The 115,343-nt window shown below is 34.9% G+C and carries 106 protein-coding genes and 4 tRNA genes (2 of these 110 running past the window's edge); 70 read left to right on the forward strand and 40 right to left on the reverse strand.

Translation table 11 applies throughout. The features are described 5' to 3' along the window. On the forward strand, positions 1 to 880 hold the 3' portion of the coding sequence (locus tag ACRHOC_RS05370) for an anthranilate synthase component I family protein (protein WP_431157563.1). 413 nt of this gene lie to the left of the window's left edge; 880 of the gene's 1,293 nt are visible here — the last part of the coding sequence; the start codon falls outside the window, past its left edge; the stop codon is at positions 878 to 880. A 3-nt stretch (positions 881 to 883) separates the two neighbouring features. Here the strand turns inward: ACRHOC_RS05370 and ACRHOC_RS05375 are convergent, their stop codons facing one another. Then, complete coding sequence (locus ACRHOC_RS05375) at positions 884 to 1,573, reverse strand: hypothetical protein (RefSeq protein WP_431157564.1); 690 nt, start codon at positions 1,571 to 1,573, stop codon at positions 884 to 886. Positions 1,574 to 1,689: 116 nt separating this feature from the next. Between ACRHOC_RS05375 and tilS the strand changes: the two genes are divergently transcribed. The 5 genes from tilS (at position 1,690) to ACRHOC_RS05400 (ending at position 9,106) form a co-directional block, all read left to right on the forward strand. Beyond that, complete coding sequence (tilS, locus tag ACRHOC_RS05380) at positions 1,690 to 3,006, forward strand: tRNA lysidine(34) synthetase TilS (RefSeq protein WP_431157565.1); 1,317 nt, start codon at positions 1,690 to 1,692, stop codon at positions 3,004 to 3,006. Then, positions 3,003 to 4,625: an adenine deaminase gene (gene ade, locus ACRHOC_RS05385; RefSeq protein ID WP_431157566.1), complete on the forward strand. Its 1,623-nt coding sequence runs from the start codon at positions 3,003 to 3,005 to the stop codon at positions 4,623 to 4,625. The genes tilS and ade overlap by 4 nt, the downstream gene beginning before the upstream one ends. Positions 4,626 to 4,690: 65 nt before the next feature. Further along, entirely contained in the window at positions 4,691 to 6,574 is a 1,884-nt protein-coding gene (locus ACRHOC_RS05390; protein ID WP_431157567.1) for a CocE/NonD family hydrolase, read from the forward strand. Between the two features lie 6 nt (positions 6,575 to 6,580). Next, entirely contained in the window at positions 6,581 to 7,540 is a 960-nt protein-coding gene (locus tag ACRHOC_RS05395) for a YheT family hydrolase (RefSeq protein WP_431157568.1), read from the forward strand. Between the two features lie 27 nt (positions 7,541 to 7,567). Next, entirely contained in the window at positions 7,568 to 9,106 is a 1,539-nt protein-coding gene (locus tag ACRHOC_RS05400; protein WP_431157569.1) for a YifB family Mg chelatase-like AAA ATPase, read from the forward strand. A 6-nt stretch (positions 9,107 to 9,112) separates the two neighbouring features. Here the strand turns inward: ACRHOC_RS05400 and ACRHOC_RS05405 are convergent, their stop codons facing one another. Beyond that, on the reverse strand, positions 9,113 to 11,281 hold the full coding sequence (locus tag ACRHOC_RS05405; RefSeq protein ID WP_431157570.1) for a tetratricopeptide repeat protein: 2,169 nt from the start codon (positions 11,279 to 11,281) through the stop codon (positions 9,113 to 9,115). A 156-nt stretch (positions 11,282 to 11,437) separates the two neighbouring features. Here ACRHOC_RS05405 and ACRHOC_RS05410 point away from each other — a divergent pair, with 156 nt between their 5' ends. The 9 genes from ACRHOC_RS05410 to ACRHOC_RS05450 all read left to right on the forward strand — a co-directional run bounded on the left by ACRHOC_RS05410 (position 11,438) and on the right by ACRHOC_RS05450 (position 18,981). Next, positions 11,438 to 12,550 (forward strand): DUF2891 domain-containing protein, encoded by a 1,113-nt coding sequence (locus tag ACRHOC_RS05410; protein WP_431157571.1) that lies wholly within the window; start codon positions 11,438 to 11,440, stop codon positions 12,548 to 12,550. Further along, positions 12,550 to 13,776, forward strand: coding sequence for an Nramp family divalent metal transporter (locus ACRHOC_RS05415; protein ID WP_431157572.1), 1,227 nt, complete (start codon positions 12,550 to 12,552; stop codon positions 13,774 to 13,776). The genes ACRHOC_RS05410 and ACRHOC_RS05415 overlap by 1 nt, the downstream gene beginning before the upstream one ends. 6 nt (positions 13,777 to 13,782) lie before the next feature. Then, positions 13,783 to 14,523 (forward strand): 5-oxoprolinase subunit PxpA, encoded by a 741-nt coding sequence (gene pxpA / locus ACRHOC_RS05420; RefSeq protein ID WP_431157573.1) that lies wholly within the window; start codon positions 13,783 to 13,785, stop codon positions 14,521 to 14,523. Between the two features lie 4 nt (positions 14,524 to 14,527). After that, positions 14,528 to 15,262 carry a 5-oxoprolinase subunit PxpB gene (gene pxpB, locus ACRHOC_RS05425; RefSeq protein WP_431157574.1) on the forward strand — a complete coding sequence of 245 codons (735 nt, stop codon included), beginning with the start codon at positions 14,528 to 14,530 and terminating at the stop codon, positions 15,260 to 15,262. Further along, a complete protein-coding gene (locus ACRHOC_RS05430; RefSeq protein WP_431157575.1) occupies positions 15,255 to 16,109 on the forward strand; it encodes a biotin-dependent carboxyltransferase family protein in 855 nt (284 codons plus the stop codon). Before pxpB ends, ACRHOC_RS05430 begins: the two co-directional genes overlap by 8 nt. A 76-nt stretch (positions 16,110 to 16,185) precedes the next feature. After that, entirely contained in the window at positions 16,186 to 16,704 is a 519-nt protein-coding gene (locus tag ACRHOC_RS05435) for a hypothetical protein (protein ID WP_431157576.1), read from the forward strand. 24 nt (positions 16,705 to 16,728) lie between these two features. Next, positions 16,729 to 17,433 carry a hypothetical protein gene (locus ACRHOC_RS05440; protein ID WP_431157577.1) on the forward strand — a complete coding sequence of 235 codons (705 nt, stop codon included), beginning with the start codon at positions 16,729 to 16,731 and terminating at the stop codon, positions 17,431 to 17,433. Next, on the forward strand, positions 17,373 to 18,197 hold the full coding sequence (locus tag ACRHOC_RS05445; protein ID WP_431157578.1) for a sensor histidine kinase: 825 nt from the start codon (positions 17,373 to 17,375) through the stop codon (positions 18,195 to 18,197). The genes ACRHOC_RS05440 and ACRHOC_RS05445 overlap by 61 nt, the downstream gene beginning before the upstream one ends. A gap of 64 nt (positions 18,198 to 18,261) precedes the next feature. Continuing rightward, positions 18,262 to 18,981, forward strand: a complete 720-nt coding sequence (locus ACRHOC_RS05450) for a hypothetical protein (protein ID WP_431157579.1) — start codon at positions 18,262 to 18,264, stop codon at positions 18,979 to 18,981. Here the strand turns inward: ACRHOC_RS05450 and ACRHOC_RS05455 are convergent. Genes ACRHOC_RS05455 through panB form a run of 3 tightly spaced genes read right to left on the reverse strand, consistent with a single transcriptional unit; the run spans position 18,978 to position 21,011 of the window. Beyond that, positions 18,978 to 19,685, reverse strand: coding sequence for an RluA family pseudouridine synthase (locus tag ACRHOC_RS05455; RefSeq protein WP_431157580.1), 708 nt, complete (start codon positions 19,683 to 19,685; stop codon positions 18,978 to 18,980). The genes ACRHOC_RS05450 and ACRHOC_RS05455 overlap by 4 nt on opposite strands. Continuing rightward, positions 19,685 to 20,188, reverse strand: coding sequence for a cupin domain-containing protein (locus ACRHOC_RS05460; RefSeq protein WP_431157581.1), 504 nt, complete (start codon positions 20,186 to 20,188; stop codon positions 19,685 to 19,687). The genes ACRHOC_RS05455 and ACRHOC_RS05460 overlap by 1 nt, the downstream gene beginning before the upstream one ends. A 4-nt stretch (positions 20,189 to 20,192) precedes the next feature. Then, positions 20,193 to 21,011, reverse strand: a complete 819-nt coding sequence (gene panB / locus ACRHOC_RS05465) for a 3-methyl-2-oxobutanoate hydroxymethyltransferase (RefSeq protein ID WP_431157582.1) — start codon at positions 21,009 to 21,011, stop codon at positions 20,193 to 20,195. Between the two features lie 96 nt (positions 21,012 to 21,107). Here panB and ACRHOC_RS05470 point away from each other — a divergent pair, with 96 nt between their 5' ends. Continuing rightward, positions 21,108 to 21,566 carry a nuclear transport factor 2 family protein gene (locus tag ACRHOC_RS05470; protein WP_431157583.1) on the forward strand — a complete coding sequence of 153 codons (459 nt, stop codon included), beginning with the start codon at positions 21,108 to 21,110 and terminating at the stop codon, positions 21,564 to 21,566. Between the two features lie 59 nt (positions 21,567 to 21,625). Here the strand turns inward: ACRHOC_RS05470 and ACRHOC_RS05475 are convergent, their stop codons facing one another. After that, positions 21,626 to 22,129, reverse strand: a complete 504-nt coding sequence (locus ACRHOC_RS05475; protein ID WP_431157584.1) for a hypothetical protein — start codon at positions 22,127 to 22,129, stop codon at positions 21,626 to 21,628. Between the two features lie 172 nt (positions 22,130 to 22,301). Here ACRHOC_RS05475 and dnaK point away from each other — a divergent pair, with 172 nt between their 5' ends. The 3 genes from dnaK (at position 22,302) to ACRHOC_RS05490 (ending at position 26,525) form a co-directional block, all read left to right on the forward strand. After that, on the forward strand, positions 22,302 to 24,206 hold the full coding sequence (dnaK, locus tag ACRHOC_RS05480) for a molecular chaperone DnaK (protein WP_431157585.1): 1,905 nt from the start codon (positions 22,302 to 22,304) through the stop codon (positions 24,204 to 24,206). Between the two features lie 88 nt (positions 24,207 to 24,294). Continuing rightward, the gene (locus ACRHOC_RS05485; RefSeq protein WP_431157586.1) at positions 24,295 to 25,521 is read left to right on the forward strand and encodes a class I SAM-dependent rRNA methyltransferase; all 1,227 of its coding nucleotides are present in this window, start codon (positions 24,295 to 24,297) and stop codon (positions 25,519 to 25,521) included. 53 nt (positions 25,522 to 25,574) lie between these two features. Next, positions 25,575 to 26,525 carry an NAD(P)H-dependent flavin oxidoreductase gene (locus ACRHOC_RS05490; RefSeq protein WP_431157955.1) on the forward strand — a complete coding sequence of 317 codons (951 nt, stop codon included), beginning with the start codon at positions 25,575 to 25,577 and terminating at the stop codon, positions 26,523 to 26,525. On the opposite strand, the gene ACRHOC_RS05495 is transcribed toward ACRHOC_RS05490, so the two are convergent. Beyond that, positions 26,511 to 26,870, reverse strand: coding sequence for a hypothetical protein (locus tag ACRHOC_RS05495; protein ID WP_431157587.1), 360 nt, complete (start codon positions 26,868 to 26,870; stop codon positions 26,511 to 26,513). The genes ACRHOC_RS05490 and ACRHOC_RS05495 overlap by 15 nt on opposite strands. 113 nt (positions 26,871 to 26,983) lie before the next feature. Here ACRHOC_RS05495 and ACRHOC_RS05500 point away from each other — a divergent pair, with 113 nt between their 5' ends. Continuing rightward, positions 26,984 to 27,349 (forward strand): YtxH domain-containing protein, encoded by a 366-nt coding sequence (locus tag ACRHOC_RS05500; protein ID WP_431157588.1) that lies wholly within the window; start codon positions 26,984 to 26,986, stop codon positions 27,347 to 27,349. Here the strand turns inward: ACRHOC_RS05500 and ACRHOC_RS05505 are convergent. Next, on the reverse strand, positions 27,346 to 27,918 hold the full coding sequence (locus ACRHOC_RS05505) for a GNAT family N-acetyltransferase (protein ID WP_431157589.1): 573 nt from the start codon (positions 27,916 to 27,918) through the stop codon (positions 27,346 to 27,348). The two genes, ACRHOC_RS05500 and ACRHOC_RS05505, sit on opposite strands and share 4 nt — an antisense overlap. Beyond that, positions 27,915 to 28,499 carry an alpha/beta hydrolase gene (locus ACRHOC_RS05510; RefSeq protein ID WP_431157590.1) on the reverse strand — a complete coding sequence of 195 codons (585 nt, stop codon included), beginning with the start codon at positions 28,497 to 28,499 and terminating at the stop codon, positions 27,915 to 27,917. The genes ACRHOC_RS05505 and ACRHOC_RS05510 overlap by 4 nt, the downstream gene beginning before the upstream one ends. Before the next feature lie 99 nt (positions 28,500 to 28,598). On the opposite strand from ACRHOC_RS05510, the gene ACRHOC_RS05515 reads away from it, so the two are divergent. The 5 genes from ACRHOC_RS05515 to ACRHOC_RS05535 all read left to right on the forward strand — a co-directional run bounded on the left by ACRHOC_RS05515 (position 28,599) and on the right by ACRHOC_RS05535 (position 33,291). Further along, positions 28,599 to 29,024: a PaaI family thioesterase gene (locus ACRHOC_RS05515; protein ID WP_431157591.1), complete on the forward strand. Its 426-nt coding sequence runs from the start codon at positions 28,599 to 28,601 to the stop codon at positions 29,022 to 29,024. 2 nt (positions 29,025 to 29,026) lie between these two features. Continuing rightward, the gene (locus ACRHOC_RS05520; protein WP_431157592.1) at positions 29,027 to 30,151 is read left to right on the forward strand and encodes a chorismate-binding protein; all 1,125 of its coding nucleotides are present in this window, start codon (positions 29,027 to 29,029) and stop codon (positions 30,149 to 30,151) included. A 30-nt stretch (positions 30,152 to 30,181) separates the two neighbouring features. Then, positions 30,182 to 31,942, forward strand: coding sequence for a 2-succinyl-5-enolpyruvyl-6-hydroxy-3-cyclohexene-1-carboxylic-acid synthase (gene menD, locus ACRHOC_RS05525; protein WP_431157593.1), 1,761 nt, complete (start codon positions 30,182 to 30,184; stop codon positions 31,940 to 31,942). A 100-nt stretch (positions 31,943 to 32,042) separates the two neighbouring features. Then, positions 32,043 to 32,381 (forward strand): DUF2853 family protein, encoded by a 339-nt coding sequence (locus ACRHOC_RS05530; protein ID WP_431157594.1) that lies wholly within the window; start codon positions 32,043 to 32,045, stop codon positions 32,379 to 32,381. An 82-nt stretch (positions 32,382 to 32,463) separates the two neighbouring features. After that, a complete protein-coding gene (locus ACRHOC_RS05535; RefSeq protein ID WP_431157595.1) occupies positions 32,464 to 33,291 on the forward strand; it encodes a CvfB family protein in 828 nt (275 codons plus the stop codon). 1 nt (position 33,292) lies between these two features. Here ACRHOC_RS05535 and ACRHOC_RS05540 read toward each other — a convergent pair whose 3' ends face one another. Then, positions 33,293 to 33,685, reverse strand: a complete 393-nt coding sequence (locus ACRHOC_RS05540; RefSeq protein ID WP_431157596.1) for an STAS/SEC14 domain-containing protein — start codon at positions 33,683 to 33,685, stop codon at positions 33,293 to 33,295. A 115-nt stretch (positions 33,686 to 33,800) separates the two neighbouring features. On the opposite strand from ACRHOC_RS05540, the gene ACRHOC_RS05545 reads away from it, so the two are divergent. The 3 genes from ACRHOC_RS05545 to ACRHOC_RS05555 are packed head-to-tail and all read left to right on the forward strand — an operon-like array spanning position 33,801 to position 36,271. Then, entirely contained in the window at positions 33,801 to 34,640 is an 840-nt protein-coding gene (locus ACRHOC_RS05545) for a 1,4-dihydroxy-2-naphthoyl-CoA synthase (protein ID WP_431157597.1), read from the forward strand. Between the two features lie 15 nt (positions 34,641 to 34,655). Next, positions 34,656 to 35,561 carry a 1,4-dihydroxy-2-naphthoate octaprenyltransferase gene (gene menA / locus ACRHOC_RS05550; protein ID WP_431157598.1) on the forward strand — a complete coding sequence of 302 codons (906 nt, stop codon included), beginning with the start codon at positions 34,656 to 34,658 and terminating at the stop codon, positions 35,559 to 35,561. Between the two features lie 35 nt (positions 35,562 to 35,596). Next, positions 35,597 to 36,271, forward strand: a complete 675-nt coding sequence (locus ACRHOC_RS05555) for a metal-dependent hydrolase (protein ID WP_431157599.1) — start codon at positions 35,597 to 35,599, stop codon at positions 36,269 to 36,271. 5 nt (positions 36,272 to 36,276) lie between these two features. Here the strand turns inward: ACRHOC_RS05555 and ACRHOC_RS05560 are convergent, their stop codons facing one another. After that, positions 36,277 to 37,065: an SDR family oxidoreductase gene (locus tag ACRHOC_RS05560; protein WP_431157600.1), complete on the reverse strand. Its 789-nt coding sequence runs from the start codon at positions 37,063 to 37,065 to the stop codon at positions 36,277 to 36,279. Then, a complete protein-coding gene (locus ACRHOC_RS05565) occupies positions 37,058 to 37,996 on the reverse strand; it encodes a sterol desaturase family protein (protein WP_431157601.1) in 939 nt (312 codons plus the stop codon). Before ACRHOC_RS05565 ends, ACRHOC_RS05560 begins: the two co-directional genes overlap by 8 nt. Before the next feature lie 15 nt (positions 37,997 to 38,011). Between ACRHOC_RS05565 and ACRHOC_RS05570 the strand changes: the two genes are divergently transcribed. The 5 genes from ACRHOC_RS05570 (at position 38,012) to ACRHOC_RS05590 (ending at position 44,206) form a co-directional block, all read left to right on the forward strand. Then, on the forward strand, positions 38,012 to 38,701 hold the full coding sequence (locus ACRHOC_RS05570; protein WP_431157602.1) for a DUF2490 domain-containing protein: 690 nt from the start codon (positions 38,012 to 38,014) through the stop codon (positions 38,699 to 38,701). Positions 38,702 to 38,704: 3 nt separating this feature from the next. Beyond that, a complete protein-coding gene (gene menC / locus ACRHOC_RS05575) occupies positions 38,705 to 39,739 on the forward strand; it encodes an o-succinylbenzoate synthase (RefSeq protein WP_431157603.1) in 1,035 nt (344 codons plus the stop codon). Between the two features lie 2 nt (positions 39,740 to 39,741). Then, the gene (locus tag ACRHOC_RS05580) at positions 39,742 to 40,701 is read left to right on the forward strand and encodes a lysostaphin resistance A-like protein (protein WP_431157604.1); all 960 of its coding nucleotides are present in this window, start codon (positions 39,742 to 39,744) and stop codon (positions 40,699 to 40,701) included. A 3-nt stretch (positions 40,702 to 40,704) separates the two neighbouring features. Continuing rightward, positions 40,705 to 41,787, forward strand: coding sequence for an AMP-binding protein (locus ACRHOC_RS05585; RefSeq protein ID WP_431157605.1), 1,083 nt, complete (start codon positions 40,705 to 40,707; stop codon positions 41,785 to 41,787). Between the two features lie 91 nt (positions 41,788 to 41,878). Further along, complete coding sequence (locus ACRHOC_RS05590; protein ID WP_431157606.1) at positions 41,879 to 44,206, forward strand: YfbK domain-containing protein; 2,328 nt, start codon at positions 41,879 to 41,881, stop codon at positions 44,204 to 44,206. 60 nt (positions 44,207 to 44,266) lie between these two features. On the opposite strand, the gene ACRHOC_RS05595 is transcribed toward ACRHOC_RS05590, so the two are convergent. The 3 genes from ACRHOC_RS05595 to ACRHOC_RS05605 form a co-directional block, all read right to left on the reverse strand. Then, complete coding sequence (locus ACRHOC_RS05595) at positions 44,267 to 45,124, reverse strand: OmpA/MotB family protein (RefSeq protein WP_431157607.1); 858 nt, start codon at positions 45,122 to 45,124, stop codon at positions 44,267 to 44,269. A gap of 103 nt (positions 45,125 to 45,227) precedes the next feature. After that, the gene (locus ACRHOC_RS05600) at positions 45,228 to 46,223 is read right to left on the reverse strand and encodes a glycosyltransferase family 2 protein (protein WP_431157608.1); all 996 of its coding nucleotides are present in this window, start codon (positions 46,221 to 46,223) and stop codon (positions 45,228 to 45,230) included. Beyond that, positions 46,220 to 46,669 carry a type I restriction enzyme HsdR N-terminal domain-containing protein gene (locus ACRHOC_RS05605; RefSeq protein ID WP_431157609.1) on the reverse strand — a complete coding sequence of 150 codons (450 nt, stop codon included), beginning with the start codon at positions 46,667 to 46,669 and terminating at the stop codon, positions 46,220 to 46,222. The genes ACRHOC_RS05600 and ACRHOC_RS05605 overlap by 4 nt, the downstream gene beginning before the upstream one ends. A gap of 79 nt (positions 46,670 to 46,748) precedes the next feature. Here ACRHOC_RS05605 and holA point away from each other — a divergent pair, with 79 nt between their 5' ends. After that, positions 46,749 to 47,753: a DNA polymerase III subunit delta gene (gene holA, locus ACRHOC_RS05610; protein WP_431157610.1), complete on the forward strand. Its 1,005-nt coding sequence runs from the start codon at positions 46,749 to 46,751 to the stop codon at positions 47,751 to 47,753. Here the strand turns inward: holA and ACRHOC_RS05615 are convergent. The 5 genes from ACRHOC_RS05615 to thrA are packed head-to-tail and all read right to left on the reverse strand — an operon-like array spanning position 47,750 to position 54,089. Continuing rightward, the gene (locus ACRHOC_RS05615) at positions 47,750 to 48,832 is read right to left on the reverse strand and encodes a T9SS type A sorting domain-containing protein (RefSeq protein ID WP_431157611.1); all 1,083 of its coding nucleotides are present in this window, start codon (positions 48,830 to 48,832) and stop codon (positions 47,750 to 47,752) included. The two genes, holA and ACRHOC_RS05615, sit on opposite strands and share 4 nt — an antisense overlap. Positions 48,833 to 48,879: 47 nt before the next feature. After that, complete coding sequence (locus ACRHOC_RS05620) at positions 48,880 to 49,404, reverse strand: GNAT family N-acetyltransferase (protein WP_431157612.1); 525 nt, start codon at positions 49,402 to 49,404, stop codon at positions 48,880 to 48,882. Continuing rightward, entirely contained in the window at positions 49,385 to 50,689 is a 1,305-nt protein-coding gene (gene thrC, locus ACRHOC_RS05625; protein WP_431157613.1) for a threonine synthase, read from the reverse strand. Before thrC ends, ACRHOC_RS05620 begins: the two co-directional genes overlap by 20 nt. Next, positions 50,686 to 51,615, reverse strand: a complete 930-nt coding sequence (locus ACRHOC_RS05630) for a homoserine kinase (protein ID WP_431157614.1) — start codon at positions 51,613 to 51,615, stop codon at positions 50,686 to 50,688. The genes thrC and ACRHOC_RS05630 overlap by 4 nt, the downstream gene beginning before the upstream one ends. Beyond that, a complete protein-coding gene (thrA, locus tag ACRHOC_RS05635) occupies positions 51,615 to 54,089 on the reverse strand; it encodes a bifunctional aspartate kinase/homoserine dehydrogenase I (protein WP_431157615.1) in 2,475 nt (824 codons plus the stop codon). The genes ACRHOC_RS05630 and thrA overlap by 1 nt, the downstream gene beginning before the upstream one ends. A 335-nt stretch (positions 54,090 to 54,424) precedes the next feature. Between thrA and ACRHOC_RS05640 the strand changes: the two genes are divergently transcribed. Beyond that, positions 54,425 to 55,975 (forward strand): NAD(P)H-hydrate dehydratase, encoded by a 1,551-nt coding sequence (locus ACRHOC_RS05640; protein WP_431157616.1) that lies wholly within the window; start codon positions 54,425 to 54,427, stop codon positions 55,973 to 55,975. A gap of 21 nt (positions 55,976 to 55,996) precedes the next feature. Here the strand turns inward: ACRHOC_RS05640 and ACRHOC_RS05645 are convergent, their stop codons facing one another. Beyond that, entirely contained in the window at positions 55,997 to 57,034 is a 1,038-nt protein-coding gene (locus tag ACRHOC_RS05645) for a TlpA family protein disulfide reductase (RefSeq protein ID WP_431157617.1), read from the reverse strand. A gap of 126 nt (positions 57,035 to 57,160) precedes the next feature. Here ACRHOC_RS05645 and hutH point away from each other — a divergent pair, with 126 nt between their 5' ends. Beyond that, entirely contained in the window at positions 57,161 to 58,699 is a 1,539-nt protein-coding gene (gene hutH, locus ACRHOC_RS05650; RefSeq protein ID WP_431157618.1) for a histidine ammonia-lyase, read from the forward strand. Positions 58,700 to 58,702: 3 nt separating this feature from the next. Here hutH and ACRHOC_RS05655 read toward each other — a convergent pair whose 3' ends face one another. Together ACRHOC_RS05655 and ACRHOC_RS05660 are read right to left on the reverse strand one after the other, a co-directional pair. Next, positions 58,703 to 59,071 carry a hypothetical protein gene (locus tag ACRHOC_RS05655; RefSeq protein WP_431157619.1) on the reverse strand — a complete coding sequence of 123 codons (369 nt, stop codon included), beginning with the start codon at positions 59,069 to 59,071 and terminating at the stop codon, positions 58,703 to 58,705. An 82-nt stretch (positions 59,072 to 59,153) separates the two neighbouring features. Next, positions 59,154 to 61,706, reverse strand: coding sequence for an ATP-dependent Clp protease ATP-binding subunit (locus tag ACRHOC_RS05660; RefSeq protein WP_431157620.1), 2,553 nt, complete (start codon positions 61,704 to 61,706; stop codon positions 59,154 to 59,156). Between the two features lie 258 nt (positions 61,707 to 61,964). On the opposite strand from ACRHOC_RS05660, the gene gyrA reads away from it, so the two are divergent. Together gyrA and ACRHOC_RS05670 are read left to right on the forward strand one after the other, a co-directional pair. Beyond that, a complete protein-coding gene (gene gyrA, locus ACRHOC_RS05665; protein WP_431157621.1) occupies positions 61,965 to 64,493 on the forward strand; it encodes a DNA gyrase subunit A in 2,529 nt (842 codons plus the stop codon). Positions 64,494 to 64,521: 28 nt separating this feature from the next. Next, positions 64,522 to 65,811, forward strand: a complete 1,290-nt coding sequence (locus ACRHOC_RS05670; RefSeq protein WP_431157622.1) for a tetratricopeptide repeat protein — start codon at positions 64,522 to 64,524, stop codon at positions 65,809 to 65,811. A gap of 50 nt (positions 65,812 to 65,861) precedes the next feature. Here ACRHOC_RS05670 and ACRHOC_RS05675 read toward each other — a convergent pair whose 3' ends face one another. Beyond that, positions 65,862 to 66,611 (reverse strand): NlpC/P60 family protein, encoded by a 750-nt coding sequence (locus tag ACRHOC_RS05675; RefSeq protein ID WP_431157623.1) that lies wholly within the window; start codon positions 66,609 to 66,611, stop codon positions 65,862 to 65,864. A gap of 9 nt (positions 66,612 to 66,620) precedes the next feature. Continuing rightward, positions 66,621 to 67,799 carry an acetyl-CoA C-acyltransferase gene (locus ACRHOC_RS05680; RefSeq protein ID WP_431157624.1) on the reverse strand — a complete coding sequence of 393 codons (1,179 nt, stop codon included), beginning with the start codon at positions 67,797 to 67,799 and terminating at the stop codon, positions 66,621 to 66,623. Between the two features lie 115 nt (positions 67,800 to 67,914). Here ACRHOC_RS05680 and ACRHOC_RS05685 point away from each other — a divergent pair, with 115 nt between their 5' ends. Next, positions 67,915 to 69,969 carry an HD family phosphohydrolase gene (locus ACRHOC_RS05685; RefSeq protein WP_431157625.1) on the forward strand — a complete coding sequence of 685 codons (2,055 nt, stop codon included), beginning with the start codon at positions 67,915 to 67,917 and terminating at the stop codon, positions 69,967 to 69,969. A 15-nt stretch (positions 69,970 to 69,984) separates the two neighbouring features. Here ACRHOC_RS05685 and ACRHOC_RS05690 read toward each other — a convergent pair. Beyond that, positions 69,985 to 70,059: transfer RNA gene (locus tag ACRHOC_RS05690), tRNA-Pro, on the reverse strand. A gap of 122 nt (positions 70,060 to 70,181) precedes the next feature. Between ACRHOC_RS05690 and ppgK the strand changes: the two genes are divergently transcribed. The 3 genes from ppgK to ACRHOC_RS05705 all read left to right on the forward strand — a co-directional run bounded on the left by ppgK (position 70,182) and on the right by ACRHOC_RS05705 (position 74,721). Beyond that, entirely contained in the window at positions 70,182 to 70,913 is a 732-nt protein-coding gene (gene ppgK / locus ACRHOC_RS05695) for a polyphosphate--glucose phosphotransferase (RefSeq protein ID WP_431157626.1), read from the forward strand. Positions 70,914 to 71,310: 397 nt separating this feature from the next. After that, the gene (locus ACRHOC_RS05700) at positions 71,311 to 72,957 is read left to right on the forward strand and encodes an amidohydrolase (protein ID WP_431157627.1); all 1,647 of its coding nucleotides are present in this window, start codon (positions 71,311 to 71,313) and stop codon (positions 72,955 to 72,957) included. 15 nt (positions 72,958 to 72,972) lie between these two features. Beyond that, the gene (locus ACRHOC_RS05705; RefSeq protein ID WP_431157628.1) at positions 72,973 to 74,721 is read left to right on the forward strand and encodes an amidohydrolase; all 1,749 of its coding nucleotides are present in this window, start codon (positions 72,973 to 72,975) and stop codon (positions 74,719 to 74,721) included. A 46-nt stretch (positions 74,722 to 74,767) separates the two neighbouring features. Here ACRHOC_RS05705 and ACRHOC_RS05710 read toward each other — a convergent pair. The 3 genes from ACRHOC_RS05710 to ACRHOC_RS05720 form a co-directional block, all read right to left on the reverse strand. After that, positions 74,768 to 74,841: transfer RNA gene (locus tag ACRHOC_RS05710), tRNA-Arg, on the reverse strand. Positions 74,842 to 74,872: 31 nt separating this feature from the next. Continuing rightward, positions 74,873 to 74,947: transfer RNA gene (locus tag ACRHOC_RS05715), tRNA-Pro, on the reverse strand. A 20-nt stretch (positions 74,948 to 74,967) separates the two neighbouring features. Continuing rightward, a tRNA-Ser gene (locus ACRHOC_RS05720) sits at positions 74,968 to 75,051 on the reverse strand. 193 nt (positions 75,052 to 75,244) lie between these two features. Here ACRHOC_RS05720 and ACRHOC_RS05725 point away from each other — a divergent pair. The 5 genes from ACRHOC_RS05725 to ACRHOC_RS05745 all read left to right on the forward strand — a co-directional run bounded on the left by ACRHOC_RS05725 (position 75,245) and on the right by ACRHOC_RS05745 (position 81,499). Next, positions 75,245 to 76,282 (forward strand): ligase-associated DNA damage response exonuclease, encoded by a 1,038-nt coding sequence (locus tag ACRHOC_RS05725; RefSeq protein ID WP_431157629.1) that lies wholly within the window; start codon positions 75,245 to 75,247, stop codon positions 76,280 to 76,282. Then, positions 76,279 to 77,868, forward strand: a complete 1,590-nt coding sequence (locus ACRHOC_RS05730; RefSeq protein ID WP_431157630.1) for an ATP-dependent DNA ligase — start codon at positions 76,279 to 76,281, stop codon at positions 77,866 to 77,868. Before ACRHOC_RS05725 ends, ACRHOC_RS05730 begins: the two co-directional genes overlap by 4 nt. Beyond that, positions 77,865 to 80,318, forward strand: a complete 2,454-nt coding sequence (locus ACRHOC_RS05735; RefSeq protein WP_431157631.1) for a ligase-associated DNA damage response DEXH box helicase — start codon at positions 77,865 to 77,867, stop codon at positions 80,316 to 80,318. The genes ACRHOC_RS05730 and ACRHOC_RS05735 overlap by 4 nt, the downstream gene beginning before the upstream one ends. Continuing rightward, positions 80,319 to 80,972, forward strand: a complete 654-nt coding sequence (pdeM, locus tag ACRHOC_RS05740) for a ligase-associated DNA damage response endonuclease PdeM (protein ID WP_431157632.1) — start codon at positions 80,319 to 80,321, stop codon at positions 80,970 to 80,972. A gap of 110 nt (positions 80,973 to 81,082) precedes the next feature. Beyond that, entirely contained in the window at positions 81,083 to 81,499 is a 417-nt protein-coding gene (locus tag ACRHOC_RS05745; protein WP_431157633.1) for a hypothetical protein, read from the forward strand. Here the strand turns inward: ACRHOC_RS05745 and ACRHOC_RS05750 are convergent. From ACRHOC_RS05750 to tsaD, 7 genes are all read right to left on the reverse strand, one after another. Beyond that, positions 81,489 to 82,667, reverse strand: coding sequence for a class I SAM-dependent methyltransferase (locus ACRHOC_RS05750; protein ID WP_431157634.1), 1,179 nt, complete (start codon positions 82,665 to 82,667; stop codon positions 81,489 to 81,491). The two genes, ACRHOC_RS05745 and ACRHOC_RS05750, sit on opposite strands and share 11 nt — an antisense overlap. 6 nt (positions 82,668 to 82,673) lie before the next feature. Then, positions 82,674 to 83,762 (reverse strand): AI-2E family transporter, encoded by a 1,089-nt coding sequence (locus ACRHOC_RS05755; protein ID WP_431157635.1) that lies wholly within the window; start codon positions 83,760 to 83,762, stop codon positions 82,674 to 82,676. Positions 83,763 to 83,800: 38 nt separating this feature from the next. Further along, positions 83,801 to 84,298 carry a TrmH family RNA methyltransferase gene (locus ACRHOC_RS05760; protein ID WP_431157636.1) on the reverse strand — a complete coding sequence of 166 codons (498 nt, stop codon included), beginning with the start codon at positions 84,296 to 84,298 and terminating at the stop codon, positions 83,801 to 83,803. Between the two features lie 41 nt (positions 84,299 to 84,339). Next, positions 84,340 to 84,978, reverse strand: a complete 639-nt coding sequence (locus tag ACRHOC_RS05765; RefSeq protein ID WP_431157637.1) for a DUF4159 domain-containing protein — start codon at positions 84,976 to 84,978, stop codon at positions 84,340 to 84,342. Further along, positions 84,975 to 85,685, reverse strand: coding sequence for a 16S rRNA (uracil(1498)-N(3))-methyltransferase (locus tag ACRHOC_RS05770; RefSeq protein ID WP_431157638.1), 711 nt, complete (start codon positions 85,683 to 85,685; stop codon positions 84,975 to 84,977). The genes ACRHOC_RS05765 and ACRHOC_RS05770 overlap by 4 nt, the downstream gene beginning before the upstream one ends. 2 nt (positions 85,686 to 85,687) lie before the next feature. Then, complete coding sequence (locus ACRHOC_RS05775; RefSeq protein ID WP_431157639.1) at positions 85,688 to 86,314, reverse strand: peptidylprolyl isomerase; 627 nt, start codon at positions 86,312 to 86,314, stop codon at positions 85,688 to 85,690. 96 nt (positions 86,315 to 86,410) lie between these two features. Beyond that, positions 86,411 to 87,433, reverse strand: a complete 1,023-nt coding sequence (gene tsaD, locus ACRHOC_RS05780; protein ID WP_431157640.1) for a tRNA (adenosine(37)-N6)-threonylcarbamoyltransferase complex transferase subunit TsaD — start codon at positions 87,431 to 87,433, stop codon at positions 86,411 to 86,413. A gap of 167 nt (positions 87,434 to 87,600) precedes the next feature. On the opposite strand from tsaD, the gene ACRHOC_RS05785 reads away from it, so the two are divergent. The 5 genes from ACRHOC_RS05785 to ACRHOC_RS05805 all read left to right on the forward strand — a co-directional run bounded on the left by ACRHOC_RS05785 (position 87,601) and on the right by ACRHOC_RS05805 (position 95,376). Then, positions 87,601 to 92,004 (forward strand): translocation/assembly module TamB domain-containing protein, encoded by a 4,404-nt coding sequence (locus ACRHOC_RS05785; RefSeq protein ID WP_431157641.1) that lies wholly within the window; start codon positions 87,601 to 87,603, stop codon positions 92,002 to 92,004. Between the two features lie 138 nt (positions 92,005 to 92,142). Continuing rightward, positions 92,143 to 93,129 (forward strand): 6-phosphofructokinase, encoded by a 987-nt coding sequence (gene pfkA, locus ACRHOC_RS05790; RefSeq protein WP_431157642.1) that lies wholly within the window; start codon positions 92,143 to 92,145, stop codon positions 93,127 to 93,129. Positions 93,130 to 93,161: 32 nt separating this feature from the next. Beyond that, positions 93,162 to 94,163, forward strand: coding sequence for a type I glyceraldehyde-3-phosphate dehydrogenase (gene gap / locus ACRHOC_RS05795; RefSeq protein ID WP_431157643.1), 1,002 nt, complete (start codon positions 93,162 to 93,164; stop codon positions 94,161 to 94,163). Between the two features lie 64 nt (positions 94,164 to 94,227). Then, positions 94,228 to 95,091, forward strand: coding sequence for an N-acetylglucosamine kinase (locus ACRHOC_RS05800; RefSeq protein WP_431157644.1), 864 nt, complete (start codon positions 94,228 to 94,230; stop codon positions 95,089 to 95,091). Between the two features lie 105 nt (positions 95,092 to 95,196). Beyond that, complete coding sequence (locus ACRHOC_RS05805; protein WP_431157645.1) at positions 95,197 to 95,376, forward strand: hypothetical protein; 180 nt, start codon at positions 95,197 to 95,199, stop codon at positions 95,374 to 95,376. A 57-nt stretch (positions 95,377 to 95,433) separates the two neighbouring features. On the opposite strand, the gene ACRHOC_RS05810 is transcribed toward ACRHOC_RS05805, so the two are convergent. Beyond that, complete coding sequence (locus ACRHOC_RS05810; protein WP_431157646.1) at positions 95,434 to 95,781, reverse strand: hypothetical protein; 348 nt, start codon at positions 95,779 to 95,781, stop codon at positions 95,434 to 95,436. A 222-nt stretch (positions 95,782 to 96,003) separates the two neighbouring features. Here ACRHOC_RS05810 and ACRHOC_RS05815 point away from each other — a divergent pair, with 222 nt between their 5' ends. Then, a complete protein-coding gene (locus ACRHOC_RS05815; protein ID WP_431157647.1) occupies positions 96,004 to 97,341 on the forward strand; it encodes a M24 family metallopeptidase in 1,338 nt (445 codons plus the stop codon). Here ACRHOC_RS05815 and ACRHOC_RS05820 read toward each other — a convergent pair. Further along, entirely contained in the window at positions 97,338 to 98,981 is a 1,644-nt protein-coding gene (locus ACRHOC_RS05820; protein ID WP_431157956.1) for an acyl-CoA carboxylase subunit beta, read from the reverse strand. The genes ACRHOC_RS05815 and ACRHOC_RS05820 overlap by 4 nt on opposite strands. A 156-nt stretch (positions 98,982 to 99,137) precedes the next feature. Here ACRHOC_RS05820 and ACRHOC_RS05825 point away from each other — a divergent pair, with 156 nt between their 5' ends. The 8 genes from ACRHOC_RS05825 (at position 99,138) to ettA (ending at position 104,661) form a co-directional block, all read left to right on the forward strand. Further along, positions 99,138 to 99,728 (forward strand): FMN-dependent NADH-azoreductase, encoded by a 591-nt coding sequence (locus ACRHOC_RS05825; RefSeq protein WP_431157648.1) that lies wholly within the window; start codon positions 99,138 to 99,140, stop codon positions 99,726 to 99,728. Positions 99,729 to 99,737: 9 nt separating this feature from the next. Next, a complete protein-coding gene (locus ACRHOC_RS05830) occupies positions 99,738 to 100,268 on the forward strand; it encodes an NADPH-dependent FMN reductase (RefSeq protein WP_431157649.1) in 531 nt (176 codons plus the stop codon). Between the two features lie 2 nt (positions 100,269 to 100,270). Beyond that, on the forward strand, positions 100,271 to 100,552 hold the full coding sequence (locus tag ACRHOC_RS05835; RefSeq protein WP_431157650.1) for a GNAT family N-acetyltransferase: 282 nt from the start codon (positions 100,271 to 100,273) through the stop codon (positions 100,550 to 100,552). A 1-nt stretch (position 100,553) separates the two neighbouring features. Then, positions 100,554 to 100,991: a MarR family winged helix-turn-helix transcriptional regulator gene (locus tag ACRHOC_RS05840; protein WP_431157651.1), complete on the forward strand. Its 438-nt coding sequence runs from the start codon at positions 100,554 to 100,556 to the stop codon at positions 100,989 to 100,991. 25 nt (positions 100,992 to 101,016) lie between these two features. Further along, positions 101,017 to 101,919, forward strand: coding sequence for a pirin family protein (locus ACRHOC_RS05845; protein WP_431157652.1), 903 nt, complete (start codon positions 101,017 to 101,019; stop codon positions 101,917 to 101,919). A 44-nt stretch (positions 101,920 to 101,963) separates the two neighbouring features. After that, on the forward strand, positions 101,964 to 102,680 hold the full coding sequence (locus ACRHOC_RS05850) for a pirin family protein (protein ID WP_431157653.1): 717 nt from the start codon (positions 101,964 to 101,966) through the stop codon (positions 102,678 to 102,680). A gap of 104 nt (positions 102,681 to 102,784) precedes the next feature. Next, a complete protein-coding gene (locus ACRHOC_RS05855) occupies positions 102,785 to 102,967 on the forward strand; it encodes a CAL67264 family membrane protein (RefSeq protein WP_042243884.1) in 183 nt (60 codons plus the stop codon). Positions 102,968 to 102,969: 2 nt separating this feature from the next. Continuing rightward, positions 102,970 to 104,661: an energy-dependent translational throttle protein EttA gene (gene ettA, locus ACRHOC_RS05860; protein ID WP_431157654.1), complete on the forward strand. Its 1,692-nt coding sequence runs from the start codon at positions 102,970 to 102,972 to the stop codon at positions 104,659 to 104,661. Positions 104,662 to 104,718: 57 nt separating this feature from the next. Here the strand turns inward: ettA and ACRHOC_RS05865 are convergent, their stop codons facing one another. Both ACRHOC_RS05865 and ACRHOC_RS05870 read right to left on the reverse strand, forming a co-directional pair. Then, a complete protein-coding gene (locus ACRHOC_RS05865; RefSeq protein ID WP_431157655.1) occupies positions 104,719 to 104,943 on the reverse strand; it encodes a hypothetical protein in 225 nt (74 codons plus the stop codon). Positions 104,944 to 105,146: 203 nt separating this feature from the next. Then, positions 105,147 to 105,917, reverse strand: coding sequence for an MBL fold metallo-hydrolase (locus ACRHOC_RS05870; RefSeq protein WP_431157656.1), 771 nt, complete (start codon positions 105,915 to 105,917; stop codon positions 105,147 to 105,149). A 165-nt stretch (positions 105,918 to 106,082) separates the two neighbouring features. Between ACRHOC_RS05870 and ACRHOC_RS05875 the strand changes: the two genes are divergently transcribed. From ACRHOC_RS05875 to ACRHOC_RS05915, 9 genes are all read left to right on the forward strand, one after another. Further along, positions 106,083 to 107,423 (forward strand): microtubule-binding protein, encoded by a 1,341-nt coding sequence (locus tag ACRHOC_RS05875; protein ID WP_431157657.1) that lies wholly within the window; start codon positions 106,083 to 106,085, stop codon positions 107,421 to 107,423. Positions 107,424 to 107,472: 49 nt separating this feature from the next. Next, entirely contained in the window at positions 107,473 to 108,519 is a 1,047-nt protein-coding gene (locus tag ACRHOC_RS05880; protein WP_431157957.1) for a hypothetical protein, read from the forward strand. Position 108,520: 1 nt separating this feature from the next. Next, positions 108,521 to 108,964, forward strand: a complete 444-nt coding sequence (locus ACRHOC_RS05885; RefSeq protein WP_431157658.1) for a hypothetical protein — start codon at positions 108,521 to 108,523, stop codon at positions 108,962 to 108,964. Then, entirely contained in the window at positions 108,965 to 110,926 is a 1,962-nt protein-coding gene (locus ACRHOC_RS05890) for an AAA family ATPase (RefSeq protein ID WP_431157659.1), read from the forward strand. It begins immediately after the preceding gene. Next, complete coding sequence (gene nudK / locus ACRHOC_RS05895; RefSeq protein WP_431157660.1) at positions 110,913 to 111,497, forward strand: GDP-mannose pyrophosphatase NudK; 585 nt, start codon at positions 110,913 to 110,915, stop codon at positions 111,495 to 111,497. The genes ACRHOC_RS05890 and nudK overlap by 14 nt, the downstream gene beginning before the upstream one ends. Before the next feature lies 1 nt (position 111,498). Next, complete coding sequence (locus tag ACRHOC_RS05900) at positions 111,499 to 112,734, forward strand: DUF6638 family protein (protein WP_431157661.1); 1,236 nt, start codon at positions 111,499 to 111,501, stop codon at positions 112,732 to 112,734. A 41-nt stretch (positions 112,735 to 112,775) separates the two neighbouring features. Next, complete coding sequence (locus tag ACRHOC_RS05905) at positions 112,776 to 113,309, forward strand: hypothetical protein (RefSeq protein ID WP_431157662.1); 534 nt, start codon at positions 112,776 to 112,778, stop codon at positions 113,307 to 113,309. A gap of 40 nt (positions 113,310 to 113,349) precedes the next feature. After that, a complete protein-coding gene (locus tag ACRHOC_RS05910; RefSeq protein WP_431157663.1) occupies positions 113,350 to 115,044 on the forward strand; it encodes a hypothetical protein in 1,695 nt (564 codons plus the stop codon). Between the two features lie 95 nt (positions 115,045 to 115,139). Further along, positions 115,140 to 115,343: the 5' portion of a SulP family inorganic anion transporter gene (locus ACRHOC_RS05915; protein WP_431157664.1), read on the forward strand. 1,452 nt of this gene lie beyond the right edge of the window; only the first 204 of its 1,656 coding nucleotides appear in the window; it begins with the start codon at positions 115,140 to 115,142; its stop codon lies beyond the right edge, outside the window.

Raw genomic sequence — 115,343 nt, forward strand, 5'->3', positions numbered from 1 at the left:
TAAGACAATAAAAGATTTTGAGATTATGGAAGCAATTCATCTAAATGAGCCAATTAAAATAAAGTTGCGTATTCATAAGGATGAGTATTTTGAGAAAGTAGAAGAGATGTTGAAACATATTCAACATGGCGACATTTATGAGGCAAATTTTTGTCAAGAGTTTTATTCTGAAGATTGTGATTTAAATCCTCAAGAAACATTCATTAAACTCAATACTATCTCCAAACCACCATTTGCAACTTTTCTTAGACTAGAGGACAAATACTTAATGTCTGCATCTCCTGAACGATATATTAAAAAGCAAGGAAATAAGGTTATTTCTCAACCAATTAAAGGAACTGCAAAGCGTTCGGCTAATTCTGACGAGGATGAAAAACTGGCATTAGAATTGAGCCAGAATGAAAAGGAGCGAAGTGAGAATATTATGATTGTAGATTTAGTCCGCAATGATTTATCACATACCGCCAAGAAAGGTAGTGTTAAAGTAGAGGAGCTATGTAAGGTTTATTCATTTTTGCAGGTGCATCAAATGATTTCGACTGTTTCTTCGGAAGTTTCAGATGATATTTCACCAATTGAACTTCTTAAAACAACTTTTCCTATGGGTAGTATGACTGGAGCACCAAAAATTTCAGCCATGAAGATTATTGAGAAATTAGAAGAATCAAAACGCGGGCTGTATTCTGGTAGTGCGGGCTACTTTGAGCCTAATGGCGATTTTGATTTTAATGTCATTATCCGAAGTATTCTTTACAACAGTAGTCAACGCTATGTATCATATTCTGTTGGTAGTGCTATCACAGCCAAGAGTGACCCTCTATTAGAATATGAAGAGTGCCTTGTAAAAGCAAAGGCGATGCGAGAGGTCCTTGAGAACTAGTTTCTATTCAAGATGACTTCTAAAACTACGTTTTACTCTATCAAAAATTAGAGCAACACGTTCTGTAGTAATATGCTTAATCTTTGCAATGTCATCAAAGTCTAAATTTCCAAAGACATATAAATCTACAATATTAGAGATATTTATAGGGAGCCAATTGTAAAACCGTCCAAATACTTTTGGTGATTCGCTTGGTGATAAATCTTCAAGTTCAAAGGCACGTAGCATAGAGGCTTCCTTGTCCTCATACAGATATAAATGATTACTATGGTTTTGGTTATAAGAAATATCACTTAATTCTGTATTAAGTATCAAATCCAAATCTGCGTCTACAGTAAAGTCTTCACCTAATTTTGACAATTCATCCTTTAAAATAGAATCTGTGCTAATGGTTTTCTTATGATAAGCTTCTTTTTTAAAGAGTTCATTCATATAATTATCGACAAGCTTAAATAGCTCAAGTTTTACAGCCATTCTCTCGGCTTCAATATTAAAACCACTACTGTAGAGTTTAATAATACACTCGTCTATTATACCATTAGAAGAATACATGTTCTTTGGTAAGATGCCTGTGGTTTCAGCAATATAAATGCGGTGTTTAACATAAGGATGTAAATGAGGTACTGCAGATAAGACCTTTTTATCAAAGGATGATTGTGCAGATTTTGACGATAATTCTTTAAATGTGCTCATAACCTATTATTTATGTTTCATTAAAGCTATTAATAAAGCTTCTGAAATAATATGACAATTGTCATTTTGGTATTTGCACTAGTAGATACAGGGCATCAATATTGTATATTTACAGCATGCAAGAGGTATTTAAAAATCAGATAGAATCAGATTTTAGTTTTATGACAAAATCGCGCTGTATACTGGCAATTTCAGGAGGTATTGATAGTGTTGTGTTGACTTATCTATTGCATGATTTAAATATAGATTTTGCACTTGCCCATTGCAATTTTAATCTTAGAGGACAAGAAAGTGATGAAGATGAAGACTTCGTTTTAGAATTGGCAGAACGATTTGATAAAGAGGTATTTGTTCAGAGCTTCGATACTAAAGATTATGCAAGAGAGCATAAATGTTCCATTCAGATGGCAGCACGGGAGTTACGGTATACCTGGTTTAATGAATTGGCCAATCAACTCAAATTTGATTATATCATTACCGCGCATCATGCAGACGATAATCTAGAGACGTTTTTAATTAATTTTTTGCGTGGAACAGGGATCAATGGGTTAACAGGCATTCCTGCTATTAACGACAATATTCTACGGCCATTACTCAACTTTAGCCGAGAGTCTATTGAGGCTTATGCTAAAACCAATACCATAAAATGGCGAGAAGATAGTAGTAATTCACAACGAAAGTATTTACGTAATAAGCTGAGGCAAGAGGTTATTCCGACACTAAAGGAAATCAACCCAAATCTGCTCTCAAGTTTCAAAAACACTTTAGAAAATTTAAATGATACAGCAGATATAGTTGAGGAAAGTCTCAATGCAGTTGCAAAGCGCGCAATAGTAGAGATAAATGAGGATTTTGTAACCTACAAGATTTCTGAGTTTAAGAAGGTTAACAATTCAAAAGCCTATCTGTTTGAGATGTTTAAGGATTACGGATTTACAGAGTGGAATGATGTGGTCGATCTTTTGGAGACTGAAACTGGTAAATTTGTAGTTTCAAATACGCATAAACTGACCAAGCATCGCGAATTTTTAATTCTCTCAGGTATAGATGAGATTAAAAGTGAAAAGACTGCTGTTGAAATTAACCAAGGTGAAACCAGTATTGAAACTCCAATCGGTCGTTTAAGGGTCACTCAAGTAACTGATTTAGATGATAACGGTAAAAACGCAGTTTTTGTTGAGGGTTCAAAACTTAACTATCCATTATCATTGAGGTTATGGCAAAAAGGAGATTTTTTCTATCCTTTAGGAATGAAGGGGAAAAAGAAAGTTAGTAAATATTTAAAGGACGAAAAATTAACTCCAATAGAAAAGGCTAATACTTGGGTATTAACGTCTGGTGAGCAAATTGTTTGGGTGGTTGGTAGACGAGGTGCTGAGAATTATAAAGTAAATAAATCGTCAAATCAAATTATTAAAATAGAACTACTTTGATCGTAAGAGGAAACATAGTAGACATTCTAAACCGAAGGATTTTTAAAGGTGAAGTAAAAGTCGAAAACGGTAAGATTAAACATATTAGAGAGAAAGATTGCCAAGAGGACCATTATATTTTACCAGGATTTATAGATGCACACATTCATATTGAAAGTTCTATGCTGGTTCCTTCAGAGTTCGCAAAGGTTGTTGTGAAACATGGAACTGTAGCGACCGTTTCTGATCCACATGAAATAGCAAATGTTTTAGGTATAGAAGGTGTAGAGTTTATGATTCATAATGGTAAGCAGACACCATTTAAATTCAACTTTGGTGCGCCGTCTTGCGTCCCAGCAACAGCATTCGAATCTGCCGGAGCAGTGATTGATTCTGAAGGTATAAAGCAATTAATGGCGAATCCTGATATTCGATATCTGGCCGAAATGATGAATTATCCTGGTGTGATTTTCAACGACAAAGAAGTATTAAAAAAGATTCAATGGGCTAGGCACTATAATAAACCTGTAGATGGCCATGCGCCTGGGTTAAGAGGTGAAGATCTTTGCACGTATATTAATGCGGGAATAAGTACAGACCACGAGTGCTTTACCTATGAAGAAGGTTTAGAGAAGCTTCAAAAAGGTATGAAAGTGCTTATTAGAGAAGGCAGTGCAGCCAAGAACTTTAATGCATTAATTGACTTAGTTGATGATTACTATGAAAGTATGATGTTTTGTAGTGATGATAAGCATCCAGATGACCTATTGGTAAGTCATATTAACGCATTGTGTGCAAGAGCACTAGGTTTAGGCAAAGATCTTTTTAATATTTTGCAAATGGCCTGTATTAATCCTGCAAGGCATTATAATCTCGATGTTGGTCTTATGCAAGTTGGTGACCACGCTGATTTTATAATTGTTGAAGATTTAAGAGCTTTTAAAACACTCCAAACTTTTATAGATGGCGAAGAAGTTTTTGCTCACGGCATTTCTAAGATAAAATCAGTTGAATTTGACATCCTAAATAACTTCAAGGTTAATCCTAAAAAGAAATCTGATTTTCAAATTAAGTCTTCGGCTAAAAAGATAAGAGTTATCGAATGTTTAGATGGTGAGTTAATTACTAACGAATGTATTGAACCTGCCACCATTGTTAATGGGTGTCTTGAATCTAATGTCGATAACGATATATTAAAAATGACGGTTGTTAATCGTTATAAGGAAGCAACACCTTCATTGGCCTTCATTAAGAATTTTGGTCTAAAGGAAGGTGCAATCGCCTCATCAGTAGGACATGACTCTCATAATATCATTGCTGTAGGTGTTTCGGACGAGGCCATTTGTGAAGCGGTGAACTTATTAATTGAAAACAAGGGTGGTATTTGTGCTGTTTCAGAATCAACTGAATTAGTTGTGCCTTTGCCAGTAGCTGGTATTATGAGCGATAAGAACGCAGAAAGTATTGGTGATGCTTATGCTAGTTTAGATCATATGGCAAAACAAATGGGTTGCAAACTTAATGCACCATATATGAGTCTCTCTTTTATGGCACTTTTGGTAATCCCTTCATTAAAATTATCAGATAAAGGATTGTTTAATGGTAATACCTTTCAATTTACCAATTTAGAAGTCTCTTAACATTTCCTTCAAACTTTTATAGTCTCAATCAATTATCTTTAGGCTTTTCAAAATCCAACCATATTATGCTTAAAAACATTCTTTTTGTTGCAGTACTTGCAATTGCTTTAACCAGTTGTAAAAAAGTAAATAAATCAGTTTCAGTAGGTGATGTAAAAATTGAGTTAGAAGAAAATTTTCCACAAGAAAACTACACCAAAAAAGAGGTGATGATAGAAATGCGCGATGGCATTAAACTTCACACTACGATTTATTCACCAAAAGATACATCTAAAGACTATCCTATATTATTAAAACGTACACCTTACAGCTGTCGTCCATATGGTGAAAATGAGTTCCCAAGTAAGGTTGGTCCAAATCCATACCTTATGGAGGAAGGCAATATTATGGTTTACCAAGATGTAAGAGGACGCTGGAATAGCGAAGGCGTTTATGATAATATGAGAGCTTATATACCGAATAAAACTGGTAATCAGACAGATGAAGCTAGTGATACCTACGATACTATAGAATGGTTAGTAAATAATGTAGAACACAATAATGGTAATGTCGGTGTTTATGGTATTTCTTACCCAGGTTTTTATGCTACGTATTCTTTACTTGACGCGCATCCTGCACTTAAGGCGGTTTCACCACAAGCTTGTATTGGTGATTTCTTTTTCGATGATTTTATTCATAATGGCGCATACCTTTTGAGTTATTGGAGAGCTACTTCAGTATTTGGGTATATGAAGGAAGAACCAACAACGGAGGCTTGGTATGAGTTTCCAGATATAGGTACTGAAGATCAGTATCAGTTTTTCTTAGATCACATGCCATTGAGCAAGCTAGATAAATACTATGGTGATGATAATGTGTTTATGGAACAATTAAAAACACATGTCACTTATGATGAATTTTGGCAAAGTAGAGGGATTATTCAGCATCTTAAAGACATTAAACCAGCAACAATGATTGTAGGTGGGCAATTTGATGCTGAAGATTTATATGGTCCTTACAACACCTATGAAAGTATAGAAGAAAATAGTGATAATTATAATGCCTTGGTATTTGGTCCTTGGAGCCATGGTGATTGGGCTAGAGCACGAGAGCGTCAAGTTATTGGGAATATTCATTTTGGTGATGGGATATCCGATTATTTTCAAAAGAATATAGAAACTAAATTCTTCAACCATTTCCTTAAAGGAGAAGCTAATGGCAGTACAGGTCTACCAGAAGCTCATATGTTTGATACTGGTAAGAAAGAATGGCAATCTTTTGAGAGCTGGCCACCAGCTAACGTAAAGAAAGAAAGCTTCTATTTACAAACGGGAGAGCAATTGACAATGCAGTCAGCGTCAACTTCAGATTCATCAAACTTTATTAGTGATCCTAAAAAACCGGTACCTTATTCTGAAGATATTAAAGTGGTGTTTACACCAAGAAAATTTATGACCGATGATCAAAGATTTGCTTCAAGGAGACCAGATGTGTTAACTTTTGAAACTAAAGTTTTAGAAGAGGATATCACATTAGCGGGTGAGATTTTGACTAAGCTTAATGTATCTACAACTGGTACTGCTGCAGACTGGATTGTAAAATTGGTAGATGTATTCCCTGCAGAGACTGAGAATACAGATGATGTACAAGATCATTTAAAGCTCAGCAACTATCATATGATGGTAAGAAGCGAAACACTGAGAGGACGTTTTAGAAACAGTATGACTAATCCAGAACCTTTTGTACCTAACCAGAAAACAGCTGTTAATTTAAAGCTACAGGATGTATTCCATACCTTTAAGAAAGGACATAAAATACAAATACAAGTTCAAAGTACATTCTTCCCTTATATCGATGCGAATCCTCAAACTTATGTAGATAATATTTTTGAAGCAAAGGAGGAAGATTTTAAAGCTCAAACACATAAAGTATATAATGATTCTTCAGTAGAGTTCACTGTTTTGAAATAATAGGCTATGCCAGTACTCGACTCTAACTATAAACCACCTTTTTGGGCTAAGAAGAGCTTTGTATCTACTGTTTTTTCTGGCTTAGCGAGGCAGGTAAAGGGTTTAGAGCAACAAAGAGAACGTCTAGAACTAGAGGATGGTGATTTCCTTGATTTAGATTGGAGTTATGCATCAACAACCTCTAATAAGGTTATTATCTTATTGCATGGATTAGAAGGCCATGCACAACGTCCTTACGTGACTGGACCAGCAAAATTATTTAATGATAATGGTGTGGATGCTTGCACTGTTAATTTTAGAGGATGCAGTGGCGAACCTAACAGATTGTACAGAAGTTATCACTCTGGTGCTACAGAAGATTTAGATTCTGTCATCAACCATATTTTAAATAAGGATCATTATCAAGAAATTTACATTAAGGGTATAAGTCTCGGTGCGAATATGGCCTTAAAGTATGCTGGAGAACGCGACGAAACGCCAAAAGAATTAAAGGCTATTATCGCAGTTTCTGCACCTTGTAGTTTAAAAGGTTCTTGTGATGCGCTGTTGAGTTTAAGGAATAAGCATTATGCGATTCGATTTTTAGACCATCTAAAGAAAAAATTGAAACCAAAACTGACGCAATTCCCTGATAAATTGACGATTAATGATTTTAATTCAATTAAAACTTTAATTGATTTTGACCATGTCTATACCTCTAAAGCGCATGGTTTTAAAGATGCATTTGATTATTATGACAGGGCAAGTAGTCTACAATTTTTACCAAATATAAAAGTACCTTCGTTAATTATAAATGCCTTAAACGACTCCTTTTTAACGGCATCATGTTACCCAGTAAAGGAAGCCAAAAACAATTCTCAACTCTTTTTAGAAATGCCAAAATATGGTGGTCATGTTGGGTTTATAGATAAGAACAATATCTACTATAACGAGCGTAGAGCCTTAGCGTTTGTAAATCAACTTTAATTTGTAGTTTTAGGCAAATTAATCTTCATGCTCAAAAAAGTTTTTGCCAGTGCCGTTTTTGGTGTTGAGGCTTCCACAGTAACTGTTGAAGTTAATGTAGATAAAGGAATTGGATATCATCTCGTAGGGCTTCCCGATAACGCAATAAAAGAGAGTAATTACAGAATTGCTGCAGCACTTCAAAACAATGGTTACCGCATTCCTGGTAAAAAGATTACCATTAATATGGCACCTGCAGATTTACGTAAGGAAGGTTCAGCCTATGATCTTACGCTTGCGATTGGTATTCTATCAGCTTCAGACCAAATAAAAGCAGAAAATTTAGAAGAGTATTTAATAATGGGCGAATTGTCCTTAGATGGCAGTCTTCAACCAATAAAAGGAGCATTGCCTATTGCAGTAAAAGCAAGAGAAGAAGGATTTAAAGGATTTATACTACCAAAACAAAATGCTAAAGAAGCGGCCATCGTTAATGATCTAAAAGTATATGGTGTTGACAATATTAAGGAGGTTATAGATCATTTTGATAAAGGTGAATTAATAGATGAGGTTATTGTAAATACGCGAGAAGAGTTTTATAAAAATCTTGATTTTCCAGAGTTTGATTTTGCCGATGTAAAAGGACAGGAAAGTATAAAACGCTGTATGGAAATTGCGGCAGCAGGTAGTCATAATATTATTTTAATTGGTCCTCCAGGTTCAGGTAAAACGATGTTAGCGAAGCGCCTTCCTAGTATTTTACCACCAATGACTTTGCATGAAGCGCTTGAAACTACTAAGATCCATTCCGTTGTCGGAAGGGTACAGGCCAATTCGGGTCTTATGTCTCAACGTCCTTTTAGAAGCCCACATCATACCATTTCTAATGTTGCACTTGTGGGAGGAGGAAGTTACCCACAACCAGGCGAAATATCCTTATCACATAATGGCGTGTTGTTCTTAGATGAATTACCTGAGTTTAAGCGTGAAGTACTCGAAGTAATGCGTCAACCCTTAGAAGATCGAGAAGTGACAATATCACGAGCTAAATTTACAGTAACTTACCCATCATCCTTTATGTTGGTGGCAAGTATGAATCCTAGTCCGGGAGGTTATTTTAATGATCCTGATGCACCTGTTACTTCTAGTCCTGCTGAAATGCAAAGGTATTTGAGTAAGATATCTGGTCCTTTGTTAGACCGAATTGATATTCATATTGAGGTAACTCCCGTCCCTTTTGAAAAGCTTTCAGATGATAGAAAGGGTGAATCTTCGGTAGAAATACGTAAACGTGTAACCGAAGCGAGAGATATTCAGACAGCGCGTTTTAAGGCGTTGGAGCATATTCATTACAACGCGCAAATGAATACCAAACAAATTAGAGCATATTGTAAATTAGATGAAGCCTCTTTAGCCTTACTAAAATCAGCTATGGAACGTCTTAACCTTTCTGCAAGGGCTTATGATAGAATCCTAAAAGTAGCCAGGACTATTGCTGATCTAGAAAAATCTGAACATGTTAACGGTTCTCATATCAGTGAGGCTATACAATATCGTAGTCTAGACCGTGAAGGATGGTTAGGCTAATGCGCCTTAGTCTCTAAGAAAGTAATTTACCGTAGTTCCATCACCAGTGTTGTGCTCCCATTCAAAGCGCAGTTCTGGGCCAACTATAAAACTGTAACTTTTAGAGGCCATTGTACCATTCTCATCTGGTTCAAAAGCCATAATAGTGCCAGGTCGTGTTAAATCCATATACCTGTTCTCACCAATAGGTAGCAACTCTACTTTTGGTAATTCAGACTCTTCGTTTTTTCGTTTGTAGAAGAACTTATTGTCTTCAATCCAAAAATTCCGTGGACCATAACTCCCTACAAAACTTTCATTTTGTTCTAAAATAACTTCGGGTGTATTGTCCTTTAGATACTTAAGGTATAAGATCATGTTTTGAAGGTAGGCATGCTTAGGATTATTTTCTGAAGCTATTTCATACAAGCTTAAGGCATCATCATAGTTATTATTGTCAAATGCTTCATGTGCCTTTAGGATAGCTTCATCTTCCTTCCAATACCAATACGAATAGGTGTTGGTATAATCTAAAATTTGAAATTTAACACCAATAGGCTTCTCGTTTTCAGCCAAAATTAGGTCATACCTATAGGTAACGTCATTGATAAAACCACTTACCAAAGTATTTTCTCCTGCAGGTAGCAAGGCATACATGCTCTGATGCTTTACATATTGAATAACTCTGTTATTCTCTATCCAATATTTATGAATCTGCTCATTAAATCCAGAGCGATACGTACCTTCAAACTTTTTAAATTTTGAGATGTCGTAATCATTGGTTTTTAGATAAGCCAAAGCAGTATCGTACACCTGAGCTCTTCGACTAAAATCGGTGTAGATGGTTTCAATATCGTCTAGTAATGATTCTGCTAGTTTATGCTCTCCTTGAAACAGTAAGGGTTGTAATTTAAATACTTTTAGATTGGGACTTAAGATCTCATATTTTTCAATGGCCTCTATAAGCATATCGTCATGACCGCTCACCATTGAGGCAGTTGCTAAATTTACACCTGTATCCGGACTTTGATCAATTTCAAATAGGGTTGAGGCGGTATCAAAATATTGTTCAGTCTGTTTTGTTTCGCCATAAATGCTATAAAGCACGTCATTATAAAACTCATTGTGTGGGTCGACTTCCAATTGTAATTTCACTTGCTCTAGGGCGTCATCGTAATTTCCATAGGCGAGATTACGTTGTATATAAACTTCCAATTGTTTTTGCAGTGGTAGACGACTACGGCTATTATAAGCTTTATCCGCTAAATCTTGTACTTCTAATTGTCCACGACTTATCCTTAAGGTGCGTTTGGCATATTCTAAGTAGGCCAGCGCAAAATTCTTATCTATAGCCACAGCTTTACTGTAATTACCATCAATAAACTCTCTAATCGCCTCTAAAGAGTTACTCATAAACTCATTAATAGGATAATCGAGATAACGCAGTTGCTGGGTTTCTACAAAACCAGAATTTTCGACTATAAATACAGAGGCTTCGTCAATTAAAGATAAAAACTGATCACCTGTAAATGTTGTCTGTGCAATCACCTTTCCATTCGTTGATTTTCGTTTAAAGATGTTAAGGGAATAGGTGTCACCATCAACATCGAACTCACCATCGATATAAAAATCATTAAAGAGTGAGGCCTCAGAGATTTTATAGGATGTTCGCGTTATATGCGAAAAATCTGGACTTATACTTTTATTCTGCACTAGGTCTTCTTCCAGAAGTCTCCCAATACCGTATTCCATCCAATCCTTGGTATCATCACCACTCAGGTTTTTAAATCCATAAATAGGAATACCTATTCTAAATTCTTCTTTTGTAATGGTTTTACTCTGCTGTATACCTTCCTCGTCGGTATAATTGATTTGCTTGGTTGTAGCACCAAGATCGCTATTGCCAAAACCAAAATAGAGGACGACAATGAGTAGAATAACATTTAATGGAATAATTATTTTTTCGCGAAGCTTCAGTATGCGTTGACTAATACGCTCTTGATTATAGAAAAATATGAGTAATGATGGGCTAATACCAATAAAGAACCAAAGTAGAATATCCACCCAGTGTGGTGATATATCATAACGCTTTAAAATCCACTCAAAGAACTGTAGAAAGGTCCAAGCCGCTACCAAATACGCAGCGAAGAACTGAAGTGTCTTAATCCATTTTTTCTTGGTATTTCCCTTAGGCATAACCTATTGTAAGTTGTTTTTTGATGATGTCTTATGAGTTGTTGTAAGATAAATAATATAAATTAATCTTAAGTTAATCAAATCAAAAAAACAGTGAATTCTTTTAATTTTCAAGAAACACGGCAATTGTTGTATTTTACGATTGAAATTGAAATTATGAAACACGTTTTAATATTTAGTCTCTTTGCAGTCTTACTTAGCTGTAATTCAAAACCTGAAAACAGTATTAAGGAGGAGACTAAACCTGAAGAAGAATTAGCTTTAAATCAACCCTTGTTAAACCTAGAAGAAGCTAATCGTTTGGCAGAATTGCCTTTGGCTTGCGTTTCTGTAGAATACCCTAATAAACTAGGGCAAACGCTTGGTGGTAATGAAGATTTAAAATCGCCAAAAGAACTACATCCAACATTTTATGGTTGTTTTGACTGGCATTCTGCAGTTCACGGTCATTGGAGTATGGTAAGCTTGTTGCGACAGTTTCCAGAGCTAGAAAAGAAAGCCGAAATGCGAGATTGGTTGTTGCAGAGTATTTCTAAAGACAATATTGAAAATGAGGTGCTGTATTTTCATGGCAAGCATAATACCTCATACGAACGTACCTATGGTTGGGCTTGGCTTTTAAAGTTAGTAGAAGAACTACATCAATGGGATGATCCCTTGGCAAGAACGCTTGAAGCTAACCTGCAACCTTTAACAGATTTAGTTGTAGAGCGCTATTTAGAGTTTTTACCTAAACTCAATTACCCGATTCGTGTTGGTGAGCATCCTAATACGGCATTTGGTTTGAGCTTTGCCTATGATTTTGCAGTAACTGTAAATAACACGGCCTTAAAAGCGCTTATTGAAGAGCGTGCTAAAGACTTTTATTTAAAAGATGCCAATTGCCCTTTGTCTTGGGAGCCGAGCGGTTTCGATTTTCTTTCACCTTGCTTAGAAGAAGCTGCTTTAATGAAACGTGTTCTGCCTAAAGAAGAGTTTGTAAACTGGGTTGATGCATTTTTACCGCAATTAAAAGACACTGCTTTTAATATAAAAATGGGAGAGGTTTCAGACCGAACAGACGGAAAGTTAGTGCATCTCGACGGTGTCAATTTCTCAAGAGCATGGAGTTTAAACTACATCGCAAAGGACTTGCCTCAATTTTCACATTTAAAAAGTCTTGCGAATAAACACATTAATTATTCCTTACCAAGCATCGTAGGTGATAGCTATGAAGGTGGCCACTGGCTAGGAAGTTTTGCTATTTATGCTTTGAATACAGTCGACTAATGATAAAGAAGTTTTTCAAAAATATTGGTCCGGGACCACTGGTTGCAGCAGCGTTTATCGGTCCAGGCACTGTAACGGTCTGTACTTTGGCTGGTGCAAATTTTGGACATGCTTTGCTTTGGGCAATGGTCTTATCGGTTGTAGCAACAATTGTTTTACAAGAAATGGCTGCACGATTAGGAATTGTGTCACAAAAAGGATTATCACAAGTTATAAGAGAGGAAATAAAAAATCCGATCCTAAAGAAAATGGCTGTTCTGTTAATCCTAGCTGCAATTGTAATTGGTAACGCGGCTTATGAAGCTGGTAACATCAGTGGAGGCGTTTTAGGATTACAGACTTTAATTGGAGAACAGACCTTGGCTATTGGAGGCTTAAATCTTAATATTACGGCAGTTATTATTGGTATATGTGCCTTTGTGCTATTGTATATAGGCAATTACAAAGTATTAGAGCGTACGCTTGTAGCCATGGTTATTCTTATGAGTTTTGCATTTATTGCAACGGCAGTTATCACAAAACCAGACGTATTAAGTGTTATTAAAGGCGTATTTGTACCAAACACACCCAAAGGAAGTATACTCACCATTGTGGCATTGATCGGAACAACAGTAGTGCCTTATAATTTATTTCTACATGCTTCTTTAGTAAAATCAAAATGGAAATCAGAATCTGATCTTTCTTTTGCTCGTAAGGATACTATTGTTGCAGTGGTTCTTGGAGGCATTGTGTCCATGTGTATTATTATTTCAGCAAGTGCTATACAAGGTCAAAGTATAGCTAGCGCTGCGGATCTTGCTAAGGGATTAGAACCGCTTTTTGGTAATTATGCTTCGTATTTCTTAGCGATTGGTCTTTTTGCGGCAGGTATAACAAGTGCTATAACTGCACCATTAGCAGCGGCTTTTGTGGCGAGTGGTTGTCTAGGTTGGAGTACGAATTTAAAATCGCTAAAATTTAGAGCTGTTTGGTTTTTTATTCTGACTCTAGGTGTCATCTTTTCGTCTATTGGATTTAAATCTATTGAAGTCATCAAGTTTGCGCAAGTGGCTAATGGCTTACTGTTACCTGTTATTGCTATATTCCTTATTTGGGTAATGAACAAGTCGAACGTGCTAGGAAAATATGTGAATACCAAGCTACAAAATGCTTTAGCGGTAATCGTTGTGTTGATTGCCATCTTTCTAGGTATTAAAGGGATTTTAGCTGTTTTTAATTTGATTTAGAACACTATGAGTAATTTTAGAATAGATATTAATGCAGATGTAGGCGAAGGAATTGGTAATGAAGCCCAATTGATGCCTTATTTATCTTCTTGCAATATTGCTTGTGGAGGTCATGCTGGTGATGTATCAACGATGATCAGTGTTTTAAAGCTTGCTAAACAACATAAGGTGAAAGTAGGTGCACATCCTTCATTTCCTGATAAGGCGAACTTTGGAAGACAGGTTATTGAAATGAATCATTCTGATTTATTTGATAGTATCTTAAGTCAATCTATTGCGCTGTATAATATCGCTGAGCAAGAAGGTATGGTCTTAAACCATATAAAGCCTCATGGTGCTTTATATAACCTAGCTTCAGCAGATGCTACTATAGCGAAGTTGGTGATTAATGTGGTCTTGTCTTTTCCAAGTCGTGTAAAATTGTATGCACCATACAATTCTGTAATGGCTAAGCTGGCTTCATCAGAACATATAGAAGTGGTTCACGAGGCTTTCGCTGATAGAAATTACAATGATGATTTGTCATTGGTATCACGCCAATTTGGTAATGCCTTAAAAACAGATAAGAAGGCTATTTTAGATCATGTTTTGGGTATGGTAAAGCATCAAAACATAAGGTCTGTAAACGATAAAAATATCCGCATAAAAGCGTCCACAATTTGTGTTCATGGTGACACAAAAAATGCCACAGAAATTCTTAAGTTTTTAAATGATGAATTGCCAAAAAATGGAGTAGTGGTAGACTAAAAAAATGAGTGCCTACAAAATAGATATAAGACGTTATAATGAGTATTCAATTTTAATTGAATGGCCTGCAAAAATTGATGAAAATATACTTCAAGACATTCTATTTTTCAAAAAAACGCTAGAAAGTAATATATATAAACAAAAAGTTGAGGTAATACATGCATATAACTCAATATTAATTGTTTATGATTTTACTATAGATAAATTCTATGATGTAAAAAGTACCTTATTTACGCTTTATGAGCGCAATAAAGTGTTGCAGAATCAAGAAGTGAAACTTTGGGAAATTCCTGTTTGCTACGACCAAACTTTTGGTGTGGATTTAGAATCATTTTCTAAGGCAAAAGCATTGTCTGTTTCAGAAATAATTAGACGTCATACCAGTGCAATTTATACGGTTTATTTTACAGGATTTTTACCTGGTTTTTTATACTTAGGTGGCTTGGATGAGAAGTTGCATTTAGACCGAAAAAAAAGTCCATCTTTATCGGTTAAAAAAGGTGCCGTGGCTATAGGTGGAAATCAGACTGGAATTTACCCTCAGGATAGTCCAGGAGGTTGGCATATTATTGGTAATTCGCCTATTGAATTATTTGACCCTCATAATTCACCACCTTGTCAAATACAAGCAGGTGATAAACTAAAGTTTAAAGCCGTAGACTTATCAGAATACGACGCTATTAAAAATGCCATCGTATCGAATTCTTATACATTAACCTCAAGTACTTATAATGATTAGAGTTCTAAAATCTGGCTTTTATACGACGATACAAGATGCTGGTAGAACGTCTAACCGACAATTTGGTGTGCCTGTGTCTGGCGTAATGGATGCCTATTCGAGTGAATTTGCTAATGCTTTATTAGGAAATGATTCAGGCTGTGCTGTTTTGGAGATCACGATGACGGGTCCAGAACTTCAATTTACAACACCTACACAGATTGCCTTTTCTGGAGCTTCTATGAATCCTATGATTAATGGCCAAAGGGTTTCTAATAACAAGCGCATTACGATATTGCCCAATGATATTTTGAGTTTTGGTCGTTTAGAAAAGGGATTACGATGTTATCTAGCCATAAAAAACGGTTTGCAAACCGAAGTTATATTGGGAAGTCAAAGCATGTATACTGGTATAACTACAGTTAAAACCATACAAAAGGGTGATGCTATAACATATGAGCCTTATGAAGAATCTTCAAATCGTGCAAATGCCTCAGTAAAGTACAGTTCAAAGACTTTAGAAGCCCATGAGCTTACGGTGTTTAAAGGGCCAGAGTATGATAAGTTAAATAAAAAGCAGGAGGCGATGCTATTAAATACCCAGTTTGAAGTCTCTAAGTACAACAACCGTATGGCTTACCAGTTAATGCCTCAAATAAAGAATACCCTAAATGGTATAATCACAACACCAGTATTGCCAGGCACTGTGCAGTTAACACCAGCAGGACATCTTATTGTGTTAATGCGCGACTGCCAAACAACAGGAGGCTATCCTAGGATTTTACAACTTTCTGAGGATGCCATCAACAGTTTAAGCCAAAAACGACAAGGCGATACCTTCACTTTTAGCCTCTCTCTAAATTTGTAGGAAAAAGTTAATCTTAATTTTTTTCTGACAAATAATTTCGATACTTTGGTTATTACTATTAATTAAATTTCTCATTATGAAAAAACTTGGACCACTTGTCCTAGGACTAATCATTGGCGCTGCTGCCATGTATTTTTATTGTCAAAACGGTGAAGCCGAAATGACTACTGCACAAGAGTTGGTAAAGCCAAAGGGTGTTATTTCACCAAAGGAGGCTAAAGCTCTAGACCAGGCTTATAATTTGAAGCATAACATTATCAACGACTCGTTATTTAAAAAATCACCAGATGGTGGTGATAACCGTTCGTCGTGGTGGTCTTTAGAAGACATCCAAAACTATATTGATTATGCAGATAACCAAGCTGGTGAGTTGGGTTATACATTAGATGGCCTAAGAGTGTATTTAGGATCGTATCCTGCAAAGCCAGGTGAAATGGCTGGTCTTACAACGATGTTTATTGTACCAACAGGTAAAAAGAATGCATCCCAAGGTGCTATATTTGCATTGCAAGACCCTAGTGGCGATATCACAGATGCAGACCCATTAAATATGGCGCAACAAGGTAAACCACCAGGATCTAATTACCCTCAATAATAAAGTTGATTAATTAGAGATAAAATGCCTACAGCACAGATATTTACTCACATTTTAGAATTATTGGCGGCCTTGGCCGCCTCTTATTATTGGGTTAGAACCAAAGATAGAACAGTAAGATATTTTGTGTACTATCTGTGGTTTATTGTGTTGGTTGAGACTCTTGGCATGTATCCCTACTTATATGACCTTACAGATAACGCATTTATTCAAAAGATTGCAAATTCAAAAATGAGACATAATTACTGGCTCTACAGTTTTTACAATCCTACAACGGTTTTTTTAATCGGGAGGTTTTTAATAGATAATATGAGAAATAAAACAATACATATTATCATAAGAAGTTTATCATTGGGTTATATCATTTTTGCCATCAGTTATTTTTTGTATACTGGGACTTTTTTTGAGCAAAGCTTGCCTTATGATATAGTAGTATCAACCTTTATCATTTTTTTAATGGTTCTTTTGTACTTACGTGAATTAATGGATAGTGAAAAAATTCTAAGTTTTTACAAAAGCCCAATTTTAATGGTGCTTATTGTCTTAACCTTATGGTATATTTGTATTACGCCTTTATTTATATATGAAAAACACTTTGTGACCAATAATCCCTCATTCATTGCATTTCACTATTTTTTTATTGGTACCGCTAATATAATCCTCTATTCATGGTATATTTTTGCTTTTCTATTCTCCTTACGTTACAAGATGAGATTAGTAACGAAGTAATTGCTCTAATAGGGTATTTTGCGTTTTTTGCGTTAATACTTATTACGGTATTTATTGTGTTTTTTATTGCGTTTCAGCGACGCAAAAATGCGATGCTACGCGATAAAATAGAACAGCAAAATCTGTTTAATGAGGAATTGGCAAATGCTGAGCAAGAAATACAAGAAGAAACCTCTAAACAGATCGGGAAGGACCTGCATGATAATGTTGGTCAAATCCTAGTGTTTGCAAGAATGCAAATAAGAACACTTATGAAAAGAACCGATGAAGAGATGTCTGTAAAACTCGGTAGAATAGAAGAGGCGGTTGACGCGTCGTTGACCGAAGTGCGTACCATTTCGAAATCATTAAATAGTGATGTTATTGCCGGTTTAGTGTTCGATAAAATTATTGAGAATGAAGTAGGTCGTCTTAATAATTTAGATAATCTCGATGTCTATTTAGAAATAAATGGTACACCTCAAGAATTTTTTAATAAAAAGGCCAAGGTGATATTATTTAGAATATTTCAGGAGTTTTGTTCTAATACTTTAAAATATGCAAGTGCTTCTGAGCTTAAGATATTCTTAGATTACAAGGACAATAAAATACACATGAAAGTCCTCGATAATGGCGTGGGCTTTGATCACGATACCATAGAAAAAGGCTCTGGCCTCATTAATATGGAAAAGCGTGCCCAGCTTATTGGTGCCGACTTTAGTTTAGAATCTAGACAAAATTTGGGTACAGAATTAAATTTATCCTATTTCCTAGGCGAAAATTAAAATTTAATAGCATCTTTGCCTTCCTAGTTGATCTACCCTAACAAATCGTCAACTAGACCACACTATGACAGCACTGAAGGTTGACCTTTTCATGCACTTGCTCGAGTTGCTTGCCGCTGTTTCAGCATCGTATTATTGGCTGAAAACAAGAGATGAAGGTATTCGTCCCTTTGTATGGTATCTATGGTTTATTGTATTTATTGAAACAGTAGCTATGTATCCGTATTTATATGAGTATATGAGCCACGATTTGCAGAATTGGTTTTACGATTCTAAAATTTGTAGAAACTCATGGTTATATAACTTCTATGATCCTATTGTGGTTTTCCTCCTCGGTAAATTCATTATTTTAAATACCAAGCTTAAAAGAACGCATCTTGCCATTCGAGGTCTTTCTTTTGGATTTTTGTTTTTTGCAATAATTTACTATGTATTCGAGAATGATTTCTTTGCAACTAATATGGAATTTCCAATGCTTGTATCGGCTTTGGTTATTATTGTTATGGTGGCGTTTTACCTTTTAGAAATGCTGAAGAGCGAACGCATCATAGATCTTAAAAAGTCTCATGTATTTTTACTTCTAATTGCCCTGGCCATTTGGTATACCTGTGTGGCGCCATTATTTATTTTTAATAACTATTATAATACCGCTTATCCACGTTTTGTAGAGTTTAGATTTGGTTTATTGGTGATTCTAAACAATATTCTTTACACCTATTATATCCTCGTTTTTATATACACCTTAAGAAACAAGGTTTTAGAGCTAAAGGCAGGGAAGTCTTAGCTTTCACAAGCCTCCCATAATGGATCCTGAGGTGTAGGCGCCACTATATCGATAGATTCTTTTTTCACAGGATGATTAAACTGTAATCTTCTGGCATGTAAATGGATGCTAGCGTCTTTATTGCTTCGATCAAAACCATACTTTAAATCACCTTTAATAGGAAAACCGATAGAGGCTAACTGCGAACGTATTTGGTGGTGTCGACCAGTTTCTAGGTCAATTTCTAATAACAAAAAGTTATTTAAAGCTTTTATCACTTTATAATGTAGAATAGCCTTTTTACTGTTTGCAACTTCTGCTTTAAATGCGGTTGATTTATTGTTTTTGGGATTTTTGCGTAACCAGTGGGTGAGTGACCTACTTTGCGGTAAATCTCCTTTTTTAACCAGAGCCCAATAGGTTTTATTGGCCTTTTTCTCTGCAAACAATTTATTGAGTCTTGGTAGGGCCTTACTGGTTTTTGAAAACAGTACAATACCACTTGTAGGTCGATCTAAGCGATGTACAACACCTAAATAGACATTGCCAGGTTTGTTATATTTCTCCTTCAGATAGTCTTTTACAACTTCAGAAAGCGGACGATCACCAGTTTTATCGCCTTGTACAATATCACCAGGACGTTTATTAACAACAATGATGTGATTGTCCTCATATAAAACTTGAAGATTATCTTTTGTAGATACTATTTTCTGAGAGTTAGACATTACACTCTAGTAAGGGATTCAATACAATCTTTATGCTCTGGAAATTTATTGAGTAACATGGCGCGATCACCTAAAACAAAATCATTAAAATCAAATCCAGGCGCTACAGTACATCCTACAAGTGCAAAAGAATTAGGCTTCACTACACGAGCACCAAACCAATATTTGCTTGGTACAACATACTGTAAGACATCACCTTTTAATAAATCATTGCCAATAGTCACTGTAGTTAATTCACCCGATTCGGAAATCTGAGTTAATTCTAACCCATCTCCAAGATAGAAATGCCACATTTCATCTTGATTTATTTTATGTAAGGCCGAAAAATCACCAGATTCTAAAAGATAATAGATGCCAGTACAGGCGTTTCTTGGGCCATCAAAAGTATCTCCAAGTATAGCTTTTGGGATTTGTGTTTCAGATCTATAGGTTTCCTTAAAATAACCGCCTTCTGGGTGTGGTTGTAAATCGAGTTGCTTTACAATTTCCTTAACCGTGAGCATAGATTTAGTATTGCTCCTTTTCGTTAGGGAAATCCTGAGATTTTACATCACTGACATACTGACCAATAGCTTCGGTCATTTCCTCATATAAGTTCATGTAACGTCTTAAAAACCTCGGATTGAACTCGTGTGTCATTCCAATCATATCGTGCAGTACCAAAACTTGGCCGTCTACACCGTCTCCAGCACCAATACCAATTATAGGAATGCTTACGCTTTCTGCAACCTCACGCGCTAACGTGGCAGGAATCTTTTCGAGTACAATAGCAAAACAACCAGCTTTTTCAAGCATTTTTGCGTCTTCCTTTAGTTGTGCTGCTTCTTGTTCTTCCTTGGCTCTAACTGTGTAGGTTCCAAATTTGTAAATAGACTGTGGTGTGAGCCCAAGATGTCCCATTACAGGAATACCTGCATTAAGAATACGCTTAATAGATTCTTTTATCTCTTTCCCACCTTCAAGCTTTACTGCATGTCCGCCACTTTCTTTCATAATACGAATTGCAGATCTCAAGGCTTCTTTAGGATCACTTTGATAAGTTCCAAAAGGTAAATCCACGACAACTAATGCTCTATCAATAGCTCTAATTACAGAAGAGGCATGATAAATCATTTGGTCTAAAGTAATTGGTAGTGTTGTTTCGTGACCTGCCATAACGTTACTTGCAGAATCACCAACCAAAATAACATCGACTCCAGCACCATCTACAATTTTGGCCATGGTATAGTCATAAGCGGTAAGCATAGATATTTTTTCACCGCGTGATTTCATGTCCACTAAGGTCTTTACGGTAATTCTTTTGTATTCTTTTTTGGCTACAGACATATTGTTTAAATTAGTACTCGTAAAAATAAGAGTTTTGTTAAACTTTTATGACATCAAAAATAGATTTACCATTAAGCCTTAAAAAATAGTGTTAGTATGAGAGTCCTTTGTTTATTATTTTTTTTAATCACCACCTTAAATGTTAAAGCACAAGCCTCTGAAGTTGAAGCTGTAAAAAAGACTATCGATGACTTTTTTGAAGCTTTTCATAAACAAGATACAACAGCAATGCGCTCTATGGCTAAGGGTGATATATTAATGCAATCTATATCGGTGAATAAAGAAAGGGAGACCGTTCTTAATGAAAATAGCTATAATGATTTTCTAAGAAATATTGCGAGTATTCCAAAAGACCGCACCTTCGAGGAAAAATTACTTAATTATTCTATTCAGGTTGATGGAAAAATGGCTAATGCCTGGACACCTTATGAATTTTGGTACATGGAAAAAATGAGCCACTGTGGTGTCAATTCTTTTCAGTTAATAAAAGAAGGCGACGCTTGGAAAATTATTTATTTGGTCGATACCAGACGCAGAGCAGGCTGTACGGAATAAAAAAACAGCTTTGAGATTATAAAACCCCAAAACTGTTTCGTAGGCAAAGTTCTTATTTGTTATCGTTTTGGAAACTCTGTGATTCCAAATTCTTGTTGTACGGCTTCTAAGTTAGAGATGTCTAAACGACCTACATTATCTGCTGGTACCACTACAACTCTAAAGACTTGCTCATCTGTATACACAGGATCTAACAAAGAAAAGTCTGTTGTACCGTCTAAAAAGAAACGCACATCATTCTGCGTAAAATCATAATTATACACCAATACACCATCATCAAAGTATTCAGTTTGTGGTAATAGACGCCATATATCTTGGCCATTATCTACCTCCCAAGAAATGTATACTAAAGTTACGTCTGTTGGTAATACTGTAAACCCATAAGGTTCTATAAATTCATAATTGTTAGCCGCATTAAGGTCTAAGACAATTTCAAAAGCTGAGGAGGCAATGACCTCACCATCGAGACCGTCAAGTCCATCAAATCCAGGAGGGCCTTGAGGGCCTTCACATGCTGTAAATAAAAGTGTAACTACTGTTAAAAAGGATACTAATTTTTTCATAATAACTAATGTTTTGAATAGTTATATCAAACCGCGTACCAAAGTTTTAGCGTGCCTTAAAATAATTGACTAATATTTATCTGACATCATGTCATATTTTTTGTCATGGCATAATACTTGACTTATTGTTGACGAGTTTAAAATTTAAAACAACATAACACACATAACTATTATGAGTAAGATTATAGGAATAGATTTAGGAACAACCAACTCATGCGTTTCTGTAATGGAAGGTAACGAGCCTGTTGTTATACCTAATGCAGAAGGTAAGCGCACAACGCCTTCAGTTATCGCTTTCGTTGAAGGTGGAGAGATTAAAGTTGGTGATCCAGCAAAAAGACAAGCAGTAACTAACCCAACTAAAACGGTTTACTCGATTAAGCGTTTTATGGGTAACAAATACTCAGAATCAAAGAATGAGGCAGAACGTGTACCTTATACAGTAGTAAAAGGTGATAACGATACGCCAAGAGTTGATATTGATGGTCGTTTATATACACCACAAGAATTATCAGCTATGATTTTACAGAAAATGAAGAAAACAGCTGAGGACTATCTTGGTGCAGATGTATCTAGAGCGGTAATTACGGTACCAGCTTATTTTAATGATGCACAGCGACAAGCAACTAAAGAAGCTGGTGAAATTGCTGGATTAAAAGTTGAGCGTATTATTAATGAGCCAACAGCAGCAGCATTAGCTTACGGAATGGATAAGAAAGGTACTGACCAAAAAATAGTTGTATTTGACTTTGGTGGTGGTACACATGATGTTTCTATTCTTGAATTAGGTGATGGTGTATTTGAAGTATTATCTACAGATGGTGATACACACCTTGGTGGTGACGACGTTGATGAAAGAATCATCGATTGGTTAGCTGAAGAATTTATTAAAGATGAAGATATGGACTTACGTAAAGACCCAATGGCTTTACAACGTCTTAAAGAAGCTGCAGAGAAAGCTAAAATTGAATTATCATCATCTACACAGACAGAAGTTAATTTACCATATGTAACAGCTACTGCTAGTGGACCTAAGCACTTAGTACGTACATTAACACGTAGTAAGTTTGAACAATTAATCGACGATTTAATTAAGCGTACGATAGAGCCATGTGAGTCTGCACTTAAGGCAGCAGGTTTATCAAAAAGTGATATCGATGAAATTATATTAGTTGGTGGTTCTACAAGAATACCTGCAGTTCAAGAAGCTGTTGAGAAGTTTTTTGGTAAGGCACCAAGTAAAGGTGTTAACCCAGATGAGGTTGTGTCTTTAGGAGCTGGTATACAAGGTGGTGTATTAACAGGAGATGTAAAAGATGTTCTTTTATTAGATGTTACGCCTTTATCTCTTGGTATTGAGACTATGGGTAATGTAATGACTAAGCTTATCGATGCCAATACAACAATACCAACTAAGAAGTCACAGGTTTTCTCTACAGCAGCAGATAACCAGCCTTCAGTTGAGATTCACGTATTACAAGGTGAGCGTCCAATGGCAGCAGACAATAAAACGATTGGTCGTTTCCACTTAGATGGTATTCCACCAGCAAGACGTGGTACACCTCAGATCGAAGTAACTTTCGATATTGATGCTAACGGTATTATAAAAGTATCTGCAGAAGATAAAGCTACTGGTAAGAAACAAGATATTCGTATCGAAGCGTCTTCAGGATTAACAGAGGAAGAAATCGAAAAGATGAAAGCAGAAGCTGAAGCAAATGCTGAAGCAGATGCAAAAGCAAAAGAAACTGCTGAGAAATTAAATCAGGCAGATGCTATGATCTTCCAAACTGAAAAGCAATTAGAAGAATTTGGTGATAAATTATCTGACGATAAGAAAAAGCCAATCGAAGATGCTTTAGAAGAATTGAAGAAAGCTTATGAAACTAAAGATGTAGCTGTGATAGAGCCAGCTTTAGATAAAATCAATGAAGCTTGGAAAGTAGCAAGTGAAGAAATGTACAAGGCGCAAGCTGAAGCACAACAAGGTGGTGCTCAACCTGGACCAGACGCCAGTCAAGGTGATGCAGGTGAGACTAACGATGTTGAAGACGTAGATTTCGAAGAAGTAAAGTAATTTTATTTAGAAATTATAATTTAAAACCCAGCAGAAATGCTGGGTTTTTTTGTTGCAACAACTGTAATTATTTACTTTTAATCCGATAATGTTTAACCGAAAATTAAGTCATAACTCAAAACCAAAGAACCTTGCAGTTAAGTTAAGTGCTAAGGGAGAGCAATCTGTGGTGAAAGGGCATCCTTGGGTATTTTCTAATAGTATTGTAAAGATTAATGAAGATGCCGAAACAGGAGACTTGGCAATAATTTTCAGTAAGAACAAGAATAAGGTAATTGGTATTGGTTTATACGATGCGAATTCACCTATTCGAATAAAAATTATACATAATGCTCAAATCAAAGCCAACATCAATGATGAGTTCTTCCGTACCAAAATTATTAATGCATACCAGTTAAGAGCACCACTTCTAAAAACAGAAACCAATAGTTACCGACTTATATTTGGAGAGAATGATGGCTTTCCTGGTTTAATTGCAGATGTCTATGATAAAGTTTTGGTTGTAAAGTTATATTCTGAAATTTGGAAACATTATTTGGAGTCGATTTTAATCAATCTTAAGGAAGTATCTAATACAGATACTATTGTTATTAGGCTAAGTAGAAATCTTATAAATTCTGCGACTTGCGATCTAAACGATGGAGAAGTAGTACTTGGTGAATTAGAAAATGATACTATTGTATTTGTTGAGCATGGTATTAAGTTCTCCGCTAACGTCATACACGGTCATAAAACAGGATATTTTTTAGATCATCGTGAAAACAGAAGGCGAGTAGGAGCTTTAAGTTTTAATAAAAAGGTACTAGATGTGTTTTCATATGCTGGAGGATTTTCAGTTCATGCCTTGGCCAATGGTGCTTCAGAGGTAACAAGTGTTGATATTAGCAAACAAGCACTAAATATTGCCAGAGAAAATGGCAAGCTGAATTCGTATTCTGGTAAACATAAAACTTTGGCTGGAGATGCCTTTAAAATCATGAAGACACTCATTGAAGAACAAAAGGTGTTTGACGTCGTAGTTATAGATCCGCCAAGTTTTGCCAAGCAAAAATCGGAAATAGAATTAGCCAAAAAGAAATACCAGCAATTAGCAACGTTAGGTGCTCAACTCACGGCTCCAAAAGGAATGTTAGTATTGGCTTCATGCTCATCACGAATCACAGCGCAAGCCTTTTATGATATTAACAAGCACACTTTAAAAAAGTCTAATAGACAATTTAGTTTGATAGATAAGGTCTTACATGATTTAGATCACCCAATTACTTTTCCTGAGGGTGCCTATTTAAAGTGTGGATATTATCAGTTTGAAGATTAAAAATATTATGCACGCATAATAAATTTGATTATATTTGACAAACTTCTTTAATGATGCAAACCAGACTTACCGATTTATTACAGATTAAGTATCCTATTATACAGGCACCAATGTTTTTAGTTTCTAATGTGGCCATGGTTACAGAAGCTATGAAAGCAGGAATAGCTGGTTGTATTCCAGCACTTAATTATAGAACATTAGATGAATTGCGTGATGCTATTCGTGTGTTAAAGGATAACAAAACTGAAGGTGGTTCATTTGGATTTAATTTAATTGTAAATAAATCCAATGTAAAGTATAAGGGTCAATTAGAGGTGCTATGTGAAGAGGGCTGTGATTTTATAATTACATCACTTGGTAGTCCAGAAGAAACTATAAACCAGGCGCATAAAGCAGGTATTAAAGTATTTTGCGATGTTACAGAATTGAAATTCGCAAAAAAAGTTGAAGGATTAGGTGCTGATGCTGTTATTGCTGTGAATAATGAAGCTGGAGGTCATAGAGGTAATCTCTCTCCTGAAGCATTAATTAAGGAATTAAAAGACAATTGCGATATACCTGTTATTTCTGCTGGAGGTGTAGGTCGACGAGAAGATATTGATAAAATGTTAAGCTATGGTGCAGAGGGTGTTTCTGTTGGAAGTCCTTTCATAGCCTCGTATGAGGCCAATGTTACAAATGAATATAAACAGGCTTGCGTAGATTACGGAGCTGAAGATATTGTAATGACGGAACGTATTTCTGGAACCCCTTGTACAGTAATAAATACACCTTATGTTCAAAAGATAGGAACAAAATCCACATGGATTGAAAACCTTCTGAATAAAAACCGCAAACTAAAGAAGTGGGTAAAAATGATTCGTTTTTCTATTGGTATGAAGGCAACAGAAAAAGCGGCCAAAAAAGCGACTTATAAGACAGTTTGGGTTGCAGGACCAAGTATAGAATATACAGATGCCATCTTACCAACGCGTGAAATAATCAACCGTTTAATCGGTAGTTGATTGTAGTGCATCACGTTGCTTCTTTTTTCTTTTACCTGTAAATATATTGATGGTATAACTGGCTACTAGGCCTCCAGATATAGTTGCTACAGCTTCACCTGTGTCGAATTTTCCAGTAATAATATATCCATCATAAAATTCTTTACCTAGGCCGACAAATGCCGAAGCCGCTAGGCCAAACCAAAAGGCTTTCTTCTTGTTTTGAGTTTTGCTGTAGACTACTGCATAGGTTGCACTAGACACCACGGCGCCAGCGCCAAAATGTGTTAAATCATCACCAGAAATAAATTGCGCTTGTATTGAGGTAATGAAGGTTAAGCTTAAGATTGTAAGAAATATTTTCATGATTTGGTTATTAGTTGGGTCGTAATGTATAATAATTAATAGGTTACGAAGACATTATTCGATAAGTTGCAATATATGTCGTTGGACCTGAGGCATGTAACAAATTAGACTTTATGACTACATATAGAGTAAAGAACATCAAATACTTAAAAATTATGATACAATATAAAGGAGCACTCGTTTTGGGCACACTAATCGGAGCTGGGTTAGGAATTTTATTAGCACCTGATAAAGGAAGCAATACGAGAACTAAACTTAAAGAAGAAGGTATAGCAATTAAAGATCAACTTAAATCGGATTTTAATGAGGTTAAGGATGATTTAAATAAATCTGCTAAATCAGGTAAGGAAAAGTTCAATACTGAATTCAAGGATTTGGCATCTAAAACCAGTTATAAAGCGGAAAAAGCAATTGAATTTTTAGAAAAACAATTGGCAATTTTAAAGGAAAAGAATAAATCCTATCAACAACCAGCTTAAAGTAATTGTTCTAATTGGGCTTTTAAATTCGGCCATTCTTCTTTGAGGATACCATAGCAACAGGTATTGCGTCTGTAGCCATCTTTCATCTCTACATTTTTGCGAAGAATACCTTCTAATTGCCCACCAATTTTCTCAACGGCTTTACGTGACTTTATGTTACGTTCATCTATTCTGAATTCAACTTTTTCAAATTGCATGGTTTCAAAGGCATATTGAAGCATCAAAAACTTCATGTTAATGTTGAGTCCAGTGCCTTGAAAGGCATGTCCTATCCATGTCCACCCAATATGGAGAACCTTGTTATTGTGATCAATCAGTCCAAATCGGGTTGAACCAGCATAGGCATTATTACGTTTATCGAATACGATATATGGTATAATGGATTGGTTGTTAAATCCATCTACAGCTTTTTCAACATAAGACCTTAAGTTGTCAGGCGTTGAGATATTAGACGGTGAATAATAGATGAGGTCTTTCTCACTAGCTATTGCTGACAGATTCTCATAATTACTTAAATCTAGCAGACTTAGTCTTACACGATTATTTTCTAGGTTAAAATGACTCATGTGACCGAATTAATAAAATCTACATTAACAACATGTGTACCTTCAAAGGGCTTAATAATTAATCTACTACCAAAGAGCTCATGGGCTCTTTCAGACTCATCATTAAAACGCTCCTCGTTTAAATATTCATCTTTAGTTCCATAAACTAAATAGACTTGAGTAGCATCATTTAGGTATTCAAAATCAGCTTTAGTTAGTTCTTTTGGTATGCCTCCTGAATGAATAATAATAGAATCGCACTGAATTTTTCTATTAGCTATATATCTAAGTGCCACGCTGACACCTTGAGAATACCCAAATACTATCAATTTAGAAAATGATAATAGGTTCTCGTTTTCTATTAAGGCGTCAAAATAATTTAGGATATTTTGCATGCCACTGGCCGTATTGTCGCGTGTTAACCAATTGGCACCAACATGCATTTTAGGTTGCTGGTAGTACTTGCTAGGTGCTTGAGGTGCAATAATGTAATTTTCAGTTGGGTCTAAGGCTTTAAAATATTTTAAAAAATAGCGACTTAAATAACCCATACCATGGCACACAAACCAAACTTTTTTAGTTTTTGCTGTTAGTGTATTCAAAGTTGAATACGAATTTTGGGAGACGTAACTTATTTCTTTTTCGGTCGAATTCATTATTCTCAGTATCTTTGCACTCGATGCTAAAAATACTCTTTTTCTATGCAATTATCTAAAGAAGAATTTCTTAAACAAGCTAACGAAATTTGTAAAAATACCTTATTAGAAACTCTAGAAATTGAAATGGTAGATTTTGGTGAGGATTTTATAATCGCTAGAATGCCTGTTACTCCGAAAGTACATCAACCAGATGGTGTTTTACATGGTGGTGCTACTGCAGCATTAGCAGAAAGTGTTGGTAGTTTTGCTTCTCATGTATTTATTGATTTAGAGCAATATTTTGTTAGAGGAATTGAGATTACAGCCAATCACTTAAAGAGTGTTAGAGAAGGCTATGTCTATGCCAAAGCATCTTTTCTGCATAAAGGTCGTACCACACAACTATTAGATATAAGAGTTACGGATGAAGCGGATAATCTTATATCCATTTGCAGGCTATCTACTATTGCACTTCCTAAATCAAAGTAAGAATGGATAGTGCTTCATTTTTTAATGAGCTTAGGCAACAGTTTGATAAAAAACTACCATTTGTAGTATACAGTAGGCCTATTAATTCCGTCATTAAGTGCTGGATGCAACGCGATGATCAATTACATGTGACTAAGACCTACTCAGAATCAGGTTTTGTTTTTGCACCTTTTAACTCTGATGATGATACTATAGTTTTCCCAGAAGACGAATGCGCTCACAAAATACTTGAGGTAGAAACTCCGCTTGATCTTAAGCCAGATAAAACTTTTTTATCTGATGTTTCAAAAGACTCAAGTAAAGAAGTGCATTTGGAGCTTTTAGAAAAAGCAATACGGACCATAAATGCTAAGACCATCGATAAGGTAGTTTTATCTAGAGTTGAAAAACGTAGTTTAACTGAGGTAGACCCAATAGAAATTTTTAAACGACTGTATGACACCTATAAAAATGCCATGGTTTACTGTTGGTATCATCCAAAAGTAGGTCTGTGGTTAGGTGCTACACCCGAATTGTTATTTAAGGTCGTAGGAAGGCAACTAACAACTATTTCATTAGCAGGAACACAGGCAGATCGAGGTGAAGAACAAGTAAAATGGTCATCAAAAGAAATTGAAGAACAACAAATCGTCACTGATTTCATTAGTCATCAAATTCGCAATCATACTTCAGATATTAGTATTTCGCCGGTCGAGACCGTAAAAGCAGGTAGCCTTCTTCATCTCAAAACCAGAATCATCAGTACCATTCGTAAGGAGTCTAATTTGAAAGAGGTTATTGATGCGCTACATCCTACACCAGCAGTTTGTGGCTTTCCAAAGAAGAATGCTAAAGACTTTATTTTAAAGCATGAAAATTATAACAGAACCTATTACACAGGATTTTTAGGTGAGTTGAATTTAAAGCACTCTAAGACAAGGAATTCCAATAGACGTAATGTGGAGAATAATGCATACTTGAGTATAAAAAGGATTTCAAATTTTTATGTTAACCTTCGCTGTACACAAATTAGGGATGGCAAGGCCTATATATATGTTGGTGGTGGCATTACCAAAGATTCTATACCTTCAAAAGAATGGGAGGAAACTGTAAACAAAACAAAAACTATAGTTAACGTATTAAGGTAACATTACGATAATGCTTATCTTTGCACGCTGATGAAATACTCCAAAATTCCCTTATCACAAACCGTTGTAGCTTTAGCAGAAGCTTATGAAATAGGCCATGTTGTAATTTCTCCTGGCAGTAGAAATGCGCCTTTAACAATTGGATTTACAAATAATGAATCCTTTAAATGTTATAGCATTGTAGATGAGCGATGTGCGGCCTTTTTTGCCTTAGGTATAGCCCAACAAACCAAAAGACCAGTAGCACTTGTTTGTACTTCAGGAAGTGCACTTTTAAATTATTATCCTGCGATTTCTGAAGCCTATTATAGTAATATCCCATTGGTAGTATTATCAGCAGATAGACCTAAACATCTTGTAGATATTGGAGATGGGCAAACTATAAAGCAAGCAAATATTTATGGAGAGCATGTGCATTATAGTACAAATTTAAAGCTAGACTTAGAGGAGGATATTAATGATCTAGAAGACGATGAGGTGCATTTACTTAAAAATATTGAGAATAAACTAGAACGTTTTTTAGGTTTACAAAAAGGCATACAAGCTTATAATGAAACGGAAATTTCAGATGCACTGACAAAAGCATATCTCAAGTCCGGACCAGTTCATATAAATGTACCATTTGAAGAGCCCCTTTATGAAACAGTAAGTACTCCAACCATTTCGATTAAGAAACCAACTATTCCATTAAGGAAATCCTCTTTTGATGAGATAGAGCTGAAAGAGTGTCTAAGTATTTGGCAGAATTCTAAACGAAAAATGATTGTGGTTGGTGTTTTAGAGCCAAATTCAATTGAGCATCAATGGTTACAGCAACTTGCAGATGATAATAGTATTCTGGTTTTTACTGAAACAACATCCAATTTAAACCATCCTGATTTTTTTCCTGGTATAGATAAGATCATTGCACCTTTAGTAGAAGACGAATTCAAAAAATTGCAACCAGAATTGTTGATGACTTTTGGTGGTTTAATTGTATCAAAAAAGATAAAAGCATTTTTAAGACAATACAAACCTAAACACCATTGGCATGTAGGCTTAGAAAAAGCGAACGATACTTTTTTTAGCTTAAGTAAACATATACGAAAAGAACCTAATTCTTTCTTAGATGCTCTATTTTCTTCAATGACACATTATTCAAAAAGTGATTACAAGAAAATGTGGGAAGAGGTGAGGAGCAAAAGGAGAGAAATGCATGCTAAATACGTAAAGGACATACCCTTTACAGATTTTAAAGTGTTCAGCACCCTATTAGCGAACATACCAAAACAAAGCATGCTACAAGTAGGAAATAGTTCAGCCATAAGGTATACACAATTATTTCAACTTCATAAGGATATTGAGGTGTTTTGTAATCGTGGTACTAGTGGTATAGACGGTAGTACGAGTACTGCTATTGGAGCAGCACTGGCATCGAAAAAAAGAACAACATTTATTACAGGTGATTTAAGTTTCTTTTATGACAGTAATGCTCTTTGGAATAATTACATCCCAAATTCATTCAGAATAATTGTTATCAATAATAGTGGAGGTGGAATATTTAGAATACTTCCAGGTCATAAAAACACATCTAATTTTGATACGTATTTTGAGACTAAGCATAATCTAAACGCAAAATCACTTTGTAACATGTTTGGTTTAGAATATTATGATGCTGGCGACGAATCCACTTTAAAGGAGGTTATCCAAGACTTCTACAAAGGTTCTGAAGTACCAAAACTTTTAGAAATTTTCACACCATCGACACTTAATGATGAAGTTTTACTTAATTATTTTGACTACATAAAGTAGATCAAAATATTTTAGCTTCAATACTGTGACTTTCAAATTTTTAGTGTGTCTAAAAATTAGTAATTTTAAAGAGTAAAAAAATAACCTAAAACTAAAAGAAATGAGTAAAAGAGATGAATTAATCGCAAAGTATGCCGCAGACCTAAAGGATAAATGTGGAGTAAATCCTGATATGGATTTATTAACTAAAGTAACTGTTGGATTAGGACCTTCAATTTATAATGCCGATTCATCTACCGTTTCTGGTTCTGATGAAAAAGAATTAGCAACAGTAAAAAATAATTTTTTAATTAAAAAATTAGGCTTAAGTGCAAGTTCTGATTTAGATGGCGCTATTGATTCTGTAATAGAGACTTATGGCCGTTCAAATAGAAATAAGTATAGAGCTGTAATTTATTATTTATTAGTAAAACACTTTAACAAAGAATCTGTTTACTAGAAAATAGCTAAGAAAATTTTAAGCGCCATGATATTTTATCTTGGCGCTTTTTCTTTGATACATTATCAATACATTTGTAGCCATGAATTTAGGAGAATATCAAACACTAGAAATCCTGAGGGATACAGATCCTGGTTTGTTCTTAGGAGATCAACACGGTAATGAAGTATTATTACCAAATCGCTATGTGCCAGAACAATTTGAAATTGGCGATAAGATAGAGGTGTTCGTATATCTAGATAATGAAGAGCGTCCTGTCGCAACTACAGATAATCCTTATATTACAAAAGGCGATTTTTCGCTTTTGAGATGTAATGAAGTTAATAAGTTTGGAGCATTTCTAGATTGGGGTTTGGTCAAGGAGTTATTTTGTCCTTTTAAAGAACAGGCTTTTAAGATGAAGCCTGGTGGCTGGTACCTTGTTTATTGCTACTTAGATGAAGAAACAGAGCGTCTTGTAGCTTCTAGTAAGACTAATAGTTTTTTGGATAATTCCCAATTGACGGTGTCTAAGTTTGAAGAAGTGGATATTATAGTTTCTCACCCTTCAGAATTTGGGATGAATGTTATTGTAAATAAAAGACATTCAGGATTAGTTTTTAAGGATGATATATTTAAAGATATAAGTGTAGGTGATAAATTAAAGGGTGTAGTAAAGAAAATAAGAAACGACAATAAATTGAATATTGCACTCAGTCAATTAGGCTATCGCAACATAGAACCAAATGCGCAGGTTGTCTTAAGGGAATTAAATGACAATAATGGCTTTATTCCACTTCATGATAAATCAGACCCAGAAGCTATCAAGGAGCAACTACAAATGAGTAAAAAAAGCTTCAAAAAAGCAATTGGAAGTCTTTATAAGGATCGCAAGATTGAAATAAAATCCGACGGGATTTATCTCAAATAGTTTAAGGAATTACTTTATCAACCCATTCAACAGCATCTTCTAAATTTTTGAAAGCTTTTCGCTTGTGCAGAAAAAAGTGATTTTCAATTTCGAAAATGCGCTCTGTAAAGGTGTGGTGAGCTACAATTGCATAAGCCCTTATATTTGGAAAAGCATCGTTAAATATTTTAGCATCCTTAAGGTTTATAGAATAGGAGTTTTCTCTATTAGCTATGTAGCCAAATGCTTTTCCATTATAAAATGACTTGATGTAGTTACCTACCTCTTTAAAGCTTTCATAGTCTATATCTACACCTTCTTTAAAATGGGTAATAACAAATTTTTTATTTAAGTAAATGGTGCCAAGGTTGAAGTCCTTTTTTTCGAGACTTGGTGGGTTAGGGGTTTTGAGCATTATTATTAATTAAGGGAGTGCAAATATATTATTATAAGGCACTTTTCCAAGACAAAAATTCAATCAAATCGATTGGTATTATTTCATTATTTTTGCAAGCAAATTATATAGGTTAATGAGTCAAATAGATTGGAAAGTCGCAAAGACTTATGAAGACATAACTTACCAAAAGTGCAACGGTGTTGCTCGTATAGCTTTTAATAGGCCAAATGTTAGAAATGCTTTCCGGCCAAAAACAACTTCAGAATTATATGATGCTTTTTATGATGCCAATGAGGATACAAGTATTGGTGTTGTTTTGTTAAGTGCTGAAGGTCCGTCTACTAAGGATGGTATTTGGAGTTTTTGCTCAGGTGGAGATCAGAAGGCCAGAGGACATCAAGGCTATGTAGGTGATGATGGATACCATAGGCTAAACATACTAGAGGTTCAGCGTTTAATTCGATTTATGCCTAAGGCTGTAATTGCTGTTGTACCAGGATGGGCTGTTGGTGGAGGCCATAGTTTACATGTGGTTTGTGATTTAACTCTGGCGAGTAAGGAGCATGCAATATTTAAACAGACTGATGCTGATGTTACTAGTTTTGATGGAGGTTATGGTTCAGCCTATCTTGCTAAAATGGTTGGGCAGAAAAAAGCTAGAGAAATATTTTTCTTAGGTAGAAACTATTCAGCTCAAGAGGCTTACGAAATGGGAATGGTTAATGCTGTAATCACACATGATGAACTCGAAACAACTGCTTTCGAGTGGGCACAAGAAATATTAGCGAAGTCACCAACGTCTATTAAGATGTTGAAATTTGCAATGAATTTGACCGATGATGGCATGGTTGGTCAGCAAGTGTTTGCTGGTGAAGCTACAAGATTGGCCTACATGACAGATGAGGCTAAAGAAGGTAGAGATGCGTTTTTAGAAAAAAGGAAACCTAACTTTCCTAAAAAATGGATTCCGTAATCTAATGACATTTAAATGAACAAAGTTAAACCGTGGCTTTCAGCCATGCGCTTAAGAACACTTCCTTTATCCGTTTCGGGTATAATTTTAGGAACTTGTTTTGCCATTTACAACGGTGAATTTAGCTGGTGGGTTTTAGGATTGGCAATCCTTACTACCATAAGCTTACAGATTCTATCAAATCTGGCCAATGATTATGGTGATGGTGTACGCGGTACAGATAATGAGGAGCGTGTTGGTCCAGAACGCGCCATACAAAGCGGTGAAATTACTCCAGACCAAATGCTAGAAGCCATAAAGTTTAATGTGGTTATGGTAATTATCTTAACCTTAGCATTAATTTGGGCAGCATATGGACCAAATGAGTTTCTTTTACTGCTCTTGTTTGTTGGTCTTGGAGGTTTATCCGTCTACGCGGCATTAAATTATACAATGGGCGATTCGCCATATGGCTATCGTGCATTGGGAGATATTTTCGTCTTTATATTTTTTGGACTTGTAAGTACTTTAGGAAGTTACCTTTTGTATACAAAGACAATTGACCATATCACTTTTTTACCAGCAATTGCTTTAGGATTGCTAAGTGTTGGTGTTTTGAATTTGAATAATATGCGCGATATAAATTCTGATATTAATTCGGGGAAAATTACATTGGCAGTAAAATTAGGACTATCTAAGGCAAAGATTTACCACAATGTATTGGTTATTGGTGCTATGCTTATTGCCCTCATCTTTGCGATCTTATATTACGTAGAACCTTATAACTTCCTATTCCTTATTGCATACGTTCCTTTGACTATTCACGTTGTGAAAATAAATAAAGCATCCCAACCCAATGATTTTGACAGTCAATTAAAAGTACTGGCTTTATCTACCTTCCTCTTTTCCATATTGTTAGGTATTGGGTATATTTTATATTAATTTTAGTCAAGGAATTGACTTTTAAATAATTAAACATGAAGATTACATTTTATGGACATGCTTGTTTAGGCATCCAAATAAAAGATATAAACATATTAGTAGATCCATTTATTACTGGAAATGAAAAGGCATCTCATATAGATATTGATTCTATCAAAGCCGATTATATATTAATAACTCACGCGCATCAAGATCATATATTAGATATTGAGGCCATTGCGGAACGCACAGGTGCGACAATTGTATCTAATTATGAAATAGTCGTACATTATCAAAATAAAGGATTTAAGGGTCATCCTATGAATCATGGTGGGTCTTGGCAATTTGACTTTGGTAAAGTAAAGTATGTAAATGCCATTCATACCTCTTCGTTCCCAGACGGATCTTATGGAGGTCAGCCAGGTGGTTTTATAATTCAATCAGATAAAACAATCTACATTGCTGGTGATACGGCTTTAACTTATGATATGCGACTTATTAGAAAGCAATTTGATTTAGATTTAGCAGTCTTACCAATTGGAGATAACTTTACTATGGGTGTTGACGATGCTGTGCAGGCGGCAAGATATGTAGATTGTGACCTTGTCTTAGGATATCACTATGATACTTTTGGGTACATAGAAATTGATAAACCCAAAGCTAAGGCGAAATTTGATTCAAAACTTAAGCGATTAGTTTTATTGGATATTGGTGCAAGCATGGAAATTTAATCCGCTTATCTTACGGCACTCCTGAGGATAACTTTATGGAGCAATCTTGGGAAAAAACGTTTTAAGTAAATACCTTTAGTTTCACCTTTACCAATGTAAGCTTCAAACTTTTCTTTTTTGATTGCTTTAAGCATACGTTTGGCAAATACTTCTGGTTCAAGACCATTTTGAGTAGCGTTATCTTGCTGATCTAATTTTGATCCGTCACCTGTAAGGGCGTTTCTTGCGACATTAGTGTTTACGAAACCAGGACAAATCATGGTTACTTTAATATTGTCTTTATCGTGTTCTAGTCTTAACGCATCGAAAAATCCATGTAGCGCATGTTTTGCGCCACAGTATGCCGACCTATAAGGAGAACTAAATTTTCCCATCAGGCTTGTTACAGTAACGTAATAACCAGATTGCTTTTCTATAAAATGTGGTAATAATGCCTTGCTCAATGCGACAGTACCTAAGTAATCGATTTCCATTAATTTCTTATCCACAGATATATCAGTATCTGCAATAAGAGATCTTTGACTTATACCTCCATTATTAATTAGGATATCTACGGTACCGTAAAATGAAAGTGCTTTTTCCACAACTTTTTCCATCTCAGTGTAATAAGCAAGATCAAATGGTAAGACCTGGATATCTGAACTTTGATTACAATCATTTCGCACTTCTTCAAGGGCTTTTTCTCGCCTTGAGGATAAAATAAGTTTACAACCCTCAAATGATAGTGTTTTCGCAAGCGCCTCACCAATACCACTCGATGCACCAGTAATCCAAATGACTTGGTCTTTAAACATTAGTTTTTGTTTTAATCCATTCGTTTCTGAGGTCTTCACTTATTTTGCCAGAGCCGTCATGCTTCCAACCAGGTGGCTTAAGCAGATATAACCAACGGTTTTTAAGCGACTTTTTACCGCTAAATACATCTTTAAACATATTTATCCATTCAACAAAAGCGATTTTAATAGGATTAAATGTGTTTATGTTTTTAACCAAACCATAAACTACTTTCTCATCTTCGAGCTCTGGTTGAAAAGTTCCAAATAATTTGTCCCAAATGATAAGGATACCAGCATGATTTCTATCTAAATAAATAGGATTACTGCCATGGTGGACGCGATGATGTGAAGGTGTATTAAAAACCGCTTCAAACCATTTTGGCATTTTATTTATGGTTTCTGTATGAATCCAAAACTGATATAATAAACTTATAGACATTTGCAATAAGATCATTGCAGGGTGGAAGCCTAATAAAGGGAGCCAAAGCCAAAATATAAACGTGTAAAATCCACCGCTCCATGTTTGTCGAAGCGCAGTACTTAAATTATAATGTTGTGAGGAATGGTGTACGATGTGCGATGCCCAAAAAATTCGACATTCGTGAGAAATTCTATGAAACCAATAATAAGAAAAGTCATCTGCAAAAAACAACAAGATAAAAGACCACCATGCAACCGGAATTTCAAATATGCTAAAATTATCGTAAATCAAGAAAAAAACAAAAAGTACAATTGCTTTACTACCAAATCCCAAAATAACATTACCAAGGCCCATCGCGATTGACGAAAATGAATCTTTAGACTCATAGGATTTTAATCCAGTTTTAAGGGTTACATACAATTCTAAAGACATGGCTAGAATGAAGAATGGTATAGCATAAAGTATAATATTTGGAAAATCTGGCATTTCTTTAATTAAAATCTGGAGTTGCGTATTTTTGCAATTCAAAAATATCGAATTTTTATGAAGTTAAAATTGTTCTTGGTTTTTTTAGTGGCAAGTACTTATTTATCGGTTGCACAAATCGATGAATCCCAAACAGGTGCATGGTATATGTATTTCTATAACCATAAGTTTAATAATAGTCAGTTTGGAATTCAAGGTGATTTACAATACCGTGATTGGCAAGGATTAGGAGACAGAGAACAATTGCTTTTAAGATCAGGTTTGACATACTCTCCCAAAGATGTTGGGATTATGTTCACTTTTGGATACGCCAATATCTCGACAGGTCCTTATGGAGATAGTGATGATATAGTCTCAGAAAATCGTATTTATCAAGAAGCATTAATACCTCAAAAAATTGGTAATCGGGTCTATTTAACCCATCGTTTTAGATATGAACAACGATTCGTCGAAAATCAAGATTTTAGAACACGATATAGATATAATCTGTTTTTAAACCTTCCATTTAATAAGTCAAGTCTTGAACCCAAAGCTGTTTATATGGCACTTTACAATGAGCTTTTTATAAATGGACAAACGGATATTGGTGATAATCGTGAAGTTGAATTATTTGATAGAAATAGGACCTATCTCGGCTTGGGCTATGTGCTTAATCCAAAAATAAGGTTTCAATTCGGTTGGATGAATCAAAAAACAGTGAACTGGGGAAAAGGCCAACTTCAAATAAGTATGCATCACAATTTTTAGGATATGCAAGCAACATATCACAAGCATATTTTAAATTTTAAAAGACCTAGCAGTACTTCTCGAGGTGTACTTACGACCAAAGAAACTTGGTTTATTAAATTGGCAAGTGATAATAAAACTGGCATAGGTGAATGCGGTATTCTGAGAGGCTTATCTATAGATGATAGATCAGATTATAAATCCAAATTAGAATGGGTTTGCAACAATATTCATCTTGGTCAGAGGGCTCTACTTCAACAATTAAAAGCTTTTCCAAGCATTCAGTTTGGACTAGAAATGGCATTTTTATCACTTTCAAGTGAAAATCCCTTTTCTTTATTTCCCTCAGAATTTACAAAGGCAGAAGATGTTATTCCAATCAACGGATTGGTTTGGATGGGTGACGAGGCTTTCATGCAAACACAGATCAAAGAGAAGATAGCTTCGGGGTTTAATTGTATAAAAATGAAAATCGGTGCTATTGACTTTAAAACCGAACTCGATATTCTAAAATCTATTCGAAAGCATTTCTCATCAAAGGATATTGAACTTAGAGTTGATGCTAATGGTGCCTTTAGTCCAGATGAGGCCTTAGAAAAGCTCAAACGCTTATCTGAATATGAAATACATTCAATTGAGCAACCAATCAGGCAAGGGCAATATTATGAAATGGCTCAATTATGCGAAAACACACCTTTACCCATTGCCTTAGATGAAGAATTAATTGGCGTTTTTGATAAAGAGGACAAAAGGCAGATGTTAGAACAAATTCGCCCTCAATATATAATTTTAAAACCAAGTCTAATAGGAGGCTATAATGGTAGTACAGAGTGGATAGAACTAGCAAATGCCTCTGGAATAAAATGGTGGATAACTAGTGCTTTAGAGAGCAATATTGGTCTAAATGGAATTGCTCAATGGACATATACACTTAAAAATAAATTGCCACAAGGTTTAGGTACAGGAAGTTTGTTTACGAATAATTTTGATTCGCCTTTAATTGTAAAAAATGGTACTTTGCAGTACGATATAAATAAAGATTGGAAAATTAATTTTTAAATATGGATTATATACAACAGGCATACAAAGGATTACATGATGGATGGAGATATTTTGTCGGTACGATTATAGTAATTGCATTTGTAATTTTTGGTCAAATTCCATTAACAGTAGCTGTTTTTATTGAAGCAAGCAATCAAGGTATGAGCATGTTTGAGGTTGATGAAACCACCTTGCTCACGATTTTAGAACCAAATCTAAATTTATTCCTAATGCTATTGTCATTTGCTGCTGGATTATTAGGTATTCTTTTGGCAAATAAGTACTTGCATAAAATGACTTTAACGCAATTAACAACAGCGCGAGATAAGATTGATTGGAAGCGATTCTGGACCATTTTCTTTGGTTGGGGAATTTTATCTTCTGGCTTTGTGCTAATGGATTATTTTATGGCTCCAGATGATTATGTTATAAATTTTGACTTTGGGAAATTTGCAATTTTATGTGTTGTTGCAATTTTAATGGTACCGCTACAAACCAGTTGTGAAGAGTATTTGTTTAGAGGCTATTTAATGCAAGGTTTAGGTGTTGTTACAAAGAATAGATGGTTTCCATTATTGTTTACATCATTAGTTTTTGGTCTCCTCCATATTGCGAATCCAGAAGTTGAAAAACTAGGATATATTATTATGGTTTACTACATAGGTACGGGATTATTTCTAGGAATTATAACACTAATGGATGAAGGCTTAGAATTAGCCTTAGGTTTTCATGCGGCCAATAATTTATTTACAGCACTATTAGTTACTGCAGATTGGACTGCCTTTCAGACGTATTCTATATTTAAGGATATGTCAGATCCAACAGAGGCAACATTTATAGATATTGTGGTTCCTGTTTTTGTCATCTTTCCAATTTTACTTGTAATTCTATCGAAAATGTACGGTTGGAGTAATTGGAAAGAACGCTTATTAGGAAAAGTTGAAAAACCACCAAAGGAAGATTATAAAATTATAGAATAGTAAATGACACCATCATATACCAAAATACACAATCGTTTTAAATTAAACGGACTTCATTTCAATCATGAAGAATTGAAGGAAGTTGCCTATAGTTTAATAAAGGAGGGAGAGCCATATGAAAAAGTAACCGGTAACTTTCTGATAGATTGGTTAAATAAAGATGACTTTTTGTATGTAAATACCTCAGGCTCTACTGGGAAACCTAAGGCTATTAAACTGAAAAAGCAATCTATGGTGAATTCAGCAATAGCAACAGGAGATTATTTTGGTTTAGAACCAGGAGACAAGGCATTAGATTGTCTACCGAGTCATTACATTGCTGGTAAAATGATGCTTGTAAGAGCTATGATTTTAGGATTAGAGATTGATCATGTTGAGCCAAGTGCACACCCAGTTTTTGATTATGCAAAGCGCTATGACTTTTGTGCAATGATTCCTTTACAGCTAAAGCATACTATTAACTATACAAAGAACATTAAGACAATCATTGTTGGTGGTTCTATTGTAACACAACCCTTACAAGAACAGATTACACATAGTGATTCAAAATTTTATGAGACCTATGGAATGACTGAAACGGTTACACATGTTGCTGTTAGACAATTAAAGTCTATTGCAGGTGAAGGAGAACCATACTTTAGTGCATTGCCAAATGTATCTTTTGATAAAGACGAAAGAGATTGTCTCATTATAAATGCTTCAAAACTTGTGGATGAAGCACTTGTTACAAATGATATAGTAGATTTAAAATCGCCAACGAGTTTTCAATTATTAGGACGATATGATAATGTGATAAATTCTGGTGGTGTAAAGTTGTTTCCGGAGCAAATTGAAAATAAGCTTCAACCTATTATTGATGAGCGTTTCATTGTAGCTGGTGAAGAAGACGGTACCCTAGGAGAAAAATTGATATTAATTATAGAAAACCCTAGAGATTCAAAGGACTCCATTTTTAATAGAATTAAAAAACTCAAAGGACTCACTAAATTCGAGGTTCCTAAAGACATTTATATCCTCAATAATTTTGAGGAAACTGTAAATGGTAAAATTCAACGAAATAAAACCATTAAAAAAGCAATAGGGTAGCTTTACTTACCAAAAAGTCTCATTGACTCATTACCTGTTTTAATTTGGTTAATGTGTGAATAGTTTTATTAGAACTTTAAACACTAAACCAATGAAAACACTTTCTTCAACATTGCTTGTATTGTTTATTACAATAGCAAGTTTCGGACAACAAATGATGGTTAAAGGAACCGTAACTACTGCTAGTGACGGACTACCATTACCAGGAGCTACAGTACTAATTAAAGGTACTTCGATTGGTACACAAACAGATTTTGATGGTAAATTTACAATCCAAGCCAATTATGGTGATGTCATAATTGTAAGTTATGTAGCTATGGATTCTGCAGAGTTCATTGTTAATGGACAAGAACACTATGAAGTCTCTCTAACTGAGAATGCTTTGGATGAAGTAGTGGTTGTAGGCTATGGTATAACAACAAGACGTGCTTACGCAAGCTCTTCGGTAATTTCTTCTGGACCCACTAAGGCTCAAATAAGAAGGCAAAATAAAAAGGCTTATCAAAATAAATTAGCTGGGCAGATTCAATCTAATTCAATTAATCAGTCATTACAAGGTGAAGTAGGTGGTGTGACGATTGTTGAAGGTTCAGATAAATCTAAGGAAGCTTCAAGAATTCTTATTAGAGGATTTGGATCTATTAATGGTAATAATAAACCACTTTATATTGTAGATGGTGTTATTTCAGACGAAAATCTTAATAATGTCTCTCCTAATGACATCAACAACATCACAGTATTAAAAGATGCAAGCGCAACCTCTATTTATGGTAGTAGAGGAGCAAATGGTGTCATAGTTGTTTCAACCAAAGGTGAGTCAAATAGTAAAAAGGAACCACTTTATATCGTTGACGGTAGACCAATTAATAAAATTAACAATCATATTGTCGAAAGTATACCAGAGGCGGATATTGAAAGTAAAAAAGTCTACGATCACAGAGACGCAAAAGACAAGTTTGGTAAGATCGCAAAACATGGGTGCATAGTTATAACAACCCAAAAGGGAAACTTTAGATGTAATAATGAAAGCTACGCTGTAATTAGTGAAAATAGTTTTGAGAAGACTTTGGTTAATCCTCTCTCCACCTTTTCAATTGATGTAGATAAAGCCTCATATAGCAATGTAAGACGAATGATTAATAATGGAAATTTTATTGAGCCAGATGCGGTTAAAATAGAGGAAATGATAAATTATTTTGACTATGATTACCCGCAACCAGAAGATCAACATCCTTTTTCTATTTCTACCGAGGTTGTTACAACACCATGGCACCAAGACACTAATTTGGTAAGAATTGGTCTGCAAGGTAAAATTTATGAAAATGAGGAGTTGCCTGCGTCTAATCTAACTTTTTTAATTGATGTTTCTGGTTCTATGGGATATCCGAATAAATTACCATTACTAAAAAGTGCATTTAAGCTTTTAGTAAATCAACTTAGAGAAAAGGATAAAGTCTCAATTGTAGTATATGCAGGATCTGCTGGATTAGTTTTAGAACCAACTCGTGGCAATAAAAAAGAGAAGATATTAGACGCTCTAGATAATCTCGAGGCAGGTGGTTCAACTGCTGGTGGTGAAGGGATTAATTTGGCTTACAAAATAGCGCAAGATAACTTTATTAAAAACGGCAACAATAGAGTTATCCTCGCTACAGATGGAGACTTTAATGTAGGTGCTTCTACGGATAGAGAGATGCAAACTTTAATTGAGGAAAAGAGAAAAACTGGTGTATTCTTATCAGTATTAGGTTTTGGCTACGGGAACTATAAAGATTCTAAACTCGAGACCTTGGCAGATAAAGGAAATGGAAATCATGCATATATCGATAATATGCAAGAAGCACAAAAAGTGTTTGAGAAGGAATTTGGAGGTACCTTATTTACAATAGCTAAGGATGTGAAAATTCAAATAGAATTTAATCCTAATAAGGTACAAGCATACAGACTAATTGGGTATGAAAACAGGCTTTTAGCTGATGAAGATTTTGTCGACGACACCAAAGATGCAGGAGAATTGGGCAGTGGGCATACTGTCACTGCTTTATATGAAGTCATTCCTGTGGGTGTTGAAAGTAGTTATCTTAGTCAAATACCAGAGCTTAAATACGTAGAGAAGCTTAAAACTAGTGATTACAACGACGAACTTTTTACGGTAAAATTTAGGTATAAAAAGCCTCAAGAGTCAAAGAGTATTGAACTGGTCCACATTCAAGATACTGAAGTTTCTAAGCTTTCACAAGATATGTATTTTGCTTCAGCAGTCGCTTTATTTGGTATGAAGCTTAGGCAATCTAAATATGATAATAATGCTAATCTTGCTAAGATTATTGAACTTGGTGAAAAGGGCAGAGGCGATGACAAACAAGGATATCGTGCTGAGTTTTTAAGACTAGTAAAGTCCTATAATTATATTCAATAAGGTGTAATAAAAAAGCCCTAAGATTTTGTCTTAGGGCCTTTTTTTATTTTTATTCCTTAATTAATTTCCAGCAGAAAGATTCTTCATTTCTTCTTCAATCATTTCGTAGAACTCATCAATTTTTGGTAATACGATAATTCTAGTTCTTCTGTTTTTAGCTTTGTTTTCAGCAGTATCATTCGCAACTAAAGGAACATGATAACTACGTCCTGCAGCAATTAATTGTTGAGGATTAACCTCTAATTCCTCAAGTACGCGTACAACAGATGTAGCACGTTTTACACTAAGGTCCCAGTTATCTAATAATGGTGGCTTACTGTATGGTACATCATCAGTATGAGACTCTACCATAGCTTCAAAACTTGGCTTGCTATTAATTACTTTAGCAACTTTTGCCAATACACTCTTAGCTTTATCCGTTACGTTGTAACTACCGCTTTTAAATAAAAGCTTATCTGCTATAGAAATAAATACAACACCTTTTTCAACATTGATTTCAATATCCGGATCATTGATACCTACTTCCTTTTTAAGACTCGTTACTATAGCAAGTGTTACACTATCTTTCTTTGTTAAGGCATCTTGTAAACGTGAGATTTTTAAATCTTTTTCTTTTAGGCTTTCTAATGAACGTTCAAGGTTTTCAGCACCCTTTTGCGTTAATGTAGTTAGATTTCCCTTAGTGTCAATTAAATCTTGGTTGGCTTTACGAAGATCTTCTAACTGATCTTTCATAGTTTCAACTCTAGCACTAGCTGCCGCAGCATCAGAAAGACACTTGTTTAATTTTACAGTAGCTGTGTTGAGTAAATCTTGTGTCTCTTTCTGTTTTTCTTCAAGCGCCATATAATCCTTCTTAGATACACAAGACGCTAATAACATCATGGAGCAAAAACTCAATAATATTAGTTTTTTCATAATCTGTTTTCAGTTTAATTGTTAATTATAACAACTCAAAATTATAGAAAAGAAAATTTGAAAGAGAATGGATTAACAAATTTTTTAACGTTTTTATAAACAATTAAAAAGTTTTGTTTTTTTGGATGAAATAAGACCAAACAATTGAATTTTTCTCAAAATATCCTGGTCTTTTTTTCAATTTCTTACGTTGCTGAAGTACGCTTCGAAGTCTCCAATAAAATGATCCATGTGCTTTTAGTACTGCAACAAAGAATAAAGGTTTGAGCTGAAATAAAAACCGAATTGCAGCTATGCCATCTAAAACCATGCGTGTAAAGACTCTACTCATTAAAGCACTGTCTGTATTCTTGGCGAGTGTAATTAAACTATTACGGAAATTGAGATAAGTTTTTTTGGGATTAGTGTTCTTTAAAGTAGCACCACCAACATGGTACACAATAGAACGACTTGTATATTTAGTTACAAAGTTTTGATTATACGCGCGCCAGCATAAATCAATCTCCTCCATATGAGCAAAATAAGTTTCATCAAATCCTCCTAAGGATTTGAAAACGTTGTTTTTAATAAAAAAGCAAGCTCCAGAAGCCCAGAAAATAGAAGTCTCGTCATTGTACTGTCCTTCATCTTTTTCGATAGTATTAAATATGCGACCTCTACAAAAGGGGTAACAATATTTATCAATAAATCCACCAGCAGCACCAGCATATTCAAAATACGCTTTGTTTTTATAATCCAATATTTTGGGCTGAACTATAGAGATACTTTCGTCTACATTAAAGGTTTCTAAAACTGGGTTTAGCCAATTATCAGTGACTTCGACATCGCTATTTAAAAGACAAACGATTGGCTCAATAACATGTTTTAATGCATCATTATAACCCTTTGCATAACCACCATTGATATTATTCTCTATGATTTGGATGTTTGGATATTGGCTCTTTAGAAAAGAAATGGAGTCATCAGTTGAGGCATTATCAGCAATGTACAGTTTCGCCTTGCCAGAATACTCAATTACAGAGGGTAGAAATGTCTCTAAGAGTTTTCTACCATTCCAGTTTAAAATAACAATTGCTATGTCTTTATAACTATATGTCAAGATGTTTTATAATTTGGAATATCTTTTAGGAAGATATAACGATTTTCTTCGTAACTCATTTGGCAATAATAGTGATTTAATCCATTGGTTACCATTAAAAAAGAAGCGTTTAATGAAAGATTATAACGTGCAATTTGATCAAAAGAAGATTGATCTATCTTAATATTTGGAGCTTTACATTCTACGATGAGATGAATACTCCCATCTGAATTAAACACAACAATATCATAGCGTTTTTTAAGACCGTTTATTACAAGTTCTTTCTCAACATTAATCAAAGATTTTGGATAAGCTTTGCTATTTATCAAATAATGAATACAGTGCTGTCTCACCCATTCTTCGGGCTGAAGAATGATAAATTTTTTCCGAATTACATCAAAAATAGAAACTTTATTTTCTGTACTTTTGAGTCGGTATTGAAACGGAGGAAAGTTAAGCTCTTGCACTTAACAAAATTAAAACTTAAATAGGATTCTGTTTTATTATTTGCTAAAATTTTGCTTGTAATATTAATGCATACTGCAGTTGGAAGAAGTTAAACAACTCTTATCTGAAATTAGGAATGGAAATCTAAAGCCTATTTATTTTTTAATGGGTGAGGAACCTTATTATATAGATAAAATCTCAGAATTTATTGAAGACAATGTATTAGATGAATCCGAAAAGGGATTTAATCAAATAGTACTGTATGGTAGAGATATTGCGGTAGAAGATATAGTAAGTAATGCAAAGCGTTTCCCTATGATGGCTGAGCACCAGGTTATTATTGTTAAGGAAGCTCAAGATTTAAGTAGAACCATTGAGAAATTGGTGAGTTATGCAGAAAATCCACAACCAAGTACCATTCTTGTTGTTAATTATAAATACAAAAAAATTGATAAGCGTAAAGCGCTTTACAAAGCATTAAAGAAATCTGGTGTCGTATTCGAAAGTAAAAAGTTGTACGAAAACCAAGTTTCAGATTGGATAAGACGTGTATTAAACGGCCAGAAATACACAATATCTCCTAAAGCAGCTCAAATGCTGGTTGAGTTTTTAGGAACCGATTTGAGTAAAATAGATAACGAGCTCAATAAACTAAAAATCATTTTACCAGAAGGTACTCAGATTACGCCAGAGCATATCGAAGAAAATATAGGTATTAGTAAGGACTTCAATAATTTTGAGTTGCGTAAGGCCATTGGCGATAAAAATGTGGTTAAGGCACATCAAATTGCGAAGTATTTTGCTGATAACCCTAAAGACAATCCAATGGTTGTTACCATTTCATTGTTGTTTAATTTCTTCTCACAGTTATTGCATTTGCACGGTATGAGCGATAAGTCTCCTCGAAATGTGGCTTCGGCATTACGCATTAATCCGTATTTCGTAAATGAATATATAGTTGCAACTCGTAATTACCCGATGAAAAAAGTAAGTAGCGTTATCGCCATGCTACGCGAATTTGATGTGAAGGGTAAAGGTGTTGGTGCCAATGCAGTGCCACAAGGCGATCTACTCAAAGAATTATTAGTGAAGATTTTAAACTAATCGATCACCAATCTTGAAATTAGAAATCCGCCATCAACTGCCTTAATTTTTATGATATAAATGGCTTTTTCTAATTGAGATATATCTATTGTAGAGGCTTTTGAATTTAACACGAGTTCACCCTTTAGAGAATAGATGTTAGTCGTGCAGTTTTCCTTATTCAATTTTATTTCTTTAGATGCAGGATTTGGATGAAAATTCAATACCGTGTTCTCAACTTCAGTAGTTGAAAGTGTCGAGGTGTTAAAACTATATAAGCCTTGGGAGTTTCCTGATAATTCCTCGGCACTAATTAGATATTCATTCGATGATGTTGAAGCTACACCTTCAGTTTGTGTTGAGTAATTCGTAGGAACGTTTAGGGATGTCTTCTGAATAGTTCCGTTGGAAAATAACTCATTATTAAATCCATTCAACTGAATTAAGAAGGATCCCATTCCATCATATCCTACTAGCATTATTTCTCCATTTATGGTGTTGTAAGTCGAACCAGTAATTAATCCTTCAGAATCAAACGTATCAACTAAGGTTGCCGTATGAGTTCCGGGAGTATCTGACAGCTTATAAATATTTGTTGTGGCATCAATCCAATTCTTGGTGAAGATATAGAGCTTATTGTTATAGTGTATAAGCGCCTCAGCATCAAAATTTGTCGAAAAAGGGGATGGTGTAAAATCAACTTGATCACTGTAGCTAAAATTTATGACCTCACCCATAACTGTTGTATTAGCAAAATAATCTGAACGTAAGATCCTATAGATCTTCAAATCAGTTCTTGTGCCTTGGTTATTACCAATATCTGCAATGTAAATATAGGAGTCGTCATATGCGATATCTTCCCAATCTGAGTTGGTAGCATTGCTAATGGTTATGGTTCTAGAAATGGTTCCATCTGACGGATCAATTTCAAAAAGCTGATTGGTATTACCCGAATCATTATGAGTAATAATGGTATTGTTGAGATAGAGTAAACCTGATGTTTCTTGTAGACTTGAATCTAAATCTGTTAATAGATTATAGTTCTGTGAAAATGACGAAACATAAATCCATGTAAAGACAAACAGGAAATTCCTTTTCATAACAATTTGATTAGGTTATAAATTTAAGAAATATAGAGTATTATCTATTAAGAGAAGTCTTTTTGATACATCAATAATTCTTCTTCACCACCAGGAAATTTTCTAAGACCTACTAATTCTAAACCTAAACGAGATAGCAATTTTTTTGAAGACGCATTATCCTCCATAGTGAAGGCTCTCACTGACTTTAGCTTTAAATTCACTTGGGCGAATTGCATTATTTGCTGCATGGCTTCAAAGGCATAGCCTTTACCTTCATAATTTGGTAAAAAGGCAAAACCAATATCGGGTAGTTCAGTACCTTCCCTGTGGTAGATACCGCAAGTACCGAGTTTTGTGTTATCTGCTTTTCGAATTACTACATTGTTTGTATGGCCATGTGTTTTTAATTGCGATAAGGCCTTATCTGTAATATAGTTCTTGGCCTCTTCAATTGTATGTATATTACGATCCCCAATGTACTTTATCCATTTAGGACTATTCATAAGCTCAAGAATGAAAGGTGCATCATCAGTACTTACGGGTCTTATATGTAAACGCTCAGTGTTGAAACTATAATGCTCTGTTTTCATCGAGAAGAAAATTCTTTAAATCTTCATAAGACTCAATTTTAACGGCTGTTTTTTCCTTATCCATTACTGCTTTGATCTGAGGCGGTAAGTCAACTTTAGTGTCTATGACCTCTTCCACAACATCTAAAAATTTTGTTGGATGTGCAGTTTCAAGAAAAACAACATGTGCGCTATTATCTTTTAAATAGTCTTTTGCACCTAAGTATCCAACGGCACCGTGCGGATCTGCGATATAATTATAAAGTTGGTTTATTTCTAAAAGTGCCTCTTTCGTTTCTTTATCTGTATAACTAAATGAAGATAAATTAGACTTTAAGTCTTCAAAATTATGATTATGAAGTTCTTGAATTCGAATGAAATTACTAGGATTACCTACGTCCATAGCGTTGCTTATGGTTGGTACTGACGGCTTAGCTAAATAGGTTTGTGTAGCCATGTAATTAACGACAGTATCATTAGCATTATTTGATGCAATAAATTGCTTAACCGGCAGACCAAGTTTTTGTGCCACCATTCCAGCACAAATATTTCCGAAGTTACCACTTGGAACAGAAAAAGCGATATCGTCGTATTTAGATTTTAATTGCTTGTATGCAAAAAGGTAATAGAATAATTGAGGCAACCAACGTGCAATATTAATTGAATTTGCTGATGTGAGTTGCATTTGATCGGTGAGCTCATGGTCGATAAAAGCTTTTTTAACCATATCCTGGCAATCATCAAATACACCATCTACCTCCAAAGCAGTAATGTTATGGCCCAGTGTAGTTAATTGTTTTTCTTGAATTTCACTTACTTTACCAGAAGGGTAGAGGATAACTACCTTTACGCCTTTAACACCAAGAAAACCATTAGCTACAGCACCACCTGTATCACCTGAGGTTGCTACTAATACTGTAACTTCATTCGTATTTGACTTATTGAAATATCCCAAACACCTCGCCATAAACCTTGCACCAACATCTTTAAAGGCCATTGTTGGTCCATGGAAGAGTTCTAATGTTGAAATTTGATTATTAAATTCTACAATGGGAAAATCAAAATCGAGAGTTTCTTCAATGATTGATTTTAGTTCAGCTTCTGGAATTTCTGGTAAAACAAATTGCTTAATCGCTTCAAAAGCTATTTCTGTATTTGACAAAGATTCAATATTGTCAAAAAATGAATCAGGTAAAGGTGAAATGGTCTCAGGAAAATACAACCCCTTGTCTGGTGCAAGACCTCTCACAACTGCTTTTTGAAACGAAGTATCTGGTGCTTGTTTATTTAATGAATAATAGTTCATTCTAAAGTTTTTATGCCTTCAACATTAATTTTAGAAACATAAGTCTCAATAGCTATTGAAGTGTTAGCGAATGTTTGTCGCATAGCGCTTTCAACGTCTTCAGCTATATTTTTACCCTTACTTAAGGCAAAAACAGACGGTCCAGAGCCCGAAATGGCGCATCCAAGAGCTCCGGCTTTAAGTGCGTTGGCTTTTAGTATGTCGAAATTTGGAATAAGCGCTTTTCTAAAGGGCTCAATAATTACATCTTCTAGCGCATTTTTTATTAGACTATAGTCTGAAGTATGCAAGGCATGTACCAAGCTACCAACATTTGCCCATTGATTTATTGCTTTACCTAAAGGCACCTCTTTTGGAAGTATAGCGCGTGATTCAGCCGTTTTTATCTCTATTTGAGGGTGTATTATGGTCGCGTATAGCTCTGATGGCGTTGGTAGCGATATGACTTTAAGAGGGTTTATTGACTTAACAAGTGTAAATCCTCCAAAAATTCCTGGTGCAAGATTGTCGGCATGTTCACAGTTACTTGCAAGCGCTTCACCTTGCATGGCATAAAACGTCAATTCAGTTTTGTCCTTTGGTCTACCGAGTAATTCGTTAATGCCATATACACTACCAGATGCACTTGCCGCACTACTCCCAATACCGCTTCCTGGTCTGATACGTTTATCAATTTCAATTTCAAAACCACAATCAAGATCAAGATCAAGATCCTTATACATGGCTAAAGCCGCAACTCCAGCAACATTCTTTTCGGCTTCATAGGGAAGATCAAATCCATCAATTTTAGTAATTCTAATTCCCTTTTCATCGGTCTTTCTTATGGTCATGTAATCACCTACGGAATCTAGACAAAAACCGAGTACGTCGAAACCACAGGCCACATTGGCTACCGTTGCTGGTGAGAATATTTTAATTTCTGTCATTAGTTGTAAGCGGTTCTTATTATATCTGCAAAAAGACCAGATGCCGTTACTTCTGCACCTGCTCCAGCACCTTTAACAATCATTGGTTGCTCCTTGTAACGATTTGTATAAAACATTACTATATTATCCTTACCCTCGAGATTATAAAATGGATGGTCTTCTTCAATTTGTTCTAGTCCAACTCGCGCTTTGCCGTTTTCAAACGATGCCACAAATTTTAATTGGCAGTTATTAGCAATCGCATCTTTATACAAGCCTTGGTAATAGTTCTCATCATTTTTTAAGGTCTCAAAGAAATCTTCCACTGTAGTTACATTAATAGCATTCTCAGTTAAGAAATTTTTACTTTCAATATCAGCTAATTCTAACTTATGACCACTTTCTCTTGCTAAAATTAGAATTTTTCGTGCTACATCTACACCGCTTAGATCAATTCTAGGATCTGGTTCTGTGTACCCTTCTAACTGAGCCTGCTTAACGACATCATGAAATGTAGTGTCTGAATTAAAATTATTAAATATGAAATTGAGACTACCTGATAAAACAGCCTGAATCGTATTAATCTTATCTCCAGATGTAATTAAATGATTGAGTGTATCGATGATTGGTAACCCAGCACCGACATTAGTTTCAAATAAGAAGGAGGTATTGTATTTTCTTGCCAATGTTTTAAGTTTATCATAGTAAGCAAAGTCACCTGAACATGCAATTTTATTACAAGCCACAACAGAGATACTTTCTTTTAAATACCAAGGATAAACTTTCGCCACTTCTGCATTTGCGGTGATATCAATAAACACAGAATTTCTTAGGTTTAGATTTTTAGCCAGATTAAAGAAGCCATCCAAGCTAGCCTTTTCTCCTTTAGAGAGTAAAGTTTTCCATTGCTCGAGGTTAATTCCTTCATCATTAACGAGCATAGTTCTAGAATTAGACAAACCTATAACTCTTAATTTAATTTTGAAGTTTTCCTTTAAATAGGCCTTTTGTTGCTGCATCTGTTCAATGAGACGTTCTCCTACATTTCCAACGCCTGTGATAAAGAGGTTAATCTGTTTCGATTTTGTTTCGAAAAATTCTTCGTGTAAACAATTAAGCGCTTTTTTTACATCGTTCTTATGAATAACAGCAGAAATATTTCGTTCAGATGCACCTTGAGCAATGGCACGAATGTTCACATTGTTCTTACCCAATGTACTAAACATCTTTCCACTAATGCCTTGATGGCTTTTCATTCGGTCTCCCACAACAGCGATAATAGAAAGATCTTTTTCTATTTCAATGGTATCTATTTTTTGCAATTCAATTTCATACTCAAAAGTCTTATCTATGGCCTTTTTAGCACGTTTTGCTTCGCCCTCGGCGATTCCAAAGCATATGGAATGTTCTGAAGAGGCCTGTGTGATAAGAATAATATTAATCTTTTCCTGTGCTAGCGTTTCAAACAATCGTTTACTAAAACCAGGCACACCGACCATACCGTTTCCTTGCAGTGTTAAAAGTGCAATACCATCTATATTACTTATACCCTTAACAGGAGACATGCCATTAGCCTTTTTATCTAGAGATATTGTGGTACCAACGGCTTCTGGATCCATTGTATTTTTAATTACAATAGGGATATGTTTCTTCAAAACAGGCATAACTGTAGGTGGATAAAGTACCTTAGCACCAAAATGCGAAAGCTCAACCGCTTCTTGATAAGACAATTCTGTGATTGGAGAAGCTTGTTTAACAAGTTTTGGATTGGTTGTAAACATACCACTCACATCTGTCCAGATTTGTAGCTCATTGGCATTTATAGCAGCTGCAATTATTGCTGCGGTATAGTCAGAACCACCTCTGCCGAGCGTCGTAGTATCACCACTTGATGATTTAGAAACAAATCCTGGTAATAGTGTTATTGTCGCCTTTTTTTCTGTAAAGAAATCGGTAATGTTATTGTTGGTGATTTTAAAATCAACCTGCGCATTATTATAATTGGAATCTGTGATGATTAAATCTTGAGCATTTTTTAAAGTGACATTTACACCTCTGGACTTTAAAACATGGCTGATTATAGTTGATGAACAAAATTCTCCAAAACTTAGAAGCTTGTCTTTAGTTTTAGGTGACAACTCATTTATTAAATAAATACCATTAAGTAGATTTTGTAGCTCGTTAAGCTTATCACTAATGATTTCAAGAAGTTCATCGTGTTGCTTTTTTATTTTAGGGTCATTTTCAGGATTTTCATAAAGACCTTCAATAACTTGGTTGTGGATACTCCAGATCTTATTGTATTTGCTTTTGTATTCATCATTTTTTGCGCAAGCAAATTCACCTGCTTCGATGAGTTTATCTGTAACACCACCTGTTGCCGATACTACAACGGCAATATCTGTTGTATTAGATTCTTGTTGTAAAATGGATATTACTTTATTTATATTTTCAGCGGAACCTACAGATGTCCCTCCGAACTTTAGCACTTTCATAATTTAATTTTTAAAGGAAATTTATGGTCTTAAATAGACTTTAGTCAAAACGAAGTTTATATACACATCATACCCCTAAGGGTAATAATTGTAGAGATAAAAAACATAGAAAATGTTGCACGGTCAGAGTTAACCAAGGTATTAATTGATATGTGCATTTTTTTCTTCATTCCTCAACAAATGTATTATTTTTACGACAAGAAAAAAACAAATTGATTTTTTTTGAGGAATCGGTAAAAAAGCCGTTTTCTTTTCATAAAAATCTAATCAAAACCTTATCTGATTAAGATAAACTCAATGTTTACAATTTGTTTTTTGAGAATGATACAACGTCAATGAAATTATTTTCCAAAGAGCAGATTTACGAAGGGGATCGATTAACTACTGAACGTCAGAATATTTCTTCAACCGATTTAATGGAGCGTGCAGGCACGCAAATTTTTAATTGGATACACATGCGCATGCAAGGCGCACAGGTCCCAGTACATGTTTTTTGTGGTATAGGTAATAATGGTGGTGATGGTTTGGTGCTCGCCAGACATTTAACCACTCATGGTTATAATGTTATTACCTATATAGTCAATTACAGTGAAACACGATCAAAAGATTTTCTAATCAATTATGATCGCATTAAAAGTGTTTCTAAGGACTGGCCAATAATGATGACAAGTACCCAAAACTTTCCAGAAATTCATAAGGATGATATCATTGTTGATGCTGTTTTTGGGATAGGATTAAATAGACCTCCAGCGGATTGGGTAAAAGATTTATTTTTGAGATTTCGGGAATCTGGAGCATTTACGTTGTCTATAGATTTACCATCTGGTTTGTATACAGATAAAGCAGTGGATGATAAGGAGGCCGTGGTACATGCAAATTATACTTTGAGTTTTCAATCACCAAAGTTGGTTTTCTTCTTACCAGATACAGCGAAATATACTATTCAGTGGGAAGTCTTAGATATCGGTATTGATAGAGAGTATTTAATTAATACAGAAACAGAGGCAGAGCTGATTGCAAAGTTTGAAGTCTTACCATTATATAAACCAAGAGATAAATTTGCCCATAAAGGGGATTTTGGTCATGTCTTAATAATTGGTGGAAGTCATGGTAAAATTGGTGCAGTTCATCTTGCTAGTAAAGCTGCTTTATACGCTGGTACTGGTTTGGTAACGGCCTTCGTGCCTGACTGTGGCTATCATAGTCTTCAAGCATCATTACCAGAAGCAATGGTGATAACTGATAAAGAAGATTGTGTCATATCGGATATTAATTTTAATATACATCCTAATGCAATAGGAATTGGTACTGGATTAGGGATAGACAAAAGAACGGTACAAGCACTTGGAATATTTTTAAAGGCAAATGATAAACCATTGGTTGTAGATGCAGATGCTCTCAATATTATTTCAGAGAATAACGCCTTATTGAAGTTATTGCCTTCTCAAGCCATTTTAACACCTCATCCTAAAGAGCTAGAGCGATTAATTGGTCCGTGGGCTGACGATTTTGAAAAACTTCAAAAAGTAAAAGCGCTCTCAATTAAACATGATATTATAGTAGTTATTAAAGGCGCTAATACCATAACAGTCTATAAAGATAAATTATACATAAATACGACAGGAAATCCTGGCATGGCCACTGCAGGTACAGGAGATGTTCTAACAGGAATGATTACTGGAATGATTGCACAAGGTTATGAGCCATTGCCAGCCACATTATTTGCAGTTTATCTTCATGGAAGATCTGCAGATATTTCCTTAGAGGATTATGGCTATCAGAGCTTAACTGCAAGCCACATTATAGAAACTATTGGCGAAGCCTATATAGATTTATTCAAACAACCAGAACAGCCTCAACAAGAAGGTGAGGTGGAACAGTCTTAAGGATCTCTAATTCATTAAGATTTAAATGTCAAGACTGTTGAGTAATTCAGTTATTTGTGGATTAGATGGTCGAGGTGCATCAGCATTCACAATATTTCCTTCTGGGTCAATGAGTAAAAACCGTGGGATACTATTTATTTGATAGGCCTTCATGAATTCAGATTTAAACCCATTGTCTGCAATTAATTGAATACCACCTAATTCACTATTCTTAATCATACGTTTCCATCCTTCATAGGCCGCTGCTGCGTCACCCTTATATCCACGTCCTTCATCAATCGAAATACTTACAAACTGAATATTTTTTCCTTCGAAGTCTTTTTCTAATTTTTTCAAAGACGGAATTTCAACCTTACAAGGGCCACACCAAGTTGCCCAAATGTCCATATAAACATATTTTCCTTTTAAGTCTGTTAAAGATGTATTACCACCTGCAAAATTCTCATAGTTTTCAAAGAGTGGTGATGGACTTCCTTTTGGGAACTTGGCTCGCATTGCTAACCTAGAGCCTAAATAGCTTGTAATTTGTTTTTCTGTCCTTTCCACATTTTTATCTACAATCGCAAAATGTGCAGAGTCTACCTTTGGATATTTATTCTTTAACTCGTTATAGGCATTATTATAATTTTTAATGGCTGTATCCAAGTCTTCTTTGGTACCCATTGAAAATAATTTTGCATCAAAATGCTCTTGTGATATTAAAAATGACTTTACAGTAAAGTTGTTTATATCAGCTCCATCACCAGTATAAACAATAGATTCAGCGAAATTCTCATAATCTGTAGTAAAAGAAGATTCAAAATCATTTTCTAAGTAAATCTGTCCGTATTTGGAGCCATGCTGAAAATTATAATCCCCAGATTCTACCTTTAGGGTGTCCATAAAGGTCCCGTCATCATTAAGAGTAATTAATTTATTAAATGTTCTGCCTTGAAAAATCCTGATAATTTTACCCTCATCATAATTTTCAATTTTTCCGGAAACCGTAGCATACGCTTTAGGTTCTTCTTTACAAGTAAATAGTAAACACGCTAGGCTAAGTATAATAATGCGTTTCATAAACAGGGATTTGATTTCGCCAAATATAAAAATTAAATAGAGCAATGGCGAATTACACTAATTATTAACATTATGAGGTAGTCTATAAAATTATTCCCAATTTTGAATATCTATTAACTAATTAACATGAGTCAATACCATACAATTTCATCGAAACCTCTCGATATTGTTACCATTTATAATCTTTTTAAAGACAATAAGAAACTCAAATTGTCTGATGAGCTCAAGAAAAAAGTTCAAAAAAGCAAAGCGTATTTAGATGAAAAATTAAAGAACAATGAAAAGCCAATGTATGGTATTAATACAGGCTTTGGATCTTTATATAATGTCAAAATTTCTAATGAAGATTTAACCAAATTACAGGAAAACTTGGTAATGTCTCATGCGTGTGGTACTGGTGACCGTGTGCCGGAATCTATTGTAAAAGTAATGTTGCTTCTTAAAATTCAATCATTGAGTTTTGGGCATAGTGGCGTACAATTAAAAACAATAGACCGATTAATTCAATTTTTTAATAATGATATTTTCCCATTTGTTTACACCCAAGGATCTCTAGGTGCTTCGGGTGATTTAGCGCCTCTTGCGCACCTAGCCTTACCATTAATAGGAAAGGGTAGAGTGGTGCATAATAATGAAACCTATGAAGCGTCTGAAATATTAGAAAAATTTAATTGGGAACCTATAAAGCTTGAAGCAAAAGAGGGTTTAGCGTTACTTAATGGTACTCAGTTTATGAGTGCTTATGGTGTTTACTTACTTTTAATTGCACACAAAACATCCTATTTAGCAGATATTATCGCAGGTATATCATTAGATGCTTTTGATGGTCGCTTAGATCCATTTCATGATTTGGTTCATTCCGTAAGGCCACATGCAGGACAATGGAAGGTAGCTAGAAGATTTAATGAATTATTAGAAGGAAGTGAACTTATAAAAAGAGAAAAGGAACATGTTCAAGACCCATATTCATTTAGATGTATTCCTCAGGTCCATGGGGCGACAAAGGACACTTTAGATTTTGTTGAAAAAGTAGTTTTAACCGAAATTAATTCAGTAACAGATAACCCAAATATTTTTCCTGATGCGGATATAATTATTTCAGGTGGTAATTTTCATGGGCAACCTTTGGCTCTAGCCTTAGATTACTTAAAAATTGCCATGGCAGAAATTGGAAATATTTCTGAACGTCGCATATTTCAGTTAGTATCTGGCTTAAGAGGATTACCAGCATTTCTTGTTAATAATCCTGGTTTAAATTCTGGCTTTATGATTCCGCAGTATACAGCTGCAAGTATTGTCAGTGCTAATAAGCAATTAGCGACACCTGCTAGTGTAGATAGCATAGTATCTAGTAATGGCCAAGAGGACCATGTGAGTATGGGAGCAAATGCCGCCACCCAGGCCTATACCTTAATACGTAACGTTGAAAGAGTAATCGCAATAGAATTAATGAATGCTTCACAGGCTATTGAGTTTAGGAGACCATTAAAAACTTCACCGTTGCTAGAGTCATTTTTGGAGCATTACAGAAAAGTGGTGCCCTTTATAGAGGTAGATGAGGTACTCCATGATGATATTGAAGCGTCAGTACAATTTTTAAAAGATGTCGATATTGAGGTGGAGGAGTTATTTCTAAATCATTATGGTCTAAAAAACGAAATTTAGAATTTAATCCTGTACTCTTTCGTCAGCCCATTTGTAAGCCTCATTTAGTTCTGAGAAGATACCAAAAGGTTTGCTAAAGAACATTTTTTCGACCTCTGCATTTCTCTTGGCTTTATAGTCTGAAGAAACAACAGCGAATCCTTTTAAGTTCTTAATTTTCGCCGTTTCATAATAAATCTGTGGGTCCACAGAATAGGAGTTTATCCTATGTGTAATGTATACAAAGGGTTTATCCTTAAAATAATCATTAGCAATATCTAAAAGAATGTAATTATCACTAGGTGAGAGATTTACGCCTTCATTCATCACAACAACTATGTAGTTGTCAAATATTGATACATGGCAAAATTCGAGGGTTAGGGTATCTCGCATATAATCGGTTTACAACGAGGTTGAAGATAAAAAAAACTCCTTTATGGGCAAAGGAGTTTTAGTATAATATTGAACAAAAACTTTAAGACTCAGTTGTTTTACTAGAGTTTTTAATTTTTATTTTTAGTTCATTCTTTTTAGAATCTAAATCCATGGTAATGGTATCACCTTCTTGAATTTTTGCGCCTATAATTTCTTCTGCAAGCGCATCTTCAACATACTTTTGGATAGCTCTATTTAATGGTCTAGCACCATACTGTTTATCAAATCCTTTTTCAGCAATATAATCTTTCGCAGATTCAGTTAATTTTAAGATATAACCTAAATCTTTAATGCGATCGATAAGCTTAACAAGTTCAATATCAATAATTTTATTAATATCCTCTTTTTCTAGAGCATTAAATACAATGACATCATCGATACGGTTTAAGAACTCAGGAGCAAAGGCCTTTTTCAAAGCATTCTCAATAACTGCTTTTGCATGGTCAGACTCTTGTGCTTGTTGCGCTGAAGTACCAAAACCAACTCCAGTACCGAAGTCTTTGAGTTTTCTTGCACCTATATTAGATGTCATGATGATAATCGTATTTCTAAAATCTATTTTTCTGCCCAAACTATCAGTTAAATAGCCATCATCTAAGACTTGAAGTAACATATTAAATACATCAGGATGCGCTTTCTCAATCTCATCTAATAAAACTACAGCATATGGCTTTCTTCTTATTTTTTCAGTTAACTGACCACCTTCTTCATAACCAACATATCCTGGAGGTGCACCAATTAATCTAGAAATGGCAAATTTCTCCATGTATTCACTCATGTCAATTCTAACAAGGGCATCATCACTATCAAATAATTCGCGCGCTAATACTTTTGCTAATTGCGTCTTACCCACACCAGTTTGGCCTAAGAAAATAAACGAACCAATTGGTTTGTTAGGGTCTTTAAGACCAGCTCTATTTCTTTGGATCGCTTTAACAACCTTTGCCACTGCTTGGTCTTGACCAATAACTTTACCTTTAATTAAATTAGGTAGTTGTGCCAGTTTGTTAAGCTCAGTCTGAGCTATTTTATTAACAGGAACACCAGTCATCATTGAGATGACATCTGCAACATTATCTTCTGTAACGACTTCTCTATGTTGCTTAGTTTCTTCTTCCCATTTCTCTTGTGCAGAGGCTAGGTCTTTTTCTAAACGCTTTTCGTCATCTCTAAGTTTCGCTGCCTCTTCATACTTCTGTTTCTTAACAACACTATTTTTAGTTTCTCTAACTTCTTCTAATTTCTTTTCTAACTCAAGTATTTGTTTTGGAACATCAATATTTGTGATATGTACACGAGATCCTGCTTCATCTAGAGCATCAATAGCTTTGTCTGGTAAGAAACGTTCCGTCATATACCTATTTGTAAGCTTAACACATGCTTCTATTGCACCATCTGTATAATCTACATTATGATGCTCTTCATATTTTCCTTTAATATTGTTTAATATTTCAATGGTCTCTTCTACAGATGTTGGCTCAACAATGACTTTTTGGAATCGTCTTTCAAGAGCACCATCTTTTTCAATATATTGTCTATATTCATCTAACGTCGTAGCACCAATGCATTGAATCTCACCTCGTGCTAGAGCTGGTTTAAACATATTTGAAGCATCTAAACTACCAGTTGCACCACCAGCACCTACTATGGTATGAATTTCATCTATAAATAAAATGATATCATCATTCTTTTCGAGCTCGTTCATTACCGCTTTCATTCGCTCTTCAAATTGTCCGCGATATTTAGTTCCTGCAACAAGACTTGCTAAATCTAATGTAACAACACGTTTATTAAACAAAGTTCTAGATACCTTACGTTTAACTATCCTCAGGGCAAGTCCTTCAGCGATAGCAGATTTACCAACACCAGGCTCACCTATAAGTAATGGATTGTTCTTTTTACGTCTACTTAGTATTTGTGAAACTCGTTGTATTTCTTTTTCACGACCAACAACTGGGTCTAATTTGCCTTCTTCGGCTAATACAGTAAGATCTCTTCCAAAATTGTCTAAAACAGGTGTTTTAGATTTTTTATTGGTCTTACTGGTTTGACTACCACCAAAAGGATTTTGTTTTGCGTCCTCTTCTTCATTCATTTCGTCATCTGAATAAGATTCTGCTTTTGGTGTGTCTATGTAATCATCTTCGCTTGTAATCATTGACTTAAATTCTTCTTTTACGTTATCATAATCCACTTTAAGCTTATTTAAAAGTTTAGTCGTTGGATCATTTTCATTTCTTAGGATGCACAATAATAAATGTGCAGTATTTATAGAAGTACTTTGAAACAGTTTGGCTTCTAAAAATGTTGTTTTTAAGGCACGTTCGGCCTGCCGGGTTAAGTGTAGGTTTTTCTTTTCGTTTGAGGTGGTAACGATGTTAGGATTTGCAGGGCTTAATATTTCAACTTTTCTTCTTAAATGATTTAAATCTACATCAAGTGAATTCAAAATATCAATAGCCTTGCCATTGCCATCTCTTAAAAGACCCAACATCAAATGTTCGGTTCCAATAAAATCATGACCAAGCCTTAATGCCTCCTCTTTACTGTAAGCTATCACATCCTTAACTCTTGGTGAAAAATTATCATCCATAGTATTTTCCTTTCTGCATTAAAAATAATAAAACATATTAACTATTGGCAAAAATCATACCTTAATTAACAGTCAAAAACGAAGAGAATAAAAAACCTTTTCATAACAAAGGAAATGGTCAGATACTTATTAAAAAAAAGATATCAAATATTGTTAATAAAAAGTCCTAAAAACAGGAATCCAATACACTATAAACACTGCTATTTTGGTTATATTAGCACGTTTTGAAAACCTACAAAAAACTAATTAATTAAATATATGGCAGAAGGAGAAAAACTTATTCCAATTAACATTGAGGATGAAATGAAATCAGCCTACATTGATTATTCAATGTCGGTCATTGTGTCACGTGCCTTACCAGATGTCAGAGATGGTTTAAAACCAGTTCACAGACGTGTGTTATATGGTATGCACGAACTAGGTGTTAGATCTAATACTGCACACAAAAAATCAGCTAGAATAGTTGGTGAGGTATTAGGTAAATATCACCCTCATGGTGATACCTCAGTTTATGACACTATGGTACGTATGGCTCAAGAATGGAGCTTAAGATATATGTTAATTGATGGTCAAGGAAATTTTGGTTCAGTTGATGGTGATAGTCCGGCCGCGATGCGTTATACCGAAGCACGTATGCGTAAAATTTCTGAGGACATGTTGGCAGATATTGATAAAGAAACTGTTGACCATAAGTTAAACTTTGACGATACCTTAGAGGAACCAACAGTTTTACCAACTCGTATACCAGGTTTATTGGTAAACGGAGCTTCAGGTATAGCCGTAGGTATGGCGACCAATATGCCACCTCATAATTTAACAGAAGTTGTAGATGGTACTATCGCTTATATAGATAACAATGCTATCGAGATTGATGAGCTTATGCAGTATGTTAAAGCTCCTGATTTTCCTACTGGTGGAATTATTTATGGTTATGATGGTGTAAAAGAAGCATTTCATTCTGGTCGTGGTCGTATCGTAATGCGAGGTAAGGCTAATATCGAAGAGGTTAATGGACGCGAATGCATCATTGTAAATGAAATTCCATACCAAGTAAATAAGGCAGATATGATTAAAAAGACTGCTGACTTGGTTAATGATAAAAAATTAGAAGGAATATCAACAATTAGAGATGAGTCTGATAGAAATGGAATGCGAATCGTTTATGTTTTAAAACGTGATGCTATTCCGAACATCGTTCTCAATAAATTGTACAAGTATACCGCGTTACAATCATCTTTTAGTGTAAATAATATTGCGTTAGTAGATGGTAGACCTCAGTTATTAAACTTAAAAGATTTGATTCACTACTTCGTAGAGCATAGACACGATGTAGTTGTTAGACGTACTAAATACGAATTAAGGAAGGCTGAAGAACGTGCACATATCTTAGAAGGGTTGATTATTGCTTCCGATAATATTGATGAAGTAATAGCCCTAATAAGAGCTTCGGCGAATGCTGATGAAGCGAGAGCGAAACTTGTTGAGCGTTTTAAATTATCTGAGATTCAGGCCAAAGCTATTGTAGAAATGCGTCTACGTCAGTTGACAGGTTTAGAACAAGATAAGTTACGCGCTGAGTATGAAGAATTGATGAAAACTATCGAAGATCTTAAAGACATATTGGATAAAAAAGATCGTAGAATGGACATCATCAAAGATGAGTTGACGGTTGTGAAAGAGAAATATGGTGATGAAAGAAGGTCTTTAATAGAGTATGCAGGTGGAGATCTTAGTATAGAAGATATGATACCAGACGAAAAAGTGGTAATAACCATTTCTCATGCTGGTTATATTAAGCGTACGTCACTTACGGAATACAAAACTCAAAATAGAGGAGGTGTAGGTCAAAAAGCATCGACTACTAGAAATGAAGATTTCCTTGAGCACTTGTTTGTAGGAACGAATCATCAATATATGTTGTTCTTTACGCAAAAGGGTAAATGTTTCTGGATGCGTGTTTACGAAATACCAGAAGGTTCCAAAACTTCTAAAGGTCGTGCTATTCAAAATCTAATCAATATTGAACAAGACGATAAAGTAATGGCCTTTATCTGTACGCAGGATCTTAAGGATGAAGATTACATTAATAATCATTATGTAATAATGGCAACCAAGAAAGGTCAGGTTAAAAAGACTTCTCTTGAGCAATACTCAAGACCAAGAACAAATGGTATTAATGCCATTACTATTAAAGATGGTGATGAACTTTTAGAGGCTAAGCTTACCACTGGTGAGAGTCAAGTAATGTTGGCGCTTAAATCTGGTAAAGCTATTCGCTTTGAGGAGGCCAAAACTAGACCGATGGGTAGAAATGCTTCTGGTGTAAGAGGGATTACTCTGGCGAATGATAATGATGAAGTGATTGGTATGATTGCAGTAGATGATATGGAAAGTAATATCCTTGTCGTGTCAGAGAATGGTTATGGTAAACGATCTAGTTTGGATGACTATAGAATTACAAATAGAGGAGGAAAGGGCGTTAAAACCATCTCTATTACAGAAAAAACAGGTAATTTAGTCTCTATTAAGAATGTAACTGATGAAGATGATTTAATGATCATAAATAAATCTGGAATCGCCATCCGAATGGAAGTTGCTGATTTAAGAGTAATGGGAAGAGCCACTCAGGGTGTTAAGCTTATTAACCTTAAAGGTAAAGATTCAATTGCAGCTGTAGCCAAGGTAATGAAGGATGATGAAGAAGGAGCAGATATAGAAGAATTAACTGATAATGAAGATGTTAGTAATGATGGCACGGCTATTGATACTAGTGAATCGGATAACTAAAAATTAACAACAAAATCTATTATTAAAAATGAAAAAATTATTGACATTAGTATTGCTTATGGCCTTTAGTGCTATGTCGTTTGCCCAGAAGAGTGAATTAAAAGCAATGGAAAAGGCAATAAAAAATTCAAATTTCGCTAGTGCTAAATCTGCTTTACAGTCAGCAGAAGCATTAATGGGAAATATGGATGACAAAACAAAGGCGAAGTTTTATTTCTTGAAAGCACAAGCTTTGTACGCAAATGGCAAAGGATCTAATGATGAAATCGACAGTGCCATTAAAAGTTTAGGTGAGCTTAAGGATTTAGAATCTGCTATGGGTAAGCTAAAATATACTGAACAGGCGAATCTCATGAAATCAAACATGATGAATACCTTTTTAACGAATGCTAACAATGCATTTCAAAGCAAGGATTATGCAGGAGCATCAGTTGGATTTGAAAAAGTTTATAGAATGTCACCAGCAGACACACTGTATTTATATTATGCGGCTTCTGCAGCGGTAACTGGTCAGGACTATGATACAGCTTTGAAACACTACATCGAATTAAAGAATATGGGATATACTGGTGTTCAGATGTATTATTATGCTACAAATAAGGAAACTGCACAAGAAGAGCGTTTCCCAAATAAAGAAACTAGAGATTTATCTGTTAATGTTGCTAAAACACATAACGCATCTAGAGATGAGAAAAGTAGCTCTAAAGTTGCCGAAATTGTAAAGAACATCGCATTAATCTATGTAAGCCAGAATGAAAACGAAAAGGCGCTTGGAGCAATGCAAGATGCAAGAAGCGAAAATCCAGATGATATAGGATTATTATTATCAGAAGCTAACGTTCATTTAAAAATGGGCAACAGAGATAAGTTCAAAACATTAATGGAGGAGGCTACGGTTAAAGATCCTGATAATGCAGAATTACAGTACAATCTTGGAGTATTAGCTGCTGAAGGTGGAAATATTGATGCTTCAAAGAAATACTATCAGAGAGCTATAGAAATAAATCCTAATTATACAGATGCCTATAATAACCTAGCTGTTGTTATACTCGAAGGAGAGTCAGCTATCGTTGAGCAGATGAATAGCTTAGGTACAAGCGCTGCTGATAACAGAAAGTATGACGAATTAAAGGAACAGCGTTCGCAGCTTTATGCAGAAGCAATACCGTACCTAGAAAAAGCATTGTCTCTTAAAAAATCTAATGTTGATGCTGCGAGAACCTTAATGAATATTTATAGCGCTTTAGGCGAGATGGATAAGTTTAAGGAAATGAGAACAAAGGTCGAAGAGCTTGAAGCTGCGGCAGGAGGTAACTAAAATTACCAGACCTTATAAAAGAAAAAGCAACTCTCAATGAGTTGCTTTTTTTATACTATCTTTTTTATTACTCGCAACTTGTGAGTATGTATGTTTTTATCGACGTTATAAATGCCACTGTGATCTAAGCGATCAATTCTAACCTTGCCATGTGCATGTATGATGTAGTTATCCTCCATTATAATGCCAACATGAATTATATCACCATCGGCATTGTCAAAAAAAGCTAAATCACCTGGTTCACTTTCTTCTATAAAACTTAAAGCCTCACCCAGAGTGGCTTGTTGCGAAGCATCTCTAAGCAATTTAAAGCCATTTAATTTATAGACCATTTGAGTAAACCCAGAACAGTCAATTCCTAAAGGTGTTTTACCTCCCCAGAAATATGGTGCATTTAAATATAGAAATGCTGTTTTAACTAAATTAGATTTATTCTTTAATTCAGTTGTCTTATTGCCATCGAAAGAATGCTCAAGTAGATGAATTCCACATAATTCAGAACCTAAAGGAATCGGGTATAACTGATCGTTTTTATCTGAAACATATTCGATGAGATCAGAGGACAGTATAGAATCAATATTAGTTAATTCTTTATAATCATCAGCCTCAATTTCTTTGTACTGTTTATTATCTATCCATCCTTCATAATTATCAAAAGCAAATCTAATACGACTCCATTTTTTGCGTTGTTCTAAGACCTTAAAAAAGTCACCATAGAGTGCTTGTGTAACCATTTCACTCTTGTCTGACGGTTCAAGTCTAACAGGAACAATACCTAAATTGCAAATGCCGTATTGCATATAATTATCTTAAAGGCTTTCTATAACCATTGCTGATGCACCACCACCACCATTACAAATAGCAGCTGCACCAATTTTGGCATTATTTTGATGAAGTACATTGATTAATGTCACTAATATTCTAGCACCAGAACAACCTAAAGGATGACCCAATGAAACTGCACCACCGTTAACGTTTACATTTTCGTCTGATAGTCCTAATATTTTCATATTGGCTAATCCAACAACTGAAAAGGCCTCATTAAATTCAAAAAAGTCTACATCCTCGATTGACACATTTGCTTTAGCCAATGCTTTTGGCAATGCCTTAGCTGGTGCTGTTGTAAACCAGTTTGGTTCATGCGCTGCGTCAGCGTAACTTCTAATTTTAGCAATTGGTTTTAATCCTAATTCGTCAGCTTTCTCAGCACTCATAAGAACTAATGCTGCGGCACCATCATTAATGGTTGAAGCATTAGCTGCAGTCACCGTACCATCTTTTGTAAAGGCAGGACGTAATGCTGGAATCTTCTCCATTTTTACGTTGGTATATTCTTGATCCTTTGATACAATTATAGGTTCGCCTCGTCTTTGAGGAACTTCCACAGGAACAACTTCATCATTAAACTTACCAGAATTCCATGCTTCTGTAGATCTTGTGTAGGATTGAATCGCAAATGTATCCTGATCTTCTCTTGTGAAATTGAATTCGGTGGCACAGGCGTCGGCACAAACACCCATAGCATTTTTGTCATAAGCATCTACAAGACCATCTTTTTGCATGCCGTCTTCCATGGTCGCAGGACCAAATTTAGTGCTACTTCTTGCATGGTAATAGTGCGGTATTGCGCTCATATTCTCCATTCCACCAGCAACAATAATGTCTGCATCACCAAGCTGAATAGCTTGGGCAGCTTGCATCACTGCCTTCATACCAGAAGAACAAACCTTATTTACAGTGGTACATGGTACAGAGTTTGGAATACCAGCATATATGGCGGATTGCCTTGCCGGAGCTTGCCCTGTCCCTGCTTGTACAACATTACCCATTAAAACTTCTTCAACAAGACTTGGATCTAAATTGATTTTGTCTAATGCACCTTTTATAGCTATAGCACCTAGTTTAGGCGCAGGTATAGTTGATAAATTTCCTAAAAAACTACCTATTGGTGTTCTTACTGCAGAAACGATTACAACGTCCTTTTTCATTATTATTGTCTTTGATATTAGTTGGATGCGAAATTAATGATTTTTTGATAGATTCTTGAATGTATTGCCTCAGATGAAGCTCTTAATTTCTAATATTTATTACATTTGATAGCATATGAATGTACTTCTTAATAAATGGTATAAAAATCATGCCCTTGTCTATAAAATATTGTTGTTTTTAGTTACAACATTATTTATAGTATATCTATTCCCAAAAACCGGAAAATTTAGATATTCTTTTGAAAAGGGAAAACCATGGCAATCTGAGAATCTCTATGCGCCATTTAATTTTGCGATTAAAAAATCTCAAGAAGAAATTGAAAATGAACAAACTGAACTTAGAAAGATCAGCCCTATATTTTTTGAGATAGATCCTGCAATAAAAGAAAATGTAACAAATAAATACCTTGATAACTATAACAAAGTCTTCTCTGATACTTTATTTATAGGCTATAGAAATACTAATCTATATAAATCTGGTAAAAATTTAATTGATAGACTCTACAATAATGGTGTTTTAGATACCGAGTATAGTTATGATAAGGAACGGCCTGTTAATTTGGTTTATGAAAATGAAATCCAAAAAGAGCTGGTATATAACGACTTGTTTAAAATAAGTGGGTTAAGACCTACTTTAGAAATTCATTTTGGATCCGATATTTCTGTCAATGATAAAAACAAGATGATTTCATTGTTCTTTGATATTATTCAACCCAATGTTAAGCTTAATGCTATTCTTACAGATAAGGCCTTAGAGGAAGAATTGCAAAAAGTCTCGCCTACTAGAGGGAGCATAGATAAAGATCAGCTTATAATTTCAAAAGGGCAAGTTATTGAAGACGAGCAATTTGTAATATTAAATTCTTTGAAGTCGGAGTATGAGTCTCAAGTTTGGAATACTGCAAATTATAATTGGGTTCTTTTTGCATATACTTTGCTCGTGGCACTTGCCTTATTGATGTTACTCTTATTTTTAAGAAAGTATCGCATTGAGGTCTTTAAGAACAATACTAAGGTCACTTTCATATTTTTTAATATAGCCTTAATGGTTCTATTAACCACCTTAATAATTAACTATAATTCCCAGTATATTTACATAGTGCCTTTGTGTATCTTACCATTGGTACTAAAAGCATTCTTTGATGCTAGGCTTGGCTTGTTTGCACATGTATTGACAGTACTCTTATTAGGTTTTATTGTGCCTAATAGTTATGAATATATGTTTCTACAAATTATTGCTGGTATTGTGACCATTCTCACGGTTTCAGAATTATATAAGCGTGCGAATCTATTTATCTCTGTAGGCCAAATCACATTTATTTATATAATAGCATACTTTGCCTTTTTTGTAATACATGAAGGACAAGTCGCTAATTTAAAATGGGAAACTTTCGGACTGTTTATACTATGTGGATTAGCAACTCTTTTTGTACAACCTCTAATTTACATCTACGAAAAGATATTTGGATTGGTTTCAGATGTATCCTTGTTAGAGCTCTCCGATACCAACACAAAGCTTTTAAAAGAACTATCTAATAGAGCTCCAGGGACATTTCATCATTCTTTAAATGTGGCAAATCTTGCTGAAGCTTCGGCTAATGAAATTGGAGCCAATGCGATGCTGGTTAGGGTAGGAGCTTTATATCATGATATTGGTAAAATGGTAAATCCAACCTTTTTTACTGAGAATCAGAGTAACGGTGTAAATCCACATGAAGAATTATCCAACACTGAAAGTGCTAAGGTCATTATAGATCATGTACTAAATGGAATAGAGATTGCCAAAAAGAATAATCTTCCTGATAGAGTTATCGATTTTATCAGAACCCATCATGGTACGAGTTTGGTATATTATTTTTATATGCGTGAAAAGTCTCAGAACGAGGAAGATGTTGATAATAAAGAGTTTTCTTACCCAGGACCAATTCCGTTTAGTAAAGAAACAGCCATTTTAATGATGTGTGATAGTGTAGAGGCGGCTTCAAAAAGTCTTAAAGAACCAACAAGTTCAAAAATCAATGACTTTGTTGAGAATATTGTAAACAAGCAAATGGAGACAGGACAGTTTCTAAATGCAAACATTACGTTTAAGGAAATTCAAGCAATAAAGAAGGTATTAAAGCATAAGCTTGCTAATATATACCACCTAAGAATAGAGTACCCAGAATAATAAAGATGAAATTTGTCGGGATGACTGGATTTGAACCAGCGACCTCTCGGCCCCCAGCCGAGTGCGCTAACCGGACTACGCCACATCCCGTTTAGGCTAGCTAAGATAAATTTTTCTCAAATAATTCGTGAGAATAACGAAGTCAAAAAGTAAAAAAATCATTTCAGTTATATTTACGGTCAGAAACTAATGATTTAAAACTTATATCTACCATGGAATTACTTGGTATTGACATAGGAGGCTCAGGAATTAAAGGAGCTATTGTTAATATAGAAACTGGAGAATTGGTAACAGAACGTCATCGTATTCCAACGCCTGAAGGCGCAAAACCTTCTGATGTTGCTGATGAAGTCGCTGAACTTGTTGAACACTTTAACTGGAAGGGTAAAGTAGGTTGTGGATTTCCAGCATTGGTGACACACGGTATCGCACATACTAGTGTAAACATTCATAAAAGTTGGCGAGGTGTCAATGTTGAAGAACTTTTCGAAAGACGTACTGGATTAAAATTCCATGTTGCTAACGATGCAGATGCAGCGGGATTAGCAACAATGACCTTTGGATCTGGTAAGGGTAAATCTGGTTTAGTATTTATGATTACACTTGGAACAGGTATAGGATCAGGTGCATTTTACAATGGTGAATTAATTCCAAATTTTGAGTTGGGTTCCATTCCATATAAAAAATATAAACGCATTGAGTATTATGCGGCAAATTCAGCACGGAAAAGGTATCATCTGTCGTATACAGAATGGGGAAAGCGTGTACACAAATTTTTACGTTTGATTGAGAAGTTGTTTTCACCAGATTATATAATAATTGGTGGTGGAGCAAGTAAAAAGTTTGATGAATTTAAAGATCAAATAAACATTAATACACCAGTAATACCGGCAACATATCAGAATAATGCAGGCATTCTTGGGGCCGCACTTTTAGCGAAGTAGATAACCTTAATGAAAGAAAACAAAAAAGCCTTACTATAAAACAGTAAGGTTTTTTGTGATCGCGACAGGATTCGAACCTGAATGTCTCCCTATTAGTTAAATGTGCTATACGTCTGAATGGTATGTATTCTATCCTCTAATAATCCAGTGAGATACTTGGCTCTATTTAATCTAATTATGTATCATAAATTATCACAAATGATTAATTTTGTTTAATAATTTATTAAATTTGTTAAACATAATGTATGATTTTAACTATCTACATGATAATCTGTGAAATATGAAAACTTCCAAAATACTTCTAATCCTCTCCTCTATATTTCTTATTAGTTGTCAGTTTGAAAAGAAACAAAATAAACAGTCATCTATCAATAATGAAAATAAAACTAGACAGACTTTGTTTACAGGAGGAAACATCATTACGATGCATGGTGACAATCTAAACATAGTGGAAGCGATCGTTACAGAAAATGAATACATAGTTTTTGTAGGTGATAAAGAAGATGCACTTGACAAATTTCCCGCTGCTAAAAAACATGACTTAAAAGGAAAGGTGTTAATGCCTGGTTTTGTGGAACCGCATGTACATCCATCGCTAGCTGCTACCATGTTACCCAATGAAATCATTGCGCCATATGATTGGGTCCTTCCAAATGGAATTAAAAAAGGGGTGACAGGTCATGAGGCTTACATGGAGCGTATTACCAACTCTATCAATAATAATGCAGAAGAAGGAAAGATGTATTTCATATGGGGCTACCATCAATTATGGCATGGGGATTTATCAAGAGATTTGATTAATGAGATCACCAAAGAGAAACCAGTCGGTATTATTCACCGCTCTTTTCATGAAATATATTTGAACGATGCCGCAATTGCCCTTTTAGGAATCACTGAGAATGAATTCACGGGAAATCCACAAGTCGAATGGGAAAAGGGACATTTTTATGAAGGGGGTTGGTTAGCTCTCGTTCCTAAAATGGCACCTATAATGTTGGAGCCTAAGAGGTATATGGAAGGTCTTGGAATGATGACACAATTAATTCAAAAAAACGGTATTACGACTATTGCTGAACCTGGTTTCCCGAGTTCAGATTTTGATGGTGAGTTGGCCCTTCTTAAGAAGGAAATGGAGAAAAATCCTCCATATGATGTGTATTTAATTCCAAGTGGAACGCAATTGTTCGCGATGAAAGGAGGTAACCAAGAGGCAATGAACTTCATGGAGACTCTAGAGAGCACATATAGCACAGATAATATTCATTTTTTACCAAAACAAGTGAAACTTTTTTCTGATGGGGCAATTTACAGCCAAGCAATGCAAATGAAAGAAAATTATGAAGATGGGCACAATGGCGAGTGGATGACGCCTCTAGACTTATTTCAAGAACAGATTAGTTTATATTGGGATAATGACTTCAAAATTCACGTGCATTCAAACGGTGATAAGGGTATACAACAAGTTTTAGATTATTTAGTTAAAGATCACGAAAGAAAACCAAGAAAAGATCACAGATTTACCTTACACCACATGGGTTATTTTACAGATGATATGGCACAACAAATTGCAGAAATGGGTGTTGAAGGATCTGTTAATCCATATTATCTATGGGCTTTAGCTGATAAATACAGTGAAGTTGGTTTAGGAAAAGAGCGTGGAGAAAACTTGGTGCGGATCAATAGTTTAGTCATAAGAGATGTGCCTGTTTCTTTCCATTCAGATTTTTCGATGGCTCCTATGGAACCTCTAACCTTGGCATGGACAGCAATTAATAGGGTTACTTCACAAAACAGTGCTTTTTCACAAGATCAGCGTATTTCAGTTTACGATGCCATGCGTGCTATAACCATTGATGCTGCTCGTACGCTTAATTTAGAAAAGCAAATAGGATCTATAGCAGTAGGAAAACGAGCTAATTTTGTGATTTTGGATAAAAGTCCATTTGTAATAGATCCTATGAAAATTAAAGATTTAAAAGTGCTGGCTACAGTTTTTGAGGGTAATTTTAATATTATTAAATCCAATAACTTAAAAGGAAAATAACTAATACTTAGATATATGAAACATTTGAAATATATTTTATTAGCCCTTGTATTATTAAGCTTAAGTTGCGATAATAATAATTCTAAAGAAAAAGAATCAACTCCTGTTGCAGAACCTTACAAGCTTCAACAGACCTTGTACCATGGTGGTGATATCGTTACTATGGCTGGAGAAGAACCAAAATATGTTGAGGCTGTTGTTCAACGTGAAGGTCAAATCATCTTTACTGGTACCAAAGCAGATGCTTTAGCCCGCTTTGAAGGTAAAGCAGACCTAGTAGACTTAGAAGGTCGGACCATGCTACCAGGATTTATAGATGGTCATGGCCATGTATTTAACGTAGGCCTTCAGGCGGTCTCGGCCAACCTACTACCCGCTCCTGATGGCGATGGTAATAGCGTTGAAGCTTTACAGCAGATTCTCACAGATTGGATTGCTAAAAATCAAGACTTTATTAATACAACAGGATGGGCCATCGGTTTTGGGTATGACGATTCACAATTAGACCGCTACCCTACTAAAGAAGATCTAGATGCCATTTCTACAGAGATACCCATAATTATAATACATCAATCTGGTCACTTATCTGTAGTAAATTCTAAAGGTCTTGATTTAGTGAACTATACCGTTGAGACCGAAGATCCAAAAGGAGGTAAAATACGACGTATTTCCGGAAGTAATGAGCCTAATGGTGTCTTAGAGGAAGTGGCTCATTTTATGGTATTATTAACTGGAGTTCTTCCAAATATAACACCAGAATTACAAGATGATATGCTTGTAAAAGGGCAGGAACTTTACGCGTCATTTGGTTATACCACAGCACAAGAAGGTCGGAGCACACCTGATGGTTCCGATACTATGGAACGTGCGGCAGAAAAAGACGCCTTACTATTAGATATTGTTTCGTATGTAGATATACTGAGCAATAGAAAAGGTGCCGATTCTAAATACCAAGGAAAAACATATACCAATAAGTATAGAGTAGGTGGTGTAAAATTAAATCTTGACGGTTCCCCACAAGGAAAAACGGCATGGTTATCGCACCCTTATCATATTGTACCTAGTGGCGAACCAAAAGATTATCATGGGTATGAAAGTATGACCGATGAGGAAGCCTATAAACATGTTGCCGATGCCTATGAAAATAACTTGCAAATCATGGCACATTGTAATGGAGATTCCGCCATTGACCAATACATTAAAGCTGTAAAAAAAGCAAATACCGAATTTGGTAATGACGATCGTAGAACCATCATTATACATGCTCAAACCGCTAGAGAAGACCAATTGGATAGTTTTGTAGAAGAAAAAATATGGCCTTCATTTTTCCCGATGCACACCTTTTACTGGGGAGATTATCACGTAAATTCGGTATTAGGAAAAGAGCGAGCTTACAAAATATCGCCTACAAATACTGCTTATAAAAAAGGGTTGCGCTTTACAAGCCATCACGATGCTCCAGTAGCATTACCGAGCTCTATACGCGTATTATCAGCGACGGTTACTAGAGCATCAAGAAGCGGTCAGATTATCGGACCTGATGAAAGAGTCAGTGCTTATTTAGGACTAAAAGCTCTTACAGACTGGGCAGCATACCAACATTTTGAAGAAAATACAAAAGGAACTATCGAAAAAGGAAAAGTTGCAGACTTTGTAATATTAGATAGAAACCCATTAAAAATAGAACCTTCAGAACTTCAAAATTTATATGTGACGGAAACTATTAAAGAAGGCACAACTGTGTATAAAAAATCTATGGATTAACAATAGGATACAAAAAAAGCCCTACTATTTCTAGTAAGGCTTTTTGTGATCGCGACAGGATTCGAACCTGTGACCGTCTGCTTAGAAGGCAGATGCTCTATCCAGCTGAGCTACGCGACCCTTCAAGAGTTAAACTCTGAAATTCGTAAAGTCGGGGTGGCAGGATTCGAACCTGCGACCTCCGCGTCCCAAACGCGGCGCGATAACCGGGCTACGCTACACCCCGAATTAGTTATCATTTTAATGCGGAGAGACCGGGATTCGAACCCGGGCAACACTTACGCGTTGACAGATTAGCAATCTGCTCCATTACCACTCTGGCACCTCTCCTAAATTTATAAGAACGTTTCTTAAAATTGCGGATGCAAATGTAACTTAACATATTAAAGAACGCAAAAAAATTATTCAATTTTTTAAAATATATAGAATAATTTCATGATACAATTCAGTATAAAATTGAAAACGAAACTTTAACGTAATTTTACTATGGCTTTTTTAACATTTTCAATAGCTTCGTTTTGCTATGTCAACAGAAAAACAACTTATCAAATTCTCCAAAAAAGGAATATATTGTCCGCAAGGTAAATTCTATTTAGATCCTTGGTATCCGGTTGACTATGCTATCATATCTCATGGGCATGCTGATCATGCACGTTGGGGAATGAAACGGTATTTATGTACTGATGATTCAAAGGCCATTTTAGAGCATCGCTTAGGTGCAGACATTAAGATTGAAAGTATTCCTTATGGAGAGGAACGTACAATTAATGAGGTTAAGGTAAGTTTTCATCCAGCAGGTCATGTCATAGGTTCAGCACAAATACGTTTAGAGTATAATGGTTATGTGGTGGTTTTTACGGGTGATTATAAAACGCAACCTGATTTTATAACAACACCTTTTGAATCTGTAAAGTGTAATACCTTTATTACTGAAAGTACCTTCGGACTACCCATTTACAATTGGAAATCCGAAGAAGATTTACAAAGTGAGTTGCAATCGTGGGTTAAAACGAATCAAGAAAATCATAGAACCTCTGTTTTTCTTGGCTATTCCTTAGGTAAGGCGCAACGCTTAATGTCTTTATTGGATGGCTGTGATGATATCTATGTACATCGTTCTATTCATAATTTAAATAAGGCTATTTCTGGCTCAGGAATTAAACTTCCAGAAACTAAACTATGGTCGGCAGATTTAAATAAGAAAACACTTCAGAATAAAATCATTATTGCACCACCAGCAATTTTAGGATCTCGAATGCTAAAACGTTTACCAAATCCAGCAACTGCCATTTGTTCAGGATGGATGCAAATTAGAGGGAATAGACGATGGCAGGCTGTTGATGCTGGCTTTGCTGTTAGTGATCATGCCGATTGGAATGGATTAATTGATGCTGTGAAAGCATCAGAAGCAGAACAAGTTTACGTCACACATGGTTCCCAAGCCGTTTTTTCAAAGTACTTGAATGAAATAGGTATTAAAGCAGACGAGTTAATCACAGAATACGGAGATGAAGCGCTTGCAAAAGCAGAAGCAGAAACCGATAAAGTGACTGCCGAATGAAGCTATTTTCTAATCTAATCAGTGCTATAGAAATCACCAATAAAACCAATGCGAAAATTGAAGCTTTGGTTAATTATTTTAAAGTTGCACCTGATAAGGATAAGCTTTGGCTCATTGCGGTATTTACAGGTAAGCGACCATCACGGCCTGTAAAAACGAGTCTAATGCGAGAATGGTGTATGGAAATAACAAAATTACCAGAATGGTTATTCTTAGAAAGTTATAGCACTGTAGGTGATTTAGGAGAAACCATGGCACTCTTATTACCAACACCAACACATAAACTCGATTTATCCTTACACGAATGGATGACTGAACTCAAAGCTCTAAAACCAAAATCTGAAGAGGATAAAAAAGCCTTTGTTCTTGAAGCTTGGTCTGGTTTGGACCAACAAGAGCGATTGATTTTTAATAAGCTCATAGGTGGAAGTTTCCGTATTGGTGTGTCTAAAAAAACCTTGGTTAATGCCTTAGCTAAATTGACAAATATTGACGCCAATCAATTGATGCACAGTATTATCGGTAATTGGGATCTCGATTCGATAACCTTTGAAGAACTCATTCATGGGAAACACATCAACTATGATAATTCTAAACCCTATCCTTTTTGTTTGGCTTATGCTTTAGAGAAGGAATTACCAGAATTGGGTGAGCCAGAGGACTGGATCGTTGAGCAAAAATGGGATGGTATCCGTGGACAAATCGTAAAACGTAATAATGAAATCTATATCTGGTCGCGTGGCGAGGAATTAGTAACCAAGCAATTCCCTGAATTGGTAGAAGCCATGCTGAATTTTAAGGATGACTTTGTTATCGATGGTGAAATTCTGGCGATGAAAGATAATGATGTGTTGTTATTCAACGATTTACAAAAACGACTTAATCGTAAGAATGTGACCAAGAAACTTTTAGAAGAAGTTCCGGTTGGGTTTAAGGCTTACGATATTTTGGAATACAATGGTGATGACATACGTGATGTTGCTTTTATTGACCGTCGTAAACGTTTAGAATCTTTATTTAATTCAGTGGCCTTACCAGAGCATATCAAGCTGTCTTTTCTGGTGGATTTTAAAAAATGGGATGAACTTCATGCCATCATAGATAATTCAAGAGCTATTAATAGCGAAGGCTTAATGCTAAAGATGAAGCAGTCACCATATCATACAGGTCGTAAAAAAGGCGATTGGTGGAAATGGAAAGTTGATCCCTTAACTATAGATGCTGTGATGATTTATGCCCAAAAGGGTAGTGGTAGACGAAGTTCCAAGTATACTGATTATACGTTCGCCGTTAAAAAAGATGATGCTTTAGTAACCGTAGCAAAAGCATACTCAGGTTTAACGGATAAAGAGATTACAGAGATCTCTCAATGGGTTAATAAAAATGCTATTGAACGTTTTGGACCTGTAAGAACTGTTAAGCCAGAACTTGTTTTTGAAATTGCTTTTGAAGGTATTGCATTAAGCAACCGTCATAAATCAGGAGTCGCCTTACGATTCCCGCGTATTGCCAGATGGCGAAAAGACAAACCTGTGGATGAAATAGATACTATAGAAACTGTAAAACAACTAATAACCGCACCTTGAGTCAGTTCAGAGAAAGTGAAGGCCTACGTATAATAAACAATTGGATGGCAGAAAAAGGTCATGCACCCTTTCCGTTCCAATTGCAGACCTGGCAACGCTATGCTAACGGCTATTCGGGTATGGTGGTCGCACCAACGGGTTTTGGTAAAACCTTTTCTGTTTTTTTAGGTGTTGTTATTGATTATTTGAATCATCCAGATAAGTATCCTAAAGGCTTAAAATTACTTTGGATTAGTCCATTGCGTTCTTTGGCTAAAGACTTAGCTAAGGCCATGACAGAAGCTGTGGATGATATAGGTTTAGATTGGTCTGTACAGGTAAGAAATGGCGACACACCAACTGCAGTAAGGCGCAAGCAGGAACGCTTAATGCCAGATGTGCTTTTGACAACACCAGAAACCATGCATCTGCTGTTCTCTCAGAAAAAGAATTCCAGATGGTTTAAAGATGTCAAATGTGTTGCCATTGATGAATGGCATGAACTAATAGGAAATAAACGTGGTGTGTTAACTGAATTGGCGATTTCGCAATTGAGATATTATTCGCCAAAGCTAAAAATTTGGGGAATTACAGCGACAATTGGTAATCTTGAAGAAGCCAAGCATGTGCTTTTGCCATATTCAGATTTAAAAGTAACTCAGGTTAGGGCCAAGCAAAAAAAGAAATTAGACATTATTTCGGTCTTACCTGATGAAATTGAGGTATTGCCATGGGCTGGTCATTTGGGAGCCAATATGGTAGATAAAATTCTTCCGATTATAGCATCTAATACAACGACTTTAATTTTTACGAATACAAGAGGGCAAGCAGAACTTTGGTATCAACTTTTATTGAATGCACAACCAGAATTAGCAGGACTTTTAGCCATACATCATGGTTCTATAGATAAGAAACTGAGAAATTGGATTGAAGATAATATCGCTTCGGGTTATTTAAAGGCCGTAGTTTGTACATCGTCTTTGGATTTAGGTGTGGATTTTAAACCTGTCGATTGTGTGATTCAAATTGGTTCTGTTAAAGGTGTTGCACGCTTTATGCAACGCGCCGGACGCAGTGGTCATTCGCCATTTGAGCGTTCGAAGATTTATTTTATTCCTACGCATTCTTTAGAGTTGGTGGAAGTCTCTGCCTTGAAAGAAGCGGTAAAAGACAAGCAGGTTGAATCTCGAGATCCAATGGTATTAACCTTCGATATTTTGGTGCAATTCATGGTCACCTTGGGTGTTGGTGAAGGCTTTAATTCAAGTGAATTATTTCAACGTGTTCAGCAGATCCATGCCTTTCAATATCTCACAGAAGATGATTGGCAATGGTGTTTACACTTTATTACAAAAGGTGGAAAGACTTTAAATTCTTATGAAGAATTCCATAAGGTGATTTTGGATGAAGACGGTTTATATAAGGTGAAAAGTCGACGGATTAGCATGTTACATCGCATGAATATTGGCGCAATTGTTAGTGAAGTAAATGTGATGGTGAAGTACATGTCTGGTGGCTATATTGGTATGATTGAGGAGTTCTTTATTTCGAAATTAAAACCTGGTGACAGCTTTATTTTGGCAGGTCGAATATTGGAGTTGGTTCAGATTAAAGACATGACAGTATTAGTGCGAAGAAGTAAGGCTAAGAAAGCCGTTTCACCAAGTTGGTTAGGCGGACGCTTGCCCTTGACATCGCACTTAAGTCATTATTTAAGATTGAAGCTATCAGACGCCTTACAACCAGGGCGTTTGGAAAAAGAACTACGATTTTTAAATCCTTTGGTATCTCGACAAGACGAACACTCACACATACCTAAAGCTGACGAGTTTTTGGTGGAGTTAATCGAAACAAAGGATGGTCATCATTTATTTATGTATCCTTTTGAAGGCCGTTTGGTACATGAGGTGTTTTCGGCATTGATGGCATATCGGATTAGTAAACTGAAACAATTGACCTTTACCATAGCTATGAATGACTATGGCTTTGAATTGTTAAGCGATCAACCTATTCCAGTAGATGAGTCCAATATAGAAGCCTTATTAAGTAAAGACAATTTAATGGATGATGTTATTGCAAGTATTAATGCTTCTGAAATGGCATCACGAAAATTTAGAGATATTGCTGTAATTGCAGGTTTGGTGGTACAATCCCAACCAGGAACACGTAAGAATAACAAGAGTTTACAATCCTCATCTGGACTTATCTTTAGAGTTTTAGAGGATTATGAACAAGACAATTTGTTATTACGACAAGCCTATACAGAGGTGTTTAATCAACAGTTGGAAGAGGCAAGGTTACAGCAGGCTTTTGAACGTATTTCAAAGAGTAAGATTGTTGTAAAACATGCAAAGTCTTTTACACCTTTGAGCTTCCCATTGAAGGTGGATAGCTTACGAGGTACCATGAGTAATGAAAGTTTAGATAAACGTATTCAACGTATTAAAGAACAAGCTTTTAAGATTGACTAATTGACGATTGTATCCGAACATATCAGGATTAAAAATGAGGAATTAATTCTTACTAATCAACGTGCCTTGTATTGGCAACGCGAAAACGCTCTAATATTGTCAGACATCCATATTGGTAAAACAGCACACTTTAGAAAACATGGAATTCCGATGCCAGATGATGTGTTACAAAAGGACTTAGAACGCTTGCAACAACTCATTCTTCATTTTGATGCCAAGACACTTTTAATCGTTGGTGATTTATTCCATGCAGAGCGTAATAGTGATATGTCAACTTTTAAGGACTGGCTCACACAATTTCCCGATTTAAAATTGATATTAATAAAAGGTAACCACGATAGACAATCTAAGCGTTTAATGGACGATTTAAATATTGAGGTTACTACTCATTTAGCCTTAAATCCCTTTAAATTTCTTCACGAACCAAAAGAAAATAACAAGGGAGAATTTGTGATTTCCGGTCATACACATCCAGGTGTCTTATTAAGAGGTAAAGGTAAGCAAAGACTAAAATTGCCATGTTATCAGATCACAAAAAATCAGCTAATTCTACCTGCTTTTAGTCTATTTACTGGCCTAAATACTAGAGATATTCCAGAAGGCGCAATATGCTATGCATTTACTGAATTTGAGCTATTCAGATTTCAGAAATAATCACTTTGTCGAATAAAAAATACATTTTATCGATGAATTCTGAATTTTTTTACTATGTTTGTCTTCCAAATCTGTTATAACTCGAGAAGTTATAATGCAATTATTAACCAATGAAAAGCCTACTTAGATTTATCCCATTCTTGGGTGTTGCCCTAATTTTTAAAGCATGTATTGCAGAGCCAATAGATGAATCTATAACCAATCCAGAAAATAACTTCAATGTTTCTGAACTTAATTGTACTGGAGATTTACCAATTACAAGATTAATTAATAACGGAACAATAACTGTTGATTTACAAGTAGTAAATGCAGACGGTATTGCAGAAGTAACCATTACGAGTATAGATCCTGGTGTAACCACATCTTGGAATGAGTTTGAGGAAGGTGAGGTATTATTTGCTGTATCAAACAGCACACCTTTGGTTAACGATGAAAAGGTGATTTTAGAAATGAGTACATGTATGGGATTTGAGATTGTAATTGGACCTGATAATACAATTGAATCTTACGATACCATTACATTTTAGAACAGATTACTATAATCTTTTCATTTTCTAGGTTGGTGGTGAAAAAGAGATACAACTGACCTCCATCTTTAATCTTTAGTTTTTTCCTTAAATCACCTACAGTTAAAGGGAAATTGCGAGTGGTTACATTTGCCTTATCTATTCTTTCTTTTGCTAAGGCTTTTTTATTGTAGGGTATTGTTTTTTCAATCTTAAAGCTTCTGCCAGGAAATTCTATGAGCTCTTCTGAGGTGTAAAGATGAGAATGTTTGTGAAGCTTGTAAACACCTAATTTACCGCTTACAGTGTTGAAGGCACCTGCCTTTAAAATAGACGCATTTGGTTCGTACAAATAATTTAATGGTGATGAGAATTCAACTTGCGCATTAGATTCATCCTCCAATTTAAATTCAAAAGTCTGATTCTCCTTTTTTGTGATGTTAACTGTTTTGATATTAACGTCGGAATTGTATTCTCTTTCTAAAATCCAGAGCAGTTCTTTAACTTCATTATTAACAGCTACAATATGAAGTTCTTTCACATGGTTTAAATCGTTTTTAGTTGCCTTTATGTCTAATAGTGGAGAGGTCTTTATGAGGACGTGTTTTGCATATTTTAAAAATAAACCTTGAAATGTTTTTACATTAGGTGTACAGTCTGATAAAAGGAATACTTTTTTTCTATTCGAATCTCTTCTTGAAGGATCGAGATATATATAATCAAACTGCTGATCCATTCTTTTTAGGGCTTCAATTCCATTTTCATTAAGGCACGTTATATTGGTTTTACCCAATATTTGGTAGTTGTGCTTCGTTATTTGGGAAAGCTCATTATTTAATTCACAATGGAAAATTTCATCCATTTGTTTAGAAAAATAATAACAGTCTACTCCAAAGCCTCCAGTTAAATCAATTAGACGTTTCCCTGATACTAAATGGGACTTATATAATGCTGTCACTTCTGAAGAGGTCTGCTCGATATTAAGCTTATTTGGATAGATAATGTTTGAGGTATTATACCAAGTTGGTAATTTTTTTTCAGCCTTTTTTTTTGCTTCAATTTGCTCTATTACTTCCTTGGCTTCAACAGCTTCGAAGGCCATACCACGAAGTACTAAATCAGCAACATCAGTCTTAAGGTTTGAGTTGATATACTCTTGAATATCATTATTTAAAATGGCTTTATCCAATAAATCTTATAGGTCCTTAGTTAAATTCTTAACGAGTTTATATTCTGATAAAAACTCCTTTAAAATTACCTTTATCGCTGTATATGATGGCACAGCAACGATCATTCCTACAATACCGAAGAGAATGCCAGCGATTATAATAACTAGAAATATTTCTAAAGGATGCGATTTTACGCTTTTGGAGAAGATAAAAGGTTGACTAAAGAAATTATCTACTAGTTGTGCAATAATAAAACCTATCATCACATAGGTAGTTTTTGGTAATATGACTTCACTAAAACTTGCTCCAAGATTACTCGACATGCTTAATAGTAGCATAAGGAATCCACTTATTAATGGACCTACGTAAGGCACTAAATTTAAAAGTGCACATAAAAACGCAATAACAACTGCATTTTTAATGCCGAATAAAAGAAGAACGATTGTGTAGATCACAAATAAGATGAGTATTTGAAAAATGAGACCAACAAAATATCTCGACAGTAAGTCCTTAATTGTAGAAATGGAACGTTTTGTACGCGATTCATTGCCATTAGGAACAAAAGTTAGAATACCATTTTCAAACAATAGACTGTCTTTTAAAAAGAAAAATGAAATAAATAATACCGAAAATAACCCAATACTAAAGCTACCTAGACCGCTAACAAAATTATTGAGGAACTCAGGTATATAAGCAAAATCTAATTTTGACAATAAACCAGAATCCTTTATCGATTGTTCAACATCAATATTATTAAATTCAAAGTAAGCAACAACTTGATTGTATAAATCCTGAATATTGTATTGTAATTGCTCAATATCTAATAATGCCAAATTTTGTCCTTGTTCTGCAATTAATGGTATGAACAAACCTATTAAACCAATAAATAAACCTACAAAAAGGACCATTGTAACGATTACTGCAAAGGTATTTTTGAATTTAAGACGACGCCTTAAGAATAGCACAATTGGTCTTCCAACGAGGGAGATTACTGCGGCTACAGCAATGTAAACAATTACGGATTGAATTTTATAGAGAAAATAGAGCAGTAGTGCGATACCGATTATAATGGCGAGCGCTCTTAAAATTCCGTTGGCAATGATTTTAGAATTCATAACTCAAAGATGCTGAATTAAATTCATCAAGACAAATCCTAAGATTTAAGTTGATTTGTAATAGCATATAATGCGATACTAGTAGCTTGTACAACATTCATACTACTATTTTTTCCATACATATCTATATGTACCACTTCATTGCATTGCTTCAAAACCCCATCACTAATTCCAAAATTTTCGTTACCCACGATTAAAGCAACCGGTTTATTGTTTTCGACTTTTAAAGTTTCAAGTGGTTTACTCTCATCTGTTATTTCGAGAGCAATTAACTGATAGGATGCATAAGATTCGATTAGAGAAGCAATAGATTCATGTACTTCATAAGGCATGTACTTTTCAGTAGATCGAGAAGTTTTTGTCATGCGTCTTCCTATCGGAATGTTTTCACCACAAAAAATTAATTTTTCAATACCCATCGCATCAGCGATTCTAAATAAACTTCCAATATTTGGAGCATTAGTGACATTATCACAAATAAGCACAATAGGAAATTGTTGTTGTTTAAAATGACTGGTATAATGTGTGAGTTGCACCTATTGAAAACTTAATTTAAAAATGGATCGATGGGGTAGGTTTAATTCTCAAAGGCATATTTTACAATATTCGCACCCATTTGTAATGCTTTTTCTCTGATATCTTCAGGATCATTATGAACTTCTGGGTCTTCCCAGCCATCACCTAAGTCACTTTCAAAAGTAAATAACAATAATAATCGACCTTCATGAAAAATACCCATGGCTTGTGGTGCTTTACCATCGTGCTCATGGATTTTTGGCAAGCCATTAGGAAAATCAAAAGCAACAGAGAATATAGGATGATCTTTAGGTATTTCTAGAAGCTCTTTATTAGGAAATACTTTTTTTAGCTCTTTTGTGATATAAGGTTCCATTCCATAGTTATCATCAATGTGAAGGAAACCACCAGATAAGAGATATTTCCTTAGGTTATCAGCATCATCCTCGCTAAAGAACACATTACCATGACCTGTCATGTGTAGAAAAGGATATTGATATAGATCAATACTACCAACCTCTACGGTTTGTACGTTTTCTTTAATATTAGTGTTGATCTCGTCATTGCAAAATTTTACCAAATTTGGTAGAGCTGTAGGATTACTGTACCAATCACCACCTCCTTTGTACTTTAAAACGGCTACTTCTTGAGAGTGACCAATGGATACAATTAAACCAACAAGAACAACTAAATATTTCATATAGATTCATTAACTAAGGCTACCGTATGACAGGCTACTACTGCAGCAGTTTCGGTTCTTAATCTTGTGTTACCCAAAGTTACTGGAATAAAATTATTTTGAAGTGCCTCTTGGATTTCTTTAACACTAAAATCGCCTTCAGGACCAATTAAAATAAGACAGTCTTGATTTCCCTTTAAAATAGTTTTAAATGACTCCTTATCAGTTTCCTCGCAATGTGCAATAAACTTTTGCTTAACATCTGTTTCAGTTACGAACTTATTGAAAGGTGTCGTCTCATTTAATTTAGGCAGGTAGTACTGTAACGACTGCTTCATCGCAGACTGAATGATTTTTTCAAAACGATCGCGTTTTATCACTTTGCGTTCGCTGTTGTCACAGATTATAGGTGTTATGCTTTGTATACCAATTTCAGTTGCTTTCTCTAGAAACCACTCGTACCTATCGTTCATTTTAGTGGGTGCCACGGCCAAATGCAACTTATACGGTTTTGGTTCGTGAAATGACTTGTTAATTATTTTAATTGATGATTGTTTGTTCCCAATTTCAATTAGCTCCCCTTTAAACAACCAACCTTCACCATTTGTAATTTGAATTGTATCTCCGACCTTTTTACGCAAGACTTTTACAATATGTCTTGTTTCATCTTTATCAAAATTAAAGATGTCGTTTTTGTCATTAATATTAGGGTTGTAGAATAATTGCATTATTATGGTCTCGCTTCAGTAAATCGTAGAACAGTAATTTCTTCTATATCTTTTGTGTCATATGTTTTTAGAATAACATAATACCAGTTTTTACCTTTAATGTCTAAGGTAAAGATATCATCTACACCATGCGATTTTACAGCCATTTCAAAATCTTGGTGCATTTTGCCATCTTCAAACCACCCCAAATCACCACCGCGACTTGCATTTCTATCCATAGAATGCATTTTGGCCAAATCTTCAAAACGATAACCTTTCTTATAAAGATTAATTATACGATTGCGTTTTGCGCTGATCTCACCTTGTGATAATTTATTACCATCCAAAAAGATATAGCTTACACGGTTATGTGGTATTTTTTTCTTGTCTAGGACCTTGTAATAGGTATTATCATATTCAGACTTCACTACTTTTTTTCCACCTTTAGACAATTTAAACAAGTCTGTTGCAAGTACAGTTTTATGTTGCTCTTTATTAAAAACAATGACTTTGCCTTTAATGCCTTTGTTTTCTTTTATAAAGGATTTGGCATCTTCTGAGGTTTTTATTGAATCGAGTTCTGTTTCGAATTTTGTTTGGCCAACAAGAATTATAGGTAAAAAGAAAATGGTTATTAGAAGTCTTTTCATTGGTTAATGCATGATTGATTTGTACACAAAACAACTAAAATTAATCCTCAAAATAGGAGAATAGCTTTTTGGCTTATCAACAGATGTTTTAACAATTTATATTTTCAATCGCGCCGAGGCCATAACATCAAAATCAGAAAAGTCTTTTTCTAAATATTTAAGGTATCCTACGATAGCAATCATGGCGGCATTGTCCGTAGTGTATTCAAATTTTGGAATGTAAGTCGTCCAACCATGTTTTTGCTCAGCATTTTTAAGAGCTTCTCTAATCCCAGAATTTGCGGAAACACCACCTCCAATAGCAATATGAGTTATTCCTGTTTGCTTTACGGCTTTTTTAAGTTTATCCATTAATATGCCTACAATAGTGTATTGAATTGAGGCACAAATATCATTTAGATTGTCTTTAACAAAATCTGGATTAGCTTTAGTTTCGCGCTGTACAAAATAGAGTATGGCAGTCTTTAATCCTGAAAAACTAAAGTTTAGACCCTCTACTTTTGGTTTAGTAAATTGGTATGCTTTCGGATTTCCTAACCGTGCACGCTTATCTATTTCTGGTCCTGCAGGATAACCCAAGCCTAAAACTTTACCACTTTTGTCGTAAGCTTCTCCAACTGCATCATCTATAGTTTCGCCTAAAACTTCCATTTCAAAATAATTTGAAACCTTAACAATCTGAGTATGTCCTCCAGAAATGGTCATTGCTAAAAAAGGAAATGGTGGTTTAGAGTGCCCATCTTCTTTTATAAAATGTGCGAGGATATGGGCTTGCATATGGTTTACATCAATTAAGGGAAGATTTAATCCATAGGCTAATGATTTGGCAAAAGATGTTCCAACGAGTAAGGAACCCATTAAACCAGGTCCTCTTGTAAAAGCAATAGCACTTAATTGATCTTTTGAAATACCTGCTTTCTTTATGGCCTGGTGTACAACTGGAACAATATTTTGTTGATGTGCTCTAGAGGCCAATTCTGGAACAACACCACCATATTCTGCATGAATTTTTTGATCTGCAACAACATTACTTAAAATGGTGTCGTTACAAAGTATGGCAGCAGATGTATCATCGCACGAAGATTCAATTCCTAAGATGTAAATATTTTCGTTTTCCATAACAGAAATTAGGCACAATAATTGTTAATTTTACCGATATAATCTAAATGCACGGCCTTCAACGTATTGTAAATACAAAGGTAATTAGAATTCAATCATTATAAAGCTTTAACTCAATTAAACGCGTACTAAAAATAATAGGAAAAATAATTGGCATAATTCTGCTGTTGTTTCTTATTGTTTTTCTTATTCTGGCAATTCCTGCAGTACAAACAAAGCTTGGTAAATACGCTACCGAGACCATTAACAAAGATTTTAAAACTGATATAAATATCGGTAAGGTAGGACTTCAATTGAATGGTGATGTTGAGTTAAAAGAAATACTAATCCGTGATTATAAGAAGGACACACTCATTAGTATTGGAGAGCTCAATACATCGATAATTAGTTTTAAAAATTTATATAACAGTAAATTAAATTTCGGTGATATTGACATAGAGGACTTATTGTTTAATTTAAAAACCTATGAAGGTGAAACTGACACTAACTTGGATGTTTTTGTTGAGAGGTTTGATGATGATAACCCTAGGCAAGGTCCGAGTAAGTTCTTGTTTTCTTCTAGTGATGTATCTATTGAGAATGGTGTGTTTAAACTTACAGATGAAAACTTAGATGATCCAGAAGTATTTGTTTTTAGCGAGCTTGAAGCCAACACAACCAACTTTTTAATTAGTGGTCCTAATGTAAGTTCTAGGATCAATCAATTTAGTTTTAAGGATAGTAGGGGTATAAGGGTAGAGAATTTGATGGCCAATTTTGAGTATACACTCAATCATATGAATTTTGGAGATTTAAATATTAAAACCAAGGCCTCAGAACTTAAAGGTGACCTAAGATTTGATTACAATCGAGAAGATCTTAAAGATTTTACAGATAAAGTAAATGTAACTACAAGTTTTAAAGATTCAAAAGTATCATTAACTGAGCTCAATGTATTTTTTGATGAATTTGGTGTAAATCAAAATGCAACACTCAATGCTGATCTGAGTGGTACACTCAATAATTTAGTAGCCACAAATTTAAATATAAGTACAACTAGGAATACAAAGATTATTGGAGACATTACATTTAAGAATCTTTTTAATAATGAACCAGACACCTTTGCGTTAAACGGGAACTTTCAGAATCTAGCTTCCAATTATGACGATCTTACGGCATTATTACCAAGAATTTTAGGAAAATCTATTCCATCTATCTTCTCAAATATTGGAAACTTTAGAATAAGAGGAACATCTTACATTACAGAATCATCTGTTGATGCAAAAATAAAAATAGACACAGATTTAGGTCTTATTGATTCCGATTTAAAAATCACTGATTTTGATGATATTGATGACGCGAGTTATATTGGTAATGTCGTCTTCGATGAATTTGATATAGGTGTTTTAATTAATGACCCAGCTTTTAAGAATATTTCAGCCAATTTGGATTTAGATGGCAAGGGTTTCCGAATAGATAATCTAAGAACAGATGTTAAGGGAGAGGTTTTTAGTTTAAACTATAATAATTATAACTACAAGAATATTTCGGTATCTGGTGATTTAGGGAATAAAATTTTCAATGGTTTACTCAAAGCAGATGATCCAAATCTAAAACTAGATTTTAACGGATTAGCTGATTTTTCTCAAGAAATTAAAAACTTTGACTTTAATGCAGATGTTGAATATGCAAATCTTAAAGTACTAAACTTTGTAACTAGAGATTCTGTTTCAGAATTTAAAGGGCGTGTTAGAATGACAGCTTTAGGTTCTAGTTACGATAATGCCTCGGGTGCAATAAATATTAAAAACACTAAATATAGGAATCAAGATGGTGAATACAGGTTCGAAGATTTCGATATCATATCGACTTTCGATGATGATAAGCGAACCCTAGCAATTAATTCACCTGATATTATAAGTGGAAGAATTACTGGAAAATACAAGATTAAAGATATTCTAAAGCTGGTTGAAAATTCATTAGGAAGTATTTATACAAATTATATTCCAAACGAAGTCGAGGAAGGACAGTACCTTAATTTTAAATTTAATATTTATTCAAAGATTGCGGCTGTATTCTATAAAGATCTATATCTAGGAAAAAATACATTTATCGAAGGGAAAATTGAATCTGATGAAAGAGGTTTTGATCTAACGTTTAATTCACCCGAGATTAAATTCCAGAAATATTTTGCCAATAATATTAATCTAACGGTTGACAACAGCAATCCTATTTACAACACCTTTATTGAGGTAGATAGTTTAAGTACTGGTGTTTACGATGTATCAGACTTTACATTGATTAATGTTACTAAACGTGACACCTTACTTATAAAAACCGAATTTAAAGGTGGTACAGATAATCAAGATGATTTTAATCTCAATTTATTTTACACCATAGACGAACAGAATAAATCTGTAGTGGGCTTTAATAAATCAGATGTGATTTTTAAAGATTTTGAATGGGAGATTAACTCAGAAAAAGACACCTTAAATAAAATCCGTTTTGATCGAGATTTTAAAAACTTTGATATTTTTCCATTGAGTATTAATCAAGGAAGAGAAGAGATCTTAGTCTCAGGCTCTTTGTATGATGGTGGTAATAAGAACTTAGAAGTTGATTTTAAAAATGTTCAACTTGTGAAAATTACACCAAGAATAGATAGCTTGGCGTTAAGAGGTGTTGTAGATGGTAAAATTGATATTGAGCAAACTAATGGTGTATATCTTCCAAAATCTGATTTAGAAGTATCTGGTCTTTTTGTAAATGATTATGATTTGGGTAATCTTTATGCTAAGGTAAAAGGGAATAATTCTATTACCAATTATAGTGTAGATGTCGCTCTAGTAAATGACAATCTAAAATCTTTTGGCGCTAAAGGTTTTATAGATGTATCTGTTAATAACCCAAATATCAATTTAGATGTTGTTTTTGAAGAGTTTTTACTCGACCCACTCAATCCGTTGGGTGAAGGTGTTATAAGCAATATTAGAGGATTAGTTTCTGGTAACGCAAAAGTATCAGGTAATCTTAATAAGCCTAGTATTGATGGTGAGTTACTATTGGATAGAGCTGGTCTCTCTATTCCATACTTGAATGTTGATTACGGATTTGACTTTGATTCTAAAGTTACTTTAAGAGACCAGCAATTTATATTCAACAATGTAGCAATGACCGATTCTAAATTCTTCTCACAAGGTTACCTCAATGGGTTTATTGAGCATAATAACTTCTCAGATTGGGAATTAGGTTTAGACTTGTCTACAGATCGATTATTGGTTCTAAATACAATTGAGAAAGAAGATGCTTTGTATTATGGTGACGGATTTGTGTCTGGAAATGCGACTATAAAAGGACCAACAGATCAATTAGTCATAAAGGTTGTTGGTAGTACCGCGCCAGGAACAGTATTTAATATTCCCCTTAACGATTCAGAGAGTTTTGGTGATAATTCATTTATACACTTTTTAACACCAAAAGAAAAACAAGCACGTATTAATGGAGAGGTTGTAGAACAAATTGAAGTTAAAGGTTTAGAACTAGATTTTGATTTAAATGTCAATCAAAATGCAATAATAGAGATTGTAATTGATAAGGAAGCCGGAAGTACAATTAAAGGAAGTGGTGAAGGCGGTTTACAATTTTTAATAAATACCAACGGCACATTTAATATGTGGGGCGATTTCTCTGTTTTTGAAGGGATCTATAATTTCAAATATGGTGGATTTGTTGAGAAAAAATTTGAGGTTGAACGCGGTGGAAGTATTGTCTGGGAGGGTGATCCGATGGGTGCTGAGATTAATCTAAAAGCAATTTATAAGACCACAGCTAATCCATCAGTACTATTAGATAGTCCTATTACACAACGTATTCCTGTTGAGGTTGATATCTATTTAACTGGAGATTTAGAACAACCACAACCAGATTTTGATTTACGCTTTCCAAATGTATCGTCAACAGTAAAATCGGAGTTGGATTATAGGCTATCTTCAAAAGATGAAAGAAATAATCAGGCATTGACACTTCTAGGTACAGGAAGCTTTTCTAATGGTATACGAGGAGTGAATTTTACGGGTACAATTTCTGAGCGTCTATCGGGAATTGTAAATAATATCATTGGTGGAGATAATGATAACCTAAATGTAGGTATAGATGTGGAGTTGGGAGAGAACACACCAGAATTGCAAACAGATAATCGATTTGGTCTTACACTACAAACTCAAATTAGTGATAAGATCTTGGTAAATGGTAAACTTGGCGTACCATTTGGAAGTGCCCAGCAAACTACAATTACGGGTGACGTTCAAATCGATTGGTTATTAAATGAAGATGGTACCTTTAGGGCCAAGGTATTTAATAGGGAAAATACTATCAGAAACTTTGGTGAAGAAATTGGTTATACTCAAGGAATTGGTTTGTCCTATAATGTAGAGTTTGACACTTTTAAAGAACTCCTTCAAATTATTTTTTCTGGCAAAAATCGCAAAGACAAACAAAAGGTCATAGAACAAGAAAAAGAGGACGAAAACGACGATTCTTTTATGCCAGAATATATGTCTATGAAGAAAAAAAAGACCAAGTCTAAGTCCTAATTCTGCTTATTTTTTGAGGTTTATAAAAATACTTATCAACGAAAACGTTTGAATTGTTTTGCACGCGTTTTTTTTATGATAATAGTCACTTTATTGTTTGTATTCTTTATTAATTTTACTGGAAATTAAATTAAAAAAATGCTACATACCATTAAAAAAGTAGGGGTAATGACCTCGGGAGGAGACTCTCCAGGAATGAATGCAGCAATTAGATCTGTTGTGCGAACATGTGCATTTCATAACATTGAATGTTTCGGAATTTATCGTGGCTACGAAGGCATGATAGATGGTGATTTTGTGAAAATGGATGCACGGAGTGTAAAGGGTATCATCAATAAAGGTGGAACTATTTTAAAGTCTGCGAGATCTAAAGAATTTAGAACTAAAGAAGGTCGAAAAAAAGCATACGATCAATTAACTAAAGCTGGTATCGATGCTTTTGTTGTTATTGGAGGAGATGGTAGCTTTACAGGTGCAATGGTATTTAATCAAGAATATGATTTTCCGGTTATGGGTATTCCTGGTACTATTGACAATGATATTTTTGGTACAACCCATACTTTAGGGTATGATACAGCTTTAAACACGGTTGTTGAGGTTATTGATAAAATTAGAGATACTGCAAGTTCACATAACAGATTGTTTTTTATTGAGGTTATGGGACGAGATGTAGGTCATATTGCTTTAAATGTTGGTGTTGGTGCAGGTGCTGAGGAGATCTTAATACCAGAAGAAGATTTAGGATTAGATCGCTTGGTAGAATCCTTAAGAAGAAGTAAACAATCTGGTAAATCATCGAGTATAGTTGTGGTTGCCGAAGGTGATAAAACAGGTAAGAACGTATTTGAATTGAAGGACTATGTTGATGAAAACATGTCTGAATATGAAGTACGTGTGTCTGTACTTGGGCACATGCAACGAGGTGGTTCACCATCTTGTTTTGATAGAGTACTTGCAAGTAGAATGGGTGTAAAAGCCGTAGAGAGTTTAATCGTAGGTAAAAGTAATTACATGGTAGGGCTTAAAAACGATATCATGGAACTTACACCATTTGATCAAGCAGTAAAAGGAAAATCTAAAATTAATGTGGAGCTCCTTCGAGTTTCTGATATAATGACAATATAAATTAAGAACACAAAAATTAAAACGATAGGAAAATGTCAAACTTAAAGTTAGGAATAAACGGATTTGGTAGAATTGGTAGAATAGTTTTTAGAGCAACTGTAAAACGCGATGACGTTGATGTTGTAGCTATTAACGATTTGTTGGATGTAGAGCATCTTGCATATTTATTAAAATATGATTCAGTTCATGGAAACTTCGATGGTACTGTTGAAGTAAATGATGGACATCTAGTTGTAGATGGAAAAACAGTAAGAGTCACAGCAGAAAGAGACCCAAAAAATCTTAAATGGGATGAGGCTGGAGTAGATGTTGTTGCGGAGTGTACAGGTATCTTTACAACACTAGAGACTGCAGATTATCACATTCAGGCTGGTGCAAAGAAAGTAGTTATTTCTGCACCAAGTAAAGATGCACCAATGTACGTTATGGGTGTAAATGATGACGAGTTAACTGCAGATCAAAATATCGTATCAAACGCGTCTTGTACTACAAACTGTTTAGCTCCAATTGCTAAGGTTGTTGATGATAATTTTGGCTTAGAAGAAGCTCTAATGACAACAATTCATGCGAGTACTGCGACACAATTAACGGTAGATGGACCATCTCGTAAAAATTATAGATTAGGACGTTCTGCTTTATTAAATATTATTCCTTCAACAACAGGAGCAGCGAAAGCTGTAGGTAAAGTAATTCCAAAATTAAATGGAAAATTAACTGGTATGGCTTTTAGAGTTCCAACTGCGGATGTATCAGTTGTAGACTTAACTGTAAAAACTAAAACAGCTACTTCGTTAGATGAAATTAAGAAGGCATTTAAAGCAGCTTCAGAAGGTGCAATGAATGGTGTTTTAGGATATACTGAAGATGCAGTAGTGTCACAAGACTTTGTAAGTGATGTTCGTACCAGTATTTTTGATGCTGATTCGTGTATAGAATTAAACCCACAATTCTTCAAGTTAGTATCTTGGTATGATAACGAGTTTGGATACTCAAACAAATTAGTAGATTTAGCTCAGAAAGTTAACAGTTTATAAAAATTATAAGGTTTCGTAGGGATTATATAATCGATTTCTACGAAACTTTTTAAGTTTTGGCCATATGATACTAATAACCGATGGCGGTTCTACAAAATGCGACTGGATTGTTATTGACAATACAGGCAAACGGTTAGCCGAAAAAATCAGAACTAAGGGTTTAAACCCTGCAATTCTCTCGGAAAAAAAAGTAACTAAAATCATTAATAAAAGTGCTGATTTAATGGCACTAAAAGATGATGTTACACATGTTTTTTTTTATGGAGCAGGTTGTGGTACTGAGAAACCGAGGTTAATGCTAACGCATGTCCTAAAATTAATTTTCTTAAAAGCGCATGTTGAAGTTCGTGAGGATACAATGGCCGCTGTTAGAGCTACAATTAATTCTAATGACGAACGAGCAGTGGTATGTATTATGGGCACTGGTTCAAATTGTAGTTATTTTGATGGTATTAATTTACATCAACGTGTATTAAGTTTAGGTTATACCTTAATGGACGACGCTAGTGGTAACTATTATGGCAAAGAGTTAATTCGCGATTACTACTTTAATAAAATGCCAGAAACTATCAAATTGGCGTTTGAGCATAAATATGAATTAGAAGCTGACTTTATAAAATACAATTTATATAAGCAACCCAATCCTAATGCATATTTAGCCAATTTTGCAGAATTTATGTTCCTTAATAAAGACTCGGCTTATATTAAAGAGTTAATCAAAAAAGGTATACGACGCTTTACAGAGCATATGATTCTTCAATTTAAACCTGAATTAGATGAAGGTGCTCCTGTACATTTTGCGGGATCTATTGCTTTCTTTTCACAAGAAGAAATCCATGAGGTGGCTGAAGAATATGGCTTTAAAGTTGGTAATTTTGTAAGAAGACCTATTGATGGATTAGTAGATTATCATGTAAAGAATCTATAAATTTTTACACTGAATAATCCTGTTAATAAATCTGATTTTTGTTGTTGTAAAACTTATATTTTGGTTTTATCTTTGTGGCATCAAAATTAAAAATGAAACGCAATTATGTTCGAATTTGATCAATATTTAGGATTTTTAGCTTTCTTAACTATATTAACAATAGGTTTCTGGTTAATGATATTCCTTTTAACCTTTGTAATTCCTTACTGGTTATTTGGAGCAAGCATTGAGCGTTTCAAAGAAATAAGAGAAGAAAGAAAAGCAAAAAGAGCAGGTACTGCTTAATAATTCAAAATAAAACTATACAAAGGCGCATTATGCGCCTTTTTTTATTTCTTAAGTTTAAATTTTAATCAAAGTCTTTATTATTAATTCTCCACTGTTCGTTTTAATCTCAACTTTATATTGACCTGGTTTCAGTATATTAAGGAAAATAGGTTTATTAAACTTATTTATAGATAAAACCTTAATTCCTTCTGAATCATAAAGATCAACTTGTTTACATTGTTCGACTAGTTCCTTAATTGATAAGCCTTTATTGTCATCATAGACTATATGATTAGACTTTGGATTATTTTTTAATATAGAGTAATTTGGTTCTTCTGTATAGGAACTTATCGTAGATAAATCAGCTAAAAAAATACTGATCAGTACAGCAGTAAATGCGGTACCTTTTACAAAAAGTTTCATAATATCTGTAGGTTAAGACGCTCAGAATATAGTAACAAGTAGCTAAATACACTATAAAAATTATTAAATATTCGCCAAATCACATACATAAGTAAGAAAAAACATATAAAACGTTAGGAGCTAAACATTTAAATGCGCACCTTGAATCTTAATTGATACTACTGTTTTTGTAATAATTACTTATATATTTAAGCTTTCAATTATTATCAATAATTCTTTACCATGAGATTTCTTCAACTACTAGTTTTTGTTTTTAGTGTGTCAATCTATAGTCAACAAATTTTACCAGAACGACAACGTGCTGAAGTAGTGGATGCTATTCTAAAGGATAGATTTGATAATCTTTTACCAGATTTAATGGATAAGGCTGGTATAGATATGTGGGTCTTAATATCAAGGGAATACAATGAAGACCCTGTATTAAAGACTATGTTGCCAGCAACTTGGCTCAATGCTAGGCGTCGTACCATATTGGTTTTTTATCGTAATAAGGCGAACAATACCATAGAAAAACTCGCTGTAGCACGTTATAATTTTGGTGAAAATATTATCTCTACTTGGGATAAAGAAAAGGAACCAAATCAGTGGAAACGGCTAATGCAAATTATTGAAGAACGTAATCCTAAAACCATAGGACTCAATTATTCAGATTACTTCAATATATGTGATGGTATCGTAAAAACAGATTATGAAGCTTTCATGGCAAATCTTCCAAATCAGTTTAAGCCTAATGTAGTTTCTGCAGAAAAATTGGCGATTAGTTGGATTGAAACCCGAACAGAAAAAGAAATGGTTATTTACAATCAATTGGTTGATATAACACACGATATTATCGCAGAAGCATTTTCAGAAAAGGTTATTACGCCAGGAATTACAACTACGACTGATGTAGAGTGGTGGATGCGTGACAAGATTACGGCACTTGGATTAAAGACATGGTTTCATCCAACAGTAGATGTACAAAGAACCGCAGAAGAATTAGGCAATCATTTATATGCCTTCTCAAATAGACCTGATAATATGGTCATTTTGCCGGGAGATTTGGTGCACTGTGATATAGGAATAAGCTATCTAAGGTTAAATACAGATTGTCAGGAATTAGCCTATGTTTTAAAACCAAATGAAACAGAACCACCCAAATTCTTGCGAGATGCCTTGAAAGATGGTAATCGAGTACAGGATATTTTCACGAGTAATTTTAAAACTGGAAAAACAGGTAATGAAATTTTATTAGAGTCACTTAGTGCGGGAAAGGCAGAAGGTCTTAGACCGGCTATATATACGCATCCTTTGGGTACTTATGGGCATAGTTCTGGTACAACTTTGGGAATGTGGGATTCTCAAGGAGGTGTCCCTGTAAATGGTGACTATCCATTACAAGAAAATACTGTTTATGCCATTGAGCTTAATACAACGGTAACTATACCAGAATGGAAACGCGATATTAGAATAATGCTCGAAGAAGCTGGGTTTTGGGGACCAAATGGTTTCCGTTACGTAAACGGCAGACAAACTAAGCTATTAACGATTCCTAGAGTAAAAGATCATCAAGGGAATTAAACCTGAAGCACCCCTAAGTTAAATGGCTTTTCGATAGGAGCGTGGTTAGCGGCCTCGATACCCATACTAATCCATTTCCTAGTATCTAATGGATCTATTACAGCATCTGTCCAAAGTCTTGCCGCAGCATAATAGGGTGAGACTTGTTTATCATATCGCGACTTTATTTTATTGAAAAGTTCCTCTTCTTTTTCTTTAGTGATTTTTTCACCTTTCTTTTTTAAAGAAGCGGTTTCTATCTGTAAAAGAACTTTGGCTGCAGATTTACCACTCATTACAGCTAATTCAGCACTAGGCCATGCAAAAATAAGCCTTGGGTCATAGGCTTTACCGCACATAGCATAGTTTCCTGCACCATAGCTGTTTCCAATTACAACCGTAAATTTTGGTACAACGGAATTGCTTACCGCATTTACCATCTTTGCACCATCCTTAATGATACCACCATGTTCGGACTTACTACCAACCATAAACCCTGTTACATCTTGTAAAAAGACGAGTGGAATTTTCTTTTGGTTACAATTTGCAATAAATCGTGTAGCCTTATCTGCAGAATCATTATAGATCACTCCACCAAACTGCATTTCACTCGGTTTAGTTTTAGCGCCTGTAGTTTTAACAATTTGTCTTTGGTTTGCTATAATACCAACTGCCCATCCATCAATGCGAGCATAAGCCGTTATAATGGTCTTTCCATAACCTTCTTTATACTCTTCAAATTCTGAATTATCAACTAACCGCTTTATGATCTCTTTCATATTATATTGGTCAGCTCTACTGTTTGGTAATATGCCGTAGATGTCTTCTTGATTCTCCTTAGGTTTTAATGCCTTTATTCGATTAAAGCCTGCTTTATCATAATCACCTATCTTATCTACAATATTCTTAATAGTATCTAGTGCATCCTTATCATCCTTGGCCTTATAATCGGTCACTCCAGATATTTCACAATGTGTTGTGGCTCCTCCTAGAGTTTCATTATCAATACTTTCTCCAATAGCTGCTTTTACTAAATAACTTCCTGCAAGAAAAATACTTCCCGTTTTATCAACGATTAATGCTTCATCACTCATTATTGGTAGATAGGCACCACCAGCAACGCAACTACCCATAACAGCAGCAATCTGAGTAATACCCATGCTACTCATTACAGCATTGTTTCTAAATATACGGCCAAAGTGTTCTTTATCTGGAAATATCTCATCTTGCATAGGTAAGAAAACACCAGCGCTATCTACTAAATATATAATAGGTAAACGATTTTCTATTGCCAATTCCTGGGCACGCAAATTCTTTTTGCCTGTAATTGGAAACCATGCTCCAGCTTTTACCGTAGCATCGTTAGCAACAACTATACACTGTTTTCCTTTTACATATCCAATTTTAACAACAACACCACCAGATGGACAACCACCATACTCTGGGTACATATCTTCTCCTGCAAAGGCACCAATTTCAATAGATTTACTCCCTGTGTCCAATAAATAATCGATACGTTCTCTGGCAGTAAGTTTGCCTTTTCCATGATGCTTTTTAATGCTTTTTGCACCACCTCCTAATTTAACTTTTGCAAGTCTAGATTTAAGATCAGAGACAAGTAATTTATTGTGGTCTTCGTTTTTGTTGAATTTAATATCCATTAATAGTGTTTTGTCTGCCACGAATTTACGAAACATAAGTCTGAATGTTAAAGCTATTTTCTAAATGAAACGTTAAATATTAATTACATGGAAATATATTCCTTGGAAAATAAAATAATTATATCTAAGTTTGTACTGTAATTAAAATTATAAGTCATGAACATATTAAATATTAACTCTAGTAGTAACAGACAGAATTCAATTTCAACGTCTTATGCAGAGAAATTGATTAATCGCATAAAAGAGGTAGAATCAGTTGTAAACGTTAAGGAAAGACATACCACGTATTCAGATTTACCATTTCTAAATGAAGAGATGTTAGCCTCACTTTTTGTAAAAGGTGAACGTACAGCCGAACAAGAAGAAGCTTTAAAGACATCACAACAGTTAGTTGATGAAATTTTAGATGCTGACACTATTATTATATCAGCACCTATTTATAATTTTTCTGTTCCAGCATCCTTAAAGGCTTATTTTGATCTTATTGCAAGGGCAGGCTTAACATTTCAGTATACTGAAAATGGACCAGTTGGTTTATTAAATGGAAAGAAAGCCTATGTTATAGTAAGTAGTGGAGGAACAGAGATTGATAGTGATATTGATTTTGCCGGACGATACATTAAACATTTTCTAGGCTTTATAGGTATTTCGGATATCGAAATGATTAAATTAGATCAGTTAATGTTTAGTGCAGAAGAAAAGCAACAGAAAGCGAACCATTTAATAGAAGAGTTACAAATAGCATAATTGATTAAGATGAAAAAAATAATAGCATTTGCAGGCAGTATAAGCAGTAACTCAATTAATAAACAATTGGCCATTTATGCTTCAGGTTTAGTAAAAGATGTCAAAGTCAAAGTGCTAGATCTTAATAATTATGAAATGCCTCTATATAGTGTTGATCGCGAAAATGCATCAGGGCAACCTCAAGAGGCCATAGATTTTGTAAATGAAATAAGAGATGCAGATGGTATTATCCTCTCTCTTGCGGAGTATAATGGTGCTTATACTGGTGCTTTTAAAAACGTTTTTGATTGGGCATCTCGCGTAGAACAAAAAACGTTCTTGGGTAAACCTATGCTATTAATGGCAACATCACCAGGAGGAAGAGGCGGTCAGTCTGTACTAGATATGGCTTCTGATCGATTCCCGAGACATGATGCTAATATTGTTGGTAAATTTTCGCTACCATCCTTCCATAGTAATTTTAGCAATGGTGCTATAAGTAATGATGATTTAAATAATGATTTATTAGAAGAGGTTAGACAATTTGAAGAAAGTCTTTAATCATGGAAATACAGCAACAAGAAGACGGTAAAAAAGGGGAGTTCTATCTTGAAATAGATGGAATTAAGCAAGCAAGTATGACATATAGTTATGCTGGTGATGATAAAATTATTATAGACCATACCGAAGTCGATGAGTCTTTAAAGGGTCAAGGAGTTGGCTATAAATTAGTTGAAGCATCTGTAGATTTTGCACGAGAAAAAGGTCTCAAAATTATGCCTCTTTGCCCATTTGCAAATGCGGTATTTAATAAAAAGAGTACCTATAACGACGTAAGATTTTAATATGGGAGATTTAGCCAAGGATATAAATTCGACGTTTCCTAATAACCGCGTAAAAGCATTGTTAAATATCATTTACACGGCAAATTGGATTACAAGTTGTCAAAATGAGTTCTTTAAGGAGTTCGGTATTTCACCACAACAATATAATATATTGAGAATATTGCGAGGAGCAGGAGAACCACTAAAGGTTCAGACCATTAAGGATAGAATGTTAGAACGGTCACCAAATGCCACACGTTTAATGGATAAGCTTTGTGCTAAAAATTACATTGAAAGGTTGCCATCTGAACACGACAGACGTGTGGTAAAAATTGTAATTACAAAAGAAGGAATGAATCTTTTAGATTCTATCCCTAATAACTTAAATAAGGATTTACTTAAAAACCTTTCTGAAGAAGATGGAAAGCTTTTAAGTGATCTATTAGATAAAATGCGATAAGCATTTTTTTAACCTAATATTTTCCATGGAAAATATTGTAATGAAAGAAAATGAAATGAAAACAAATAGTATAAAAAGAGTAGGACGTAGTGATTTTGTAAATATGGGACCAATTCGATTGCGTCAACCATTACCAACTCAAAATATTGATATGATTGATCCATTCATATTACTCCATCACTATGGACCTTATGAAATAAGTGAGCGTAGCAATCCTTTTGATTTAGGACCACATCCGCATCGCGGATTTGAACCAGTGACGTTCTTGGTTCAAGGAGAGCAATTACATCGCGATTCCTTGGGTAATGAAAGTGTAGTAAAAGCTGGTGATGTACAATGGACCACTGCAGGAAGAGGTATTGTGCATGCTGAAGCGCCTACAAAGGCATTTGTAAAGAAAGGTGGCACTATTGAAGGTATTCAGTTATGGTTAAACCTACCTTCCGATAAAAAAATGATACAGGCCAATTACCAACATATAAAAAGTGAGGATTTTGACATAAAATCTTCAGAAGATGGTAAGGTAATAACAAAGATAATAGCAGGTCATTTAAATGAAGTAAAGGGTAAAATTAAAACACAAACTTCAGTTAATGCCTTTATGATTGAAGCCAAAAAAGGCGGGAAAGAGACAATTAAATTTTCCGATTCGCATCAGGCTATGTTATACTTATTAAAAGGAAATGTACTAGTGAATGGGACTGATGAACTCGAGTTAAATTCAAATCAGCTTATTGAGTTTAATTCAGATGGTGAAGGATTTACTATCGAGGCAAAGGAAGATAGTTTATTACTATTTCTTTCGGGAGAACCATTTAAGGAAGAAGTTGCAACATATGGGCCTTATGTGATGAACACACAAACTGAGCTTTTAGAAGCAATGCGAGACTATCAAATGGGTAAAATGGGCTTTCTTCCTGTTAGTTAGATAAATGATAATTCAAATAAATAACAATTCAAATAAATAAAACTATGAAAACTATAATTCACAAATCAGATTCAAGAGGTTATGCAGATCATGGCTGGTTAAAATCACATCATACCTTTAGTTTCGCAGGATATCAAAATCCTGAGCGTATGAACTTTGGGATGTTACGTGTGCTTAATGATGATGTTGTACAACCAAAAATGGGTTTTGGCACTCACCCACACCAAAACATGGAGATTATTTCTATTCCCTTAAAGGGTGCATTGTCTCATAAGGATAGTATGGGAAATAAGCGGGCAATTGAGGTTGGTGAGGTACAGGTTATGAGTGCTGGTACTGGTTTAACGCATTCTGAATTTAATGATAGCAAAACAGATGAAGTTAATTTTCTTCAATTATGGATCATTCCAGAAGAAATGAGTGTAAAACCAAATTATGAGCAACGTAAATTTTCAGACGATGGTAGATTAAATCAACTTCAGACCGTTGTTGCACCAAAGGATAAGCTAGAGGGAGAGGCCTTGCCAATAAGTCAGCAAGCTTATATCTACAGAAGTTCATTGGAAGCAAATAAGGATTTAAAATTAAATCCTAAGTCAGATAATCACGGACTGTATGTATTTGTAGCAGAAGGTGAAGTGGAAGTTGCGGGAACTCATTTAACGAAACGCGACGCAATTGGGATTTCAGATGCAGAATCGATAGATATTAAGTCAACAGAGGATTCTGACCTTATAGTAATTGAAGTTCCTATGGCTTAAAACTTTTAAATACTAATTCAAATGCATCCTGCAAAGGATGCTTTTTTCTTTTTATTCCCGATATTTGTGATTCAACTAACTAACCAATATTAAATTTTCAAATTATGGCAATGAATAAAAACACTGTTCTAGCTTGGGCGACAATCCTCATGATAATAATGGGTGTTGTGCTCATACTTATGGGAGCGTATAGATATGATGATGTAGCGGGATGGGGATTTGCAACCGTTGGTATCGGTTTTTTTGCAATAGCATGGGTGTTTAATGCATTAAAAGGACGCGTTTAATTATGAGTGACGATAAGAAAGTTATATTCTCAATGTCTGGTATTACCAAGACATTTCAATCAGCAAATACACCAGTTCTAAAAAATATATATCTAAGTTTTTTCTATGGCGCCAAAATTGGTATTCTTGGTTTAAACGGCTCTGGTAAGTCTACTTTATTAAAGATAATTGCAGGAGTTGATAAAAACTACCAAGGTGATGTTGTTTTTTCACCAGGTTATTCTGTTGGCTACTTAGAACAAGAACCACAGTTAGATCATGACAAAACAGTCTTAGAGGTTGTAAAAGAAGGCGTTTCTGAGATTGTAGCAGTTTTGGATGAATATAATAGCATTAATGACCAATTTGGTTTAGAAGAGGTATACAGTGATCCTGATAAGATGGAAAAGCTGATGAATCGTCAGGCTGAATTACAAGATCAAATAGATGCTTCTAATGCTTGGGAATTAGATACCAAATTAGAAATTGCGATGGATGCCTTGCGTACGCCAGAAGGTGATAAAAAAATTGGTGTACTATCTGGAGGTGAGCGTCGTCGTGTCGCCTTATGCAGATTATTGCTTAAAGAACCAGACGTATTACTTTTAGATGAGCCAACCAACCACTTAGATGCAGAATCTGTACATTGGTTAGAGCATCACCTTGCTCAATATAAAGGAACAGTAATCGCTGTTACTCACGATAGATATTTCTTAGATAATGTTGCGGGTTGGATTTTAGAGTTAGATAGAGGTGAAGGTATACCATGGAAGGGAAATTACTCGTCTTGGTTAGACCAAAAATCAAAACGCTTAGCTCAAGAAAACAAGTCTGCGTCTAAGCGACAGAAAACTTTAGAACGTGAGCTCGAGTGGGTGCGTCAAGGAGCAAAAGGGAGACAAACCAAACAAAAAGCACGTCTTAAGAATTACGATAAGCTATTAAGCCAGGACCAAAAACAGCTCGATGAAAAACTTGAAATCTACATACCTAATGGTCCTAGATTAGGAACCAATGTTATTGAAGCCACTGGTGTTGCCAAGGCTTACGGTGACAAGTTATTATATGATGATCTCAATTTTAATCTGCCACAAGCAGGTATTGTAGGTATCATTGGTCCAAATGGTGCAGGGAAGACCACAATCTTTAGAATGATAATGGGAGAGGAATCACCAGATAAAGGAGAATTTATTGTTGGTGATACATCAAAGATTGCCTACGTTGATCAAAGTCATTCTAATATTGACCCAGAAAAAACGATCTGGCAGAATTTTTCGGATGAACAAGAGTTGATAATGATGGGTAATCGTCAAGTTAATTCTAGGGCTTATTTAAGCCGATTCAATTTTTCTGGTAGTGAGCAAAATAAAAAGGTAAAACTTCTTTCTGGCGGAGAGCGTAACCGTTTGCATTTAGCAATGACCCTAAAAGAAGAAGGTAATGTATTGCTTTTAGATGAACCTACTAATGATCTTGATGTCAATACTTTAAGAGCTCTTGAAGAAGGTTTAGAAAACTTTGCAGGTTGTGCAGTTGTTATCTCGCACGATAGATGGTTTTTAGATCGAATTTGTACACATATACTTGCTTTTGAGGGCGACTCACAAGTTTATTTCTTTGAAGGTGGTTTCAGTGAATATGAAGAAAATAAAAAGAAACGTCTTGGAGGTGATATTATGCCTAAACGTATTAAGTATAAAAAGTTAATCAGATAATATTGATTAAAGAAATCCGAATATAAAAAAAGCTCGTTATTAAACGAGCTTTTCTATTTATTGGTCGCTGTAAAGATGACCGCCAGTGAAGTCTTTATAACTTTCGTCGACATCTTTAAATGCGTTAGTTTCCATTAATTTCCTATTCTCAGCCTTAAGCCTGTACATTTTTACAATAGCAATTAAAATAAACACAATGAATATGGTGGCTACGGCAATTAGAATCATAGTAAGCTGAGTGGTTGTCACTACTAAAGCCTTTGAAAGTAGGTTTATATACATGGTTAATTAATAATAGATTTGGACTAAAACTGACGCTAAGATATAAAAAAAGCTATTTGTAAACCACTAATTATGAATTAATTTCGGTTTTTAATTAACAATTTTACCGATTAAATGTGAATAAACATCGTTGAATAGCACTAAATTCGGGCAAAATGCAGTATTTGCTAACTTATCAACAAATCAAAATTTAACATTTAATTTCAGTACCATTTTAACAGTTTTACCTCAATATTGGCATCTTTTTCATTAACTATGGATTTAAATTTTGCAATATCACTCAATCCATTTGTTCCACGGTAATGATAAGGATATACGGTTGTTGGTTTAAAGTCCAATACCGCACTTGCCGCACTTTCTACAGGCATGGTGTAAGGCAGATTCATACATACAAGTGCTTTATCAATATCTTCAAGATTACGCATCTCTGGAATATCTTCAGTATCTCCAGATATATAAACACGCTGATCTTCAAGCGTTAATATGTAACCATTTCCTCTTCCTTTCTCGTGAAACTTTAAGGCCTCTTCTCTGAGATTATACATGGGTACGGCTTCAATATTGACTGTATTTCCTTCAAAAGATGCACCATTTGGTAAGGTAACAACTTTAGGTGCGATAGTAGAGGGAATTTTATCGGTAACGGCCTTTGGCCCAATAAGGGTTGCATTAGATAAACCTAAACTCTCTAATGTGCTTTTACTCAGGTGGTCACCGTGAATATCTGTGATTAAAACATAATCGGGAGCTTTTTGTCCCTTAAAAGCTTCTTTACCACCAGTGGGATCCACATAAATAGTAACATCTTTAGTTTCGACAACTAAAGTGCCATGTTTAATGGGTTTTATCAAAACTGGGTCAGTTTGAACTGCTTCATGCGTTGTGTTTTCTGTGAGTTGTTTTGATTTGGATTCTGAACAGTTGATTAAAAGTGACACAGTAAGTATCAAAATGGGTAATCTCAAAATTTTCATAGGGTTAGTTTTTTATAAAGATATTAAACTGTTTGCGTCCAGTAAAAAGGTGTAACATTTTAATAACATTTACTACTTATTATTTACAGCATAAAATTTTTATTCTCTTATAAAATTACCGAAATTGCTTATCAATTATTGTTCAACTAAATAACACTACATAATATGTCTGATGATTTTGATTTATTAGAAACAAATTCCAATGAAAAAACAGAAAAGGTTGATGTAAACTGGGGAAAGGCCATTGACCAAATGAAATCTAAGCTAGCTCAAGAAGACGATCCAGAAAGTCGTCAGAAAATATTAAATGCTACTCTAGACTCAGTTGTTGATATGGCCGAAAAGGACAGATCGACTTTATTGGATGCTATAAAAGATTTAACGGACTATCAAGACGAAGTAGGTATTATGTTTGAAGGCTTTTCGGCACTCAATGCTGAGGAGCAGAAAGTTATTGATGATGCTGTAAAACGATTGGAGCGTGCTAAGGTAGAGTTAGAGGATGCTCAAAACAAACCTGATACATGGTGGAATAATCTTTGGGGAAGAAAGAGTAAAATAAAAAGAGCTGAAGATGAATTAAACAGTGCACAAAAAGAGCGTGATGCCGCAGATAACAAAGCAAAGGCTATGTTTCAACAACGTATCGAAACAGCAGACGTACAAACACTATTAAATGAATTGTCATTTAAAAGTACTGCTGCAATAAAGCGTTTAAAGGATAGAGAGCTCGAAATCAAAGAGGTTGAGGAGAGTTTAAAAACTGCCATAATTGAAGCGAGTAATAATCATACTAAAGCATTAGAAAAGAAGAAGGAAGTTGAAGCAAGGTTAGAAGAGCAGTACGCCTTATTAAAGCAGGCTAGACAAGCCTTAGAGGAAGTTGCTGATAAGCAATCAACCGAGTATTCTGAGGCTTTAGAGAAGGTAACTCAATTAGAACAAAAGGTTGAAGAATTAGAAGGCTTAAAGAATGCCTACACAACCTTAGCTGCATCTAAAGATAGTTTTGTACACAAGCATAATCTTACCATAAAGGTATTAACCTCTTTAAGAAGTAATCTTCAAACTCACAGAGCCAAGTTAAAAAGTGATACTGATGAGCGTCTAAAATATTATGATGGTTATGTAGTTGCACTTAAGGCACGTACAGACCAAGAATTCGCTGCAATATTAGAGCACTTAGGTGTCAAAACAGATGAGCATATTGGTGAAACTCTTGCTGCAATGCATTCAGCAAGTGCTAAAGCACGTCAGGAAATGATGGATAATATTCCGGTTCATGAGAAAGTGATGCAAGGTGTTTATGGAAGTTATGCTGAAGCTCTTAAAGATATCAGAGCTAAGGATGAGGCCATCCAAAAGAATTTTGCAGACCGTTATGGTATCGACATGAAAGAAATATTTGAGGAATATTATAAAGCCGATCCTAATGCGCCAGCAGATGGAGGAGAGCCAGAAGGTGAGGCTAAGCCAGAAAATAACGATGACGACCTATTAGGATAGTGTTTGACAAGCTTCTTAAGCTTTCAGATACCAAATTGAATGATTGAAGATGATCGTAACGCCTTTAGACTCCGCAGAATTAGACTCTAAGGAACAGTATGTATTTTATCATAAGTTAATAGATTTCTGTTTAAAGGAGCTGATTGTTGCAGTGCAACAAAAGCAACTACTAGATAAGACTGAGGTACTACTTTTTAAGCAATATTCTGATTTATTGCTCTATTCTATCGAAGCCATGCGTGTGAAATACATGTATGATGACGAAGACAACATGAAGGTTGATTTAACGGATTCTAGTTTTCCTAATTATCTTGAGTTTAGGTATTTATTTAATGATCTAGAATTACGTGAGGAGTTTTTAAGTAGGCTTACGAATATTGAAGATTTAAAGGAAGAGTTTTTAGACACCTTAATGCGAAAGAAACAGCTGGTGTCAAAACGTAAACTATTTCAGGCCTCTTCAATAGTTTATTATTCATCAGCAAAGAAAGAGTATATCTTTAATCGTTTTGTACAAGGAAAGATACTAGGTGTTTCAGATTCTAAAGTTGCGGAACATTTAGTGAGTTGGAGTTTTTATGATGTTACACACAATAGGCCATTTATATGTTACATGTATTTTAATTATGATGGCCGAAATGTGCAAGATTACAAGAGTGAGATTTATAACGTCTTAAAGAATACGTCCGATCGGGAAATGGCTCTAGACACCATGGCATATGCAATAGACAAACGTTTACCAAAAGTATTACCAAAACTTGTAAAACGCATTGATCTTGGACCAATTCACAATGTATTTGCCAAAGACGAAAATGATATAACGCATGCTATTCTTACTGGTATATCTAAAAAGACCATACCGTTAGAATCTTATGCTATTTCGTTTAAAATCGATGAAATAGAGTCTAAGAGTGAATTTAAAGAGGGTAGTTTTTTTAATAAACAGACCTTTCAAAAATGGGATACAATTTTTAGACAACGCTATGTGTTTGCGCCACATAGAATTATACAATTGTTACATAACAAAACTCCAGAAGTAATGAATAAACTGGCTGAGGCACCAATTCAAATTTCGGAGTTAATCATGAAAAAATAAAATGAAAATAAAACTACTAATTATAACGATGTGCTTTGGTTTTACCACAATGGTTGCACAAGAGGTAACTGATGATATGGTCGAAATATTTTTTGAGAAATTTAAAAATGAAGGTTCAACAGTAGCATTAGATTATGTATATAGTACCAATAAGTGGGTAAGCCAATCTAGTGACGACGTTATTAGTTTAAAAAATCAAATGAATAACCTCACCGAAGATTTTGTGGGTAAGTACTATGGATATGAGCTCATATTAGAGAAACACCTTTCTGATAGTTACATTTTAAAAAGCTACTTGGTAAAATACGGTAGGCAACCACTTAGATTTACTTTTCAATTTTATAAACCCGATAAAGAGTGGCGATTTCATGGCTTTAGCTTCGACGGAAATCTTACGGAAGAAATTAAAGAAGCAGCAAAACTTTATAATTATAGACTCAATTAAATGGAACACAATTCAACTTTTCCTATCAAGCAAAATGAACTCGATATGCTTCGTGATGAAGCGACTTCCTACTTAAAATCGGTACAGTGGGAGCAGAGTCAGCGTGCAAAAAACATGGATAATGATGGTAAGGATGAGTCTATATTATTATACTTATCTCGTGCCAACAATGGGAGTAATGTATCAGTCACTTCCGTGTCAAAGACCATTTTATCCTTAAAGAAACGATTACTGCCAGAATCTGTGGCAATTCCTTTGTATTTAAATCAGGCCTTGTTTGCGGTACAAGAAGGATTAACAATGGGAATCTGGATTAAGGACTCCTATTATGATGCTTCGGGTCTTTCAAGTTTATCCGAGAATAAAGCGGCTTTAGATCGATCTGGTAAGAGAGAATATGAAAGTAAAATGCTAACGGCGACTGCCTTTATGTTGTTCGCTACAGCTTATAAAATTTTACATGATCTTAAGCCACATGCTTCAGATGACCTATCGGTTATGAAACAGAAATTTGCAGGTATTCCAGAAGTTTCATTTTTATCACCGTTAAAGGGAATTTCTTGTCAACTTTTCTATTATGATAAGTATCTAGGTCATCCTGAAATTGTAAAATCAGATAAAGATGTTATTGATTTTACTGTAGTGTATTTTGAATCGCTTATAGATGAAATCCAACTGCGTAAAAGCAGTTTGGAGTATACAGAGACTATTGTTGATAGAGCCTATAAACTCGAGAATTCTGATTTTGCGATTGATGGCTGGAACAATGTTTTTCAAGGTACGGCTAAGAGTGTAGAATTTAATAAAATACAATTTGAGCAAATTGTCGGTAATCGTGATGCAAAGCATTTCGCGAGACGATTAACTGAACGTATGCTCAGCTATGATTTTGATGCACAAAAGAATCCATTTCAAGAATTAGGTGGTTTTATGCCAGTTTTTATGGGTTATGGCATTCCAGGAACAGGTAAAAGTATGCTTATTGCAGCAATTGCAACACGACTCAAGGAGCACTGTGATAATTTAGATATTCCATTTTTGTTTCATCCCATGCCAGATACTTTAATTAGTACTTTTCAAGGTGGTTCAGCGGAGAAAATGGTGGAGTGGATGAAACCTTTACAAGATCCAACACGATTAATTTTTGCACCAATTGATGATGCTGAGAATAACCTACAAGAACGTACAGCACAAGGTGTTTCTGCAGGTGTTAAAGAGGTTATTGGAGTCTTTTTGAGATATACAGAAGGAGCTTATGCTGTCAATTATGGCAATAGTTCTATCGGTCTATTTACCAATTTACCAGAAATGCTCGATAAAGCAGTCATCTCAAGAGTACAAGGGAGATTTAAAATTGATGGTGCACGTACAGAGCACGACTTTTTAGACCAAGATTACTTATGGTGGCGAAAGCTTCAAGATACAATGCCAGAATTTGTAAATATGGATGACCCAGAAGTATATCAATACTTAGCGGACCAAGGTCTAGCCAAAAATATGGGTGATATATTAAAAGTGGTTGAAAAGCCGACTGAAGAGCGTGTACTCAAAACCTATGAAAAGGTCGAAAAACTTCATGAGGAGGATGACCATATGTTCTATGCGACATTATACAAAGAGATTCAGAAGATATTCCCATTTTTCTCTTCACGTGATGTTAGAAATATTCAGTCTGCTATATCCTTACGTTTAACAGATTTTGATTTGGAAGAAGATTGGTTTGAAAATCCAGATAAGTATTTTAAAAAGGACTATGATACCAAGTTTAATATGTTACAGGAATTAATGAAGGCGAATATGAAGGGTCTCAATTTTTCTGATATAAGAAGACAAGAGGTGGTGAGGTATTTAGATAATGTTGCCACTATTGCTGACACAGACTTTAAGCGTAAAGTGGATGCAAGGGTGAACCAATTAAGTATTGAATTAGAGGCGAGAGAACAATTTGATGGGAAACAGTAAAATAAAGAACATAGAAAAAGAAGTTTTATCTACAAACTGGTATACGCTTAATAAGTATACTTATGATTTTGAACTTAAAAACGGTCAGTGGATAAAGCAGGAGCGTGAGGCTTATGATAGAGGAAATGGTGCTGCCATTTTACTATATAATAAGGATAAGAAAACAGTTGTTCTTACTAAACAATTTAGAATGCCAACCTATGTCAATGGCAATAAGGATGGTTTTATGATTGAGGCTTGTGCTGGTCTATTAGATGACAATAATCCCGAAGATTGTATAAGGAAGGAAACTGAGGAGGAAACAGGCTTTAGAGTGAAAAATGTAAATAAAATCATGGAGGCTTATATGTCTCCTGGTTCAGTAACTGAAATTCTCTATTATTTTACTGCTGAGTATACAGATGACATGAAAGTAAGTGAAGGAGGAGGCGTTATTAGCGAAACAGAAGATATTGAGGTTCTTGAGATGCCTTTTTCAGAAGCTTTAAAATTAATGAGCACAGGAGAAATAAAAGACGCTAAAACGATTATGCTCCTTCAATATGCTCAAATAAATAATTTATTGGGTTAGGATGCAGAAGTTAAAGGAAGCCAACTTATATAGAAGTGAACTTATACCTGTAAGTGGTAAGTTGGTTGAGCGTTATAATAAGTGTCTAAAAACTCTAGGTTTTAAGGAAACCAAGCTCAAGTCTTTTTCAATAGACGGTGTAGGATGGAGTCCTGAAGTTGCAGAAGAAAAAGATGACATTCAATATTTAAATCATGGTGATGCTAATCCACATGGTATAATTATTTCGCCTCTTCAAAAAGGTAAACCAGTCTATCTTCCTTTTCATTCGTTTGATCGCGAGATGATGCAAAATGTGTTTAGAACTCATGGTGATAAAATCAACAATATTACCAGAGACTCCGCTATATGCATCGATTTTGATCAGAATATTGATGTGTTTTATGAGCCACTAGATGTTTTAAAGTATGAGAATGTTAGTATTACATTTCGTTTAATTGATAATCTCGAAGAAAAGCAAAAGGAACAATTGGCCTTAATTGATAAATTTAATCAAGGCAACAATTTTATTGATGAAGATATTCATAAAGAGCTCTTAGACTCTGCGAATACATATGGTGACTTGAGAAATAGAGATTTAGTCTTACAACCATTACAGTATTCCACAGGATCTTTTTATACTAGGGCATTTGACGGTATTTACCTATTGAGAGATTTTATTAAACCAATTGTGATTTTTGAGAGTCAAGAATTTTATAAAGAAGCCATCAAAGACACGATTCATGATGTTTTGATTTATCATATTTCTCAGCCTGAACTAATTGATAAATTGAAAGATCACATTATTATTGACTGTAATCTCGAAGCGATGGTAAAAACACCAAATTACGATCGTATTAAGAAGTTTGAGCTTTATCAGATGTTAGATAAGGCGGAGCATCCTGCACAAGAGATTCTAAATAATAAAGCCCTTTTTAAAAGTTATCTCAATAAACTCGATATGACTGGTCGCAAGAAGGTTATGAGCGTCGAATTATATCTAGAGAAATTAGAAAGAAGTAATGCTTATAAAATTGAGGATATTGTAGATCAATCTCTTTATTTTTCATTGCACCAACCTCATTCTTCTTTAGCCGCAGACCATAGAGATTTAATTCATAAACTACTTATTAATATTGCTCCTAAGGATGTTTTGTTTCTCTATTGGTATGATAAAGAGCAATTTTATGAGAGTTACAAGACGTGGGATGACTCCTTTAGAGATTGGGTCATAGAGCAGATTAGTAACAATATTTAAGTTTTTTAGACTAATTTTATAAGACGCATAAAACAATTGCTATGGGACTAGAACTTGTCATTTTTATCATCGCTATTTTATTTGGAATTTTTATCTATTGGAGAGAATCCAATGGCAATGGAGCTTACCGATTATTAAATAAAATTGTGAATAGTAAAGAGCTTCAAATGAGTGCAGACAATCCGAAAGGATTTGTCTATAAACAAAGCTTTATACCAAGGTTAATATTTGTTGTTTCTATAGTGTTAGTTGCGGCATTGGTTGTAGAGTTTTTAACGCCTTTAGCCGTATTTAGTAGTTACAATGGCATATCGGCCTTCTCATCCTTTGCTGTTGGGACATTACTCGGAACATATGTAGCACATTTTGTAATTAAAACCTCTGAAATTGTCGAAGAGAAGAGTGATTCATTAGGAGATTTGGTAGAAGATGCAGTTGAAAAAGGAAAAGACCTTGTAGAAGATTTAAAAAATAAAGACTCTAAACCAGACGAGGTTGAAATCAAAGAAGATATAAAGCCAGACCCTAACCAAAAATCAGCAAGAGAGCGACTTAAGGATAAAGGATTAATGTAGTTAATCGCTTAACAGTATTTATTATTTCAATTATTAAAGCATGATAAAATCTTATTGGAACAAAGGTCCAAAGCAAAAGAAAATAACGGTTTTTCTAACCTTATTACTGTTAGTGTTGCTCTTCTTTTTTAGAGACGACTACCAACCTTTATTGTTATTCTTTAGAAAATACCTATTCATCATAATTGTGAGTATAATCGTCCTAATTTTAGGATTGAGGAAATTTAGAAAAACAGCAAGCACCGGCGGTAGATTAGGTATTTTGGCATTACTAACCTTATTTTTTGGTCTTCTATATTTTCTAGGTTGGAATCAAGGACTTTATGATTATATGAAAACCTACAACGTATTTAATAACTTAAATAAGGTAGAGATTAATGAGTTGCCATTAACACAGAACGAACGTATACAACCATTGCGAAATATATTTTCTATGGCCAATGAAAGTGTTGGCGAAACTAAGGATGTTTCCTTACCACACTTGGTAAGAATAGAAACCGAAAACAAGTGGACTATGGCCATACAGCCTAGTGAGAAGTATATAATGCAACGTATTAGTGATAATACTGAAGAAGTTTTTTCGGTGAGTAGTACAACTCCGTTTCCTAGATTTTCAAACGAAAATAGAATTGATGTTACCTTCTCAATTGGTGAATCTTTAAAGTTTAGCAGAAACACCTATAATGCTGTAGTACAAAGATTTAATCCTTGGATGTTATTCAATTATGAGCCGAGTGATACTTTTTACATGAAGAATGACGAAGGGGATTGGGTACAGGTTGTGAGTCTTATTAAATGGAAAGGATTCTTTTTCCCTTACCCAACATTTGGAGGTGTTATGATTATTGAGAATGGTGAGCACGATTTTAATGACTATCTCGAGCGCATTTTAATAGGGAAGGGAACATTTGTTAGTCCAGATGAGATTAAGAACTTTAAGTTTTTAACGAAACAAAATACATTAGCAGAAAGTGTATCGCAACTACAGGCTGAATCACTCAAATTTTTAGGTGGCTTCAGTGACCCCTTACCATGGAATATGGAAACAGCCGTTAAAATACCGCTAATGCCAAAGGATCAAAATCAACAACCATACGTCACTGATTTTGATTTTGCAGGGTCAAATACAGATGCCTATAGTGGACTTTATCATTGGTTTGGCCTGGAGCCAGTAGGAGATGAGCGTACAAGTTTAAGCTATAGTGTATTTGTGCCAGCTGACGGTACAGATAAACTCTACTATTACGATCATGCTAGTAAAAAGCAAGGTTATGCTGGAGTTTCTGCGATGCCATTAAAAGTTAAAGAGTCTAGAAAGGAGTATGATTGGAAAGCAAGTACACCTGTTGAGTTTAGACCTTATGTTAAAGAAATAGCTGGCAGAAAACGTATGTTTTTTTTAGGTACAATTTCTTCAATAAGTGAGCAAAATGCACAACAGTTTGATGGTTCGGCAACCCCAGATTTAGTTTTAATAGACAGTGAATATAGAGATGTTATTTGGATAGATGTTAAACATCCAAGCACTTGGGACGAAACTGTTTACAATCAATTAAATGAGGCCTGGCGCTCGAGTGAAGGTATTGGTTACTACTTCAATGAACAACCTAAAGATGAAGATCTTATGGAACAGGAATTAGATTCGCTCAAAATTATCCCCAAAGTTGAAGATAATTCAGCTGAAATCGAAGCTTTGCAACGTAGATTAGATTCCTTGAGGGCAGCAAGCAATTAAATCATTAAGGATTTAAACCCTTTATCATAATTAAGATTTTTAGCTAATCTGACCTTAAAGTCTTAATTTCGAAGTGTGTCAAAATTACTTCATTTATGAGTTCAAAACTTTACGATTTTAAATATTTAAAAGGCGACTTAACAGGTGGTTTAGTGGCTGGTGTTGTTGCATTACCATTAGCCTTAGCTTTTGGAGTACAATCTGGTTTAGGTGCAACGGCTGGTCTTTATGGTGCTATAGCAGTTGGTATTTTTGCTGCAATTTTTGGTGGTACAGCGACTCAAGCCAGTGGACCAACA

The sequence above is a fragment of the Winogradskyella poriferorum genome (genome assembly GCF_050618035.1).
Taxonomy (GTDB): domain Bacteria; phylum Bacteroidota; class Bacteroidia; order Flavobacteriales; family Flavobacteriaceae; genus Winogradskyella; species Winogradskyella poriferorum_A.

Coding starts and splice junctions, on each gene's coding strand:
- ACRHOC_RS05375 (WP_431157564.1), bottom strand. CDS start 1,573: ATGAGCACATTTAAAGAATTATCGTCAAAATCTGCACAATCATCCTTT.
- tilS (WP_431157565.1), top strand. CDS start 1,690: ATGCAAGAGGTATTTAAAAATCAGATAGAATCAGATTTTAGTTTTATG.
- ACRHOC_RS05390 (WP_431157567.1), top strand. CDS start 4,691: ATGCTTAAAAACATTCTTTTTGTTGCAGTACTTGCAATTGCTTTAACC.
- ACRHOC_RS05395 (WP_431157568.1), top strand. CDS start 6,581: ATGCCAGTACTCGACTCTAACTATAAACCACCTTTTTGGGCTAAGAAG.
- ACRHOC_RS05400 (WP_431157569.1), top strand. CDS start 7,568: ATGCTCAAAAAAGTTTTTGCCAGTGCCGTTTTTGGTGTTGAGGCTTCC.
- ACRHOC_RS05405 (WP_431157570.1), bottom strand. CDS start 11,281: ATGCCTAAGGGAAATACCAAGAAAAAATGGATTAAGACACTTCAGTTC.
- ACRHOC_RS05410 (WP_431157571.1), top strand. CDS start 11,438: ATGAAACACGTTTTAATATTTAGTCTCTTTGCAGTCTTACTTAGCTGT.
- ACRHOC_RS05415 (WP_431157572.1), top strand. CDS start 12,550: ATGATAAAGAAGTTTTTCAAAAATATTGGTCCGGGACCACTGGTTGCA.
- pxpA (WP_431157573.1), top strand. CDS start 13,783: ATGAGTAATTTTAGAATAGATATTAATGCAGATGTAGGCGAAGGAATT.
- pxpB (WP_431157574.1), top strand. CDS start 14,528: ATGAGTGCCTACAAAATAGATATAAGACGTTATAATGAGTATTCAATT.
- ACRHOC_RS05430 (WP_431157575.1), top strand. CDS start 15,255: ATGATTAGAGTTCTAAAATCTGGCTTTTATACGACGATACAAGATGCT.
- ACRHOC_RS05435 (WP_431157576.1), top strand. CDS start 16,186: ATGAAAAAACTTGGACCACTTGTCCTAGGACTAATCATTGGCGCTGCT.
- ACRHOC_RS05440 (WP_431157577.1), top strand. CDS start 16,729: ATGCCTACAGCACAGATATTTACTCACATTTTAGAATTATTGGCGGCC.
- ACRHOC_RS05445 (WP_431157578.1), top strand. CDS start 17,373: ATGGTATATTTTTGCTTTTCTATTCTCCTTACGTTACAAGATGAGATT.
- ACRHOC_RS05450 (WP_431157579.1), top strand. CDS start 18,262: ATGACAGCACTGAAGGTTGACCTTTTCATGCACTTGCTCGAGTTGCTT.
- ACRHOC_RS05455 (WP_431157580.1), bottom strand. CDS start 19,685: ATGTCTAACTCTCAGAAAATAGTATCTACAAAAGATAATCTTCAAGTT.
- ACRHOC_RS05460 (WP_431157581.1), bottom strand. CDS start 20,188: ATGCTCACGGTTAAGGAAATTGTAAAGCAACTCGATTTACAACCACAC.
- panB (WP_431157582.1), bottom strand. CDS start 21,011: ATGTCTGTAGCCAAAAAAGAATACAAAAGAATTACCGTAAAGACCTTA.
- ACRHOC_RS05470 (WP_431157583.1), top strand. CDS start 21,108: ATGAGAGTCCTTTGTTTATTATTTTTTTTAATCACCACCTTAAATGTT.
- ACRHOC_RS05475 (WP_431157584.1), bottom strand. CDS start 22,129: ATGAAAAAATTAGTATCCTTTTTAACAGTAGTTACACTTTTATTTACA.
- dnaK (WP_431157585.1), top strand. CDS start 22,302: ATGAGTAAGATTATAGGAATAGATTTAGGAACAACCAACTCATGCGTT.
- ACRHOC_RS05485 (WP_431157586.1), top strand. CDS start 24,295: ATGTTTAACCGAAAATTAAGTCATAACTCAAAACCAAAGAACCTTGCA.
- ACRHOC_RS05490 (WP_431157955.1), top strand. CDS start 25,575: ATGCAAACCAGACTTACCGATTTATTACAGATTAAGTATCCTATTATA.
- ACRHOC_RS05495 (WP_431157587.1), bottom strand. CDS start 26,870: ATGAAAATATTTCTTACAATCTTAAGCTTAACCTTCATTACCTCAATA.
- ACRHOC_RS05500 (WP_431157588.1), top strand. CDS start 26,984: ATGACTACATATAGAGTAAAGAACATCAAATACTTAAAAATTATGATA.
- ACRHOC_RS05505 (WP_431157589.1), bottom strand. CDS start 27,918: ATGAGTCATTTTAACCTAGAAAATAATCGTGTAAGACTAAGTCTGCTA.
- ACRHOC_RS05515 (WP_431157591.1), top strand. CDS start 28,599: ATGCAATTATCTAAAGAAGAATTTCTTAAACAAGCTAACGAAATTTGT.
- ACRHOC_RS05520 (WP_431157592.1), top strand. CDS start 29,027: ATGGATAGTGCTTCATTTTTTAATGAGCTTAGGCAACAGTTTGATAAA.
- menD (WP_431157593.1), top strand. CDS start 30,182: ATGAAATACTCCAAAATTCCCTTATCACAAACCGTTGTAGCTTTAGCA.
- ACRHOC_RS05530 (WP_431157594.1), top strand. CDS start 32,043: ATGAGTAAAAGAGATGAATTAATCGCAAAGTATGCCGCAGACCTAAAG.
- ACRHOC_RS05535 (WP_431157595.1), top strand. CDS start 32,464: ATGAATTTAGGAGAATATCAAACACTAGAAATCCTGAGGGATACAGAT.
- ACRHOC_RS05540 (WP_431157596.1), bottom strand. CDS start 33,685: ATGCTCAAAACCCCTAACCCACCAAGTCTCGAAAAAAAGGACTTCAAC.
- ACRHOC_RS05545 (WP_431157597.1), top strand. CDS start 33,801: ATGAGTCAAATAGATTGGAAAGTCGCAAAGACTTATGAAGACATAACT.
- menA (WP_431157598.1), top strand. CDS start 34,656: ATGAACAAAGTTAAACCGTGGCTTTCAGCCATGCGCTTAAGAACACTT.
- ACRHOC_RS05555 (WP_431157599.1), top strand. CDS start 35,597: ATGAAGATTACATTTTATGGACATGCTTGTTTAGGCATCCAAATAAAA.
- ACRHOC_RS05560 (WP_431157600.1), bottom strand. CDS start 37,065: ATGTTTAAAGACCAAGTCATTTGGATTACTGGTGCATCGAGTGGTATT.
- ACRHOC_RS05570 (WP_431157602.1), top strand. CDS start 38,012: ATGAAGTTAAAATTGTTCTTGGTTTTTTTAGTGGCAAGTACTTATTTA.
- menC (WP_431157603.1), top strand. CDS start 38,705: ATGCAAGCAACATATCACAAGCATATTTTAAATTTTAAAAGACCTAGC.
- ACRHOC_RS05580 (WP_431157604.1), top strand. CDS start 39,742: ATGGATTATATACAACAGGCATACAAAGGATTACATGATGGATGGAGA.
- ACRHOC_RS05585 (WP_431157605.1), top strand. CDS start 40,705: ATGACACCATCATATACCAAAATACACAATCGTTTTAAATTAAACGGA.
- ACRHOC_RS05590 (WP_431157606.1), top strand. CDS start 41,879: ATGAAAACACTTTCTTCAACATTGCTTGTATTGTTTATTACAATAGCA.
- ACRHOC_RS05595 (WP_431157607.1), bottom strand. CDS start 45,124: ATGAAAAAACTAATATTATTGAGTTTTTGCTCCATGATGTTATTAGCG.
- ACRHOC_RS05615 (WP_431157611.1), bottom strand. CDS start 48,832: ATGAAAAGGAATTTCCTGTTTGTCTTTACATGGATTTATGTTTCGTCA.
- ACRHOC_RS05620 (WP_431157612.1), bottom strand. CDS start 49,404: ATGAAAACAGAGCATTATAGTTTCAACACTGAGCGTTTACATATAAGA.
- thrC (WP_431157613.1), bottom strand. CDS start 50,689: ATGAACTATTATTCATTAAATAAACAAGCACCAGATACTTCGTTTCAA.
- ACRHOC_RS05630 (WP_431157614.1), bottom strand. CDS start 51,615: ATGACAGAAATTAAAATATTCTCACCAGCAACGGTAGCCAATGTGGCC.
- thrA (WP_431157615.1), bottom strand. CDS start 54,089: ATGAAAGTGCTAAAGTTCGGAGGGACATCTGTAGGTTCCGCTGAAAAT.
- ACRHOC_RS05640 (WP_431157616.1), top strand. CDS start 54,425: ATGAAATTATTTTCCAAAGAGCAGATTTACGAAGGGGATCGATTAACT.
- ACRHOC_RS05645 (WP_431157617.1), bottom strand. CDS start 57,034: ATGAAACGCATTATTATACTTAGCCTAGCGTGTTTACTATTTACTTGT.
- hutH (WP_431157618.1), top strand. CDS start 57,161: ATGAGTCAATACCATACAATTTCATCGAAACCTCTCGATATTGTTACC.
- ACRHOC_RS05655 (WP_431157619.1), bottom strand. CDS start 59,071: ATGCGAGATACCCTAACCCTCGAATTTTGCCATGTATCAATATTTGAC.
- ACRHOC_RS05660 (WP_431157620.1), bottom strand. CDS start 61,706: ATGGATGATAATTTTTCACCAAGAGTTAAGGATGTGATAGCTTACAGT.
- gyrA (WP_431157621.1), top strand. CDS start 61,965: ATGGCAGAAGGAGAAAAACTTATTCCAATTAACATTGAGGATGAAATG.
- ACRHOC_RS05670 (WP_431157622.1), top strand. CDS start 64,522: ATGAAAAAATTATTGACATTAGTATTGCTTATGGCCTTTAGTGCTATG.
- ACRHOC_RS05675 (WP_431157623.1), bottom strand. CDS start 66,611: ATGCAATACGGCATTTGCAATTTAGGTATTGTTCCTGTTAGACTTGAA.
- ACRHOC_RS05680 (WP_431157624.1), bottom strand. CDS start 67,799: ATGAAAAAGGACGTTGTAATCGTTTCTGCAGTAAGAACACCAATAGGT.
- ACRHOC_RS05685 (WP_431157625.1), top strand. CDS start 67,915: ATGAATGTACTTCTTAATAAATGGTATAAAAATCATGCCCTTGTCTAT.
- ppgK (WP_431157626.1), top strand. CDS start 70,182: ATGGAATTACTTGGTATTGACATAGGAGGCTCAGGAATTAAAGGAGCT.
- ACRHOC_RS05705 (WP_431157628.1), top strand. CDS start 72,973: ATGAAACATTTGAAATATATTTTATTAGCCCTTGTATTATTAAGCTTA.
- ACRHOC_RS05725 (WP_431157629.1), top strand. CDS start 75,245: ATGTCAACAGAAAAACAACTTATCAAATTCTCCAAAAAAGGAATATAT.
- ACRHOC_RS05730 (WP_431157630.1), top strand. CDS start 76,279: ATGAAGCTATTTTCTAATCTAATCAGTGCTATAGAAATCACCAATAAA.
- ACRHOC_RS05745 (WP_431157633.1), top strand. CDS start 81,083: ATGAAAAGCCTACTTAGATTTATCCCATTCTTGGGTGTTGCCCTAATT.
- ACRHOC_RS05755 (WP_431157635.1), bottom strand. CDS start 83,762: ATGAATTCTAAAATCATTGCCAACGGAATTTTAAGAGCGCTCGCCATT.
- ACRHOC_RS05765 (WP_431157637.1), bottom strand. CDS start 84,978: ATGAAATATTTAGTTGTTCTTGTTGGTTTAATTGTATCCATTGGTCAC.
- ACRHOC_RS05770 (WP_431157638.1), bottom strand. CDS start 85,685: ATGCAATTATTCTACAACCCTAATATTAATGACAAAAACGACATCTTT.
- ACRHOC_RS05775 (WP_431157639.1), bottom strand. CDS start 86,314: ATGAAAAGACTTCTAATAACCATTTTCTTTTTACCTATAATTCTTGTT.
- tsaD (WP_431157640.1), bottom strand. CDS start 87,433: ATGGAAAACGAAAATATTTACATCTTAGGAATTGAATCTTCGTGCGAT.
- pfkA (WP_431157642.1), top strand. CDS start 92,143: ATGCTACATACCATTAAAAAAGTAGGGGTAATGACCTCGGGAGGAGAC.
- gap (WP_431157643.1), top strand. CDS start 93,162: ATGTCAAACTTAAAGTTAGGAATAAACGGATTTGGTAGAATTGGTAGA.
- ACRHOC_RS05800 (WP_431157644.1), top strand. CDS start 94,228: ATGATACTAATAACCGATGGCGGTTCTACAAAATGCGACTGGATTGTT.
- ACRHOC_RS05805 (WP_431157645.1), top strand. CDS start 95,197: ATGTTCGAATTTGATCAATATTTAGGATTTTTAGCTTTCTTAACTATA.
- ACRHOC_RS05810 (WP_431157646.1), bottom strand. CDS start 95,781: ATGAAACTTTTTGTAAAAGGTACCGCATTTACTGCTGTACTGATCAGT.
- ACRHOC_RS05815 (WP_431157647.1), top strand. CDS start 96,004: ATGAGATTTCTTCAACTACTAGTTTTTGTTTTTAGTGTGTCAATCTAT.
- ACRHOC_RS05820 (WP_431157956.1), bottom strand. CDS start 98,981: ATGGATATTAAATTCAACAAAAACGAAGACCACAATAAATTACTTGTC.
- ACRHOC_RS05825 (WP_431157648.1), top strand. CDS start 99,138: ATGAACATATTAAATATTAACTCTAGTAGTAACAGACAGAATTCAATT.
- ACRHOC_RS05830 (WP_431157649.1), top strand. CDS start 99,738: ATGAAAAAAATAATAGCATTTGCAGGCAGTATAAGCAGTAACTCAATT.
- ACRHOC_RS05835 (WP_431157650.1), top strand. CDS start 100,271: ATGGAAATACAGCAACAAGAAGACGGTAAAAAAGGGGAGTTCTATCTT.
- ACRHOC_RS05840 (WP_431157651.1), top strand. CDS start 100,554: ATGGGAGATTTAGCCAAGGATATAAATTCGACGTTTCCTAATAACCGC.
- ACRHOC_RS05845 (WP_431157652.1), top strand. CDS start 101,017: ATGGAAAATATTGTAATGAAAGAAAATGAAATGAAAACAAATAGTATA.
- ACRHOC_RS05850 (WP_431157653.1), top strand. CDS start 101,964: ATGAAAACTATAATTCACAAATCAGATTCAAGAGGTTATGCAGATCAT.
- ACRHOC_RS05855 (WP_042243884.1), top strand. CDS start 102,785: ATGGCAATGAATAAAAACACTGTTCTAGCTTGGGCGACAATCCTCATG.
- ettA (WP_431157654.1), top strand. CDS start 102,970: ATGAGTGACGATAAGAAAGTTATATTCTCAATGTCTGGTATTACCAAG.
- ACRHOC_RS05865 (WP_431157655.1), bottom strand. CDS start 104,943: ATGTATATAAACCTACTTTCAAAGGCTTTAGTAGTGACAACCACTCAG.
- ACRHOC_RS05870 (WP_431157656.1), bottom strand. CDS start 105,917: ATGAAAATTTTGAGATTACCCATTTTGATACTTACTGTGTCACTTTTA.
- ACRHOC_RS05875 (WP_431157657.1), top strand. CDS start 106,083: ATGTCTGATGATTTTGATTTATTAGAAACAAATTCCAATGAAAAAACA.
- ACRHOC_RS05880 (WP_431157957.1), top strand. CDS start 107,473: ATGATCGTAACGCCTTTAGACTCCGCAGAATTAGACTCTAAGGAACAG.
- ACRHOC_RS05885 (WP_431157658.1), top strand. CDS start 108,521: ATGAAAATAAAACTACTAATTATAACGATGTGCTTTGGTTTTACCACA.
- ACRHOC_RS05890 (WP_431157659.1), top strand. CDS start 108,965: ATGGAACACAATTCAACTTTTCCTATCAAGCAAAATGAACTCGATATG.
- nudK (WP_431157660.1), top strand. CDS start 110,913: ATGGGAAACAGTAAAATAAAGAACATAGAAAAAGAAGTTTTATCTACA.
- ACRHOC_RS05900 (WP_431157661.1), top strand. CDS start 111,499: ATGCAGAAGTTAAAGGAAGCCAACTTATATAGAAGTGAACTTATACCT.
- ACRHOC_RS05905 (WP_431157662.1), top strand. CDS start 112,776: ATGGGACTAGAACTTGTCATTTTTATCATCGCTATTTTATTTGGAATT.
- ACRHOC_RS05910 (WP_431157663.1), top strand. CDS start 113,350: ATGATAAAATCTTATTGGAACAAAGGTCCAAAGCAAAAGAAAATAACG.